This is a genomic window from Streptomyces sp. AK08-02 (assembly GCF_033795085.1).
Lineage (GTDB): Bacteria > Actinomycetota > Actinomycetes > Streptomycetales > Streptomycetaceae > Streptomyces > Streptomyces echiniscabiei.
In genome coordinates this window covers 364,479-476,142 of the sequence record NZ_JARAZV010000005.1, presented here as the reverse complement: position 1 = coordinate 476,142, position 111,664 = coordinate 364,479, and the positions used below count along the sequence as shown (strand labels likewise).

Annotated in this window: 115 protein-coding genes, 2 tRNA genes, 7 pseudogenes and 1 riboswitch (1 of these 125 running past the window's edge); of the genes and pseudogenes, 85 read left to right on the top strand and 39 right to left on the bottom strand. The window is 69.6% G+C overall.

Features of this window, described 5'->3' with window-relative positions; genetic code table 11:
- The 3 genes from PV734_RS13275 to PV734_RS13265 form a co-directional block, all read right to left on the bottom strand.
- Positions 1–784 carry the 5' portion of a class I SAM-dependent methyltransferase gene (locus PV734_RS13275; RefSeq protein WP_319289572.1) on the bottom strand. It extends 59 nt beyond the left edge of the window, so the window shows 784 of its 843 coding nt (coding positions 1–784); it begins with the start codon at positions 782–784; the stop codon falls past the left edge of the window.
- A gap of 33 nt (positions 785–817) precedes the next feature.
- Positions 818–2,518, bottom strand: coding sequence for a SpoIIE family protein phosphatase (locus tag PV734_RS13270; RefSeq protein WP_319098642.1), 1,701 nt, complete (start codon positions 2,516–2,518; stop codon positions 818–820).
- A 207-nt stretch (positions 2,519–2,725) separates the two neighbouring features.
- Positions 2,726–4,105 carry an NAD(P)/FAD-dependent oxidoreductase gene (locus tag PV734_RS13265; protein WP_319098643.1) on the bottom strand — a complete coding sequence of 460 codons (1,380 nt, stop codon included), beginning with the start codon at positions 4,103–4,105 and terminating at the stop codon, positions 2,726–2,728.
- A 379-nt stretch (positions 4,106–4,484) separates the two neighbouring features.
- Between PV734_RS13265 and PV734_RS13260 the strand changes: the two genes are divergently transcribed.
- Entirely contained in the window at positions 4,485–5,261 is a 777-nt protein-coding gene (locus tag PV734_RS13260) for a helix-turn-helix domain-containing protein (RefSeq protein ID WP_319098644.1), read from the top strand.
- A 225-nt stretch (positions 5,262–5,486) separates the two neighbouring features.
- Positions 5,487–7,481, top strand: a complete 1,995-nt coding sequence (locus PV734_RS13255) for a sigma-70 family RNA polymerase sigma factor (protein ID WP_319289571.1) — start codon at positions 5,487–5,489, stop codon at positions 7,479–7,481.
- 194 nt (positions 7,482–7,675) lie between these two features.
- Here the strand turns inward: PV734_RS13255 and PV734_RS13250 are convergent.
- Together PV734_RS13250 and PV734_RS13245 are read right to left on the bottom strand one after the other, a co-directional pair.
- A pseudogene (locus tag PV734_RS13250) lies at positions 7,676–8,752 on the bottom strand (BTAD domain-containing putative transcriptional regulator); the annotation flags it as partial.
- Positions 8,753–8,861: 109 nt separating this feature from the next.
- Positions 8,862–11,033: an asparagine synthase-related protein gene (locus PV734_RS13245; RefSeq protein ID WP_319289570.1), complete on the bottom strand. Its 2,172-nt coding sequence runs from the start codon at positions 11,031–11,033 to the stop codon at positions 8,862–8,864.
- Between the two features lie 910 nt (positions 11,034–11,943).
- Here PV734_RS13245 and PV734_RS13240 point away from each other — a divergent pair.
- From PV734_RS13240 to PV734_RS13225, 4 genes are all read left to right on the top strand, one after another.
- Positions 11,944–13,368 (top strand): MFS transporter, encoded by a 1,425-nt coding sequence (locus tag PV734_RS13240; RefSeq protein WP_319098647.1) that lies wholly within the window; start codon positions 11,944–11,946, stop codon positions 13,366–13,368.
- Positions 13,369–13,482: 114 nt separating this feature from the next.
- On the top strand, positions 13,483–14,706 hold the full coding sequence (gene lhgO / locus PV734_RS13235) for an L-2-hydroxyglutarate oxidase (protein ID WP_319098648.1): 1,224 nt from the start codon (positions 13,483–13,485) through the stop codon (positions 14,704–14,706).
- Between the two features lie 223 nt (positions 14,707–14,929).
- On the top strand, positions 14,930–15,742 hold the full coding sequence (trmB, locus tag PV734_RS13230) for a tRNA (guanosine(46)-N7)-methyltransferase TrmB (RefSeq protein ID WP_415924196.1): 813 nt from the start codon (positions 14,930–14,932) through the stop codon (positions 15,740–15,742).
- Positions 15,743–15,809: 67 nt separating this feature from the next.
- Positions 15,810–17,168: a PrsW family intramembrane metalloprotease gene (locus tag PV734_RS13225; RefSeq protein ID WP_415924195.1), complete on the top strand. Its 1,359-nt coding sequence runs from the start codon at positions 15,810–15,812 to the stop codon at positions 17,166–17,168.
- A 125-nt stretch (positions 17,169–17,293) separates the two neighbouring features.
- On the opposite strand, the gene PV734_RS13220 is transcribed toward PV734_RS13225, so the two are convergent.
- The 3 genes from PV734_RS13220 to PV734_RS13210 form a co-directional block, all read right to left on the bottom strand.
- Positions 17,294–18,361 carry a M23 family metallopeptidase gene (locus tag PV734_RS13220; protein WP_319098649.1) on the bottom strand — a complete coding sequence of 356 codons (1,068 nt, stop codon included), beginning with the start codon at positions 18,359–18,361 and terminating at the stop codon, positions 17,294–17,296.
- An 11-nt stretch (positions 18,362–18,372) separates the two neighbouring features.
- Positions 18,373–18,530, bottom strand: a riboswitch (cyclic di-AMP (ydaO/yuaA leader).
- A gap of 386 nt (positions 18,531–18,916) precedes the next feature.
- Positions 18,917–18,990: transfer RNA gene (locus tag PV734_RS13215), tRNA-Met, on the bottom strand.
- Positions 18,991–19,065: 75 nt separating this feature from the next.
- Positions 19,066–20,205, bottom strand: a complete 1,140-nt coding sequence (locus PV734_RS13210; protein ID WP_319098650.1) for a dihydrofolate reductase family protein — start codon at positions 20,203–20,205, stop codon at positions 19,066–19,068.
- A 62-nt stretch (positions 20,206–20,267) separates the two neighbouring features.
- On the opposite strand from PV734_RS13210, the gene PV734_RS13205 reads away from it, so the two are divergent.
- From PV734_RS13205 to PV734_RS13175, 7 genes are all read left to right on the top strand, one after another.
- The gene (locus PV734_RS13205) at positions 20,268–20,804 is read left to right on the top strand and encodes a MarR family winged helix-turn-helix transcriptional regulator (protein WP_319098651.1); all 537 of its coding nucleotides are present in this window, start codon (positions 20,268–20,270) and stop codon (positions 20,802–20,804) included.
- A gap of 138 nt (positions 20,805–20,942) precedes the next feature.
- Entirely contained in the window at positions 20,943–21,611 is a 669-nt protein-coding gene (locus tag PV734_RS13200; protein ID WP_319098652.1) for a GTP cyclohydrolase II, read from the top strand.
- Positions 21,612–22,293: 682 nt separating this feature from the next.
- Entirely contained in the window at positions 22,294–22,440 is a 147-nt protein-coding gene (locus tag PV734_RS13195) for a hypothetical protein (protein WP_319098670.1), read from the top strand.
- A 58-nt stretch (positions 22,441–22,498) separates the two neighbouring features.
- Positions 22,499–22,807 (top strand): hypothetical protein, encoded by a 309-nt coding sequence (locus tag PV734_RS13190; RefSeq protein WP_319098653.1) that lies wholly within the window; start codon positions 22,499–22,501, stop codon positions 22,805–22,807.
- Position 22,808: 1 nt separating this feature from the next.
- Positions 22,809–24,014, top strand: coding sequence for an enoyl-CoA hydratase/isomerase family protein (locus PV734_RS13185; RefSeq protein WP_319289569.1), 1,206 nt, complete (start codon positions 22,809–22,811; stop codon positions 24,012–24,014).
- 63 nt (positions 24,015–24,077) lie between these two features.
- Complete coding sequence (locus tag PV734_RS13180) at positions 24,078–24,998, top strand: hypothetical protein (protein WP_319289568.1); 921 nt, start codon at positions 24,078–24,080, stop codon at positions 24,996–24,998.
- A 40-nt stretch (positions 24,999–25,038) separates the two neighbouring features.
- Positions 25,039–25,773 (top strand): hypothetical protein, encoded by a 735-nt coding sequence (locus tag PV734_RS13175; RefSeq protein WP_319289567.1) that lies wholly within the window; start codon positions 25,039–25,041, stop codon positions 25,771–25,773.
- Here PV734_RS13175 and PV734_RS13170 read toward each other — a convergent pair.
- A complete protein-coding gene (locus tag PV734_RS13170; protein ID WP_319098657.1) occupies positions 25,713–26,165 on the bottom strand; it encodes a hypothetical protein in 453 nt (150 codons plus the stop codon). The genes PV734_RS13175 and PV734_RS13170 overlap by 61 nt on opposite strands.
- A 208-nt stretch (positions 26,166–26,373) precedes the next feature.
- Here PV734_RS13170 and PV734_RS13165 point away from each other — a divergent pair.
- From PV734_RS13165 to PV734_RS13150, 4 genes and pseudogenes are all read left to right on the top strand, one after another.
- Positions 26,374–26,493, top strand: a pseudogene (locus PV734_RS13165) (ribonuclease BN); the annotation flags it as partial.
- Between the two features lie 158 nt (positions 26,494–26,651).
- Positions 26,652–27,071, top strand: a complete 420-nt coding sequence (locus tag PV734_RS13160; RefSeq protein WP_319098658.1) for a phage holin family protein — start codon at positions 26,652–26,654, stop codon at positions 27,069–27,071.
- The gene (locus tag PV734_RS13155; protein WP_319098659.1) at positions 27,068–27,538 is read left to right on the top strand and encodes a DUF3618 domain-containing protein; all 471 of its coding nucleotides are present in this window, start codon (positions 27,068–27,070) and stop codon (positions 27,536–27,538) included. The genes PV734_RS13160 and PV734_RS13155 overlap by 4 nt, the downstream gene beginning before the upstream one ends.
- Entirely contained in the window at positions 27,535–27,801 is a 267-nt protein-coding gene (locus PV734_RS13150; RefSeq protein ID WP_319098660.1) for a DUF4235 domain-containing protein, read from the top strand. The genes PV734_RS13155 and PV734_RS13150 overlap by 4 nt, the downstream gene beginning before the upstream one ends.
- Before the next feature lie 93 nt (positions 27,802–27,894).
- Here the strand turns inward: PV734_RS13150 and PV734_RS13145 are convergent, their stop codons facing one another.
- Both PV734_RS13145 and PV734_RS13140 read right to left on the bottom strand, forming a co-directional pair.
- Positions 27,895–28,098 carry a cold-shock protein gene (locus tag PV734_RS13145; protein ID WP_069766207.1) on the bottom strand — a complete coding sequence of 68 codons (204 nt, stop codon included), beginning with the start codon at positions 28,096–28,098 and terminating at the stop codon, positions 27,895–27,897.
- A gap of 307 nt (positions 28,099–28,405) precedes the next feature.
- Positions 28,406–28,744 carry a helix-turn-helix domain-containing protein gene (locus PV734_RS13140; protein WP_044471789.1) on the bottom strand — a complete coding sequence of 113 codons (339 nt, stop codon included), beginning with the start codon at positions 28,742–28,744 and terminating at the stop codon, positions 28,406–28,408.
- Positions 28,745–29,403: 659 nt separating this feature from the next.
- Between PV734_RS13140 and PV734_RS13135 the strand changes: the two genes are divergently transcribed.
- Positions 29,404–29,763 (top strand): hypothetical protein, encoded by a 360-nt coding sequence (locus tag PV734_RS13135; RefSeq protein WP_319098661.1) that lies wholly within the window; start codon positions 29,404–29,406, stop codon positions 29,761–29,763.
- A gap of 137 nt (positions 29,764–29,900) precedes the next feature.
- Here the strand turns inward: PV734_RS13135 and PV734_RS13130 are convergent, their stop codons facing one another.
- The 3 genes from PV734_RS13130 to PV734_RS13120 form a co-directional block, all read right to left on the bottom strand.
- The gene (locus PV734_RS13130; RefSeq protein WP_319098662.1) at positions 29,901–30,209 is read right to left on the bottom strand and encodes an SCO5918 family protein; all 309 of its coding nucleotides are present in this window, start codon (positions 30,207–30,209) and stop codon (positions 29,901–29,903) included.
- Positions 30,210–30,304: 95 nt separating this feature from the next.
- Positions 30,305–31,819: a DEAD/DEAH box helicase gene (locus tag PV734_RS13125; RefSeq protein ID WP_319098663.1), complete on the bottom strand. Its 1,515-nt coding sequence runs from the start codon at positions 31,817–31,819 to the stop codon at positions 30,305–30,307.
- A 341-nt stretch (positions 31,820–32,160) separates the two neighbouring features.
- Positions 32,161–32,364 carry a cold-shock protein gene (locus tag PV734_RS13120; protein ID WP_053746402.1) on the bottom strand — a complete coding sequence of 68 codons (204 nt, stop codon included), beginning with the start codon at positions 32,362–32,364 and terminating at the stop codon, positions 32,161–32,163.
- Positions 32,365–32,742: 378 nt separating this feature from the next.
- On the opposite strand from PV734_RS13120, the gene PV734_RS13115 reads away from it, so the two are divergent.
- The 3 genes from PV734_RS13115 (at position 32,743) to PV734_RS13105 (ending at position 33,761) form a co-directional block, all read left to right on the top strand.
- Positions 32,743–33,147: a hypothetical protein gene (locus PV734_RS13115; protein WP_319098664.1), complete on the top strand. Its 405-nt coding sequence runs from the start codon at positions 32,743–32,745 to the stop codon at positions 33,145–33,147.
- Between the two features lie 19 nt (positions 33,148–33,166).
- Positions 33,167–33,394: a hypothetical protein gene (locus PV734_RS13110; RefSeq protein ID WP_319289566.1), complete on the top strand. Its 228-nt coding sequence runs from the start codon at positions 33,167–33,169 to the stop codon at positions 33,392–33,394.
- Between the two features lie 184 nt (positions 33,395–33,578).
- Positions 33,579–33,761: a DUF6907 domain-containing protein gene (locus tag PV734_RS13105; protein ID WP_319098666.1), complete on the top strand. Its 183-nt coding sequence runs from the start codon at positions 33,579–33,581 to the stop codon at positions 33,759–33,761.
- Between the two features lie 160 nt (positions 33,762–33,921).
- Here PV734_RS13105 and PV734_RS13100 read toward each other — a convergent pair whose 3' ends face one another.
- From PV734_RS13100 to PV734_RS13090, 3 genes and pseudogenes are all read right to left on the bottom strand, one after another.
- Entirely contained in the window at positions 33,922–35,067 is a 1,146-nt protein-coding gene (locus tag PV734_RS13100; RefSeq protein WP_319289565.1) for an HTTM domain-containing protein, read from the bottom strand.
- A complete protein-coding gene (locus PV734_RS13095) occupies positions 35,057–35,596 on the bottom strand; it encodes a DUF5819 family protein (protein ID WP_319198805.1) in 540 nt (179 codons plus the stop codon). The genes PV734_RS13100 and PV734_RS13095 overlap by 11 nt, the downstream gene beginning before the upstream one ends.
- Before the next feature lie 336 nt (positions 35,597–35,932).
- Positions 35,933–37,020 (bottom strand): annotated as a pseudogene (locus tag PV734_RS13090) (ice-binding family protein).
- 706 nt (positions 37,021–37,726) lie between these two features.
- On the opposite strand from PV734_RS13090, the gene PV734_RS13085 reads away from it, so the two are divergent.
- Both PV734_RS13085 and PV734_RS13080 read left to right on the top strand, forming a co-directional pair.
- Positions 37,727–37,921: a hypothetical protein gene (locus PV734_RS13085; protein ID WP_319096443.1), complete on the top strand. Its 195-nt coding sequence runs from the start codon at positions 37,727–37,729 to the stop codon at positions 37,919–37,921.
- Positions 37,922–38,075: 154 nt separating this feature from the next.
- Entirely contained in the window at positions 38,076–38,738 is a 663-nt protein-coding gene (locus PV734_RS13080; RefSeq protein WP_319096444.1) for an HAD family hydrolase, read from the top strand.
- Here PV734_RS13080 and PV734_RS13075 read toward each other — a convergent pair.
- The 5 genes and pseudogenes from PV734_RS13075 to PV734_RS13055 all read right to left on the bottom strand — a co-directional run.
- Positions 38,719–38,905: pseudogene (locus PV734_RS13075) on the bottom strand (transcriptional regulator); the annotation flags it as partial. The gene PV734_RS13080 and the pseudogene PV734_RS13075 overlap by 20 nt on opposite strands.
- Positions 38,906–39,630: 725 nt before the next feature.
- Positions 39,631–40,368: a GAF and ANTAR domain-containing protein gene (locus tag PV734_RS13070; protein ID WP_319289564.1), complete on the bottom strand. Its 738-nt coding sequence runs from the start codon at positions 40,366–40,368 to the stop codon at positions 39,631–39,633.
- A gap of 12 nt (positions 40,369–40,380) precedes the next feature.
- The gene (locus PV734_RS13065) at positions 40,381–41,235 is read right to left on the bottom strand and encodes a GAF and ANTAR domain-containing protein (RefSeq protein ID WP_319289563.1); all 855 of its coding nucleotides are present in this window, start codon (positions 41,233–41,235) and stop codon (positions 40,381–40,383) included.
- Positions 41,236–41,257: 22 nt separating this feature from the next.
- Entirely contained in the window at positions 41,258–43,123 is a 1,866-nt protein-coding gene (locus tag PV734_RS13060) for a CheR family methyltransferase (protein ID WP_319289562.1), read from the bottom strand.
- Positions 43,123–43,722 (bottom strand): chemotaxis protein CheB, encoded by a 600-nt coding sequence (locus PV734_RS13055; protein ID WP_319289561.1) that lies wholly within the window; start codon positions 43,720–43,722, stop codon positions 43,123–43,125. Before PV734_RS13055 ends, PV734_RS13060 begins: the two co-directional genes overlap by 1 nt.
- A gap of 304 nt (positions 43,723–44,026) precedes the next feature.
- On the opposite strand from PV734_RS13055, the gene PV734_RS13050 reads away from it, so the two are divergent.
- Together PV734_RS13050 and PV734_RS13045 are read left to right on the top strand one after the other, a co-directional pair.
- Positions 44,027–44,398 carry an STAS domain-containing protein gene (locus tag PV734_RS13050; RefSeq protein WP_319289560.1) on the top strand — a complete coding sequence of 124 codons (372 nt, stop codon included), beginning with the start codon at positions 44,027–44,029 and terminating at the stop codon, positions 44,396–44,398.
- Positions 44,399–44,772: 374 nt separating this feature from the next.
- Positions 44,773–45,243 (top strand): pyridoxamine 5'-phosphate oxidase family protein, encoded by a 471-nt coding sequence (locus PV734_RS13045; protein ID WP_319289559.1) that lies wholly within the window; start codon positions 44,773–44,775, stop codon positions 45,241–45,243.
- A 1,286-nt stretch (positions 45,244–46,529) separates the two neighbouring features.
- On the opposite strand, the gene PV734_RS13040 is transcribed toward PV734_RS13045, so the two are convergent.
- Both PV734_RS13040 and PV734_RS13035 read right to left on the bottom strand, forming a co-directional pair.
- Positions 46,530–47,030, bottom strand: coding sequence for an NUDIX domain-containing protein (locus PV734_RS13040; protein ID WP_319289558.1), 501 nt, complete (start codon positions 47,028–47,030; stop codon positions 46,530–46,532).
- A gap of 36 nt (positions 47,031–47,066) precedes the next feature.
- Positions 47,067–48,422, bottom strand: a complete 1,356-nt coding sequence (locus PV734_RS13035; protein ID WP_319289557.1) for a tetratricopeptide repeat protein — start codon at positions 48,420–48,422, stop codon at positions 47,067–47,069.
- Between the two features lie 226 nt (positions 48,423–48,648).
- Between PV734_RS13035 and PV734_RS13030 the strand changes: the two genes are divergently transcribed.
- From PV734_RS13030 to PV734_RS13015, 4 genes are all read left to right on the top strand, one after another.
- A complete protein-coding gene (locus PV734_RS13030) occupies positions 48,649–49,398 on the top strand; it encodes a hypothetical protein (protein ID WP_319289556.1) in 750 nt (249 codons plus the stop codon).
- A 76-nt stretch (positions 49,399–49,474) separates the two neighbouring features.
- Positions 49,475–50,386: an aminoglycoside phosphotransferase family protein gene (locus PV734_RS13025; protein ID WP_319289555.1), complete on the top strand. Its 912-nt coding sequence runs from the start codon at positions 49,475–49,477 to the stop codon at positions 50,384–50,386.
- The gene (locus PV734_RS13020; protein WP_319289554.1) at positions 50,387–51,085 is read left to right on the top strand and encodes a class I SAM-dependent methyltransferase; all 699 of its coding nucleotides are present in this window, start codon (positions 50,387–50,389) and stop codon (positions 51,083–51,085) included.
- Positions 51,086–51,116: 31 nt separating this feature from the next.
- A complete protein-coding gene (locus tag PV734_RS13015) occupies positions 51,117–51,695 on the top strand; it encodes an HAD domain-containing protein (RefSeq protein ID WP_319289553.1) in 579 nt (192 codons plus the stop codon).
- Between the two features lie 103 nt (positions 51,696–51,798).
- Here PV734_RS13015 and PV734_RS13010 read toward each other — a convergent pair whose 3' ends face one another.
- The 5 genes from PV734_RS13010 to PV734_RS12990 all read right to left on the bottom strand — a co-directional run bounded on the left by PV734_RS13010 (position 51,799) and on the right by PV734_RS12990 (position 57,355).
- The gene (locus PV734_RS13010; protein WP_319289552.1) at positions 51,799–53,514 is read right to left on the bottom strand and encodes a relaxase/mobilization nuclease domain-containing protein; all 1,716 of its coding nucleotides are present in this window, start codon (positions 53,512–53,514) and stop codon (positions 51,799–51,801) included.
- Between the two features lie 5 nt (positions 53,515–53,519).
- Complete coding sequence (locus PV734_RS13005; protein WP_319289551.1) at positions 53,520–54,071, bottom strand: MobC family plasmid mobilization relaxosome protein; 552 nt, start codon at positions 54,069–54,071, stop codon at positions 53,520–53,522.
- Positions 54,072–54,418: 347 nt separating this feature from the next.
- On the bottom strand, positions 54,419–55,213 hold the full coding sequence (locus PV734_RS13000) for a DUF2637 domain-containing protein (RefSeq protein WP_319289550.1): 795 nt from the start codon (positions 55,211–55,213) through the stop codon (positions 54,419–54,421).
- Positions 55,214–55,583: 370 nt separating this feature from the next.
- On the bottom strand, positions 55,584–56,882 hold the full coding sequence (locus PV734_RS12995; protein ID WP_319289549.1) for a DUF3631 domain-containing protein: 1,299 nt from the start codon (positions 56,880–56,882) through the stop codon (positions 55,584–55,586).
- A 233-nt stretch (positions 56,883–57,115) separates the two neighbouring features.
- Entirely contained in the window at positions 57,116–57,355 is a 240-nt protein-coding gene (locus PV734_RS12990) for a hypothetical protein (RefSeq protein ID WP_269650437.1), read from the bottom strand.
- Between the two features lie 96 nt (positions 57,356–57,451).
- Between PV734_RS12990 and PV734_RS12985 the strand changes: the two genes are divergently transcribed.
- The 4 genes and pseudogenes from PV734_RS12985 to PV734_RS12970 all read left to right on the top strand — a co-directional run bounded on the left by PV734_RS12985 (position 57,452) and on the right by PV734_RS12970 (position 61,720).
- Positions 57,452–58,132 (top strand): helix-turn-helix transcriptional regulator, encoded by a 681-nt coding sequence (locus PV734_RS12985; RefSeq protein ID WP_319289548.1) that lies wholly within the window; start codon positions 57,452–57,454, stop codon positions 58,130–58,132.
- Positions 58,129–59,661 (top strand): site-specific integrase, encoded by a 1,533-nt coding sequence (gene xerC, locus PV734_RS12980; protein ID WP_319289547.1) that lies wholly within the window; start codon positions 58,129–58,131, stop codon positions 59,659–59,661. Before PV734_RS12985 ends, xerC begins: the two co-directional genes overlap by 4 nt.
- Before the next feature lie 29 nt (positions 59,662–59,690).
- A pseudogene (locus PV734_RS12975) lies at positions 59,691–59,888 on the top strand (IS630 family transposase); the annotation flags it as partial.
- A gap of 50 nt (positions 59,889–59,938) precedes the next feature.
- Positions 59,939–61,720, top strand: a complete 1,782-nt coding sequence (locus PV734_RS12970) for a serine/threonine-protein kinase (RefSeq protein WP_317879530.1) — start codon at positions 59,939–59,941, stop codon at positions 61,718–61,720.
- 29 nt (positions 61,721–61,749) lie between these two features.
- Here PV734_RS12970 and PV734_RS12965 read toward each other — a convergent pair whose 3' ends face one another.
- Complete coding sequence (locus PV734_RS12965; protein WP_317879531.1) at positions 61,750–63,165, bottom strand: IS701 family transposase; 1,416 nt, start codon at positions 63,163–63,165, stop codon at positions 61,750–61,752.
- 105 nt (positions 63,166–63,270) lie between these two features.
- Between PV734_RS12965 and PV734_RS12960 the strand changes: the two are divergent.
- A pseudogene (locus PV734_RS12960) lies at positions 63,271–63,902 on the top strand (aminoacyl--tRNA ligase-related protein); the annotation flags it as partial.
- Between the two features lie 422 nt (positions 63,903–64,324).
- On the opposite strand, the gene PV734_RS12955 reads toward PV734_RS12960, so the two are convergent.
- Both PV734_RS12955 and PV734_RS12950 read right to left on the bottom strand, forming a co-directional pair.
- A complete protein-coding gene (locus tag PV734_RS12955) occupies positions 64,325–65,929 on the bottom strand; it encodes a site-specific integrase (RefSeq protein WP_319289546.1) in 1,605 nt (534 codons plus the stop codon).
- A 3-nt stretch (positions 65,930–65,932) separates the two neighbouring features.
- Positions 65,933–66,835: a helix-turn-helix transcriptional regulator gene (locus tag PV734_RS12950; RefSeq protein WP_319289545.1), complete on the bottom strand. Its 903-nt coding sequence runs from the start codon at positions 66,833–66,835 to the stop codon at positions 65,933–65,935.
- Between the two features lie 224 nt (positions 66,836–67,059).
- On the opposite strand from PV734_RS12950, the gene PV734_RS12945 reads away from it, so the two are divergent.
- The 22 genes from PV734_RS12945 to PV734_RS12840 all read left to right on the top strand — a co-directional run bounded on the left by PV734_RS12945 (position 67,060) and on the right by PV734_RS12840 (position 83,168).
- The gene (locus tag PV734_RS12945; RefSeq protein WP_319289544.1) at positions 67,060–67,353 is read left to right on the top strand and encodes a helix-turn-helix domain-containing protein; all 294 of its coding nucleotides are present in this window, start codon (positions 67,060–67,062) and stop codon (positions 67,351–67,353) included.
- A gap of 67 nt (positions 67,354–67,420) precedes the next feature.
- Positions 67,421–68,020 (top strand): DUF6907 domain-containing protein, encoded by a 600-nt coding sequence (locus tag PV734_RS12940; protein WP_319289543.1) that lies wholly within the window; start codon positions 67,421–67,423, stop codon positions 68,018–68,020.
- Positions 68,017–68,439: a hypothetical protein gene (locus tag PV734_RS12935; RefSeq protein ID WP_319289542.1), complete on the top strand. Its 423-nt coding sequence runs from the start codon at positions 68,017–68,019 to the stop codon at positions 68,437–68,439. Before PV734_RS12940 ends, PV734_RS12935 begins: the two co-directional genes overlap by 4 nt.
- Entirely contained in the window at positions 68,436–69,092 is a 657-nt protein-coding gene (locus tag PV734_RS12930) for a hypothetical protein (RefSeq protein WP_319289541.1), read from the top strand. The genes PV734_RS12935 and PV734_RS12930 overlap by 4 nt, the downstream gene beginning before the upstream one ends.
- Positions 69,093–69,173: 81 nt before the next feature.
- The gene (locus PV734_RS12925) at positions 69,174–71,849 is read left to right on the top strand and encodes a hypothetical protein (protein WP_319289540.1); all 2,676 of its coding nucleotides are present in this window, start codon (positions 69,174–69,176) and stop codon (positions 71,847–71,849) included.
- A 336-nt stretch (positions 71,850–72,185) separates the two neighbouring features.
- Positions 72,186–73,817, top strand: coding sequence for a DEAD/DEAH box helicase (locus PV734_RS12920; protein WP_319289539.1), 1,632 nt, complete (start codon positions 72,186–72,188; stop codon positions 73,815–73,817).
- Positions 73,818–73,828: 11 nt separating this feature from the next.
- Positions 73,829–74,368, top strand: coding sequence for a hypothetical protein (locus tag PV734_RS12915; protein ID WP_319289538.1), 540 nt, complete (start codon positions 73,829–73,831; stop codon positions 74,366–74,368).
- Positions 74,365–75,030 carry a hypothetical protein gene (locus PV734_RS12910; protein ID WP_319289537.1) on the top strand — a complete coding sequence of 222 codons (666 nt, stop codon included), beginning with the start codon at positions 74,365–74,367 and terminating at the stop codon, positions 75,028–75,030. Before PV734_RS12915 ends, PV734_RS12910 begins: the two co-directional genes overlap by 4 nt.
- Positions 75,030–75,200, top strand: coding sequence for a hypothetical protein (locus PV734_RS12905; RefSeq protein ID WP_319289536.1), 171 nt, complete (start codon positions 75,030–75,032; stop codon positions 75,198–75,200). The genes PV734_RS12910 and PV734_RS12905 overlap by 1 nt, the downstream gene beginning before the upstream one ends.
- Before the next feature lie 80 nt (positions 75,201–75,280).
- Positions 75,281–75,490: a LysR family transcriptional regulator gene (locus PV734_RS12900; RefSeq protein WP_319289535.1), complete on the top strand. Its 210-nt coding sequence runs from the start codon at positions 75,281–75,283 to the stop codon at positions 75,488–75,490.
- Positions 75,491–75,590: 100 nt separating this feature from the next.
- Complete coding sequence (locus PV734_RS12895) at positions 75,591–76,067, top strand: RNA polymerase sigma factor (protein ID WP_319289534.1); 477 nt, start codon at positions 75,591–75,593, stop codon at positions 76,065–76,067.
- Positions 76,064–76,732 (top strand): hypothetical protein, encoded by a 669-nt coding sequence (locus PV734_RS12890; RefSeq protein ID WP_319289533.1) that lies wholly within the window; start codon positions 76,064–76,066, stop codon positions 76,730–76,732. The genes PV734_RS12895 and PV734_RS12890 overlap by 4 nt, the downstream gene beginning before the upstream one ends.
- Positions 76,729–77,091, top strand: a complete 363-nt coding sequence (locus PV734_RS12885) for a DUF6907 domain-containing protein (RefSeq protein ID WP_319289532.1) — start codon at positions 76,729–76,731, stop codon at positions 77,089–77,091. The genes PV734_RS12890 and PV734_RS12885 overlap by 4 nt, the downstream gene beginning before the upstream one ends.
- Entirely contained in the window at positions 77,088–77,285 is a 198-nt protein-coding gene (locus PV734_RS12880) for a hypothetical protein (protein ID WP_319289531.1), read from the top strand. Before PV734_RS12885 ends, PV734_RS12880 begins: the two co-directional genes overlap by 4 nt.
- On the top strand, positions 77,282–78,106 hold the full coding sequence (locus tag PV734_RS12875; protein WP_319289530.1) for a hypothetical protein: 825 nt from the start codon (positions 77,282–77,284) through the stop codon (positions 78,104–78,106). Before PV734_RS12880 ends, PV734_RS12875 begins: the two co-directional genes overlap by 4 nt.
- A complete protein-coding gene (locus PV734_RS12870) occupies positions 78,103–78,279 on the top strand; it encodes a hypothetical protein (protein WP_319289529.1) in 177 nt (58 codons plus the stop codon). The genes PV734_RS12875 and PV734_RS12870 overlap by 4 nt, the downstream gene beginning before the upstream one ends.
- Positions 78,276–78,593 carry a hypothetical protein gene (locus PV734_RS12865; protein WP_319289528.1) on the top strand — a complete coding sequence of 106 codons (318 nt, stop codon included), beginning with the start codon at positions 78,276–78,278 and terminating at the stop codon, positions 78,591–78,593. The genes PV734_RS12870 and PV734_RS12865 overlap by 4 nt, the downstream gene beginning before the upstream one ends.
- A gap of 96 nt (positions 78,594–78,689) precedes the next feature.
- Positions 78,690–78,899: a hypothetical protein gene (locus PV734_RS12860; protein WP_319289527.1), complete on the top strand. Its 210-nt coding sequence runs from the start codon at positions 78,690–78,692 to the stop codon at positions 78,897–78,899.
- The gene (locus PV734_RS12855) at positions 78,892–79,065 is read left to right on the top strand and encodes a DUF6257 family protein (protein ID WP_319289526.1); all 174 of its coding nucleotides are present in this window, start codon (positions 78,892–78,894) and stop codon (positions 79,063–79,065) included. The genes PV734_RS12860 and PV734_RS12855 overlap by 8 nt, the downstream gene beginning before the upstream one ends.
- An 86-nt stretch (positions 79,066–79,151) precedes the next feature.
- A complete protein-coding gene (locus PV734_RS12850; RefSeq protein WP_319289525.1) occupies positions 79,152–81,278 on the top strand; it encodes a zonular occludens toxin domain-containing protein in 2,127 nt (708 codons plus the stop codon).
- Positions 81,279–81,442: 164 nt separating this feature from the next.
- Positions 81,443–81,643, top strand: a complete 201-nt coding sequence (locus tag PV734_RS12845; protein WP_319289524.1) for a hypothetical protein — start codon at positions 81,443–81,445, stop codon at positions 81,641–81,643.
- Positions 81,644–81,779: 136 nt separating this feature from the next.
- Entirely contained in the window at positions 81,780–83,168 is a 1,389-nt protein-coding gene (locus tag PV734_RS12840; protein WP_319289523.1) for a hypothetical protein, read from the top strand.
- Positions 83,169–83,184: 16 nt separating this feature from the next.
- On the opposite strand, the gene PV734_RS12835 is transcribed toward PV734_RS12840, so the two are convergent.
- Complete coding sequence (locus PV734_RS12835; protein ID WP_319289522.1) at positions 83,185–83,412, bottom strand: hypothetical protein; 228 nt, start codon at positions 83,410–83,412, stop codon at positions 83,185–83,187.
- A 49-nt stretch (positions 83,413–83,461) separates the two neighbouring features.
- Between PV734_RS12835 and PV734_RS12830 the strand changes: the two genes are divergently transcribed.
- The 26 genes from PV734_RS12830 (at position 83,462) to PV734_RS12705 (ending at position 104,668) form a co-directional block, all read left to right on the top strand.
- Positions 83,462–83,845: a holin gene (locus tag PV734_RS12830; RefSeq protein WP_319289521.1), complete on the top strand. Its 384-nt coding sequence runs from the start codon at positions 83,462–83,464 to the stop codon at positions 83,843–83,845.
- On the top strand, positions 83,842–84,339 hold the full coding sequence (locus PV734_RS12825) for a hypothetical protein (RefSeq protein ID WP_319289520.1): 498 nt from the start codon (positions 83,842–83,844) through the stop codon (positions 84,337–84,339). The genes PV734_RS12830 and PV734_RS12825 overlap by 4 nt, the downstream gene beginning before the upstream one ends.
- Before the next feature lie 195 nt (positions 84,340–84,534).
- Positions 84,535–85,137, top strand: a complete 603-nt coding sequence (locus PV734_RS12820; protein WP_319289519.1) for a hypothetical protein — start codon at positions 84,535–84,537, stop codon at positions 85,135–85,137.
- A gap of 3 nt (positions 85,138–85,140) precedes the next feature.
- Positions 85,141–86,790 (top strand): terminase, encoded by a 1,650-nt coding sequence (locus PV734_RS12815; RefSeq protein WP_319289518.1) that lies wholly within the window; start codon positions 85,141–85,143, stop codon positions 86,788–86,790.
- Positions 86,791–86,803: 13 nt separating this feature from the next.
- A complete protein-coding gene (locus PV734_RS12810; protein WP_319289517.1) occupies positions 86,804–88,231 on the top strand; it encodes a phage portal protein in 1,428 nt (475 codons plus the stop codon).
- Between the two features lie 3 nt (positions 88,232–88,234).
- Positions 88,235–89,287 carry a hypothetical protein gene (locus tag PV734_RS12805; RefSeq protein ID WP_319289516.1) on the top strand — a complete coding sequence of 351 codons (1,053 nt, stop codon included), beginning with the start codon at positions 88,235–88,237 and terminating at the stop codon, positions 89,285–89,287.
- Positions 89,288–89,334: 47 nt separating this feature from the next.
- Positions 89,335–89,997: a hypothetical protein gene (locus PV734_RS12800; protein ID WP_319289515.1), complete on the top strand. Its 663-nt coding sequence runs from the start codon at positions 89,335–89,337 to the stop codon at positions 89,995–89,997.
- A gap of 47 nt (positions 89,998–90,044) precedes the next feature.
- Positions 90,045–91,238, top strand: coding sequence for an SU10 major capsid protein (locus PV734_RS12795; protein WP_319289514.1), 1,194 nt, complete (start codon positions 90,045–90,047; stop codon positions 91,236–91,238).
- A gap of 15 nt (positions 91,239–91,253) precedes the next feature.
- Positions 91,254–91,613, top strand: a complete 360-nt coding sequence (locus PV734_RS12790) for a hypothetical protein (protein ID WP_319289513.1) — start codon at positions 91,254–91,256, stop codon at positions 91,611–91,613.
- On the top strand, positions 91,610–92,020 hold the full coding sequence (locus PV734_RS12785) for a DUF6093 family protein (RefSeq protein WP_319289512.1): 411 nt from the start codon (positions 91,610–91,612) through the stop codon (positions 92,018–92,020). The genes PV734_RS12790 and PV734_RS12785 overlap by 4 nt, the downstream gene beginning before the upstream one ends.
- Positions 92,017–92,418 (top strand): hypothetical protein, encoded by a 402-nt coding sequence (locus tag PV734_RS12780; protein ID WP_319289511.1) that lies wholly within the window; start codon positions 92,017–92,019, stop codon positions 92,416–92,418. The genes PV734_RS12785 and PV734_RS12780 overlap by 4 nt, the downstream gene beginning before the upstream one ends.
- A gap of 4 nt (positions 92,419–92,422) precedes the next feature.
- A complete protein-coding gene (locus PV734_RS12775; RefSeq protein WP_319289510.1) occupies positions 92,423–92,836 on the top strand; it encodes a hypothetical protein in 414 nt (137 codons plus the stop codon).
- A 20-nt stretch (positions 92,837–92,856) separates the two neighbouring features.
- Positions 92,857–93,189, top strand: coding sequence for a hypothetical protein (locus PV734_RS12770; protein WP_319289509.1), 333 nt, complete (start codon positions 92,857–92,859; stop codon positions 93,187–93,189).
- A 74-nt stretch (positions 93,190–93,263) separates the two neighbouring features.
- Positions 93,264–93,743, top strand: a complete 480-nt coding sequence (locus PV734_RS12765) for a hypothetical protein (RefSeq protein ID WP_319289194.1) — start codon at positions 93,264–93,266, stop codon at positions 93,741–93,743.
- Positions 93,743–94,267, top strand: coding sequence for a hypothetical protein (locus PV734_RS12760; protein WP_319289508.1), 525 nt, complete (start codon positions 93,743–93,745; stop codon positions 94,265–94,267). The genes PV734_RS12765 and PV734_RS12760 overlap by 1 nt, the downstream gene beginning before the upstream one ends.
- A 38-nt stretch (positions 94,268–94,305) precedes the next feature.
- On the top strand, positions 94,306–94,572 hold the full coding sequence (locus tag PV734_RS12755; RefSeq protein ID WP_319289507.1) for a hypothetical protein: 267 nt from the start codon (positions 94,306–94,308) through the stop codon (positions 94,570–94,572).
- 25 nt (positions 94,573–94,597) lie between these two features.
- Positions 94,598–98,644 carry a phage tail tape measure protein gene (locus PV734_RS12750; protein ID WP_319289506.1) on the top strand — a complete coding sequence of 1,349 codons (4,047 nt, stop codon included), beginning with the start codon at positions 94,598–94,600 and terminating at the stop codon, positions 98,642–98,644.
- A 13-nt stretch (positions 98,645–98,657) separates the two neighbouring features.
- The gene (locus PV734_RS12745; RefSeq protein ID WP_319289505.1) at positions 98,658–99,527 is read left to right on the top strand and encodes a phage distal tail protein; all 870 of its coding nucleotides are present in this window, start codon (positions 98,658–98,660) and stop codon (positions 99,525–99,527) included.
- Between the two features lie 10 nt (positions 99,528–99,537).
- Entirely contained in the window at positions 99,538–100,566 is a 1,029-nt protein-coding gene (locus tag PV734_RS12740; RefSeq protein WP_319289504.1) for a hypothetical protein, read from the top strand.
- The gene (locus tag PV734_RS12735; protein WP_319289503.1) at positions 100,563–101,639 is read left to right on the top strand and encodes a hypothetical protein; all 1,077 of its coding nucleotides are present in this window, start codon (positions 100,563–100,565) and stop codon (positions 101,637–101,639) included. The genes PV734_RS12740 and PV734_RS12735 overlap by 4 nt, the downstream gene beginning before the upstream one ends.
- On the top strand, positions 101,639–102,379 hold the full coding sequence (locus tag PV734_RS12730) for a hypothetical protein (RefSeq protein ID WP_319289502.1): 741 nt from the start codon (positions 101,639–101,641) through the stop codon (positions 102,377–102,379). Before PV734_RS12735 ends, PV734_RS12730 begins: the two co-directional genes overlap by 1 nt.
- Positions 102,376–102,582, top strand: coding sequence for a hypothetical protein (locus tag PV734_RS12725; protein WP_319289501.1), 207 nt, complete (start codon positions 102,376–102,378; stop codon positions 102,580–102,582). Before PV734_RS12730 ends, PV734_RS12725 begins: the two co-directional genes overlap by 4 nt.
- Positions 102,583–102,650: 68 nt before the next feature.
- Entirely contained in the window at positions 102,651–103,526 is an 876-nt protein-coding gene (locus PV734_RS12720) for an N-acetylmuramoyl-L-alanine amidase (RefSeq protein WP_319289500.1), read from the top strand.
- Between the two features lie 3 nt (positions 103,527–103,529).
- A complete protein-coding gene (locus PV734_RS12715) occupies positions 103,530–103,724 on the top strand; it encodes a hypothetical protein (RefSeq protein ID WP_319289499.1) in 195 nt (64 codons plus the stop codon).
- Positions 103,725–103,733: 9 nt separating this feature from the next.
- Positions 103,734–104,000: a hypothetical protein gene (locus PV734_RS12710; RefSeq protein ID WP_319289498.1), complete on the top strand. Its 267-nt coding sequence runs from the start codon at positions 103,734–103,736 to the stop codon at positions 103,998–104,000.
- On the top strand, positions 103,997–104,668 hold the full coding sequence (locus tag PV734_RS12705; protein ID WP_319289497.1) for a collagen-like protein: 672 nt from the start codon (positions 103,997–103,999) through the stop codon (positions 104,666–104,668). Before PV734_RS12710 ends, PV734_RS12705 begins: the two co-directional genes overlap by 4 nt.
- Before the next feature lie 59 nt (positions 104,669–104,727).
- Here the strand turns inward: PV734_RS12705 and cyaB are convergent, their stop codons facing one another.
- Together cyaB and PV734_RS12695 are read right to left on the bottom strand one after the other, a co-directional pair.
- Positions 104,728–105,282: a class IV adenylate cyclase gene (gene cyaB, locus PV734_RS12700; RefSeq protein WP_319289496.1), complete on the bottom strand. Its 555-nt coding sequence runs from the start codon at positions 105,280–105,282 to the stop codon at positions 104,728–104,730.
- 17 nt (positions 105,283–105,299) lie between these two features.
- Entirely contained in the window at positions 105,300–106,154 is an 855-nt protein-coding gene (locus PV734_RS12695; RefSeq protein ID WP_319289495.1) for a helix-turn-helix transcriptional regulator, read from the bottom strand.
- A gap of 164 nt (positions 106,155–106,318) precedes the next feature.
- Here PV734_RS12695 and PV734_RS12690 point away from each other — a divergent pair, with 164 nt between their 5' ends.
- From PV734_RS12690 to PV734_RS12680, 3 genes are all read left to right on the top strand, one after another.
- Positions 106,319–106,522 carry a hypothetical protein gene (locus tag PV734_RS12690; RefSeq protein WP_319289494.1) on the top strand — a complete coding sequence of 68 codons (204 nt, stop codon included), beginning with the start codon at positions 106,319–106,321 and terminating at the stop codon, positions 106,520–106,522.
- Positions 106,519–106,689 (top strand): hypothetical protein, encoded by a 171-nt coding sequence (locus PV734_RS12685; protein ID WP_319289493.1) that lies wholly within the window; start codon positions 106,519–106,521, stop codon positions 106,687–106,689. The genes PV734_RS12690 and PV734_RS12685 overlap by 4 nt, the downstream gene beginning before the upstream one ends.
- A 128-nt stretch (positions 106,690–106,817) precedes the next feature.
- Positions 106,818–107,048 (top strand): hypothetical protein, encoded by a 231-nt coding sequence (locus PV734_RS12680; protein WP_319289492.1) that lies wholly within the window; start codon positions 106,818–106,820, stop codon positions 107,046–107,048.
- A gap of 110 nt (positions 107,049–107,158) precedes the next feature.
- Here the strand turns inward: PV734_RS12680 and PV734_RS12675 are convergent.
- The 4 genes and pseudogenes from PV734_RS12675 to PV734_RS12660 all read right to left on the bottom strand — a co-directional run.
- A tRNA-Lys gene (locus PV734_RS12675) sits at positions 107,159–107,231 on the bottom strand.
- Positions 107,232–107,351: 120 nt separating this feature from the next.
- Complete coding sequence (locus tag PV734_RS12670) at positions 107,352–108,887, bottom strand: amino acid permease (RefSeq protein ID WP_319096446.1); 1,536 nt, start codon at positions 108,885–108,887, stop codon at positions 107,352–107,354.
- An 86-nt stretch (positions 108,888–108,973) separates the two neighbouring features.
- Positions 108,974–111,037 (bottom strand): LamG domain-containing protein, encoded by a 2,064-nt coding sequence (locus PV734_RS12665; protein WP_319289491.1) that lies wholly within the window; start codon positions 111,035–111,037, stop codon positions 108,974–108,976.
- A 250-nt stretch (positions 111,038–111,287) separates the two neighbouring features.
- A pseudogene (locus PV734_RS12660) lies at positions 111,288–111,664 on the bottom strand (RNA helicase); the annotation flags it as partial.

Genomic DNA, 111,664 nt, shown 5'->3' with positions numbered 1-111,664 from the left:
AGCCGTCGGGGGCCGTGTAGGGGGCAAGGGCTTCGCGGATGGTTCGCGCCGCCTCGGTGAAGCCGGCCCGGCCGCCCGCCTCTTCGATCGACTGGCCCCAGGGGACGGCCGCGAGGTGACCGGTGACGAAGTCCGCGATGTCCGGGAAGGCGATCGCGAAGGTGACCTCGCGGGTCGTGATGTCGTGGAAGCCGGCGGTGGTCAGGGCGGCGGTGATGCGGTCGGCTGGGCAGGAGTGCGAGATGGCGAAACGTGCCTTCGCCTCCGGGGTGCCGTGTTCGGTGACCGCCTTGTGGTGGGCGGCTATGTAGGGCGAGCGGTCCACGGGCGGGGCCCAGGTCGTGGCTGTGAACCGGCCGCCCGGGCGGGTGACGCGGGCCGCTTCGGTGAGGGCGGCGTCCAGGTCGGGGAAGAACTGGACGCCCTGTTGACAGATGACCGCGTCGAACGAGTCGTCCGGGTAAGGGAGTTTGTGGGCCGGGGCCTGGGTGAACTCGATGTCCGGGTACATCCGGGGTGCGTGGCGGGCGGCGGTGGTGAGCATGGCCTCCAGGAAGTCGGCGCCGGCCACGTGGCCCGTGGGGCCGACCTGGGCGGCGGCGGCGCGGGCCACGAAGCCGGTGCCGCAGGCCAGGTCGAGGACGTGGGCGCCCGGGAAGAGGTCGGTGGCGTCGACGACCGCGGTGACGAACGGGGCCATCAAAGGGGCGCTGTAGCGCTCGTAGTGCTCCGTCGCGTCGTGTGTGGCGTTGTCTTTGAGGGGGAAACCTGTGGGATCTGCCATGCAGGAGCTACTAGCAGGCGGGGCTGGGTTCGACTAGGGGACTCGCGTGGCCTTTCCCCCTGGAAGCACGAACTCGCACCACACCGCCTTGCCGCCTCCCGGTGTCCGGCGTGAGCCCCAGCTCGTGGCGATCGTCGCGACGATGGCGATGCCGCGGCCCGATTCGTCGCCGGGTTCGGCGGTGCGGCGCAGGGGGAGGTGGTCGTCGCCGTCCGTGACCTCGACGATGAGGCGGCGGTCGGTGCGGCGCAGGCGCAGGCGCATCGGGGGTGTGCCGTGCTGGAGGGAGTTCGCGACCAGTTCGCTGGCCGCCAGGACGCCCACGTCGTGCAGTTCGGTGGGGAAGCGCCAGCTGGTGAGGACGCCGGAGGCGAAGGCACGCGCGCGCGGGGCCGCTTCGATGCCGCCCAGGAGTTCCAGGGCCGCGTTGCGGAACAGGTCGCTGTCGGCGCCGGTGCGGGCCGGGTGCTGGAGGACCAGGACCGCCACGTCGTCGTCGTGGTCAGCCGTGACGCCCGCCGAGCGGACCAGGCGGTCGCAGACGACCTGGGGGCTGCCCGTGGCGCCGGCGAGGGCGCGCTCCAGGGCGGCGATGCCCTCGTCGAGGTCCTCGTTGCGGCGTTCCACCAGGCCGTCGGTGTAGAGGACCGCCGTGGAGCCCGGGGTGAGCGCGATCGAGCCCGAGGCGTGCATCCAGCCGCCGGTGCCGAGGGGTGGGCCCGTGGGTTCGTCGGCGCGCTGGACGACCCCGCTCTCGTCGCGGACGAGGATCGGGAGGTGGCCCGCGGAGGCGTAGACGAGCTGGCCCTCGTTCGGGTCGTGGACCGCGTACACGCAGGTGGCGATCTGGTTGGCGTCGATCTCCATGGCGAGGCCGTCGAGGAGCTGGAGGACCTCGTGCGGGGGGAGGTCCAGACGGGCGTACGCGCGGACCGCCGTACGGAGCTGGCCCATGACCGCTGCCGCGCGTACTCCGCGGCCCATGACGTCGCCGATGACGAGGGCTGTGCGGCCGCCGCCCAGGGTGATGACGTCGTACCAGTCGCCGCCCACCGCCGCTTCCGTGCCGCCGGGATGGTAGGTGGCTGCCACCCTGAGGTCGTCCGGTTCCTCCAGTTCCTGGGGGAGGAGGGAGCGCTGGAGGGTCACCGCGGTCTCGCGCTGGCTGCGTTCGCTGGCGCGCAGGCGTTCGGCGGCCTCGGCGTGGTCGGTGACGTCGGCGGCGAAGACGAGGACGCCGCCACTCCCTTCGGGAGTGGCCGTCGCCTCGATCGGGGTGCACGTGATCGTGTACGAACGTCCGCTCTGCGCCTTGCGGGACTTGAGGGTGCGGGGCTTGGAGCTGCGCAGGACCTGGTCCAGAAGGGGCAGCAGGCCCAGTTCGTCGAGCTCGGGGGCCGCTTCGCGGGCGGGGGCGCCCTCCGCTCGTACGCCGAAGGCCGCCGTGTAGGCGTCGTTGGTGTACGCGATGCGGTGGTCGGGGCCGTGGACGATGGCGACCAGGGCCGGGATGCGGTCCAGGACCTCGCGGGTGGGCAGGTCGTCGACCGCGGGGAGGCAGGGGGCCGCGTCGGTGAGCCGCTCGGCGCGGGCGGCGGGTACGGAACCGGGGCCCGAGCCGGGGTTCTCGCCGCGTCGGTCGGGCAGCCGGTCCGGGCTGATCGTGTGATCGGTCCGCGCTGCGGCGCGGCGCTGCGTTCCGGGAAGTCGGGCGCTCCAGCGCGTGAAGTTCACGAATCCTTGCCTCGTGTTCGTCGGCACAGGCCGGCAGCGGGTCGGCCGGAGGTACGGGGGACGTCCCCCGGGAGATACAGCACTTACGGAAAGCCTCGTGGGTAGAGAAGGGCGTGCGGCGAGGGACGTGGAGCCAGTCTGGCAGGGTGGCCGACCGGGCCGACATCCTTCAGACGTCGGCCGCGTCGGTGGAGTTCCTGGATCCGGTCAGGAGGACCCCTTCGGGTCCTGGTGGGGCTTCTGAGGAGGCTTTCCACCGGCCGCGAGTTCGAACTCCGCGCGGGGATGTTCGAGTGAACCGAGGGAGACGATCTCCCGCTTGAAGAGTCCCGACAGGGTCCACTCGGCGAGCACCCGGGCCTTGCGGTTGAAGGTGGGCACCCGGCTCAGGTGGTAGACGCGGTGCATGAACCAGGCGGGGTAGCCCTTCAGCTTGCGCCCGTAGACGTGTGCGACACCCTTGTGGAGTCCCAGGGAGGCTACTGAACCGACGTACTTGTGGGAGTACGTTTCGAGCGGTTCGCCCCGCAGGGAGTGCGCGATGTTGTCGCCGAGGACCTTGGCCTGGCGTACGGCGTGCTGGGCGTTGGGGGCGGTCTCCTTGCCGGGTTCCGCGGCCGTGACGTCGGGGACGGCGGCGGCGTCTCCCGCGGCCCACGCGTGCGTGGTGCCCTCGATCCGTAGCTCGGCGGTGCACTTCAGGCGTCCGCGCTCGTTCAGCGGGAGGTCGGTGGCGGCGAGCAGGGGGTGCGGTTTGACGCCGGCGGTCCACACGACCGTACGGGTGGGGAAGCGGGCGCCGTCGCTGAGGACGGCGATCCGGTCCGCGCAGGAGTCGAGGCGGGTCTCCAGGCGTACGTCGATGTTACGACGGCGCAGCTGCGTGACCGTGTACTTGCCCATCTCCTCGCCGACCTCGGGCAGGATGCGGCCCGACGCCTCGACGAGGATCCACTTCATGTCCTCGGGCTTGACGTTGTGGTAGTACCGCGCGGCGTAGCGGGCCATGTCCTCCAGCTCGCCGAGCGCCTCGACTCCGGCGTAGCCGCCGCCCACGAAGACGAAGGTCAGGGCCGCGTCACGGATGGCGGGGTCGCGGGTGGAGGAGGCGATGTCCATCTGTTCGATGACGTGGTTGCGCAGGCCGATGGCCTCCTCGACCGTCTTGAAGCCGATCGCGTGTTCGGCGAGGCCGGGGATCGGCAGGGTGCGGGAGACCGAACCGGGGGCGAGGACGAGCTCGTCGTACGTCAGTTGCTGGGCGCCCGTTCCCTCCTCCGTGGTGGCGAGGGTGGTGACGGTCGCGGTGCGCTTGGCATGGTCGATCGCGGCGACCTCGCCGACGACGATCCGGCACTGGTCGAGGACCCGGCGCAGTGGTACGACGACATGGCGGGGCGAGATGGAGCCCGCGGCCGCCTCCGGGAGGAACGGTTGATAGGTCATGTACGGGTCCGGAGTGACGACGGTGATGTCGACCTGGCCCCGTTTCAGCTCCTGCTGGAGCTTCCGCTGGAGGCGCAGGGCCGTGTACATACCGACGTAGCCGCCGCCGACGACGAGAATTCGCGCACGTTCCTTCACCATCCCATGACGCACCCAGCGCTCGCGTTTGTCCACAGGCCCGGCAATTTGTGTGACCTTCGGGCAGTGGGCCGAAACGTTGCCCCGAACGGTGGCGAGCAGGGCAAAGTCGCAGCTCAGTGGGGGTGCGCCGAGTGGCAGGAGAGGGCTTAACCGGGACGTATGCGACACGTACTCCGATCGAGCGGCACCCTGTGCGGAACGTGCCCCTTCTGAATTGACCCTCGCTCAACTATGTTCGTAGGTCGACGGGGTGTAGGGGGATGCGCTCTTTCGGGTTCGCTCCACAGCGGGTGGGCCCGTTGTTCAGTGCTGTTCCGTGCGCTCCGGCTGCCAATGGCGGGGAGTCTCCGGGGGGAGACGTCATTACCGGGGGAACATTATGCACATTCAGGATTCTCGTTGGTCATCCGCGTCCGCCATCGCACCAGGCGGACCGGTCAGCGCGGCGGCGGGCAACGGACGCGGTGACACATCGCGTACGGCGCCGCTGCGTGTGGACGCACAGCGCAATCTGGAGCACGTGCTGCGTGCGGCACGTGAGGTCTTCGGCGAGCTGGGGTACGGCGCGCCGATGGAGGACGTGGCGCGGCGCGCTCGGGTGGGTGTCGGCACGGTGTACCGGCGCTTCCCGAGCAAGGACGTACTGGTCCGACGGATAGCCGAGGAGGAGACCTCCCGGCTGACCGACCAGGCTCGTGCGGCGCTCGGGCAGGAGGACGAGCCGTGGTCGGCACTGTCGCGCTTCCTGCGGACGTCGGTGGCCTCGGGCGCCGGGCGGTTGCTGCCGCCGCAGATACTGCGGGTCGGCGTCGCCGACGACGACGGTTCCGGCCTCGACGAGGCGCGGGTTCCGCAGCAGCGGACCCAGGCGACGGGTGGCGGTTTCGGCGCCGGGGAACTACGGCTGGTGTCCGACGACGCCGCGGCGGCGGCCCTGGCGGACGACGCGGGCGCGGCGGCACTGCTGGAAGTGGTGGGCCGGCTCGTGGAGCGGGCGCGCGAGGCGGGCGTACTGCGGCCGGACGTGTCGGTGTCGGACGTACTGCTGGTGATCGCGACGGCGGCGCCCTCGCTGCCGGACGCGGCACAGCAGGCGGCGGCCTCGTCACGGCTGCTGGACATCCTGCTGGAGGGGTTGCGGTCGCGGCCCCTGTGAGGGAAGCACGCCAGATATATCGGGCAGTCCGGACAACTCCCCTCCAGGGAGCGCCGGTTGAGCATTCCCCGTTCGGGTGAACGTTAGTACCTCGGTGCGGGAAGTCCCCACGGACGAGTGGTTGGTTCGTTCCAGTCGCCCTGAACAAAAGCCAATATGGCACTCTGACCCGGTGTTCGGGACTCGATGTGCAGGCAGCTGTGCAGGCGGCGGGGGCTTTCCGCGATGAGCTTTGACGGGCGGGACGAGTCACTCGGTGACGGTGACCCGGAGGCCGGCGGCGGCCTGACCTCACCCCAGGTGCCGAACCAGGGCGGGCCGGGAGGCGTTCAGTACCTCGGCGGCTCGGTGGACGGCGCGGAGTACCCGGAGTACCTCGACGACCCGATGGAGAACAGCGTCCCGGCGCAGCGCGGAGGCAGCCTGCTGCCGCCCCGCGCGGACAGTGTGCTGCCGCCGCCCATCGAACTGCCGCCGTCCGACACCGACCTGATCGGGCGCATGCGCTCGGGCGACGACACGGCGTACGAGGAGCTGTACCGGCGTCACGCCGACGCCGTACGCCGGTATGCGCGCACCTGCTGCCGTGACGGCCACACCGCCGACGACCTGACCGCCGAGGTCTTCGCCCGCATGCTCCAGGCGGTGCGCGGCGGTTCCGGGCCCGAGTACGCCGTACGCGCCTATCTGCTCACCACGGTCCGCCGGGTCGCCGCGAACTGGACGACGTCGGCGAAGCGCGAGCAACTGGTCGACGACTTCGCGGTGTTCGCGACGCAGGCCGCGCGCGGTTCCGAGGTCGCCGCCGACCACGACACGCTGGATCTCGGCGCCGACGTCCTCGCGATGCACGAGGCCGAACGGTCCATGGCCATGCAGGCGTTCCGGTCGCTGCCCGAGCGGTGGCAGGCCGTGCTGTGGCACACCGAGGTCGAGGACGAGTCGCCGAGCGAGGTCGCCACCCTGTTCGGGCTGGACGCCAACGGCACGCGTGTGCTGGCCAGTCGGGCCCGCGAAGGGCTCAAGCAGGCCTACCTCCAGGCCCACGTCAGCGCCACCCTCGTCACCGACGAGGAGTGCTCCCGCTACGCCGACCGGCTCGGCGCGTACGCCCGCGGGGGTCTGCGCACCCGGGCCGAACGGGGGCTGCGCAAGCACCTGGAGGAGTGCGCCAGGTGCCGGCTGGCCGCGGGCCAGATCAAGGAGGTCGCCAGCGGTATCCCGGCCGTCGTTCCGCTCGCGGTCATCGGCTGGTTCGGCGCCGCCGGGTACGCCAAGGTGGCCGCGCTGGTCGCCGGGGGCGCCGGAGCGGGTGCGGTGGGCGTCGGTGGCGCGGCGGCCGCGGCGAGCGGCTCGTCGTCCGGCGGGGCCGGGGGCGGCGCGGCGGCCTCGGAGGGGCTGGGCGCGCCGCTGAAGGCCGGGATCGCGGCGGGTGTCGTCGCCGTCGGGATCGCCGCGGTGGTGTTCGCGCTGGCCGGTGACCAGGTACCGAAGAAGCCGGTGGCCCAGCCGGCCCCGTCCGCCCCCGTGAGCCGGCCCGAGGCACCGACGCCGCCCCCGAGCCCGACGCCGCCCGAGCCGGAACCCGACCCGGTCGTCCGGGCCCTGGCCCCGGCCGAGGTGCCCGCGCCCACCCCGAGCCCCAGCACCAGCGCCACCCCGACTCCGGCCCCGAAACCCACCCCGAGCCCCACCCCGACCAGGTCCCCCGGCCCGCCCCCCTCTCCGACACCCACGCCCACGCCCACCCCGACACCGCCTCCCCCACCTCCACCGCCGCCGGCCCCGGCCGACTATCAGTGGAACGAGTTGCAGTACGGCATCACCGGCGACGGCACCAAGCCGGAGATGCGGCTCGGCGAGAGCAGCTGGGTGTGGCAGCGGTGGGGGGTGGCGATCGCGGACAAGCGGTACGAGCACGGGGTGACCGTCCACGGGCAGTCCTCGGTCACCGTCGACCTCAACCGCGACTGTGCCTCGTACGACGCCCTGGTCGGTGTCGACGACATGATGCAGGGCGTCGGCCAGGTCCGCTTCTCGGTGTTCGCCGACGGGGTGCGTATGTGGCAGTCCGGCTTGGTCCAGGGCGGGCAGGAAGCCGTACCCGTCCACGTCGACCTCACCGGGCGCAGGACGATCCGCCTGGTCGTGGAACCCCACTCGCCGTTCGACTCGGTGGTCCTCGCGGACTGGGTGGAGTCCAGGTTCATGTGCCGGTGACGGGGGCGTCGGTCACCGGGGTGCCTGTCACACGGGGGTGATGGGGGCGCGGTCGGGGCTGGGCGGCGGGTACAGGTGGGCGAGCTCGTCGAGCAGGTCCAATACGTCGTCCGCGGTGAGTTCCGCTCCCGTCCGGCGTTCCGACTCGTACCGTGCCGCTCCCAGGACCCCGCGGGCCTCGGCCTCCGTCTCCTGAGCACGGTCTCGCGCAGACCGAGCGCGCTGACCACCGCGCCTGGGACCGCCTCCGGCCGGTCGAGCGGGGCGAACTCGACGAGCCATGCCTGGGGGAGGCCGGCGGCGGCTTCCTCGGCGAGACGGGTCTTTCCGGAACCGCCCGGTCCGATCAGGGTGACGAGACGGGTCCTGTGCACATCCGAACGGATGGCCTCGACCTCGGGTTCCCGGCCGACGAAAGATGTCAGACGGGGGCGAATGTTGCCGGTGTGGGCGGCTCCTCCGGCCGACCGCGGTGGCTGTGCCGGTGACTGCGGTGGCTGTGCCGGGTACTTCGGGGGCCGTGCCGCTGACTTCGGGGGCAGTGCCCGCTGTGGTGGCTGCGCCAGCAACTCCCTGTGCAGGGTTCGCAGTTCCGGGCCCGGGTCCGTGCCCAGGCCCTCCGCCAGGGTTCGGCGGGCCGTCTCGTACGCGGCGAGGGCGTCCGCGTCGCGGCCCGTGTCGCGCAGGGCCCGGACGAGGAGGGCGTACAGCGGTTCGTCGTACGGGTGGGCCTCCGTCAGTTCCCGCAGCTCCGGTACGGCGTCGTGGGCGCGGCCGAGTCTCAGGTCCGCCTCCACGCGCGCGCGTGTCGCCTCGCGGCGCAGTGCCTCCGGGCGGGTCGCGGCGGTGCGGTCGGGCAGGTCGGCCAGGGCGGGGCCGCGCCACAGGGCGAGGGCCTCGGAGAGGGTGCGTGCGGCGGTCGCCGGGTCGGCGCTGTCCAGGGCCACCCTGCCCTACCGTACGAGGCGTTCGAAGAGGTGGAGGTCGATGTGGTCGTGGGGTGCCGTCAGGCGGTAGCCGCCGGGGTCCGAGGTGATGGTGTTCCTGCCGAGGGTGCGGCGCAGGCGGCCGATGAGGGCTTGGAGGGCCGCGGGGGCGTCCTTGGGCGGGGTGTCCGCCCAGACCTCGGCGATCAGGGTTTCGGGGGTGGTGGTGCGGTTGGGGCGCAGCGCGAGGGCGGTGAGGAGGGCGCGGAGGCGGGGGCCGCCGAGGGGTACGGCTGTGCCGTGGTCGTCCTCGGCCTGGGTGACGCCCAGGATTCTGTACCGCACCGGCCTATTCTCGCCCCCGCCGCCCTTACCCGTCCCTCCCCCAGAGGGGGGACCCCCACTGGGGGCTGCGCCCCCAGACCCCCCTATCGGCCCTGAAGGGGCCTCGTCCTCAAACGCCGGACGGGCTGGAGGCCCCCGCCCCCGCCCCCAGTGCGCCCCTCTGGGGGGTGATTCCCGACGGTACGGCCCGTTGGCGGGCCGGGGTCCCTGTCCAGCAGGTGCCTCGGCGGGAGAGGAGGCGGCGTAGCCACACCTCCAGGGAGACCAGGTCCGCCAGGCCGTCCAGGGGGAGGGGTTCGCCCTCCGCGGCGGCACGGAGGGCCTTGCGGACCACTCTCGCCTCCACCAGACCCGCCTCCGCGAGCAGCGGCGTGTCGAACAGGGTCATCAGGGACTCCACCGACACCCGCAGGCCCGTCCGCGACGCCGCGTTCGCCGAGGCGTGGGAGGGCGCGCCCCATCCGGGGGGCAGGTCCGCGACGCCGGCGCCTTCCAGGACCGTACGGAGGATGGATGCCCGGGCGCCCGGTTGGACGCGCAGGGCTTCGGGAAGGGCTCGGCAGGCGCGTACGACCTGGTTGTCCAGGAAGGGCGTGTGCAGGCGCTGGAAGCGGATCTCGGCGGCCTGTTCCAGGACACGTACGTCGGCCGCCTGGCGGGCCAGTGCCGCCCGCGCGCGGAAGTCCCCGGGGCGTTGGCCGGGGCCGACACCGACGCCCGCGCGGTCCGTGGCCCAGTTGAGGCGAACCGATACTTCAGCCAGCGCCTCACCGGTCAGCCAGCGCGCGGCCGGGCCGGGTCTCGCCCAGGTGAGCGCGGCCAGCGAGGCCCCCACCGCGCCCCCGGGCTCGTCGAACCGGCGCTGCATCAGACGGTCGGCGAGGTTCTCGATGCCGGCCCGGTAGGGCGTCCGGGAGAGCTTGCGGGCGGCGCCGTACACGCGCGCGGGGACCATCACCGAGCCGTCGGCCTTCGCGAGCGCCGCCACCGGTCGGACCAGGTGACGGCGTTTGCGGTCCATCAGGAGGTCGGCCAGGCGGGCGGGGTGGGCGTCCAGCACCTGCCGGGCGCCGTAGCCGGTGAAGTGGTCGGCGCTGCCCGAGGCCAGGCGGGCGCGATGCCGGGCCGCCGTCACCAGGGAGGGACCCGGTTCGTCGGTCAGCGGGCCCTCCAGGTCGGCGTACGGGAGGACGTCCTCGCCGCCCGCCACCACCACGTGGTGCAGGCGCGGGTTCGCCGCGAGGGCGCCCGCCCGTTCCAGTTCCGCCTCACGCCCGCCCACGGCCAGGTCGTTGAAGGTGACCGCCACGAGCCGCTCCCCGGCGCCCGTGCCATGTCCCAGTACCGTCCCCGGCATGCCCGGGAGACCCGCCGCCAGGAGCGCGAGTGTCCCCGAGGCCGGCCCGCCTGACAGGTCCGCCCCTATCCCCGGTACGGGCATCCCGCGCGCGGCACGCCGTTCCGCGGGGCCCATTCCGGGCACGGGGCCGGGGTCGACGTCGGCGCCGGGTACATGGCGAGGAGCGGACAGCCGGGCCCGTACCGCCTCGACCAGCGCGTCCCGTACGCCGTCCACCGCCCGGTCGGGGTCCACGGAGGCCGCCGCGACCGCGAGGGAGGCGACCGGTTCGTACCCGGCGATCTCACGCGCCCCGGCGCGCAGGATCAGCGCGTGCCCGGGCGGAATGCGCCGTACGCCGTCGTAGGGGGTCGAGTCGTGCAGCGCGGCCGGTACGTCGGGGGCCGCGAGAAGAGCGGCGAGGTGGCCGAAGTCGAGGTTGGCCTCGATGAGATCGGCGAGCGGGAGGGCCGCCGTCGCGTAGGCCGTACCGCCCGCCCAGGGGGTGTGGAACACCGGGCGCGCGCCCGCGAGGTCGCCGCAGACCATGAGCCGGCGCCCCACCTGGACGATCGCCGTGTAACTGCCCGGCCAGGCCGTCAGATGGCGAAGTGCCCCTCCGCGGGCGGCGAACAGGGCGACCCGCAGCTGCTCGTCGGTGGCTCCGCAGGTGCCCAGGACCGCGATCCGGGTCTGGTCGTCGGCCCGCACGACGCGTACCTCGTCGGGGCGCCAGTCGCCGACCGCCCAGAGCGGATCGGGGTCTCCCCAGAGGAGTTGGGAGCCGACCGGGTGGACCGTCTCGCCCTCGTAGCCGGTCGCCCCCGCCGCGTATCCGGCTCCGGTTCCCGTGGCGGTTCCGGCGGCCGGGTAACCGGCAGGTCCTGTCGCGAACTTGGCGGCCACAGCTGCGGTGCTGCTCCATCCCACCAACCACCGCATCGACGCCTCCACAGGCTGTGGACAACCAGTGCACCGGACGAACTCGGCACCATGCTGCCATGAAGGACGCGCCCAGGAGGGACGGCGGAGCCGCTTGTGCTCCCCGAAGTGCGCCCCTGCGAACTCCTGTGCACCCCCTGGAACATGCCCGCCCGGCCCCGAACGCACGCGCGGACCAAGGGACTTCAGGGTTCTCCGGGGAATTCCGGGGCCGCCCGAGGCCTGTTCGAAGTCCGGGGGAAGGAACTTCGGCGGTCGGATCAGAGGCCGGATCAGAAGATCGCCGTTCCCTGGCGGGAAGTTCGCAACCCGTCCGGCAGGCAGTGCACGGCACGGCCGCGGGACGAACGCGGGACGACTGCGGGGAGATCGCAAGCAGGGCGGTGCCGCCGCTGCGACCTGAATGCGCCCCCGTTACGCTCCCCCAAGACGCCCCACGCGCCCTCAATTTCCGTGGTGGGAGGGGTAATCGGCCCGGTACGACGGGGTCTGTTTTCGGCCAAGTTGGCGCAGCGGGGGCAGGCTCGCGCACGCTCCGTACAGGCTCTGCGGAGCGCAGCGCCCACGCACAGTCCGGGAGGCGGAGTTCGCCTCCCGGACCGGTCCGCCGCCCGCGGGGATGTAGGCGGCGGTGTCCCCCAGCCCACTGGATCCAGTACAGCGGGCCGACCCACGCAGAATCCATGGAAGCGCTCCCGCCATGGCCGGAGAAGAGCGCACGGACAGGCGCACGGCCACACGTCGGGGGCACGTCGCAACGGTGCGTACATCCCCAGAACTTCCGTACGGACCACAATCCCGCCATCCGGAACAATGCCCCTTAACGCTTGGGATGCGGCGAACTACGCTGGGTTTACGAATGCCGGGTGGTTATGCCAGCGCGGCAGCCGTCTGTGTCGAGGGGTGGCGCATGTCCAGGGAGCAACGCGGGCCGAACGAAAAACTCGGCGCCGTTCTCGCCCTCGCGGGAATCAGCAACGCAGGACTCGCGCGTCGCGTCAACGATCTTGGCGCTCAACGCGGGTTGACTCTTCGCTACGACAAGACGTCGGTGGCGCGCTGGGTGTCGAAGGGCATGGTGCCGCAGGGCGCCGCGCCGCACCTCATCGCGGCCGCCATCGGCCAGAAGCTCGGCCGTCCGGTGCCGCTCCACGAGATCGGCCTGGCGGACGCGGACCCCGCGCCCGAAGTGGGCCTCGCCTTCCCCAGGGACGTCGGACAGGCCGTCCGCTCGGCCACCGACCTCTACCGTCTCGACCTCGCGGGCCGGCGCGCCGGCTCCGGCGGCATCTGGCAGTCGCTCGCCGGATCGTTCGCGGTGAGCGCGTACGCGACGCCCGCCTCACGATGGCTGATAACCCCGGCCGACAGCTCGGTGGCACGCGACGCGAGCCCCGCCGAGGGCTCCGGGGCACCGTTGAAAGTCGGCCACAGCGATGTGCTGAAGCTGCGGGAAGCCGCGGAGGACGCCAGGCGCTGGGACTCCAAGTACGGGGGCGGCGACTGGCGTTCGTCGATGGTGCCCGAGTGCCTGAGGGTGGAGGCGGCACCCCTGCTGCTGGGGTCGTACTCCGACGAGGTGGGACGCGCGCTCTTCGGGGCGTCCGCCGAACTCACGCGCCTCGCCGGGTGGATGGCCTTCGACACCGGCCAGCAGGAGGCCGCGCAGCGGTACTACATCCAGGCGCTGCGGCTCGCCCGCGCGGCGGCGGATGTGCCGCTGGGAGGCTACGTCCTGGCCTCGATGTCCCTGCAGGCCACCTACCGGGGCTTCGGCGACGAGGGCGTCGACCTCGCCCAGGCCGCCCTGGAGCGCAACCGGGGCCTCGCGACGGCCCGCACGATGAGTTTCTTCCGGCTGGTCGAGGCGCGGGCCCACGCGCGCGCGAGTGACGCCCACGCGGCCGGCGCCGCGCTGCGCTCCTCGGAGAGCTGGCTGGAGCGGGCCCGCGACGGCGACGGCGACCCCTCCTGGCTCGGCTTCTACGGCTACGACCGCTTCGCCGCCGACGCCGCCGAGTGCTACCGCGACCTGAAGGCACCGCGCCAGGTCCGCCGTTTCACCGAGCAGGCACTGTCGAAGCCGACCGAGGAGTTCGTGCGCTCACACGGGCTGCGGCTGGTCGTCTCGGCGGTCGCCGAGCTCGAGTCGGGCAACCTCGACGCGGCATGCGAGCAGGGCGTACGGGCGGTGGAGGTCGCGGGGCGCATCTCCTCGGTGCGCACCACCGAGTACGTGAGGGATCTGCTGCACCGACTGGAGCCCTACGGGGACGAACCGAGGGTGGTGGAGCTGCGGGAGCGGGCCCGTCCGCTGCTGATGACTCCGGCGTAGATTTCACAGCGTCCGAAGACGCTGCGACGAGTGTCCGCTTCCCGTGTCCGCTTCTCGCGTTTGAAGTGACTGTCAGTGGCGCAGTGCACTATCGAAAGCAGGAGGTGGAGCGCGGTGGAGCCGACGCGTGGGTTCGCTTACGACTGTGACGTGCTGGTGATCGGTGGGGGGATCGTCGGTCTGTCGACGGCGTATGCGATCACGCGCGCCGCCCCGGGCACCCGGGTGACGGTGCTGGAGAAGGAATCAGGCCCGGCGCGGCACCAGACGGGCCGCAACAGCGGGGTGATCCACAGCGGGATCTACTACCGCCCCGGCTCGCTCAAGGCCGAGTACGCGGTGCGGGGCGCCGCCGAGATGGTCAAGTTCTGCGCCGAGTACGGCATCGCGCACGCCGTCACCGGCAAACTGATAGTCGCCACGGAACGGGACGAGCTGCCCCGCCTGCACGCCCTCGTCCAGCGCGGCCGGGAGAACGGCATCCCGGTGCGCGAACTGGGCCCCTCCCAGATCGGGGAGTACGAACCGGAGGTGCGGGGCCTCGCCGGCATCCACGTCGGCACGACGGGCGTCTGCGACTACGTGGCGGTCGCCCGGCAGCTGGCCGAGTCCTCCGGGGCGGAGATCCGGTACGGCGCCGAGGTGGTCCGCGTCGACCGGCGGCCGGAGCTCGGGGTGGCCGTACGGACGGCGGGGCCGGGCGGCGGCGAGATCGTGCGGGGGCGGGTGCTGGTCAACTGCGCCGGGCTGTACTGCGACGAGGTGGCACGGCTGACCGGCGACGATCCCGGGATGCGGATCGTGCCGTTCCGGGGCGAGTACTTCACGCTGGCGCGGCCCGAGCTGGTGCGCGGGCTGGTGTATCCGGTGCCGGATCCGGCGTTCCCGTTCCTCGGGGTCCATCTCACCCGGGGGATCGACGGAGGCGTCCACATCGGGCCGAACGCGGTGCCGGCGATGGCCCGCGAGGGATACGGGTGGGGAACCGTACGGATGCGCGAGCTGGGGGCGACGGTGGCGTGGCCGGGGTCGTGGCGGATAGCCGCGAGGCACTGGCGGTACGGGGGCGGCGAGCTGCGGCGGTCGGTGTCCAAGAAGGCGTTCGCGCGGGCGGTGCGGAGGTTGCTGCCGGTTGTGGCGGACGAGGATCTGGTGCCTGCGGCGGCGGGGGTACGGGCGCAGGCGGTGCTGCGGGACGGGACGCTGGTGGATGACTTCCTCATCCGGGAGGGGGCGCGGGCGGTGCATGTGCTGAACGCGCCGTCGCCGGCGGCGACCGCTTCGCTGCCGATCGGGCGGGAGGTCGCGCGGCGGGCGTTGAGTGTGCTGGGTGGGTGACGCGGCCGGGCGTTTTTCGCCCCCGCCGCCCCTACCCGTCCCATCCTGAACCTGGGGGCTGCGCCCCCAGACCCCCCATCGGCCCTGAACGGGCCTTGTCCTCAAGCGCCGGACGGGCTGGGAATGCGGGCCGGGGCTGGAAAGCTCGGCCGGGGCTGGAGGTGCGGGTCGGGGCTGGAGGGTGCCAGGCCCGTGCAGTAGCGGCGGTAAAATCGGGCGCATTGTGTCTGACTCCATTGACTCCGCCTCCGCCTCCTCCCCCGAGCCGACGCCTGCCCCGGCCCCCGCTCCCGTCCGGGCCAAAGGCGAGCCCCGGTTTCCCGGCGGGCCGCAGGCCGATCCCGCCGGGTCCCACTTCGAGCGGCGGATCAGGAGCTTTCAGCCCCGGCGCAGCCGGGTCACCGCCGGGCAGGGTGACGCGTTGCGGCGGCTGTGGCCCAAGTGGGGCCTCGACATCGACGGCCACGCCCTGCGCCTCGACGAGCTGTTCGGCGACGACCTGCCCGTCGTACTCGAGATCGGGTTCGGGATGGGCGAGGCAACCGCGAGGATGGCCGCCGACGATCCCCGTACCAACATCCTCGCCGTCGACGTGCACACCCCGGGCCAGGGCAACCTGCTCAACCTTGCCGACCAGCACGGACTGACCAACATCCGCGTCGCCAACGGTGACGCCATCATCCTGCTCCGCGAGATGCTCACCCCCGACTCCCTCGACGGCCTGCGCGTCTACTTCCCCGACCCCTGGCCCAAGAAGCGGCACCACAAGCGGCGGCTGATCCAGCCCGAGTTCCTCGACCTGGTCGCCGACCGGCTGCGCCCGGGCGCCGTCGTGCACTGCGCGACCGACTGGGAGCCGTACGCCGAACAGATGCTCGACGTACTCGAAGCGCACCCGCGGTTCGAGAACACCCGGCCGGACGGCGGTTACGCGCCCCGGCCGGAGTTCCGGCCCCGGACCCGTTTCGAGGGCCAGGGACTGGAGAAGGGTCATGTCGTGAACGACCTGCTGTTCCGCCGCGTACAGCACTCGTAGGGCGCTCACGGAGCACTCGCGGAGAACCCGTCGCGGGCCGCGTCCCTCCCTCGTTAGGGTCAATGCCGTGGCCATCTTTCCTCCGTATCCGGCGCATCCCAGCGGCCCGGCCGACGGTCCCGTCGGCGGGGCGCTGCGGCACGCGCACTGGTGGCAGCGGCCCTGGGTGCGTTACGGCGCCCTCATCAGCCTGCTCGCGCTCTCCGGGCTCGTCATCCTCGCCCTGGTCCGCGAACAGACCGGCACCGAGGGGTTCCTGGTCGGGCTCGGGCTCGCCGTACTGCCCGTGCCGTTGCCCGTCGCCGCGTTCCGCTGGCTGGACCGGGTCGAGCCGGGCCCCTGGCGGAACCTGCTCTTCGCCTTCGCCTGGGGCGCCTGCGCGGCGGCCCTGATAGCGATCGTCGCCAACAGCTTCGCGACCAGATGGATAGCGACGGCCACCGCCGACCCGTCCGGCGCGGACACCCTCGGCGCGACCGTCATAGCGCCGATCGTCGAGGAGTCCGCGAAAGCAGCCGCCGTACTCCTCATCTATCTCTTCCGGCGGCGCGACTTCACCGGGATCGTCGACGGGGTCGTCATCGCCGGGGTCACCGCCACCGGCTTCGCCTTCACCGAGAACATCCTCTATCTCGGCACCGCGTTCGGCACCGACCAGCTCACCGGAGACAGCGGCATCGCCTCGGTCACCGCGGCGACCTTCTTCGTCCGCGTGGTCATGTCACCGTTCGCGCACCCCCTGTTCACGGTCCTCACCGGCATCGGGTTCGGTATCTCCGCCCTCTGGGGCGAGCGTCGGCCCGTCCGCCGGGTGCTGCTGCCGCTGACCGGACTGCTGCTCGCGATGAGCATGCACGCCTTCTGGAACGGCTCGTCGACCTTCGGGGAGTACGGGTTCATCGCGGTGTACGCCGCCTTCATGGTGCCCGCGTTCGGCCTTCTCACCTGGCTGGTCATCTGGACCCGCCAGCGCGAACTGCGTACCGTGCGCGCCGAGTTGCCCGCGTACGCGCTGGCCGGCTGGCTGGCACCGGCCGAGCCGTACGCCCTCGGCTCGATGCGCGCCCGCCGGCTGGCCCGCGTGTACGCCCGCCGCCATCTGGGCAGGCCCGCGGCCCGCGCGGTGGCGCAGTACGAGGCGTACGCCACCTCACTCGCGTTCCTGCGCCACCGGGGGCGCCTCGGCCGCGCGGGCGCCGACTTCGTCGTCCGGGAGCAGGAGCTGCTGGGCGAGCTGTGGGAGCGCAGAGCGGTGGCCCGCCCTGCCCTGGACCACGCGGCCCGCGCCATCGCACCGGCCCCCGCTCCCGCACCGCCGGTCACCTGGCCGCCGTACCCCTCGTACAACCACGTCTACGGCCAGAACCGCCCCGCCTACAACCCGTACCCGTACCCGGACCCGGCCTACAACCCGTACCGCTCGTAGCAGGATTCCCACCAGGATCGAACAACGAAAAACCGGTAGCCCTGACGCAGACGATCAAGCGTCAGGACTACCGGTGAGAGACCGGGGAAGACGACTCCTACGGGTCGCCTCCCGAGGGTCGATTCCTACGGGTTGAGGCCCATGCTCCGCAGCCACGCCATCGGGTCGATGCCGGCACTGTCCGAGCTGCTGGTGTGCACCTCCAGGTGGAGGTGGGCCCCGGTGACGTTGCCGGTGGCGCCGACGCGGCCGATGACGTCACCCGTGGCGACCTTCTGGCCGACGCTGACGTTGATCGACGACTGGTGGGCGTACCAGAGCTCGGTGCCGTCGTCGAGGGTGAGGATGGTGCGGTAGCCGTAGGAGCCGCTCCAGCCCGCCTCGGTGACCGTGCCGCTGTGGATCGCCTTGAGGGGCGTGCCGGTGGGCGCGGCGAAGTCGAGGCCGGTGTGGTAGCCGGAGGACCACAGCGAGCCGGCCTGGCCGAACGTCGAGGTGATCGTGTACGAGGAGGTCGGCAGCGTGTACTGCTTGGCGAGCGAGGCGAGACGTGCGGCCTCCACCTTCGCCGCGGCGGCCTCCGCGATCTTCTTCTTCTCGGCGGCGACCTTGGCCGCGGCCTCCCGCTTCACCTTGGCGGCCTCGGCGGCGGCCTTCCTCGCGGCGGCGTCCTGGGCGGCCTGCTGGACCTTGGCCTCGGCCTGGTCCTTCTGCTGCTCGGCCTGGAGGATGATGCGGCTGCGCAGGGCCTCGCCGGCGTCGCTGGTGCCCTGCTCGGTCTCCTCGGGAGTCACGCCGACGCTGCTGAGCGCGGTGGCGGAGCCCTTGGGCTCGTCGTCCGAGTCGTCGTGCGTGAAGGGCGAGCCGACCGAGGGCAGGTCGGGGATGGAGATGGAGACCGGCGGCTTGCCGGTCTGCGCGGTGGCCATGCCGGCCCCGCCGACAGCGGCTATGACGCCGACGCCGAGAACAGTGGAGCTGCGGGCGAGTCCTCCGCCGCCGCGCTGCTTGCCTACGCGGTGCCGACCGCGGACCGGACGAGTGGTGTCCGCGCTGGGATTCCACTCCTCCCAGGGGCCCTCGTCGGTGCGGCGGCTGCCGAAGCCGAAGGTCGGGATCTTGCCGTCCTCGGTCTCGCTGGTGCGCCGGTTCGGCACGGAGGGGGCTGCTGGGGCGGGCGGGTTTGACGCCACGTGGGCGTGCTCCTTTCCTTCCTTCTCGCCTACCGGGTTAGCTGACGGGTTCGGAGCAGGAAGGTCTCCTACGCGCGTATACCTGCCGTGTTGCCACGGAGGCGGACGAGCGATTCACCCCAAGGTGGTGGTTCCCCGGTTCCCTTGCGGGATTAGGCACTTGCGCACGGAGCCGACTCTTGTGACGGCTGGGACTACCGCGCTGCGTTATCGAACGTTAATAGACCTGGCCACCGGATTCCAAGCTGTTCCCGTTGATCGTTAATCCTTTTCCCGAGGACTTTCTGGGTCACCACCGGTGAAAATCGGGCGAGTTGACCATGCCCTAAGTGACTGCCGAGTTTTGACGGAGTGTCAGATGTCGTCGGATGTTGGGCGGAACGAGATCGTTCGCTCACCCTTGGTGACAGGCTTGGTGGCAGGCTTGATGACAGGCGATGGCGGCCGACCGTCGACGCGCGTAACAAGCGAGCCGTAACGAGCAAGCTGGGTCGGGGCACAAACGACTCAGGGCCGGAAAACCACTTTCGTGGTTTTCCGGCCCTGGGCCTTCAGTAGCGGGGACAGGATTTGAACCTGCGACCTCTGGGTTATGAGCCCAGCGAGCTACCGAGCTGCTCCACCCCGCGCCGCTGAACACAACTATACGCCATTCGCGGGGCCTCGATCACCAGCCTCGGTCCGGGGTCCGCGGAGGCGGCACGTCAGCCGGGCAGGTGGGCGTTGGGAGCCTTGGCCCGCTCCGCGAACTCGGGGAGTACGACGACCTCGACGCCCTCCCCGGAGAGCAGGCCGTTCCCGTCCGCCGCCACCACGAAGGTGTCCGGCTCACGCCAGGCGGTCACCACCCGGCGGACGCCCGCGTCGAGGATCAGCCGGGCACAGGGGGCGGGGCGGGAGGCACGGCGGGCACAGGGCTCCAGGCTGCTGTAGACGGTGGCCGTCGGGAGCCGGGGGTCGGCCGGGTCGAGCTTCGCGAGCGCGGACTCCTCGGCGTGCACGACCGGGTCGCCGCCCTCCCGGGAGTGCCCGCGCGCCAGTTCCGTACCGTCGGAGGCCACCACCACCGCCCCCACACTGAACGCCGTTCGCGACGGCGGACACAGTTGGGCCAGTTCGCACGCCAGTGCCAGCCAGTGCCGGTCGGCGGCGGAGGCGAGCGGGCCGGCGCCGGGGGCGGTGGGCTCGTACCGCATCAGGACGACGTCCTCGATACGGCGCGTCTCCGTGAGCCGGAGCCGGCCGCCCTGGTAGCCGCCGGGGCCGAAGAGGCGGGGGGCGCCGGGGTCGCCGACGAAGAGGGGCGCGAGGACGAGCTGGAGTTCGTCGGCGAGGCCCTGCCGGAGGAGCTGGGTGTGGACGGTGCCACCGCCCTCGACCATGAGGCGCCGGACACCCCGTACGTCATGCAGGTGTTCGAGAAGGGCTCGCCAGTCGAGCGTGCCGGGGCCCAGGGCCACGATGGCGACATCGGCGCCCAGGCCGGCCCGCCGGGCCTGTTCGGCGCCCTTGTCCGTCGTGTACACGACCTTCTCGCCGCCCGTGTGCCAGAAGTTGGCCGCCGGGTCCAGCTCCCCCGATCCGCTCACGGTCACCTTGAGCGGATACTCGGGCTGTCCGGCCGCCAGCCGCGCTGCCCGCCGCTCGGGCGAGTTGACCAGGAGACGCGGATTGTCGGCGCGGATGGTGCCGGCGCCGACGAGGATGGCGTCACTGGCCGCCCGTACCTCGTCGACACGGTCGAAGTCGGCGGGGCTGGAGAGCAACAGCCGCTCGGGGCCGGTGTCGTCCAGGTAGCCGTCGAGAGAGACGGCGGCGGACAACAGGACGTACGGGAGGGGCATGGGGCACTCTCTTCTTGACCGGCGAGCTTGGTTCAAGTTTTAAACAAACCTACACTGGTGTCATGACGACCCGCTGGCTCACCCCCGAGGAGCAGCGCGCGTGGCGCGCGTACGTCGCGGCCTCCCTGCTTCTGGAGGACGCGCTCGACCGGCAGCTCCAGCAGGACGCCGGGATGCCACACCTCTACTACACGATCCTGGCCTATCTCTCCGAGACGCCCGAGCGGCGGCTGCGCATGACCGATCTCGCCGAGAGGCTGAAGATCACGCGCAGCCGGCTGACGTACGCGGTGGCCAGGCTGGAGAAGGACGGTCACGTCCGGCGCGAGGCCTGCAAGTGGGACAAGCGGGGGACGGTCGCCGCGCTGACCGAGGAGGGCATGGCGGTGCTGGAGCGCACCGCCCCGGGGCATGTGGCCACGGTCCGCGCCGCCCTCTTCGACCATCTGACCCCGGAGCAGGTGGGCCAGCTGGAGGAGATCGGTACGCGGATCGAGCGGGCGCTCCAGGGGGACGGGACGGAGTCGGCACCGGAAGGCCTGCCCTGGCTGCGCAGGTCGTCGCCCTCGTGCGGCGGCGCCGACGGCCCCGACACGTGAGGGCCGCCACAATCCCATTGCTTTAACTTTGAAGCATGGGATAGGGTCACTCTTCGAACGAGGATCTGCTTCAAATCTGAAGCAAAGCTGAGCAGGAGCAGATCCGGAGGATCGATCAGACCGACCCGGGAGCCCCGCATGCCCGACTTCACCGCCGCCACCCAGCGCTCCCGTGTCCGGGTACCGCTCCGCTTCCACGACGGCTACAGCGTCGACACCGAACTGGTCACCTTCCACGGCCTGACCGACGGCCAGGAGCACCTGGCGGTCGTCCTCGGCGAACCGAAGCCCGGCACCACCCCGCTGGTCCGGCTGCACTCCGAGTGCCTCACGGGTGACGTCTTCGGCTCGGCCCGCTGCGACTGCGGCCCCCAGCTGCGCGAGGCCGTCGAGCGCATCGCCGAGCGCGGCGGTGTCCTGCTCTACCTCCGCCAGGAGGGCCGGGGCATCGGCCTCTACAACAAGCTCGACGCGTACGCCCTCCAGGACGAGGGCCTCGACACCTACGCCGCGAACGCCGCGCTGGGCCTCCCCGAGGACGCCCGCGACTACACGGCTGCGGCCCAGATGCTCCAGGCCCTGGGCATCGACTCGCTGGACCTCCTCTCCAACAACCCGGACAAGGCCAACCAGCTCCGGGCCCTGGGCATGGACGTCCACGACCGCGTCCCCACGGGCGTCTTCACCACCCCGGACAACGTCCGCTACCTCCGCGCGAAGGTCCTGCAGACCCAGCACACGCTGCCGCTGGGCGAGTTGGGCGGCGTGAGCGGGCACACGGGGCTGAGCGAGCTGAGCGTCGGCTGACGGCGCTGCGACTACTCGCCGGAAGGCTGAGGAACCGCCCAGGGCCCTCAGGGGCCCTGTCTGCGTTCATGGTGTCCATGTCGTCCGTGGTCGAAGCGCGCGTAGGCGGCGATCAGGGGGTTGGCCGGCTGCGGGTCGGGACCGGCGCGGCTTTGGTCCTTGGTGATCCAGGTGCGGATGCCGTCCACGGCGAGGTCGTCGTGGTCGTGGTGCCGCTGGTCCGCCTGGTCGATACGTCCACCCAGTCGGCGCGCGGCACGAGCGGGCCGCTGTGGACCGTGCCGAGTTCCAGCAGGTCCACGACACGTTTGACTATCGGCAGGTAGGAACTCAGGTAGGGATGTCGGCCTGCACATGTGCCCATCGGCGTCCATGTCGCGAGTGATCCGCCCACACAGTGCCCTCCTGATCAAGTGCCCAGGATGCGCGAGGCCGAGCGGACAATCACCGATCCGACTGCTCCTGGGGACGACCTTCCGACGATCAGAGAGCCGAGTGCTCCATCAAGCTCGCCATATGTCCTCAATGACCCTCATCTTCGGGGAAGTTCGCTCTGGCGAAAGAGAGAACCTCGCCGATACCGTCAGTGGTCTTGACTGAACATCTGTACTCACGGGGAGCTCACCTTGAAGCGCCGCGCTTTGCCCGTTGCTGCCGCACTCGCCGTGCCCGAGAGGTCTCCATGACCGCGCCCTCGAACGTCGCCGGCCTCAACATCCAGGCGACGGCCACCGCGAAGCGCCCCTCCCTCAAACTCGAACCCGGCACCACCGACGCCACGACCTACCCGGCCTCCGGTGAGTGCACGATCAACGCCGTCAACCACTGACCGGCGAAGATCCCGCCCGTCCTTGCCCGGCAGAGACCCGGAGAGACCGGAACACGACATGAGTGACCTGCGCCTCGACGACACGATCTTCGAGGATCTGAAGAAGACCTTCTCCTCCATAAGCGACCGCATGGAAGCGACCCGGCGCAGCCTGCGCAGCGCGGACGCCTCGTGCGTCGGCGAGAGCGGACTGGTCGAGGATCTCCAGGACTTCGCCGACGACTGGGGCTACGGCATCAAGCAGCTCGGCAAGCACACCCAGGGTGCCGTGAAGATGATCAACAAAATCGCCGAGACCTTCGACGGGCTCGACCGGGAGCTGGCCGAGTCCCTCAAATCCGCCAAGGCCCAGAAGAAGGGCAAGTGACGTGACCGGTCAGCGGATCGTCCCGCCGAGCATCGGCTGGGATCCCACCCCGGGAGATGTCGAGGACACCCGGGAACTCGCCAAGCGGCTCGGCAGGCTGGCGAGTGAACTCGGTACCGCGCTCGGGGAGTTGGAGCGGATCGAGTGCGGCGCCTGGAAGGGCAGGACCGCTGTCGCCTTCACCGACTACATAGGCGAGGACGTCACCCCGCTCATCCGCAAGAGCCACGAGTCCTTCGACAAGGCCTCGCGAGCACTGCACCGGTGGGCGAACGAACTCCAGGACTTCCAGGACGAGACGGACCGGCTGGACAAGTCCGCCAAGGAGAAGCTGGACGCCCAGACGCAGGCCACGGAAGGCACCGACGAGTACGGCAAGGCCTCCGGTGACGTCAACGGGGCCATCCAGAAGGTCCACGAACTCGAAAGGCGCTACCGGCAGGCCGCCGGCCACATCAGCAGGGAACTGGACAAGGCAGCCGACATCGCCCCGAACGAGCCCGGCTTCTGGGACAAGCTGGGCACAGGCATCGCCGACGCGTGGGGTGCCACAGGGGACTGGCTCAAGGAGCACGCCGACCTGATCAAGGCGATCGGTGACGTCCTGAGCGACATCACCGCGGTGCTGGGCATGCTGGCCATCGTCACCCTTCCCTTCCCGCCCCTCGCGGCCATCTTCGGTACGGCCGCGCTGATCGGCGCGGGGCTCACGCTGGCGGCACATGGCATCGCCAAGGCGGCGGGTGCGGATGTGAGCTGGATGCAGATGGGGCTCGACGCCGTGGGGTTGTTGCCGGGGATCGGGATGTTCGGGAAGGGGGTGAAGGTTGTCGGTGCCGCCAAGGCCGCAGCCACGGCGAGCCGGTTGGGTAAGGGATTCCAGGCAACCAAGATCGCCGGTGAGTCGCGAGTCCTCCTGGCCTTCGGTAAGGAAGCCCAGGGCATCACCGGCGGCCTTGGCAAGGCCGGCCTGGTGAAGATCGGGGGCACGTCTCGCCATGTCTACGAGGTTGCGCACGCAGGCAGCGGTTCGATGTCCCGCATGGGCGGGCTAGCCGTCGCTGGTTATCACCAGGGCCAGTTGATCGGCACGAAGGGGGCTGGCCTTCTCGGCGCGAACATCAGTCCGTTCGGGGCCGGCGGTATCGTCCTGGACGCGGGTCTGAAGATCGCGCCCAAGGTCTACGCCCACGTGACCGGTGACTAGCGCCTTGTGCGTCGCGTGGAAGCGCCGTCCCAGCGGGCGCACCGAGGGAGGATTCGTACAGATATGAGCATCTGGCAACCCGAAGCGGACGAGACGCTGATCGCCCGTGCGCCGGTCACTTTCGCGACAGGTGAGGCCACGCCTGTCAGCGGGATGCGCTGGTTTCGCGACACCCAGCGCAACGACATTAAGGACGAACTCACTGGTTGGCCTGCGGGACCCACGTACAAGTCCCGCTCTGTCGGTGACACTGTGGCCCGGAATACGGTCAAGGGTCTCCTGGTAGCCGTAGGTGTCGGTATCAGGGGCTTTCTCTCCGCTCACGGAGGGGCTATCGGTGGCACCCCCGGTCTTGGGGACGAGGGTACGAACGTCTCGCACGACTACGCGGATGAAGTGGATGACTTCCCTGTCATGTGGGCTGCGCCGGGCACGATCGCTCGCACCCTGCCCTGGCAGTTGGACCCCGCTCGTTCCTCGGAGCAGCTCTACCGGACACATGCGGTCATCACCGACCGTCGGTTCGTGATCGTGGGTTTCCCCTACGTCAAGGGCAACGACATGCTCATTGACGACGAACTGCTCTGGGAAGCGCCTCGGTCGAGCATCGCGAGAGTCGAGCTGCGGGATTTCAAGCACGGGCGCGATGCGAAGATTTTCTTTGACGACGGTTCATGGTGCAGGCTGCACAGTGTCGGCCGAGAACGGCTCACTCGGTACCTGATTGAGCCCCTCGATTTCATTCCGCTGGAGTCCCTCACCCCGGCGCAGCGGAACACCGCCGAAGCGTTCGCCGAGGCCCAGGCGCCGGATGCCGAACTGCCTCTGGTGAAGCGGAATCCCTGTGGCTGTTTCCGGATCGAAGTGGTGGCCCTGAGCACGGTTCACGCGTTCTTCGGCCACACCGGTATGGACATGGTCATGGACGCGAACGGCACCGAACTCAAGCTCACGGAGTACCACCCGGAAGACTTCCTGACCTGAAACCCGTGCTGCCCTCGATCAGATCGGCTCACCGCACCCCATGTTCCCCGCCACCAACACCACGAACACCCTGCACGTCAGCACAGCCGACGGCGACCTCCCGCCCCTCTGGTTCCTCGCCCCCGAGGGCTTCTTCGCCCTGCCCGTCGCAGCCACCCCCGAGGAACGAGCCGCCCGCGCCCACTCCTTCGTACGAGAGCTGTACTCACGGGGCGACGAGAACATCTGGGAGCCCGCAGCCCCGTACTACGCGGCGATAGCCGAGATGATGGGGAACACCGGCGTCTCGTACGCCGCGATGGGTCTGTTCTCCACGGTGGAGGAGGACGACTCCGCCGCCGACGAGTCGACCAGGTACGAGCCCTCCGAGGGCATCGCGCAATGTGCCCTCACCGTGGCCATCGCCCCCACCGACCAGGCCGCCGGTGACACCGACGTCGTCGCCCAGGGCATCCTCGCGACGCTCTCCAGCGACCCGTTCAACGACGCCATCTGGCTCGACCTGCCGTGTGGGCCGGCGGTCTCCTGCATCATGGTGCGCGAGTACGACCTCAATCCGGAGATGACGGCCGACGCCCAGGCGGCGAAACTCCTCACCGGGCAGATACAGGTCCATGTTCCCTTCCCCACGGGCCCGTTCACCGCGATCTTCACCCTCTACACGGCCTCCATGGACCACTGGGACCAGATCTACGGCCTGTTGACGGCCGTCCTTCAGACGCTCTCGTTCATCGACCCGGCCGAGGAATCCCCGGAGGAGCCGACAGCGGCCTGACCCCGTTGCCCTCGCCCGACCCCGCACTCCGCGAGACCGACTTCCTCGGGGTTCGCTGCCTGTCCGTCGCCGGGCTCTGCCCCCTCGGCATCCTGCGCGGGCAGGCGCATGCCCCGCGACTCGTCGACGCGCAGGGCGTCGGTCAGGCACTCGGCCAGCCGGATGCCGGCGTAACGGACCTCGGTGTACGGCGACGCGGGGTCGTCCAGCACGTCGCGGGCGAGTTCGAGCACGTCGGCGCCACTGGCGAGTTGCACGGCCTCCAGATCGTCGGCGAGACGTGAGAGGCGGCTGCCGTGGTCGTCGGCCACCAGGTAGCAGGGCTTGCCCTCGGGCGACGGCCAGGGCAGCAGCCGGGGGACAGTGACACCGTTCGCGTTCACGTGTTCCATCAGGCGGCCATCTTCTGCGCGCCGGTCACGTACCCGTCGACTTCGATGCCGAGGTACGGGCGTCCGAGGGCGGAGTCGGCGCCGTCCAGGAAGGTGACGAGGCCGTACGGGGAACGGTGGCGGGGGAGGTACGGGGGCGGGGGTGTGGAGGGGCGGGCTCCGGAGACGCCGACCTATCTGCCACGTTCCTCCTGGTGGGCGGTGCTGCGCGGAACTGGCCCGCCAGCGTGCCGTCGCGGGCGGCCACCCGGCCGACGAGGAGCCCTACGTGCAGCCTCGGGACACCCGGAAGTGGGACGAGGAGGACCGCCGCCGCTTCGAGTCCTGAACCGGCGGGCACCGAGCCGCGTCCGGCGGGGTGACGCGGCGATGCGTGGGTACCCGCACAGCCGACCGATCCGACAACGCCCAGGGCAGCGTCGTACGAGAGTGTCGACGAACGCCGACGAAGGCCTACGAAAGCCGACCAAGGACGGGTGAGCACCCATGACAGCACAGGGCTCCCACCGAACGGACGACGGAGCGCAGGAACCGGTGGGCGACCTGGTCCAGCGTGCCTCGCGGCAGTTGTCACAGCTGGTCCGCGACGAGATGCGGCTGGCGCAGGCGGAGATGACCGAGAAGGGCAGGCGGTTCGGCAAGGGCGGTGGCCTGTTCGGCGGCGCCGGCGTGCTGGGTGTGCTCACCCTGCAGGCCCTGGCGGCCACCGCGATCGCCGCGCTGTCGCTCGCCATGGACGTGTGGGCGGCGGCGCTGATCGTCACCGGCGTCCTGGCTGCCGTCACCGCGGTGACGGCCGCGCTCGGCAAGAAGCAGTTCAGCAAGGCAGCCCCGCCGACGCCCGAGCGGACGGTGGACAGCGTCAAGGCCGATGTGGCCGCTATCAAGGAGAGTGCACACCGATGACCGAGGACAAGTCGCAGCCGGGTGCCGAGGCAACACCGTCCCCCGAGGAACTGCGGACCCGGGTGGAGGCAACACGCGAGGAGCTCGGCGAGACGGTCGAGGCCCTCGCGGCGAAGGCCGACGTCAAGGCCCGCGCCCAGGAGAAGACGACGGCCGTCAGGCAGCAGGTCGCCGAGAAGTCCGCCCAGGTCGGGGCCCAACTGCGGGACAAGGCGACACACGCGGCACACGCGGTGCAGGACAGGACCCCCGAACCCGTGCGCGCGAAGGCCGCGGCGGCCACCGGACAGGTCCGCGACAAGGCCGTGCACGTCGTGGAACTGGCCCGGGACAAGGCCCCGGAGCCGGTACGGGAGAAGGCGGGCCAGGGCATGCGTGCGGCGCGTGCCAACCGCGCCCAGCTGCTCGCCGTCGGCGCCGTCGTCGTCGCGCTGCTCATGGTGCGCCGCTCGCGGAGGCAGCGATGAAGGGCTCGAAGATCGCCTACAAGCCGGTCGGTACGGCCCTGGGCGCACTTGGCGGCTTCCTGGCCGGCGCGGTGTTCAAGCAGGCCTGGAAGCGGTTCGCGCACGAGGACGACGCCCCTGACGCCACGGACGAGTTCCGCAGCTGGCCCGAGATCCTCGCGGCAGCCGTCGTACAGGGCGCGATCTTCGCCGGGGTCAAGGCGGCCGTCGACCGCGGCGGCGCCACGGCGGTCCGACGCCTGACGGGTACCTGGCCGGGGTGAACCTCCGGCCTCCGGGCCGTACTTCCGGACCTTCGGAACGACGTACTGGGCCGCGCGGCGAACGCCGCGCGGCCCAGTACGTTCACTGCGAGATCAGGCGGTGGTGATGTTCTCCGCCTGGGGGCCCTTCTGGCCCTGGACGACGTCGAACGTCACGGTCTGGCCCTCCTGGAGCTCACGGAAGCCCGAGGAGTTGATCGCGGAGTAGTGCGCGAAGACGTCCGGGCCGCCGCCGTCCTGGGCGATGAAGCCGAAGCCCTTCTCCGCGTTGAACCACTTCACAGTTCCCGTAGCCATAGTCATGCCTTCCAGTCGATGAACGCCTGCCCCCTGTGGGGTAGACGGAGGTGATCGCCCTGGTCCCTGCGGCACAGCACAGCAAAACGCCCACACCAAGGGCGTGGGCAAGGGGAACTCCGAACCACGACAGCTCACACAGACGCTACCCGTCCGCGCCCTGCATCACCACAGAAAAAACCCCGCGTCGTATTTCGGCCACGCATGTGGGTGATGGCCCGCCGTCCCGGCGGGCACGCTCACTTCAGCTCCCGGCTCTCAGCTCTCGCTTCTCGACTCCCGGCTCGGAGTCCTCATCGCCGAGTTCTCAGTTCGCCGCCGACGGATTGGACGACGTGTCGGCGCGCCGGTATTCGGCGTTGATGCGCTGCGCTTCTTCGAGCTGGTCCTCAAGGATGATGATCCGGCAGGCGGCCTCGATCGGCGTGCCACGGTCGACGAGCTCACGCGCGCGGGCCGCGATGCGCAGTTGGTAGCGCGAGTAGCGGCGGTGTCCGCCCTCGGAGCGCAGTGGCGTGATCAGTCGCGCTTCACCGAGGGCCCGGAGGAACCCGGGAGTGGTACCGAGCATCTCGGCGGCCCGGCCCATCGTGTAGGCGGGGTAGTCGTCGTCGTCAAGACGGCCCAGCGAGTCGTCTGCTGTCATCTCACCTCTCTTTTGGAACGCGTCGAGGGGCCTTGGTGCCGTAACGGCACCAAGGCCCCGAAGGAACTGCAAACACCATCTGCCGGCCCTACTACTGCACCGGCCTGCTTTTTCCGCACAATTGTCTGATATGTCGACGAGAGTGCGGGGATCGCGAATTTATGACCGGAGACCACCTACCTATCGATGTCCTGCGGTACCCGGGCCCAGCTTCCGCCCGGGCGATCCTGATGGCGCTCGACTCCTCCGTTCTTCCCTCTGGGTCAACAACCTATCGAACAGGAACTACGTACTGCTGGTACCACTCATGGCGGCCCCTGATCACTGCGGGCCACCCGGTCCGGTCGTCAGCCCCGTCGCCGACCTACGACAAACCTGGCTTCGGAACTCCACCACCGCACCGTCCTACGAACTGCGAACCACAACCTGCGACTGCGGTACTACTGCCCGGCAGTTCGTGTCTGCCAGGCCTTGCTCGATCTCGGCTACGAGAGAAACCATAATGACCCGAGCCGCCAATGTCTACTCCGGCAAGCATAGATTTTGCTTGGCTCCACGATGAGGTAATCACCTGCGGGCCGATCGGCCGAGAGGGACCGGCCCACCTGGGTGTCACCGCCCGAGCCGCCCGCACGGGCCGTTGCATAGAATCCGATGCCATGCCGAAGCCTGACGACCTGATCGTTGACATCGCCGCCCTTGTGGAGTCCGGGCGAAGCAATCAGATGTCCCTGACCGTGGTCACCGGTGGTGCTGTCATCACCGGTCGACTGGCCCCCGAAGCCGTGTGGCGGCGGAGGGTGTCGGAGGTACTGACCGACTCCGATCAACTGGGCGAGTTCTCCGCCGTCTTCAGAGCCCCCACCAAGAGGGAGGGCCCACCCACGCATCTGCACTTCCATGTCGCCCGGATCCTGCAGGGCACGGTGGGGATCCCGGAGACGGGCGGGATGTACCGCATCGCGATCGAGGACGTCAGCGCCTGGACCGTGGGCGACTTCAGGTACTCCGACCACTGACCCACCATCCCGCTGAGCCACAGCCGCGCCCCGTCCGGCACGGCCGGCACCGCACACAGTGAGGGCCCTGCCGACGTATCGGCAGGGCCCTCACTGTTGCCCGGCTCGCGCCGGTGGGGTCGGTCAGGTGTCAGCGGTCAGACGGCCGCGGGAGTCCCGAGCAGCGCCGAAGCCTGCTCGAACGGGCTCTCGACGCGCACCGGCTCGGCCTGCGGCGGAGTCCCACAGGTGAAGCCGAGCCGGGTCATGGCCCGTACGACTTCGCCCGCGCTGAAATCGCGGGGGTCCTGACGGGTGACGATCTGGCCCACCTGCTTGACGGGGTAGCGACGTCGCCCGATGACCACGGACTCACCGGTGACCGGCTGGGGTTTGACGCCCTTCATCGACTCCAGCACGCCACTCTTGGTCAGGTCGAACGGGAAGCGTGCGATGACACAGCGCATGTTGCCTCACAGGGAGAAGCGGCGGAAACGGGAGAAGCGTGGCGGGTAGCGGGCGTCAGGACAAAGCACGCCTGACGCCGGTCATCGGGAAGGGACTACGCCGCAGCGGCGCCGGCCTGACGTGCGGACGCGCGGCGGGCCGCCGAGGCGGGGTGGCGTCGGCCGCGCGAGGTGGTGCCGCGCTTCTTCGCGCGGTCGGCCACCGGTGCGGTGATGACGACCGGGACGCCCGAGGGGGCCTGGGCGCCGGTGATGCGCTGCAGGGCCTCTTCGCCCGAGCGGACCTGAGTGGTCTGCGGGACGATGCCGGCCGCCGCCATCAGGCGGGTCATCTCGCGACGCTGGTTCGGGGTGACCAGGGTCACGACACTGCCGGACTCGCCGGCGCGGGCGGTGCGGCCACCACGGTGGAGGTAGTCCTTGTGGTCGGTCGGCGGGTCGACGTTGACGACGAGGTCGAGGTTGTCGACGTGGATGCCGCGCGCCGCGACGTTCGTGGCCACCAGCACGTTGACGTGACCGGTCTTGAACTGCGCCAGTGTGCGGGTGCGCTGCGGCTGCGACTTCCCGCCGTGCAGGGCGGCAGCCCGTACCCCGCTGTTGAGGAGGTGCTCGGTGAGACGGTCGACGGCGTGCTTGGTGTCGAGGAACATGATCACGCGGCCGTCGCGGGCGGCGATCTCGGTGGTGGCCGCGTGCTTGTCGGCGCCGTGGACGTGCAGCACGTGGTGCTCCATCGTCGTGACCGCGCCGGCCGAGGGGTCGACGGAGTGCACGACCGGGTCGGTCAGGTAGCGGCGCACGAGCAGGTCGACGTTGCGGTCGAGAGTGGCGGAGAACAGCATCCGCTGGCCCTCGGGGCGCACCTGGTCGAGCAGGGCGGTGACCTGCGGCATGAAGCCCATGTCGGCCATCTGGTCGGCCTCGTCGAGGACGGTGATGGAGACCTGGTTCAGCCGGCAGTCGCCGCGGTCGATGAGGTCCTTGAGGCGTCCGGGGGTGGCGACGACGATCTCGGCCCCGCCGCGCAGCGCGCTGGCCTGCCTGCCGATCGGCATCCCGCCCACCACCGTGGCCAGCCGAAGCCGCACGGCGCGGGCGTACGGGGTGAGCGCGTCGGTCACCTGCTGCGCCAGCTCACGCGTCGGTACGAGGACCAGACCCAGCGGCTGCCTGGCCTCGGCGCGCTGCCCGACCGTACGGGCCAGCAGCGCCAGTCCGAAGGCGAGGGTCTTGCCGGAGCCGGTGCGTCCGCGGCCCAGTACGTCACGGCCGGCCAGGGAGTTCGGCAGGGTCGCGGCCTGGATCGGGAAGGGCACGGTCACGCCCTGGGCGCCGAGCGCGGCCAGCAACTCCCGGGGCATGTCGAGATCGGCGAAGGCCTCCACGGCGGGAAGCGCGGGAGTGATCGTCTCGGGGAGGGCGAACTCCCCCTGCGGCGCGGCGGGCCGACGGCCGTAGCCACCGCCGGACCGGCCCTGGCCGCCGGAACGGCTCTGTCCGCCGGACCGGTTCGCGGTCGGCGAGCCCGATCGGCCGCCACTCCGTCCGGAAGCGGCACCGCCGTTGCGGGTGCGGGAGAAACGGTCGTTCGTACGTGTGCGGTTCATGCGGAACCTTCCTCGATGCGGCTCACATCTAGGAATTTCCGCAGCAACGAACCGCGCGGAGAATTGCAAGAATGGGCCGAAAGAATGCGAAAGCGAAGCTGGCCGGCAGTGAATTCACGCGGGCACAGTTGCTGAATTGGGTGACTCGACTGAATCAATGAAGAAGCCGACGAAATCATTTGAATCGATACGGAGTGACATCTGGGGCATTCACCACGCCCACGGAATGCACGTCCGCGAAGCCGTCGTCTCAACAGGTGAAACCACTGCGAAAAAAATACATGCAGCTGGGACCCGCACCCCGAGGGATGCGGACCCCAGCTGCACAGTACGCGTCAGCGTCAGGCAAGAACGATGTTCTCGGCCGTCGGGCCCTTCTGGCCCTGCGCGATGTCGAAGGTGACCTTCTGGCCTTCGAGCAGCTCGCGGAAGCCCTGGGCGGAGATGTTCGAGTAGTGGGCGAACACGTCAGGGCCGCCACCATCCTGCTCGATGAATCCGAAACCCTTTTCCGCGTTGAACCACTTCACGGTGCCAGCAGCCATGTCTTTTTCTCCTTCAGGGGCAGTGCTTGCGGGTCCGCAGGTCGCAGACTCCGTGTCGCCGTGTCGATTGCCCCGCCCGGAAGACCGGAGATAAAAATTTCGGGAACCACAACTGCAACTTAGATCGACAGTAGCACACTGCGACGGCCGACGAGTGTTGAATAACTCTCAGTTATCCATTGGGGCAAATAACCTGCCCGTGCGTTCCGTCAATTTCTCAGCTCGCGGCCACAGATATTAGGGCGTGCCCACCGGAGGGCCTCTTCCCCGACCCGCACCGCCGACCGGCAGCGGCCCGCGGGACCCGCAGGACCCGCAGCCGGCCACGAAGCCCCCGGATCCGCACCCACCGACGCCCTGTCACTGCTTGACGGATCCGTGGAATCGAGCGTCTCACTGCTCACCGGGCTGTCACCGGAGCGGATCAAGGAACTCGGCGGAGTAGGCGAGGACGACTCATCCGTGCGGCCAGCTCGACCCACTCTCCGCGAGGACCTGAAACTACCGCTTCCGCCAGCCCGGGAACCGCTCGATGAGCTGGATCATCCAATCCTGGCCAAGGCCAGGGAACACTTCGCCGACGACGAAGCCGGACATGAGCGGATCCGCTCGGTCGATGATGAGGTGCTCTTCAAAGTCAAGGTCCAACGCTGGAGTGGAGCGGTGTGGGCCGGCGAGGATCTGCCCTGGCTCATCGCAGCGGGGCAGCCCGAGGACGGATCACCAGACGACTTCCTACTCAGCCTTGGAGACGACCGCGAAGGCTGCACGAGCCCGCTGTAACGCCGACAACCGTCAGCCCTTGAGCACCAGGACATACGTCGGGCATCTCCTCCCTGACCAGAACGACCGTGACCGCTACCAACTCGAAGCCGGGCCCCGACTTGTCCGCCATCTCGCTGCGGCTGTTCGGGAGCTCACTCGTGGATCACGGCAGGACGGGCATGAACATGCCGCCGACTTTCCCACCTTCCGCCTCGGCATCCTCGTACACGCCGACGACGGCCCCACCGTCTGGTACCCCGAGTAACACCCTCCCCAGCCGCCCCCTTCTTCCCGCCTAGCAAGCCTGGTCGACCCTCATGGATCCGAAAGCGGCGGCTGAACTCCTGAACGAGGAATGAGCCGCGATCCCCACTCCACGCCGCCCCAGGCCGACGACTACTGGAAGGAACAAGGAACCCGCTCATGCACCCGACTGGTGTACGGGAACCGTGAACGTCGAGATGGACGGGGACTGGTATCCACACGGTCCCGACGATTTGCGCCGCCTGGCGGGCAGTCTCACGGCACACGCGGATCAGCTCCAGGAACTCGCCGACCGCCTTGGCGGTCTCACCGACGACTTCGAAGCCACGAAGAGAGGCATGCCTGCAGTGGCGAACCCTGACGACTGAACGAGCCACGCTGTTGTCTGCACACCCATTCAGGCAGCCGGACTCCACACATGGCGTGGCCCCGGCCAGGAGGACCGGCCGGGGCCACGAAACTAATGGTCAGAGCCGTAGAGCGGCCCTGACCTCGGTAGACCCTGTGGGACTCGGACCCACAGCCAAATCACCCCGCTGAGGAGCCCTGGCTCGCCGGTACAGACTGTGGGGGCACGAGCGCCCTTTCCCCGCGAGACGAAGCCCTGGCCTCCGTGGAATGTGTCCACCGGCCGGTGCGCCGCAGCCGCTGTCCCAGTGCCCGGTAGAAGCGGTCCGGCAGGAACACGGCATCCGCGATGATCATCGCGCCGGAGAAGAGCGGCAGTCCCATGAGGACGGCGATGCCCAGGTGCATGCCCAGCAGCATGGTCAGGACCGGGTATTTCAGCCGTCCGAACAGGACGAACGGGAAGGCGACCTGCACCAGCACGGTCAGGTAGCAGGCGATGGCGATCAGTACATCGTGCTCGTCCGCCAGGAGGGAGAGTTCGGGCCAGGGCCGGAACAGGTCGAGGTTCAGGACATAGTGGAGGGCGGTGCCGTTGCCCCAGGAGCCGCCCTGCACCTTGTAGAGGCCCGCGGATCCGTAGAGGAAGCAGACCTGGGCCGCGATGACGAACATGCCGCAGTTGTGAAGTACGGCCGTCAAGGTCCGGCGAGACATGCCCAGTTGATGCCGGAGCTCGCCTGCCCCTGAGCCTGTCGAGCTGCTCGCCCCTTCTCCCGCGAAGGCTTGAGGACGGGTTCTGCGCGCATCCAGGGACCAGCGTCGGCCGCACGCGGTGAAGACCAGATAGATAGCCATCAGGAGGATGAGATTGTCCCCTCCGTCGGTCATGAAGATCGCACGGGCGTGGAACGACGCCACTACGACCGCGAACAGCACGGACACCGCTCGGGTCCGCCAGCCCAGCATGAACAGCGCGGACGTGACGAGGGCCAGCGCGTAGCAGGTCTCGAAGTACGGCCGGCTGTCGGACAGCGTGAGGATGCTCAACCACCCTGTCTGGTCGAACAGTTGCCTGGCCAGCTCGGGCGTCCACGGTGCCCCGGGCCCCCAGATCTCGTCGCGGTGCGGAAACTCGCGCAGCAGGAAGACGAAGTAGAGGAACCCGTAGCCAATGCGCAGAACGGCCGCGGCGTAGAGGGAAATCGGCTGCTCGGTCAGGACGGTGAGAAACGCCCCAACCCTCTCCGGCACGCGACGCGGCGGGCCTGCGTGCGCCCGATCGGGGATACGTCGGTGCGGAGCGAGTGCCTGCTCAGTTTCCATGGGAGATCACCTTCCACCAGGGCAGGTACCGCGTTTCGACAAACTTCGGCTCGGCGCCGGACGAACCGGGGCCGGGCTCCTCGGCCGACGCGGCGATGGGCACGGTGATCACCCGCAGTTGGACGGACTCGAAGGTGCCGCCACGGTGGTCGGTGATGCGGTCCGCCGCGATGTTGGTCAGGTATCGCTGCACCATGAGTGCCCGCTCCGAGCGCGGCCGGTCGTCACCGCCATGGGTTTCGAGGTACGAACTCCAGGCCCGCCGCAGCATGTTCTGAGCTGTGTGACTCGGGAAGGGGTCGTGCTTCACCGCCGAGTTGTCGATGCCGCTCAGGTCGAACCAGCCGCTCACCCGCGCACCGCCGTCCGGGGTGGTGTGCATGGTCCTTGCCGAGATCTGCCGGTTGACCGACTCCGGATCCGGCGCGAAGAGCCGCCAGTTCTGCTCGAACAAGGGGAACACCCACGCGTCGACCTGACGGCTGTACTGCCGGGAAAGGGAGTTCGGGGGTGCCACGTGCAGAAACACCAGGAGAACGTGGACCAGGGCTGTCGCCAGGCACAGGGCCACAGCCGCGCTCGTTCCCGCCTTCAGGGGGATGGGCGGAGGCTTCGAAAGCCCTCGGCCCGGAAGAGTTGTCCCGCCCCGGTCCCCGCCACTGTCCCCGCCTCGGTCGCCACCCCGATCCCGGCTCCTCCGGTCCGGTTCGTCGACGTCCGCCGTTTCGGTGCCGCCCGGCATGTCCCCATCCGAGCCTTCCATCCTGGCTTCTCTCACTGTTTCTCCTGAGATTGCGCCAACGCGGCGCGCGACGGATCGACCACGATCCGTCGCGCGCCGCTCGCCCTGCTCGCTCAAGGGGAGCTAGGCGGCTTTCCTTTGGTGACCTTCGTGACCGTTGTCGTAGCCCTCGGGCTTGTGGGGCTTGCCGGGCTTGCCTTTATGCCCGCCCTTACCGCCGTAACCACCGTGCTCATCAGGCTTCCCGCCGTGACCGTGGCCGCCGGGCTTGTGGCCGTGATCGGGATAGCCGTTTCCACCGGTCGAGCCACCGCCTGTCGCACCACCGTTCGTACCGCCCGTGGTACCGCTCGTGGTGGTGCCCGCGATGAGACCACCCAGCGCGCCACCGGTGGTTCCACCCGATGTCAGGACACCGCCCAGAAGACCGCCGCCGGTTCCGCCACCCGTCGGCACGCCGCCGATGACGCCGACCGTGGTGCTGCCCGTCGTGCCCGCTGTGGCGCCGCCCGTCGTGGCACCGGCCACAACGCCACCCGTGATGAGGCCACCGGTGGTTCCGCCGGCGGCACACGTACCGCGGTTGATCGTGTTGTTGTCCAGCGTCACGGCGCCGGTACGGGCCAGCGCTCGGCCGGCGATGGTCGTTCCCGTCGTGACGGTGATCGACTCCTGGGCCATGATGGTGCCCACGAACGCGGAGTTGGTGCCGAGGGTGGCCGAACTGCCGATCTGCCAGTACACGTTGCACGGCGAAGCGCCGTTGACGAGCGACACGTTGCTGCCGGATGCCGTCGTCAGAGTCGAACCGATCTGGAAGACCCATACGGCGTTGGGGTCGTCGTGTGCGTGCCGGTGATACCCGCGGAGATGGGTGCCTTGTAGACGCCCGGATCCAGCGTCCTGCCACCGAGCTCCACGGGGTCGGGAGCGGTGGGGTAGGTGACGTCCGGCGCCTGACCGGCGGCGTTGTTGTACCCCGTGACCAGGTCGCTCTTGGCCTGGAGCGCCACCGCGTCCGCGGAGTGCTGGGCCCCGATCACCGTGCCGGGCGGGAATCCGGTGATGGCCGTTCCCGGCGACACTCCGAGGTCACCGGTGATCAACGAGGGCCCGGTGTTGGTGACTTGTGAACCGGCCAGTACGGCGAAGCTGGTCGCCGTACCGAGAGGTACGGGTGTGGCAATGGCACTTGCACGTGTCGGCGTCATCGCGAGCACGACGGCGGCGATCACCACGGCCGTCAGCGCCGCGAACCAGACCGACATGGTGCGCCGTAGCGGCGCTTCAGGGATATTCAGCGTCATCGAGGGGCCAACTCCTTTGAGCGGGTGGTTTTGGCGGTCCCGGTCGCACAGAATCGCCTGTACCTGGGGCTGGCATATTACTGAGAAATGTGCCGACCGATAATCTCCGCGAGAGGTAACTCGTGATGCTTAGAAATACTTAATGGGCCGGGTGGTTGTAAAACCATAATTCGTTCCCGATGCAACCACACGGCACGGCCGACGGAGCGAAGTGCCATAGCGAGAAGATCACGTACGCCTCGCGAAGAAGGCAGTCACCATAGGCATCGGTCAAGGCGAGGCCACTTCACGATCTTGGAACCCTCGACGAGGATCAGGCCACAGCCTGCACTTATCTGATACTCGGGGGCCTCATGGCGGTAGAAAGCCACGCGCTGGGCACGCGGCACAACCAGGTCGGCACATCACGGTATCCAGTGCCTGGCGGGCCGAGGGAAACCGCGTAGTCAACGCACCACCCGGGGAATGTCCAAGCCGCGACACCCACAGTACTATTTACTGCGGGTCGGTTCACTCTCCCGTGCAACTGCCCGGAATGACGACTCCGGCGTGTTTGCGCCAGAGTCGTTTGCCTCACCCGCTGACGTCGGCCTGCCGCCCGGTTTTCTCCTTGCCCTTAACCGACGGACTGATCGAGACCACCGACGCCGACATCAGCTTCGGCATCGACCGGCTGCGCACCAACCCTGCCCACGTTGCTGCCGACTTCCTGAACAACCTTGCCGACAGCCTCCACCGGGACGAGTGTCGGGCGGCGAACCGCAGGGACGAGATCGCACTGCTGTTCACCCAGTGCACCCATTGACCTGTCGGCCACGCCTCGTGCCTGATGAGTCCCGCGACAGCTGGTGATCACCCGGGTGGAGACCCGACTACCCGACAGCGCCTGAAGCAACTGCGGCCCCGCTCTCCTTCGGGAGGGCGGAGCCGCTTCGTCATGCCCGGCTACGTTGCCGCACATGATTCGTGCAGTGGTGTTCGATGTCGGTGAGTGCTTGGTAGATGAGACCCGGGAGTACGGCACTTGGGCCGACTGGCTCGCTGTCCCCCGGCACACATTCCACGCGATGTTCGGCGCGGTCATCGCCCAGGGCCGCGACTACCGCGACGTATTCCAGGAGTTCCGCCCCGGCTTCGACCTGGACAAGGAACGCGAGAAGCGCGCGGCGGCCAACCAGCCGGAGCACTTCGGTGAGAAGGACCTGTACGACGACGTCAGACCCACGCTCGCGCAGCTGCGCGCTGATGGCCTGTGGCTCGGCATCGCGGGGAACCAGACCGTGCGCGCCGGTGGCCTCCTTCGCGCGCTGTTCATCGACGACGTCGATCTGATCGGGACCTCCGACGACTGGGGCGCGTCCAAGCCCGACCCCGAGTTCTTCGTCCGCGTCGCCGAGGTCGTTCCCTTCGCTGCCACCGAGATCCTCTACGTCGGCGACCGCGTCGACAACGACCTGCGGCCGGCCGTCGCCGCAGGCATGAACACCGCGTTGGTCCACCGGGGCCCGTGGGCGACGATCCAGTGGGAGACCGATGAGGCGAAGGATCTCCCGACCTTCCGGGTCGAGAGCCTCCTTGAGCTGTCCGGACTGATCGTCGACTTCAACGGCTCAGCGCGCTGACCGTCGTCGACCAGCCGTACAGCGTGTCGTCGAGTTCGCGTACGCACCGCTGGTGCTGGTGCGGTGCCAAGGCGCCGCACCTCCCGCACACGGTCCATACCCATCGCGTACCAGGTTCGTTCCAGCTGGTCGAGGGCGCGCAGCGCATACCGGCAAGCCGCCTCGGGGGCGATGACGGAGATGGTGGGCAACGACACCATCGCGATCGGCACCAAGCTCTGATCCCCCGCCGCCGGCCTCCAAGCCATTAGAGACCCCCGCTCCCGGAAGTCAGCGCGCACCGGCAGCGGGATGAGCCCGCCGAAGGCGTTGGGGCCGCGAGGTCCTCGGGGTGTGGCGATCGCTCCCCCGCTTTTTTGGAGGGGGAAGAACGGCCCCGGCTGGGACCCCCGACCCGGTCGGGGCCGCTTCATGTCCGGGTCCATGATCGCCAGCATTCCGGTTGAGCTTTGGTTGAGCAGACGGGGACCCAGCCCCCGAAAACGACACGAGCCCCAGTCCAGACATCCTCTGAACTGGGGCTCACCCGTAGACCCTGTGGGACTCGAACCCACAACCAATGGATTAAAAGTCCTGGCCAAAGCTTGCTGGGCGGTTCCGGACGCTGACTCGGTGTCCGGAACGACCAGGTCAGGGCAGGTGCCGCTCCGTGCTCAGTCCGCGTCGTGATGGCCTCTGCTGCCTCATCCGCTCACGCATCGCTCACGCACGGCGGGCCGCTGAGCAGCAGCTTCGTACGTCCCGTGAGGGACGCCGAGGAGCCGGTTTCCTCATGCGCCACTGGTGAGACATGCCGCTCACAGGGCCAGAGCCCTGTGATTCCGTGAGCGACGCCAACTGCGGGGCGCTTGCGGACGGACAGGAGCACGTCGGCGACCTCGGCCGCGATGCCTCACGACGCGGGATCGGTCAGGTTGGGATCCGCGTGTCCTTCGACCACCTCGCGGGCCACGTCCTTCAGCGGTCGCTGACATGAGCGGGCGTGTTTGCGCAGAAGATCGAAAGCTTCGTCCAGGGACACCGCGCGGAGAGTCGAGAGCACGCCCTTGGCCTGTTCGATGACCACGCGGCTGGTCAACGCCTGTTCCAGCTGGTCGGTGAGCATCCGGCTGCGATCGGCCTCGCGGGCGCCTTCCAGAAGGACGGCGGTGAAGTCGGCGAGCGACCGGCCGAGAGCCAGCGTCGCCGGGGAGAAGGCATGCCGTGTGCAGGACAGCAGGATGAGCGCACCGCTCGTTCCGCCGTGCTGGCGCAGGGGAAGGGCCACGACGCGGGTGTAGCCCAGCTTCAGCGCCCGCCGGGTGTAGTGCGGCCACTGCTGCCTGGTGGGACGGCTGCCCAGAGCCACCTGGGCCAAGGGGCCCGGGTCGGCCTGACGACAGTCATGGCCGGGGCCCTCCCGCCACCCGACGGCTTCGTGTTCCAGGCGCGACACCTGGGGGTTGGAGCCCGCCACTTGCGCGCTGTCGTAGCCCTTGGGGGCGAACACCACGGTCGCGGCATGGGTGCCGAGCAGGGCAGGGGCACACTGCGCCAGCACGGACAACGGCCCGGGTTTGTCCGACGAACGGTCCGCCGTGCTGCCGGCCAGGGCTACGAACGCGTCGGCCAGCCGCTGTTCGGGCGTCATGACACCTCTCCCTCAGATGAGTTTCCGGTCCCCGTAAACGATCTGCCGGGCGAGGGCGTCGGATGACACCTCCTCGGCGAAGGCCACGGCCTTGATGAGCGCCAGCGCGTCCACGACGGAGCAGCCCGCCCGTACGGACACCATGCCGACCGCCTGGTGCACAGTGGCTCGGATGTCGGTTCCGCCGTAGAGGTCCGGGTCGGCGTCGGGGTCGAGCAGCACGATGCGGGTGAGGGCCTCGGCGACCTCGGCGAGGCGGGCGGGTCTCGCATCGGCGGGCCGCGGGTCGAACACCGTCAGCGACCCGATACAGCTGCCCTGTATCCGCAGGGGTACGGCGGCCACCGAGGCGATTCCCAGCGAGACCAGGGAAGGCCCGTACCCCGGCCAGCGCTCCTCGATCTCGGGCCCGGACACATGCACCGGACGGTGTTCCGTCGCCGCGTCCTGACCCGGACCCTCGCCGAGTACGTACTCCAGGTCCTGGGCCGCACGGGACAGTTGGTCGGAGACTGCGACCGCGAGATGGTTCTGGTCGGTGTCAAGCAGTGCCATCGCCGCGCTGTCGGTACCGCATGCTTCCGCAACCACCGTCATGAACCGCGGCCGAGTACCCGGCCCGCCGGCCCACGCCGTCGCGCGGAGGGCGAAGCTGTCCTGGAGGCGGGCCGAGGCGCGATGGCACTCGGCAGTTCGGCGATGCGTACTCGCGATCTGGGAGTGGAACTCCCGCCCGGGTTTCGCGGCCAGGAGTTCGTGCCGCTCGGCGGACGCCTCCGCCCGGTCGGCGCGCTCCCGGGCCAGCGCGGCACGTTGCCGTGCCACCGCTGCCAGACCGAGGTCCTCGATGCGCCCCCGCGGGTCCATGGGCCCAGGCTACGCCGCAGGGTCAGTCGGAGTCATCGCTTCGGCTCTCTTCCATCATCAGGACCACTCCTCCGTGGTTCCCGCCGAACGGGGAGAAGAACACGTCACAGCTGATGGGCCGGCCGATACGGCTCAGGGCCTCGACGCCGACCGGGCCGGAGCGACTGCGAGTCTCTATGCAACGCTCCACGACGGGCCGCAACTCCTTCGTGGGCAGCCCGAAGTCCAGTTCGAAGAAGGGCTCGCCCAGCACCTCGTCCGCGCGCAACCCCCACAGGTCGACGGCGCCCCGGTTCCAGCTCTTGACCTTCAGGTCCTTGCCCAGGACCACCACGCCCGCCGCGATGCTCTTCAGAACCGCCTCCAGGAACGCCCTGGCCTCGTCCAGTTCGTCCGTGCGGATGCGCATCTCCTCGTTCATCGTCTCCAGTTCCTCGTTGCCGGACTGGAGTTCTTCGTTGGTGGTCTCCAACTCTTCGTTGGTGGACTGGAGTTCTTCGTTCGTGGTCTCCAGTTCCTCGATGCTGGACTGGAGTTCTTCGTTGGTGGTCTCCAACTCTTCGTTGGTGGACTGGAGTTCCTCGTAGGCCGTCTCCAGCTCCTCCCGGACTCTTTTGACCTCGGACTTCAGATGCGTGGCGACGGTCACGTCGGTGAACGAGATCACGGTGGCGATGTGCAGGCCGCCGGGTCCGGAGAGCGGCTGGATGAGGATGTCGTAGTACTGGATGTCCTCGCCCGTCCGGCGCTCGACACGGTTGACCCGCAGGGTCCGGCGCTCGTGCATGGACTGGTCGATCAGGGAACGGAGTTCGACCGGCCGGTAGGAGACCTCCAGGTCCTGGAAGGGACGGCCGATGTCCCCGGTGGTCAGGCCGAGCTGGATCCTCGCCTGGTTGTTGACGGTCACAACTGTTCCGTCGCTGTCGAGGGCGATCAGCGGGGTGGGTCCGGCGTCGAGCACCAGGTCGCGCAACTGGCGGGCGCGTGCCACCGAGTGCACCTCGCCACCCGTGCCCGTCCTGATCTTCAAGGGGGCCGGATGATAGGTCAGTCCGTTGTTGCCGGTACGGCGCCGGAAGACACGCTGACGCATGTTCACCACTTCGAAGCGCTCGCTGTCGTTCAGCAGCATCTCGGCCTTGCCGAGAAAGAGGAAGCCGCTGGGGCGCAGGGCGAAGTGGAAACGGTCGACGATCTGCGTCTGGGCCTCGACATTGAAGTACATCAGCGTGTTCCGGCACACGAGCAGGTCGAGCCGGGAGATCGGGGCGTCACGGGTGATGTCGTGCCGCCCGAAGATCACCCGGCGTCTCAGGTCGGGGCGGAAGCTGAACTGCGCGCTGTTCTGCTCGAAGTACTTCTCCCTTGTCTCCGGGGACAGGGGTTCCAGCGACTTCGACGTGTACAGCCCAGAACGGGCTTCGCGCAGCGCTTCCTCGTCGACGTCCGTGGCGTAGATCTTCACGCGACGCAGGCACTCCTCGATGCCGAGCGCCTCCGCGAACATCATGGCCATCGAGTACGCCTCCTCACCACTGGAGCAGCCCGCGCTCCACACCCTGATCTCCTGCTCCGGATCGAGAGTCGTGAGCAGCTCGGGAACGACCTCGTGCTGGAGGAGGGTCCACGCCTCCGGATCACGAAAGAAGGAGGTGACGTTGATCAGGATGGTGTTGAAGAGGACGCCGAATTCCTCGGTGTTGGTCTCCAGGAGATCCTGGTAGTCCGGGTACGAGCGGATACCGACGTCCGTCATCCGCTTGTGGATGCGCCGGGCCAGCGTCGAGCGCTTGTAGCCCGTGAAGTCGAAACCGCGGGCTTCCCGGATGAATACGAGCAGTTCCTCCAACGCCTCGTTGTCCTCGTCATCCTGCGGTTCGCCCATCACTGCCTCTCGGCCCCGACGAGTCCCCGCACGACCGCGGCGATCTCCTCAAGGGGTAGCAGGAAGTCCACCGCTCCCGTGTCCACCGCCGACTGCGGCATCCCCGGGAAGTCCGCGGTCTCCGGATCCTGGACGATCACCGTACCGCCGCGTGACTTGACGGCGTCGACTCCCGTGGCTCCGTCCCGGCCGGTCCCGGTGAGCACGCAGGCGATCGCCTCCGGCCCGTAGGCACCGGCCACCGACTCGAAGAGAAGGTCGGCGGAAGGGCGTACGAAGTGGACGAGCTCGGTGCTGGACAGGCCCAGGACGCCGCCGGAGTCGACGAGAAGGTGATGGTCGGGAGGAGCGACGTAGACGGTGCCGGGCCGCACACGCTCTCCGGCCTCGGCAAGCTTGACGTGAAGGGCGGTCCGGCGTGCGAGAACCTCGGCGAGCACCGTCCGGTGCCGCGGGTCGAGGTGCTGAACCAGCAGCACCGGCACAGGCAGATCGGGGCCCAGCGCCCCGAGCAGCGCGGTCAGTGCCTGGATGCCACCCGCGGACGAGGCGACGGCGACGACGCTGTAGTGATCTGCGGGCGGCTGGTCTCGCGTCACGCCGTGAGCGTAGCGGAACGGAACCGGCCGGTGGGGAGCCGAAGCGGCCGGCGAGCGCCCGGGGTCGCGGCCGGCGCCTTCCCGAGTGACTTCCTGATCTGAGTGCACTCTTTGGGCTCCTAATCAAGAATATCTACAAAATTACACCCGAAGGGTGGAGCCCAATCCAGGGTGAAGCGTTTCTGTTCGAAGAGTCGGCCTAAAGTCGGCCCTGTCGTCACCCGTGCCCCCGGTGGCTGTGGATATCCGATGCCGCCCGCTTCCCCGTCGAGGCGGGCATCTCGCGAACCATGGAGATGCCGCGATGCCCTGGGAGCACTCTTCTTCTGCCCAGCAGATCCACGTCTACGAGACGGAAGAGCGAACCGTCGTCCAGCTGCGCGGCGAGATCGACATAGCCGTGGTCCTGCGAGTCACCGCCACGGTGGACACGGCCACAGGCCGACCGAGTACCGACGTGGTGATCGATCTCAGCCCCGTTGAGTTCCTGGACTGCTCCGGGCTGGGGTTGCTCTGCCGTGCGCGGCGACGGGTCGAAGAGCGGGGCGGACACCTGACGCTCGTCTGTCCCCAACCCCACATCCGTAAGATGATCCGGATCGTCGACCTCAGCCAGGTCTTCGTCCTGACGGACACACTGGACGAGGCACTAAACGGTCGCACATCCGTAAGTTGAGAACGGCCCCACGGCCGCGTCTCGCCGATGGCCGCCAGGACGATCCGCACGTGCGGATCACCTGGCAGGGGGCAGGTCCCTGCGTCGGCGGCCGACGCCTGCACCCTGCGACGGCCGCCCCTGTCCTGGCGTTCTCGGGTGGCGGCTGATGCACGGGGGGGGAAGGACCGCGGCGGAGAAAGCCTTCCCGCGGGTCATACGTGTCTGTTCTGAAGCATCCACGCCATGGCGGTCGTCAGCGTGTAAACGGGACTCTTAGGGTCCGAGTGGCCCTAGCAGGGCGCGGGGCGGGCCTCGTCTACTGGTTGGCATCACCGGCAGCCTCGGTCCGTGTGACGGACAGTGGACCGAGGCCCGACCACTGGGGGCCCGCGATGAGCGACGAATCCGTCGGGCACCTCCTACGGGCCCGTCAGCGGGACCCGGGTGCCGCTGTCCGGCCGCACCGGTCGGTGGAACTGGATGAGGCCGAGGCACTGCGGCTGCTGGGCAGTGTGGGGCTGGGCCGGGCCGTGTTCACCCGGCACGCGCTGCCGGCTGTCCGTCCGGTCAACCACATCGTCGCCGGTGGCGACGTCATCGTGCGGACCCATCAGGGATCAGCACTGGCCGCGTATGTCCGGGGCACCAGCGCCGACACCGTGCTCGCGTACGAAGCCGACGTCATCGACTCCGTCAGCCATCTCGGCTGGAGCGTCGTCGTCACCGGCTATGCCCGCCTCGTCACGGACCCGGCCGAACTGGACGGGTTCCGTGGCCGTCTGAGGCAATGGGCGGACCAGGTCATGGACCTCGCCGTGCGCATCCACCCCGAGATGGTCACCGGCCTGCGTCTGACCCTCTGAGAGGACCGCTTGTCCTTTCCCGTCAGCGGGGAGAGCACGGACGGTCTCGGCCTGATCGGTGTCGACGCGTTCTGATGCCACCGAAGTGGCCGGGTCGCCAGGGCTACCCGGCCCTGAAAATGAGGGCTGGGTGGTGCTGTCGGCCGGGCCGTCCGGCTTCTGTGTGCCGGAGCTGCAGAGCGGGAGTATGTCGTGGACGGGGGTGTGCGGCGAAGTCACCAGGCGGCCCCCGTGCACCTTGGAGCGGGGAGGCCGCCAGTGCTTAGCCCGGGGCGGTCCGGACAGAGTCGGCGCTGTTGGGGCCGCGGCGGCCATGGCGGGAGTTCGGCCGCCGGGTGCACGCACATATGCGGGCACCCCCCTCACCTCGCGACAGCCCGCGTCGACTCACCTGCCTGGGGCTGGGGCGCGGCAGGTTCCGGCCTCCTCGATCCGGCACTCGCCACTCCACGACGGACGCCCTGCACCACTGGCGCAACGGGCTGCCGGACGGTAGCGGCCGGTTCGCGTACTGCCGCCGCCACCGGGACGGGTATACGCTCACCGACAGGGCCTTTGAGCGTTCCATCGGCTGGAGTCGATGGGGAGTCGCCGGCCCCGTATCCTTCGGCCCCCAGTCCCCGGGCCACAGTGACCATCCGACCACTGTGAGCGGGCTGGAGCCGCATCGCCGACAACGCAGCTCCAGCCCATCGTCCTTCCCAACCCTGTTCGAGACCGGGGTGTACTCGCGTACCCCCGGGTGGGGTGGTGGGGACGGGTCAGTGAGAGACGGCAAGGGGAGGGGAACTCGGTGCCGTCCTCACACGTACAGCCGCCGCCCGTGCTCGGCTGCGCGCGGCGGCGGCTGTGGACCATTGCACCAGCGATGTCCCGGGCCGGAGCACGTCTTAACGGACTGTTGACGGCCGAGAACAACGACACCGGCCCCACCGGCGACCGCGCCCTGCGCCAGTTAGTGCCGTCGAGCTGCACGACCTGTTCCGCGCCAACGCCAGATACCCGCCCCTTCGCATCCTCAATCTCGACGACGATCAACGAGACCCGCGTCCGGGAAGACGACGCCGACGAGAGGCCACTCTCCGTCGACCGGCGCCCTCTGCGCCAGCTCCCTTCGAGGCCCTGTCCAGCCATGTGCCTTCGGCAAGAGACTCGTCTGCGCGCCGGTGCCGAACGCTCCCACCAAAACCCGCTGCCCATCGCTTGACGGACAGCGCCCACTCGACGAACCAATCGGCCGGACGGGAATGTCCCGCACGCTGGTTCGTCAGTACGCGCGCGCCCTGCTACTCCCATCCGTCAAGTGACACCTGCGGACCGCCATTGAGATAGCTGTGGAGGGCGCTGGCAGTGGTGTCCACAAATGCCTCGGGGACGGCACCGGCATCCATCCAACGAACCTGCGCGTGCTTATGAGGTTCGCGATTTTCGGGCTCGCCGGTCCATTCATGGGCGGCGAATACGACGGTGAGGAAGCCGTTGGGAGCTTCGACGCCCCAGGCGCCGTGGATGACATGGGCGACCTTGAGGGACTCGGGCTTCACCGTCAGGCCGGTCTCCTCGTACAGCTCGCGCACCGCAGTCTCGGTGACAGGCTCGCCAAGCTCACTCTTACCGACGGGAAGATCCCACATTCCCTGGGCGAACTTGGCGTTCTCGCTGCGCTGAAGGAGGACGACGCGGTTGGTGGCCTTGTCGTGGACGATGACGGCGGCGACCAGCAGGGTCATGGATTCGAGGGCGGGCGGTAGGGCTTTGGGCTGGTCGTCGGTTGTCCGCTGAGCCACGGCTGGTGTCCCTTCGTCGGCCGGTTCGTGGGCAGCTTAGGCCAGTGCTTCGCTTGCTCGGCGGGCGAGTTCGGCGGCTCCCGGCACTTTGCGGCGCTGGTAAATGGAGAGGGTGGAGCGGAGCGAGGTGATGGCCTTGCGGGTGCGGTCGGAGGCCATGCCTTCCATGAGTGCCAGGGCCCGCGCCCAGGCGGCGACGGCTTCGTCGGCGCGGGCCTGGGCGGCGAGGCTGTCGCCGAGGTCTGCGTAGGTGAGGGCGTGGACGCGCCTGTACTTCTTGGGGTCCCAGCGGATCAAGGCGTCTCGGTGCTGCTGCTCGGTACCGATGTGGTCGGCGAGGTCGGTCAGGGTACGGGCGGTGTGGCTGGCCACGGTGCCTGCGGCGGGGCCGCTGACGCGGGAGTAGCTGGGCTGAGGAACATCGTCACGCAACAGGGCGTCCTCGGCGGCGAGCAGGGCACGGGCCGCTGCGGGCCGCTCACCAACAGCGGCGAAGGCACGGGCATGGGTGATGTGGAGGAGCGCCTCGGTCTGACCGTCGACATGGTCCAGGCCGCGGATGAGGGCGCCTTCGACGAGGTCGACGCAGTGGTGGGGCTGTTTGAGGCTGAGGGCCTGGTGGGCGAGGGCGCGCATCATCCAGGCGGCGTGGCCGTGCGGGTCGGCTTCCCAGGCGAGCTGGTAGCCGACCTGGTAGTAGCGCTGGGCAGCGCCTTCCTGGCCGAGATCGTGGTGCTTCCACCCTGCCAGGTAGGCGAGTTCGGCCACGGCGCCGAAGGCTGCCCGTCGTAAGGCTTCGCTCGGGAAGCGGCCCCGGAGTATCGGCGCGGCGGTGTCGGCAAGGTACGCGGTGACCGTGGTCAGTCCATGCCCTCCGCCGAGGCGTTCGTCTGCCGCGCTGAACGCCGCAGTGATCTGCCGTACGACGTCCACGTCGTCCGCTCCGACCACGGACGTGCCAGTGCGGGCACGGAGCATACGAGCGGTGGCCTCGTGGTCGTGGGCAAGCGGCATGGCGACACCGGCGGTGGTGAAGGCCGCCACCGCGAGGAAGCGACGGCGCTCAACATCGGCCCGGCCGAGGTCAGTTGCAGCTACGACAGGATCCCCTTCGCTTGACTCCTCGCCATCCGGTACGCGTAGACCGATCTCGGTCTGGGTGATGATGCGGCCCGTTCGGCGTGACAAGGCTTCGGCGAGGTACTGGCCAGTTCGGCCGGTGGGCTGGCGAATGCCGTTGGCCCAGTGGGAGACGGCCGACTTGTTCGTCTGGAGGATCTCGCCATTCTCGGCCGCGATGCGCCGGATGTCTCTCGCCAGGGCCTCGTAGGTGCAGCCGGTCGCGGCAATGGTGTCGCGCAGGCGGGAATTGGGGTCTCTCGACGCTGCCACGCTCACCTCCCGTCCGGGGCTGTAAACCGTGTATACCGCTTCAACTGCCTCTCACCGTACCCACTGTGCGTGACTAAGTGTTCACTAGTCATCAGCCGCCCGGCCCCGGTCCGACACCGCGACCAGGCTCCCCCCTTCGGCCGGGCGGCCCCCGAAGTTCCGTACGCCCACACCGGGTTCGGGCATCCCTGTGCCCAAACCCGGGCCGATCAGAGACGGAGACACGGTGACCACCATCGACACCGCGGCCATCACGGTCGTACTGCCCGAGGCGTTCGACGAGCGCTGGAGCCGCTTGCCCGGCATCCAGGTCGACGGCCGGCGCATCACCATCGACCCGGCCAAGTACTTCTTCCGCTTCGAGTCCAGCACCTGGCTCGTCGCCGACTGGGAGCTGGTCAAGTCCCAGCTCCTGGACGTGGAGGAGACGACCGCGAGCGCAGTCGAGCAGCTCGCGCTGGAGTTCATCAAGGCCCACGCCCAGTCGACCTCGGACGCTGCCCGGGTGCTCGTCACCGCCTACGAGGTGTACGCGTACCTCTTCCGCGACGAGCATCTCCCCGCCCTCGGCCTGCCGCAGTTCACCGCCGACCACCTGCGGATGCTGCGCGAGGCGGCCACTCTGATGGCGCTCAACAAGGTCGAGCTGGACGGACACATCTCCAACGTCGGCCCGTGCTGGTTCTTCCCCGCCGCCACCTCCGTGGTCTTCGACCTGGACGACGAGACGGGCGGCATGCTCGACGAGGTCTACCACGGCGGCTGGTTCAACGAACACCGCCGCATCGAGGCCATCAAGGCCCACGCAGCCCTCGGCGGACGGCTCGTGCACGGCTGCCAGTCCGTGCCGGACCAGAGCGGTGGCGTCGTGGCGCCCTACGGTGCCTCGATGAACGCCTTCCGCGACGACCTCGCGGCCTTCAAGTCCGGGTGGATCGAGCAGGTATACGCCCACCGCGTGAGTCCTGCCGCGTAGCACCACCGTCCTGGCTCCGGGGTGGGCCGGCACCTCTCGCCCGCCCCGGACGCCACCAACTCCCTGGAGCCCCCACGTGACCGCGAACCCCAGTACCGAACTTCTTGACAACCTGCTCACTCTGGCCGGCCGGACCACCACTGTTCGCGAGGAGGTGCGCGTGTGGTCCATGTCCGGCGTCGAGCGTCTGACCTTCCCTGACGGCGCCACCGCCATCTTCAAGTACGCCAAGAGGCCGTTCGACGGCGAGGACCAGGCCCTCCGGCTGGCCCACACCCTCGGTGTCCCGGTGCCCGCCGTTCGCGCCTCCGCAGTGCTGGACGGCTGGCTCGGGATGCTGCTGGAAGACCTCGGCGCTCCGATTCGCGAGGCCGACGACCTCGACGGCGCAGCCGCGGCCGTCGTCCTGCACGGCACCCGCACCGCCTCCGCCCTGCCCGTCCTGGATCAGGAACGGCTGCGCACCCTGCCGAGCCGAGCCTTGGAGCACCTCGGCCGACTCCGCAAGGCCGACCGGTGGCAGGACGCGGCCGACGTCGAAGACGCGCTCGACCAGATCGCCCAGGCAGCTGAAGCGCGCTCGGCCGGTGCCACCGTGGCTCCTTTCGGCTGGGTGCACTCCGAGTTCCACCCCACCAGCCTCCACATCGGTCGGCACGGCTGGCGACTGCTGGACTTCGCCCGCGCCTTCACCGGCCCCGGCCTGCTCGACCTCGCCAGCTGGCACGGCACCCTCGACGCCCCCGACCCCGTACGCCTGCGCGTTTTCCTGGACACCTACGTCACCGAAGGCGGCACCCCCGATGCCCTCGCCGAACGCGGCGGACTGCCCGCCGAGAAGTGGGCACTGGGCTGGCACCGCATGTGGGCCGTCGAGTGGTTCATGGAGCAGTCCATCCGCTGGATCAACGACCCAGCCACCGACCCCGCCTACATCAAGGCCGTACGCCGCCACCTCACCGACGTCCTCCACCTCCTGGAGGTCTAGGTGCTCGCCGCCCAGGCGTCCCCCTGGTACGTCCACGCGTTGCAACGCACCACGGCTGCTCCCGCCGAGCCGCTGGCCGTGCCCGCCCGGATGGAATGGACAACCCGGCCCGGCAGCGGGCCCGGCGCCGAAATCCTCGGCCCGGACCTGCGCCACAAGCGACTGCTCGAACTCGGCTGCGGCTCCGGCCACAACGCCGCCCACCTCGCCACACGCTACGGCGCCCACGTCACCGGCGTCGACCTCGTCGGCCTCCAGGTCCGCCGAGCCCGCTCCCACTACGGCCGACTGAACAACCTCACCTTCGTCGCAGGCCACGCCCTGCACTACCTGCAAGCCACAGACGAGCAGTTCGACGCCATCTACTCAGTCTTCGGCGCCATCGGTCTCGTCGCCCCGGAGCTGCTGCTCCCGGCCATCGCCCAGCACCTCAAACCCGGGCGCACTCTCGTCTTCTCGGTCCCCCACCCCCAGCGCGGCGGCCTACGGCCCGCCACCGACGACCGGCCCCGCCGCGACTTCGTCACCCTCCCCGACCGCAGCCGACTACCCATCGCCCGCTGGGACTTCGACACCAACCGCTGGGAGAAACACCTCGACCGCGCCGGGCTCTGGCTCACCTCGGCCGAGGAGTTCCACGACGCGCGCCACGGTGGCCGCTGGCCGACCACTCTCCTCATCACCGCGCGCAAGCTCTGACCCCCCACCCCGGCTCCCCTGGGAGAAACCGATGCGCCCGCCCTACCTGCTCCTCGACGTCGACGGCGTCCTCATACCCTTCCCGGACGCTGACGGTGCCAGTCCGGCAAGCCACAACCGGCACGATGTCGTGCCTGCTGACCGGAGCGCTGACAACCCGGTCACCATCTGGCTCAACCCCGCGCATGGCCCCTTGCTCATGCAGGTGATCCGGACTGGCCTGGTCACCCCCGTCTGGTGCACCAGCTGGCGCCACGACGCCACCACTCTGATCGGACCGCTCCTCGGCCTCCCGACCCTGCCGTACGTCGACCTACCACGCCCTCAGATCACCACCAGCCACCCCAACGGGTACCTGTGGAAACGCGACCACGTCCACACCTGGCTCGGCGACGCGCCCGTCATCTGGATCGACGACGACTTCACCAACCCCGACCACGAATGGGCCGTAGAGCGCACCGCCCGCGGCCGGGCGACCACGCTCGTCCAGCCTGATCCCCACGTCGGGCTGCTTGCCGAGCACCTGGTCGAGGTCCTGGCGTGGGCGGCACTGTTGCCCGGTGCACGGGCCGATGCCTCAGCCGTTCCACGTGAAGCCGAAGCCGCATAGCGGAGACAGGGTCACAGGAAGCGCTGGTGACCTCGCCACCCCGAAAGGTGAGGGCACTGTTCCAGCTTGGCAGGGCCAGCCAGGCAGACGAAATGCTTCCCGCCTAGCGGCTCTGTCGATGCCTCTGTTCAGCAGTTGTCGCCGCCACCGGTGAGGGCTGGGGCCCACGGCCCTGCTGGGCAGGCGTCGAGCCCGCAACGGTCGAGCGTCGGCGAGCGGCCTCGGCACGACGGTTGGGTACCGGGTTTCGGCCGGTGTGCTGGATGCGGGTGACGAGCACTCGGGCGGGTTGACGGGCAGTGTCCAATTCGCGCTGAGCAGCCGCCTCCTTGAGAAGCTGATGGGGTTGATGGCCGCGGGCTTCGGCATCGGCGAGGACGGCGGCGAGCGCCGGCCAGTCCAGGTCGGCAAGGATCCGCTCAGCATGGTCTGGGACAGCTGCTCGCACATCGCTGACCAGAACGCGACGCCCGTCCTCCCAGGGAGGACGGGCTGCAAGTTCGGCGAGCACAGGAACAAGCGCATAGTCGGCGGCTGTCTGAAGGTGCTGGACGGCCTGGCGGGCGGCGTCGGTCTGCTGAGCGTGGCTTTTCGCCTCGTGCCAGCGCCCAGCGACAATCGCGGCCCAGACCAGAGCTGCGATCAAGGCAGCCAGCGCGCTGCCGTCGGGGCCGGTGGCGGTGTGGACGATGTCACGTGCCGCGCTGCGCAGGGCGTGGGCGGCACGGTCTTCCGCCCGGACCTGGGACCGCTGGGCTCGGGCGAACGCCCTTGAGGCGGCTTGGAGTTCTGGGCGCAGGTTGTCGGGAGCCTGCTGGGCGGTGGCCTCGATCAGCTCGCCGAGGCCAGCGATGTGGGCCTGCGCGTGGGAGTCGTCGGCGAGGTCGGCGTGGAGGGTGTCGAGGGCATCGGTGGCTTGCTGCCAGGGGGTGCTGGGGCGGTTGCGGCGGGCGGTGGGGTACTCCTCCGGCACGGTGTTTTCCAGGCGGGCCTGAAGCCTGGGCAGGGTGAGGTCGGGGGCGATCCTCTTGCCCGGGTGGAAGATCTGTTCACCCTTGCTGTTGAGGTCACCGGGGCGACCGGCGGCGTAGCCGAGAAGATCTCCCGACGGGCCGCGCCTGGCCTTGATCAGGATGCCGTCGGCTTCGAGATAGGCCAGTAGCTCCTCGGCGGTCTTGGTGTGAGGGATGGCAGCGCGGATGCGGTCTTCGAGCCACGCAGGGCTGGTCTGCTCCCAACCGAGCCGTTTGGCCTTGTGCATCTCGGCCTGGGTGGGGCGGCGCTCGCCGGTGCGATCACCCTTCTTCAAGCGGCGCAGCCCGTAGTCCTTCTCGATCTCGCGGCAGGCGTCGCCGACGCGGATGCCGCTGTCGTGGAGCTTGGGACGCCGTCCGTCTTCGCGGACGGTGGTGGCGAGGATGTGGATGTGGTCGTCGGCGTGGCGTACCGCGATCCAGCGGCAGCCCAGGTCGTCACCGGCCGGGGCAATGCCGGCGGCCTGGACGATGCGCTGGGCGATCTCGCCCCACTCGGCATCGGAGAGGTGGCGGTCCTCGGGGGCAGCGCGGACAGGGCAGTGCCAGACGTGGTCGGTGACCGGCTTGCCGAACTCGCCGTTGCGCAAGGAGACCGGCTCGTCGAGGTAGTGGCCGAGTTGGGTGAGGGTGGCGTTCTCGTCGCGGCCGGGGTCGGGCATGCCGAGCATCGCGAAACCCGCCACGATGTGCGGGTCGAAGTGCTCGTCGTGGGTTCCGCGGCCGTAGAGGTACGCGAGCAGGCCCCGGGTGTTGGCCCCGGCTGGCTTGATGGCGGCAATCATGTTGTTCAGACCTCGCTCGGGTCGGCGGGCTCGCGCAGGGCCTCGGCGATCAGCTCCAGCAGGTCGTGGAGTTCGTCCAGACGCTGACGTATGTCGGGTGGGGTGTGGTCGCTGTTGAGGGCGCGGGCGATCTGGTTGACGTTGACGCCGATCCGGTTGAGCTGGCGCAGGACCTGGGCGCGGAACATGTGGGTGCGGCGGCGGTCCTCGGACAGGGGCAGGTTGGCGGTGAACCGGCCGGTGACGAAGGCGAGGACGATGTCGGCGGCGAAGCCGGAGTCGCCCTTGTACCCGTGCTCGGCGGATGCCTCCTGGAGCTGGGTGTGCTCATCGCCGGTGAAACGCAGCGGGCCGACGCGCACGACCCGCTTGGTGCCGGTGAAGCGACGGATCGTGGGCTGCACGCTCTGCACGGCAGGCTCGCCGGCCGCAGCAGCTGCGGTGTCGGCGGGGCGCAGGACGGCTTGCTGGACGGAGTGAAGCGTGTCCAGGTCGGAGCCGCCCTCGGCCCCGACCCCCTGGTCCGGCGCCCCCTGGCGCCGGACCGTCTCCGCCACCCCCGGGGCGGAGACCCCCGAAGACCGGCCATGAGTCGGACTCGGGGTACTACTGGCTCCGCCAGGGGCAGCCCATCCGAACGCCTGCCGCAAACGCCCCAGCAGCGTAGGGGACTTCACCTGAGGCAGGGGATCCTCGGGAGTGCGGTCGGGGTGGTTCGGGTGGTGTGCCACGAGTTGTTCTCCGGAAGTGGTCGCAAGGGCAGGTGGGGCGCCGGGGAGGGGTCGGCAGGGTGTTGGTGATCGGCGTCCCATCCACAGGTGTGGATAAACGAAGGGCGGGTGGGGCGGTGGCCGACTGGCAGGGGTGACCGGAAGCGGTTCCGGCGACCCCATGGGGATTCCGGTCAATTGCTGTCCGGACCTGTTCCAGCGGCTTCGATTTCGGGCCGGAGGATCTCCATCACCTCGGTCTGCCTCTCACTGCCGATCGTCAATTCCCTGTCTTTGACGGCCTTCCGGAGAAGGGATCGGCTGAGCGTGCCGTGCTCAGCGATAGCGATCCGGCCGATCTCCACAAGTTCCTCAACCGTGGCGCTTGCAGGACGGCCACCGCGCGGCTTGCTCTCCGAAACCCGGACCGGTGGTTCCGGCGGCCCGGCGGACGTGATCGCCACCATGTCGGCGGGCTGTGGGGAAGGGGTGTCCGCATGGCCTGCGGGTTGATCTACGAGCTGGTGGATCTGCCGCATCAGGACACCGAAGGCCAGCAGCGCGGCGGTCGGGGGAACCGCGGCGACCACGTAGTCGAGCAGGGGCACGGCGCCGGTGCCACCCGTGCCGCTGACACCGGCCACATTGAGCGCGATGGAGCCGACCGATCCGGCGGCCGTGAGAGCGATCGCCCCCTTGTCGGTCACCCGGCGCAGGCCCGCGCGGAGCATGAGCAGTTCGCCCGCGACGATGAACGCGTCCAGGGTCGCCGGCCAGGCCCACTGGCGGACCGGGGAGCTCTTGAGGCCGTGTTGTCCGGCGACCTCGGCGAGATGCGCGTACGAGAGCCAGAACCCGCCGGCCGTGAGGGCCACGATGACCACGCCAGCTGCGATGAGCGTGAATCGTTCGGCAGCCTGCTTGGTCAGCATCGGCCGTCCCTCGTCGGGGCGGTTGTCCTGGCGGCTGGAGGCGGAGAGCTTGGTCAAGCGGAGTACTCCTGGGCGTTGGCGGTGTGGTCCGTCTTTGCCGTCTTGGCCGTTGCAAGCGCAGGTCAGGGCAGGTACGGCATGGGGTTCGGTCTGCCGTCCCGGCCGATGCCGGAGGCGTTCTCCGACCTGTTCGGCCGGGACGGCGTGGTGGTGTGGTGCCGTCCCGGCGGCTGACGTCCTGACCTGCGGCGATACGGCGGGGACGCGCGGGACGGCACAAGACGGATCGGGACGTGGTCCGGGCCAGGCAGCGCGCTCGTCATGATCGCGTTGCCGTCTTGGCCCCGGTTGCCGTCTTGTCGCCATGCCGTTTGACCTGCGAGATCACGGCAGGGACGCCAGGGACGGCCACCGAGGGACGCGGGGCTCAGCCCGAAGCGGTGACGGCGAGCTCAGGGTCCACCGGGTGGACGGCAGGGCAGTAGCGCCGCCACGCGTCGAGGAACTTGTTGCGCATGTAGCCCTTGCGCTGGGTCCCGTCGACGAGGCGGACGTTGCCGGGCTTGATGACGTACGGGCTCAGCATCCTCGCCAGTTCGCGGGCATCCAGCCCGTTGCGCCCCCACTCCGCCCACGGCGCCTCGACATCCTGGCGCAGGTGGTACAGCAGCTCGTCCGTGGAGAGGCTGTCCACCTCGCGCTGGGCGGCGAAGACCCTGCGGATGTCGGCGAGAATCCGGGCTCCGCCGGGCCGCTCCTCCTCTGCCTCGACCTCCGCGGCCACCATCCGCGCACACGCCGTACGGGCCCGACGGGGCCAGGACCCGGCAGCGAGGTCGGCGATGACGACCAAGGGTTCCCAGGTGTCGGCGGCCCGGTCCTCCACCGGCAGGACCGGTTCCTCCTCCGCCGCCTCGTCCAGCAACGGCCGGGCCCATGCGGCGATGCGGTCCCGCAGCTCATGGAGACCGGGGATGTCGCGGCGGGAGCGGAAGGGCTTGACGTGCTCCCCCTGGGCGCGACGGCGCATGCGGACCACGATCGACCGGTCCATGATCGTGTCGGGCAGGTCACCGATGCCCGCGATCGCGGCCATGGCGAAGGTGGCGAACCGGTGCGGGGTGTGGTCGTTGCCGACGACCCGGGTGACGTACCGATTGCGCTGGTGGCCGGCGTTGAGCAGGCCGCGCATCTCCTCGTTCTTCTCCGCCTGCTTCGGCGTGCCGAAGATGGTGTCCGCCTCGTCCACCAGGAGCGTGGGAGGCTCCTCGGTGATCGACCGGAAGACCGCGGCCGGGGTGGTGTTGATGGTGAGCATCGGCTCGTGGACCGTCTCGGTCAGCACGTCCAGCAGCCGTGACTTGCCGCACCGTTTCGCCGGCCCCACCACCGCCAGACGGGGCGCGTGCTGCCATGCGGGCTGCAGATGTGTCGCCGCCGCCCACAGCGTGACCGCGTCCAGCGCCTCCGGCGAGGGCAGGATCACGAACTTGGCTATCTGCGCACGAAGTTCGTCCAGCAACGCCGAGCCATGGGTCGGCACCGGATCCGGCGCCGCCTCCTCGGCGGACTGATCCGCCGAAGTGGCTTCAGGCGCAACGTCGTTGGCGGACATCGGGGCTTCACTGGCGTGGTGGCCGAGTTGGCCGAGTTGGCCAGGGACGGTGACGGGCGGCCACGAGGGCGTGTCGGAGTCGGAATAGGGCTCGGCTCCCGCATGTTCCACGGGGCAGCTCCTCGTCTGGCGGTGGCGGGCTTGTGCGCCCTTGCCGCCGGGTTGGTTCTTCCAGGGCCGGTCGGGGTTGCTGGGGTCTCCGGCGTTGCATCGCCGGAGACCCGCCCCCTTCTCGCGGGCACCAGGCCATCGCGAGGGAACACGGACGGTACGTCCACACCCGGCAACAGTCCAGCGCTTCTGTGTCAGCTCAGCGCAGAACGGTTTGCTACTCTGCCGCCCCATCACGCCGCCAGGCCCAACAGATCGAGCAGATCCGCGGTCACGACCCGGTAGGCGTTGCCGAGCCTCAGCACCTTGCACGGGTACTCGCCCCGCTTAGCCAGCTCGTACCCCTTGCTCCGCCCGAGCCCCAGAGCGCGGTTGCCTGTTTCCAGGTCAACCGACACAGGGAGGGCAAGCAGCTCTTCCCGGCTCATCCCCTTCGAGCCTGTCATCCGCCCGGCCGTCGCGTCTTCGCGCATACAGCGCGCCCCTTTCGGTACAGCCCACGGCGAACGTGACCGTCACGTCCGGCTCCAGGCGTCTACCTACCAGGATGGCCAAGCTAATGTGTCTCCATGACACAACACAGTGTGGATGCTGATGAGGACGACGTCCCGGAGTGGGCGGACCGGATCAAGGCCAACGTCGCCGGCGAAGTCCGGCGCAGAAGAAAGGAGATGGGATGGAGCGCGCAGGACTTGGCCGACGCGTGCGAGCAGCTCGGGCATCCCATCCCTCGCAACGTCATCGCCAACATGGAGTCCGGCCGCCGGGCCAGCCTTCCCCTGGTGGACGTCATGGTCCTGGCCGCCGCCCTGGAGACGTACCCGGTCTGCCTGATCTTCCCGGTCGGCTACGTCGAGAGGACCCAGGAGCTCCCCTTCCAGGGCCTCGTGCCCACCTGGGACGCCCTGCGGCGCTTCACCGGCGACGAGGACATGCCCTTGTACGACGCGGGGCTGGTCCCCGACTTCGAAGCGCACGCCAGCCTCGTACGCACCGCACTGGCCGCCCTCGAAGAGGAAGAACGGGCGCGGTTCGCAGTCAAGACGGCGACCAACCGCACCCAGCAGGAAGAAGCCGAGCGCAAGCGGACCAAGTACGCCGACGAGGCCGTCTCCGCCAAGTACAACCTCCGCTACCTCCGCCGCGACATCCGCGACGAAGGCGCCACCCCACCCCACCTGCCACCCGCCCTGGGCGACGTCGACCCACCCGAACCCAGCCCCAACACCACCCCGGAGGAACGCCTTTGAAGGGCTCCACCCACCGCCGCTGCTACTGCCGTGCCCCCGAGACTGGCAAGCCGCTCGGCAAGAACTGCCCCAACCTCTCCAGCCGCAAGCACGGCTCGTACTCGATACGCCAGGAACTCCCGCCGACCGAAGACGGCGCCCGCCGCTCCTTCAGCCGCGCCGGCTACGAGTCCCTCAAGGCCGCGCAGACGGACCTCGACCACGTCCGTTCCCTGCTGGCGCTGGCAGAGAAGGACGACCCCGACAGCCTCCAGCGCCTCGTCGACATGCTGGAGAAGGTCGCGGTCGAGAAGGCCCCGCTCCCAGCCATCGAGGAGACTCGGCGCCGTCTGAGGGCGGGCCTGGCCCTCCGTGGCAACCTCACCGTCGACGAGTGGCTGGACCAGTGGTTCGCCGCGAAGAAGCGACGCAAGACCACGCTCAACGCCTACGCCTCCCACATCCGCGTCCACTTGAAGCCGCGCATCGGCCACGTACGCCTCGACCGGCTCAACGTCGGCCACCTGGTGGAGATGTTCGACGCGATAGCCGACGAGAACGAGGTGATCGCGGTCGAGAACGAAGCCCGCCGCGAGCAGATCGCCCGATGCAAGCCGAGCATGCCTGGTCGCCCTGTGGGGGCGGAGCGGAGGCGACTCGCGCCCGAACGAGCCAAACTGGCAGAGATGAAGCCGTTCCGGAAGATCACCGGTCCGGCCACCCGTCAGGCAATCCGCCGTACTCTGCGCGCGGCCCTGAACTCCGCGATCGCCCAGCAGCTGATCACCTTCAACCCGGCGTCCCACGTCGAGTTGGAGTCCGGCAGGCGCCCGAAGCCCCTCCTGTGGACCGATGAACGCGTCCGGCGGTGGCGAGAGACCGGTCAGATCCCCGGCCCGGTCATGGTGTGGACGCCACAGCAGTTCGGCGCCTTCCTCGACGCAGCCGAGGGCGACCGGCTTTACGCGATACTCCACCTCATGGGCACCCGTGGCCTCCGGCGCGGCGAGGCGGTCGGCCAGGACTGGCACGAGATCGACCTCGACGTCGGCCTCATCACTCCCGCCAAGGAGATCGTGGTGGACGGCTGGGACATCTACGAGTCGGAGCCGAAGACGGACGGCAGCGCGAACACGATCGCGCTCGACAGCACGACCATCTCCGAACTGCGCGACCACAAAGCCCGCCAGGAGAAGGAGCGCGCGCAGTGGGGCGATGCCTGGCAGGACACGGGCAAGGTCTTCACCAAGGAGGACGGCTCCTGGCTGCACCCGGGGACCGTCTCCGAGACCTTCCGCCGCATCCTCGCCACGACCAACCTGCCACCCATCACCCTGCGGGACCTACGCCACGTCACTGCGACGCTAACGCACGGAGGTGGCGGCGACATCCACACGGTGAAGGAGACACTGCGGCACTCCACCATCACGCTGACCTCGGACACGTACACGAGCCTGCTCCCTGAGCTGGACCGTGAGATCGCAGAGAAGGCCGCGAAGCTGATCCCCCGGTCGCGTCCGGCAGCCACCGATTCGCCTGCCACAGAGTGACTGAAGGCGGCCAGGCGCCACCGACGGGTGATTCGCACTGGTCGACACGTTCGATGGCCGAGGCGGAGGGCATGTCGCAGTCGGCCGTCTCGCGGATCTGGCGGGCGTTCGGCCTCAAGCCGCACATCGTGGAGACCTGGAAGCTGTCGACCGACCCGCAGTTCGTGACCAAGGTCCGCGACGTGGCGGGCATCTTCCTCGCCCCGCCGGAGAACGCTCTGGTCCTGGCGGCAATTGGCCGACGTCACCGCCCCGAGGAGGTCAGTAGGGTGGGTTCATGCCGAAGCACGAACCGTTCATCATCGACGGAGTCACTTACGAGCGCGATTCAGCTCCGGGAGAGGGCGGATCAGCCGTGGTGTGGAAGGTCCGCCGTAAGCCCGACGGTCAGGTGTTCGCAGTCAAACGGATTAAGAAGGACCGCGACGCGGACTCCGCTCGCAACAAGCGTTTCAAGCAGGAGATCGAGTACGGGCAGAAATCGAGCCACCCGAACGTCGTGAGTATCCACGCGCGCTCAGAGGACGCGAACTTCTTCTACTACGTCATGGACTTCTACCCGATGACGCTGCGAAACGTGATCAACGACGAAACCGATGCTGACGTGCTTCTCGACTACGCGCGCCAGCTCTGCGATGCGCTCGCGTACGTGCACGGCGACGGCATAGTGCATCGCGACATCAAACCTGAGAATGTCCTCGTCGACCCTGATGCGCGCCGGCTCGTCCTGGCCGACTTCGGCATCGCGCATTTCAAGGACTCCTCGCTCACGAATCGCGGGGACCTCTTAGTGAACCGGAACTACCTCGCTCCCGAGCAGATGGTGAGGAACAACGCCCTCGGTATCGGCAAGCCGGCGGACATCTTTGCGTTCGGCCTCGTCATAACCGAGATGTTCACGAAGCAGAACGCCCGAGGGCGACGACACGCGCTTGTGCGCGACCGCTACCCCTTCCTGGCCGACCTCGACCTGATCATTGAACAGATGCTGCTCCAAGACGAGGCGCAGCGGCTCCGCATCGACACCGTACGCGGCATGCTTCGGGTAACCCTTCAGCGGCTCGACTCGACAATCGAGGAGATCTCCGATGATCTGCGCCCCAACGAAGCGCCCGCCGACAGCTCGTCCGGCGAGGTCGAGCGGATCCTCGGCCGTGCCGCCAGAGACGTGCTGTCGGCGAAGCATGTCTTCGAGCGGGTCGCCGACGGAGAGCTCGACCGATTCAACCTCAACTATCACTGCGAGGTTGCGTACCGGGTGAGCACGGAGCTGTTCAATACGTGTGCTCAAGCCGTTGTGTATGCCTCGTGCAAGGCAAAGTTCGACTATGAGGGCGCCGGGCGGTGGGACGAGAACGACGACGCTCTCGTGTTGTCGGCCGCCAAGCAGGGACTCCAACGCGAGCTGGAGACGATTCTGGCTGATTTCCCCCTCCCTCAGTCTTCGCGCTGGGACGGTCTGCCACGGCGGTCGGCTCACTTGTTCCGGTTCTGCAAGGACTACCACTGCGAAGAGCTGCTGACGAGCATCCGTGAATCTGTCTACGGTGAAGGCAATCGCTCGTTGCGGGCGAATCTGATCGACGCCCCGATCCTCTGGATCGCCCGCTGGATGCGTACGAGTCTGGACACCGACTACCTGGAGTTCGACAAAGCAGTTCGCGAGGACATCGGCTTCGAGCGCCACCTCTCGGTGCTCTGGGACAAGACGCTTCCGTTGGATTCGGCCCGAGAAGCGGTGGGAGTGGATCTGTTGACCGAGCCGCTCAACGCCGACCGCGTCGCCGGCACACTGCAGGCGCTTGAAGCGAAATGGGATGTCTCCGTGGGAGAGCTCGTAGACGGTGGGTACTCGGTCATGTTCCGGTCACGCAACACGTACCGCTGCTTCCACGACGAGGCGCTCGCCCTCGCAGAACCGGGCTCAGTATTCGAAGCCGACGTCCTCAATCTGCTCCGCCCTGAGGCGGAGTTCGACGACCTCGTCGCACTCACATGGGATCGGGACTTCGACGTGGCCATCACGCTCGGGAAGGTCCTCGGCACCCTCACGCGCTAGCGGTGGTTTGTTAGACCGGGGAGTAGAGATCAAGTGGGTGGCCTGCGCCGACGGCGTTGATCAGGGCTTGGAGTTCGGGTGGCGGGGGTGCGTTGGTCCAGGCTCGCCAGCAGCGTTGGAGGGTGGTCCAGGGGTCGAGCCAGGCGCGGACGGCGCGGATCGCCTTGGGCCAGCTGGCTGGATGGGGCTGGTGGGTTTCGCTTGGGCCCCCTCTCAGCCGCTCCGGCGGTCGGCGGGACCGTGGGGACGACGACGGGCTCGCGTTCTGGGGGTCGGGCGAACCAGGTGTCCCAGCAGAACGTGAACGCGCAGGTGACCAGGGTCTGGTGGCGGCGGATCGCGGTGTCGGAACGGACCTGGAAGTCGGCCCACCCGAGTTCGTCCTTGACCTGCTTGTAGCTCTGTTCGATCCAGTGTCGGATGCCGTAGATCCGTACGACTTCGTGCAAGTCGGCGGCGGGTTCGGGGCTGTCGGCCTCTCGGGGGCCGTAGGGGCGGGGCAGGTCGGTGGCCAGGTACCAGGTGGCCTGCGCGGGCAGTGTGTCCGGGTCCGCTGTGGCCACGACCAGGCGGACGTTTCCGTCGGGTCCCCACCATCCGAGGTGTGCGTCGGCGGCCCACCAGGTCTCGGTGTGCCCGTCGTGGAAGGTCCGCTCGACGGCGGTCCAGTCGCCTGGGTACTCGGGGTCCGTCCAGGTCAGGGCACGGGCGGCGTCGGCGGGGGTGTAGGCGTCCTTGCCGTAGGCCCAGGTGCCGTGGCTCGGCTTGAGGGCCATGACGAACGGCAGTCCCGCCGAGGCGAGTTGTCTGCGGAAGCCGTCCTGGTCGCCGTAGGCGCAGTCGGCGGCCACGGCTCGGAAGGTCGCTCCGGCGGCCTTGGCTGTGCGGGCCAGTTCAGCCACGATCTGCAGCTTCGTGCGGAAACCGGGGTCGCGCTTGCCCTTGGGAAAGTGATGGGCGGGGCTGTAGGGCACGGCGTGCAGCGGGTAGTAGAGGTTCTCGTCGGCCCAGCAGGTGGTCACGGTGACGATGCCGTTGTCGGTCTTGCCCAGCCGGCCCAGCCACTGCCGACCGATGTGCGCGGTTGCTTTTCCGTCCTTGCGGTCTCCCGAGTCGTCGATCACCAGCACCCCGCCAGGGTGCGGCGAGGTCGCGGGATCGGCCAGCAGCAGTGCCACCCTGCGGGCGTTGACCTGCTCGTGGTCCCACGTCGACTCGGACAGGAAGAACTGCAGCCGCTGCACCGAAGCATGGTGGGCACCTACGACGGGTTCGGTGCCGGCCAGGCATGTCAGCGTCTTGTTGCGGTCTCGCGGCAGCAGCAGCCCCGCGAGGTACTCGCGGAACCTGCGGCGCTGTGCCAGCGTGGAAAACAGGTCATCGAAGCGTCCGGCGTAGGCTTCCAGCGGGCCCGGAGCGGGCGGACATGGCACACGGCGGGTCACCACAGCTCCCAGGCGGCGAGGCAACGTTCCTCTGCTACTGGCCTACTGCCGCCCTGACCCGCCGTCAACAAACCACCGCTAGACCTGTTCGACACCGACCCGCTGATGGGCGCGGGGCTGCCGTACTCGCTGCCCGACGAGGCCGTCGTACGGCACACCCTGGAGGAGTACATCCGTGAGGCCAAGCAGGCCGCAGGGTATCGGCATGTGTCCTCGCCCGTGCTCGGCAAACGGGAGCTGTACGAGATCTCGGGGAACTGGGGTCACTACAGCGAGGACATGTTCCCGCCCATGGAGTTGGGCAGCGAAGGGGCGGTCCTGCGGCCCAGCCGCTGTCCGCACCACGCTCTCATCTACCGCTCCCGGTCGCACAGTTATCGCGAACTGCCACTGAGGATGACCGAGTTGGGCGGCCGTACCGCTCAGAGCTGTCCGGTGTGCTCGGAGGCCTCACCCGCGTACGGGCCATCCAGCTCAACGGCGCGCATATCTTCTGCACCTTGGAGCAGGCCGTGGACGAGGCTCATGCCGCGCTCGACCTCATCCGCCGTGCCTACGCCGACCTCGGCATCCGGGCCGCCTGGTACCGGCTGTCGCTGCCCGGGGAGGGCAACAAGTACGTGGCGGATCCGGACCTGTGGAAGCGGGCCACCGCCCTGCTGGAGGAGGTGCTGGACGGGGTGGAGTACGAGGCCGAAGAGGGTGAGGCCGCCTTAGCTCCTCCCGCCACCTCCGTTCCTGGGCACCGCGCTAGCCGGGCAGACAGCCGTCACGGGCACATCCGCTCACGCATCGCTCACGCACGGGCCCGAAAACGCCACAGCGCCCGACCCGACCGAAGTCGACTCAGGCGCTGCGCAGCAGGTCAGAGGGGTTGCCCCCGTCACCCGCACCGTAGACCCTGTGGGACTCGAACCCACAACCAATGGATTAAAAGTGTGTGGCCTACTCAGACCGTCCAATTCCGGCGACTGCCACTCTATGCCGGGGTCGGTTGATACATGCTGGTCAACGGGGCTTTCGGTGCCGTCCCTCACTCGTCCTCGTGTCGTTCTATGCCGGTAGCTGTCGACTAGTTCCGGAGCGTTCGGGCCAGCAGCGGGCCAGCAGAAAGGCCCCGCCACCTGGGGTGACGGAGCCTCGTTCGTTCCCCTCAACTCTACGCCGGACCCTGCCCGTTGTCAGCGCCTGACGGCGGGGCCTCGCTCTGCGCCCGGCGGGCGCGCGGCACGGACGCTGCCGCCTTCTCCGTCAGCTCGTCCTCGTACTCCTCGAACAGCTCCATGTATGTGTCGACGGTGAGCACGTAGGTCGAGTGCCGCAGCTTCACCTTCGCGTCGTTCATGTCCCCGCCGCCGGCCTTCACCAGAGCCGCCGCGCCGTGCCTCAGGTCGCGCAGGTTGATGGGCGGCAGATCTGCCGCGAGCATGATCCGCTTGAACGCCTTGCTCACCACGTCCGGGTGCAGCCACTCGCCGGACTCGGTCGTGAACATCTTCCCCGTGTCCACCCAGTCCGCCGTGTCCTTGCCCTGCTTCCGCTCGGCGGCGGCCCGCGCGTTCCAGGCGTCGCGCTCGGCCCGCTGCCGGGCGCGGTGTTCCTCCAGGACGGCGACCGTGCCCGCGTCGATCTTCACCGTGGATGCGGAGTCCTGCGTCTTGGGAGTCGTCTCGATCGGCGTCCACCCGTCGACCACGATCTCGGTAGCCACGAGGATCGTCTTCCTCGCCGCGCTGAAGTTCGCCCAGTCCTGGCCCACGCCCTCGCCGCGGCGCAGACCGTGATGTGCGATCAGGTGGAAGAACGCGTACAGCCGGTCGCCCTCGGCCTCGTCGAGGAACGCGCCGAGCTGGACGGGATTCCACACCATCACCGGGGACGGCTTCGCACCGGTCTCCCTCCAGCGCGCGACCCGCTCGTCGGTCCACAGCAGGCCCTTCGGCCGGGCGGCCGTCGCCAGCTCGACGTGCTGCGCGGCGTTGAAGGTGATGAGCTGCCCGGCGATCGCCTTGTTCAGCGCCATGCGGAGCGTGCGCCTGATCCCCTGCTTCGTGGCCGGGCCGGTGATCCGGCGGAAGGGCGGCATCTCGGCGAGCTTCGCCCGCTCGGCGGCGAGCTTCGCCCGCTCGGCAGCCTTCGGCGCCCCGGGCTTCCCTCTCTTGGTGCGCGCGACCTGCTCGCGGCGCGCGGCGTTCTCAGCCCGGATCAGGTCGTTGCGGTCGTCGATCGCGTCGAACATGTCCTGGACGTGGCCGACGCCGAGCCGGTCCAGGCGCAGGTGCCCGATGGCGGGCTTGAGGTGGACGCGGATGTGGCTCCCGTAGCCGTGGTTCGTGGTGGTGCGGGTCGCCTTCTTGGCCATGACCTGGTCGAGCCAGTCACCGACGAGCGTCTTGCCGTCCAGTGGCACGCCGACGCCGAGCTTCCGGGATACCTCGACCGGCTCGGGGATGTCGATGCGCCGGCGCATCACGTCCTGGAGCAGGTCTCCGACACGGCGGGCAGCGTCCTCGTCGTCGCCGGGCAGGTCGAGAATCCCCTGGAGCTTCGAGAGGTCGCTCTGCGCGTCGGTGACCTTGGCGTAGCCGGTGCGGCGGAAGGTACGCCGGGTGCCCTCGGCGGTCGGCGGGAGTTCCTGCCGGACGGCATGGGCGCCGTGGTTCTTCTTCGTCAGCTGCGGGCACGCGTTGCTGAGCAGCTTGCCGTCCGGGCCGCGGCACTCGCAGCGTTTACTGATGCCGCCGGCGCGGCGAGATGCGGGCATCGGCTATCCCTCCTTGCTCATCATCTCCGCCTCGTACTGCTGAACCAGCGGAGCCGGGTCAAGTTTGACCGCTTCGGCATACCGCTTGATGCCGATCACCATCCCGGCGTGACGCTGCTCCATAGTTTCACGACGTCGATTGGAATTACCCGCAAGGCCGACCTTCATCAACCTAGAATAATCCGGTTCCTCAAGAGCTCGCACAACGTCTGGGGTAAGTGACGAGAGTGCGGATACATGCTCAACAGACCAGTTGGCCTGTCTGCGAGCGGCGGCTAGACGTTTTCCAATTGAGATCGCAACCATCCCGTCGAGGGCCGCAATCGCCTGCTCCGCGTCGTCAAGTACCGAGTCCAGCTCCGACTCCTCTTGGACGCGGCGTTCAGGGCCACGGGCAGTCCAGATCCGCCTGTCCAAGTGCTCCGCCACAGCCTCGAATTCACTCACATGAGCCTGCGCCTCAACCAGCTGCATCTCGGCATCTCGCGCGGCAGCTTCTGCTACGTCTCGGGCCAACCTGGTTGCCGTCGCTTGGTCTCTGGCGCGTGCAAGCTGGTCCTCCGCCGCCCTGAGGCGCTGATGCACTGCGTCTCTCTCGCGCTCCAACTCCGCAAGGTTCAGCGGCTTCTCTGGCGATTCGCCGATGCGGGCGCCGATCTCTGAGGCCAACATGTCCTGCACCGACGTCCCCAGTGCTGTTGCAATAGCGATCCATTCATTTACTCGAATGGGGCGCTCGCCCCGTTCCATCTTGGCGATCTGTGTCTGATGGAACCGAAAGCCATTTTTTAGCATGCGTTCAGCAACTTCTAGCTGGGTAAGCCCCATGCGCTCGCGAATCCGTCGCATCTCGCGGCCAATGACCCGCTCGGGATCGTGGGGGGGCTGCGGGTCGTCAGTCTCCATGAGGTTGAACGATAGGACCGCTTGCAGCATCAGGCAACACCTCGCAGCAGTCGACGACACCAAGCGTCACAACCTCGTCCAGGTTGAACACAGGAACCGCATGACGCTTGCGTCGTCACTAGGCGGCATGCATGATGTGACCCACACGAGGTTCTCGATGGGAATCTCAAGGAGGTTACGCACCTCATCTGGGGCGTGATCGCTCTGCAAGCAGTGGGGATTCCATGAGCACAAGCACCGTCGCCCGAGCGCAAGGTCTCTCGGTCACCGAGGCTCTGGCGCTACCGGTCATGTTCGACATCTGGCCCACCGTGGGCCATGCCTGCGGTATCGGCCGAACGACCACGTACCAGCTCGCTCGCGAGGGGACACTGCCGATTCCCGTCGTGCGGGTCGGCCGTCAGTTTCGCGCCAAGCGGACCGACCTCCTCGCCTTCCTCGGCCTGGAAGACAGCGACGACGCCGGGCCTAGCCGCCCGACGCCGTCTGACGAGAACGCCCTCACCAACCAGCGCTAACCAGCAAGACGGCGGCACCCGGGGTCTAGCCACCCCATCAGTGCCGCCGCCGGAAAGAGACGTCTCAATGAGAACGGTACAGCCCAGCGGCACGGCGTCAACGGCGACGCTGCCTCCGACGCTCAGTGCATCCCCCACTGCGCTCCACCCCGACGTGCGCGCCCAGGTCGAAGCCGACCTCGCCACCCCCAGCCTCGACAGGCTGATCGCGGCCCTGCCCGACGCCGTCGACGAGTCCATGCGGAAGGCCATCCCGCACCGGTACACCCCGGAGCTGGCCGCCAAGTTCACCGCGGCCATGATCGCCGAACTGCGCAATCCGCAGACCATCGAGCCCGGCCACTACCCGTGGTGCGAGACCACCGAGTGCACCAGCCACCGCTACGACGACGGCGAAGTCCTCACCGAACACCTCGGCGCCAAGCTGATGATGCCCGTCCCCGAAGGGCTCGACTGCTACGCCAACGAACTGCTCTACGCCCAGCTCGGAACCGACGAGAACCTCGTCGACCCGACACCGACCGTCTCCTTCAACTCCGGCGGGAACGGTGTCCTCCTCGACGCCGACGGCCTCGACAAGGTGATCGGCGACCTCACCCAGTTCACCGACGGTCTGCGCGCCATGCGCCAGCAGATGACCGCCGAGAAGACGGGGGCGCAGGCATGACCACTCTCACCACGCAGGCCGGCTTCGACACCTTCCGCGACGGCATGTGCAAGCAGCTCGCCGCCCTGCCCGACGGGCTCGGCAAGCAGCCGCTCCACGTGACTCAGGCCGAACTCGCCCCGGACACGTTCTGCACCCACCGTCTCGCCGACGACGGGCACCACCTCGTGTACGACCCCCGGCAGACCACCGCGCTCATGGTGCGCCAGTTCCTCGGCATCTACGCCCACTTCACCGAGGACCCGATCATCGAACGCATCCGGGAGAACTACTACAACGACGAGGTCGAGGACGGCCGCAAGATCTGGGCGATCCTCCTCGACCAGATCGACCGCTCCCAGGATCCGCGCGGCGTCGTGGACCAGGTCATGGGCATGTTCTCTAAGGCCCGCGCGGAGAAGGCGGGGGCGACCGCATGAGCGTCGACCCGAAGCACTTCCGCAACAGCATCCGCCGCGACCGTGCAGCCGGACGCATCGCCCGATACAAGGCCCGCACCATCTTCTCCGTCTGTGACCTCGCGGAGCGGCAGGGCCGCAACATCCCCGACGTCCACAAGACCGTGGGCTTCATGGGGCTCGGCAGCCTGCGCCCCGCGCTCGCCGACCCTGAGGACGGCGACGGCGACTGGTTCTTCGTCCACGAAGTCCTGGAGATCACCGGCGCTACCCCCGAGCAGTGGCATCAGCTGCACGACGAGGAGATCGCCGAGTCCGCCGAAGAGCCGGCCACCGTCCCGAGGGTGGACGAGTTCACCAACCACCGCGCCGACGGCGGCACCCATCAAGTCCCCGTCTGCAACTGGCAGATTGCCCTGCTGCTCGCCCTCGACGGGCCGTGGGGCAAGGAACTGATGTCGAACGCGATGCCCGCGTTCCGGAAGGCGGCCGTCGCCTCGGGGATCGCCGACCGGATCAACGTCGTGCGGATCGCCGAGGACGGCACCGCCCGCGAGACCGGCGAGACCATGGCCGACGCGTTCCTCCGCGACGGGCCGATCCCCTCCGACGAGGTCATCCGCGAACAGATCCGGCGCGGACCTCTCGGCGCCCTGGCCGACGGCTCCGGCTGACAGACCGCCGGGGGCAGGCCATCCCCCCGCCTGCCCCCGGCTTCACGGACCACTACCAGATCCAGCACAAGGGATACGTTCGTGAACAACCCTTCCGGCCCGGCCCCCGACCTCCGGGTTTCCGCCCGCGAGATGCACGACGCTGGGCTGTGCCCCATCCCGATCAAAGCGGACGGCACCAAGGCTCCCGCCCTTCGCAGCTGGACCGCGTACAAGGTCCAGCGCTCCACCACCGCCGAACACGATCAGTGGTTCGGCGATGGCCGCGAGGTCGGACTCGCCAACGTCTACGGCGCAGTCTCCGGCAACGTCGAGATGTGGGAGTTCGAGGACCACGCCGTCCGCGACGGTCTCCTCGACGAGGCCACCGAGATCATGGAGGCCTCCGGACTCAGAGAGCCGTGGCAGGCCGTCCTCAACGGCTGGGCCTCGCGGAGCCCCGGCGGCGAGGGCCAGGGCGTCCACGTCCGTGTCCGCGTCGACGGTGCGCCGGTCCCCGGCAACACCAAGCTTGCCTCCCGCCTGGCCCGCGAAGACGAGTACACCGACGAGGAACGGCAGAGGCTCCGGGAAAAGCCCAGCGCACGCATCGTCCGCGTGCAGATCGAGACGCGGGGTGAAGGCGGGTACGGGCTCGTCGAGCCGTCCGGCGGAAACGTGCACCCCACCGGCAGGCCGTACATCCGCACCGCAGGCGGCCCGGGCAGTATCCCCACCCTGGACGCCGACACCGTCGACGCGATGCGGCAGGTCCTCCGCATGCTCGACACGCTGCCCAGGCCCGAGACGCCGAAGACCGCGCCGCGCGACCTGCCCCCGCTCCCTGGCGGAGATCTGCGCCCCGGCGAGGACTACGACGCCCGCACCGACTGGGCCGACATCCTGCAGCCCGAGGGATGGACGTTCGTCTATCAGCACGGCCACACCCGCTACTGGCGGCGCCCCGGCAAGGACCGGGGGGTGTCCGCCACCACGGGCCATGCCACGGAAAAGGACCGGCTGTACGTCTTCAGCACCGGAACCGACTTCCAGTCCGAGACCCCGTACTCCAAGTTCGCCGCCTACGCGCACCTGCATCACGGCGGAAACTTCAAGCTGGCCGCCGCTGACCTGCGCCGCCAGTGCTACGGGTCAGAGCCGCCGCGCCAGCGCCTGCACTCCGTACCCAGTCAGGCCGGCTCGTTCACCGACGGATCATCCGCCCTCGACCCGGACAGCGTGCCCAGCGAGCACGAGATGGCCGACGGACCGGACCTCCGCATCGTCGTCAGCAAGCCCGAGTTGGACATCACGAACGAGGCCGACGCCATTGACGGCCTGCTCGCCATCATGGACGCCGACCAACTGCCCGGCCTGTACAAGCGCTCCAGCGGGCCGTGCTGGGTGTACGAGGACGACCAGGGCAACCCGCTCGTCAAGCAGCTGGCCACCGACAACCTTCGGGCCTACCTCGCCGACCACGTCACGACCTACCAGGTCGTCAAGGACCCGCTCACCGAGGGCACCAAGGAAGTCCGCGAGCTGGTCATGCCGAAGACGTGCGGCACGATCCTCGGCCGGAAGGACTGGCCGCTACTGCCGTTGCGGGGAATCGTTGCCTCACCCGTCGTCAGGCCCAACGGGACCCTGATCCAGGCCCCGGGCTACGACAAGCCGACCGGCCTCTACCTGCACCCGCGCGTGCCTCTGCGGCGCCTTCAGCCGCAAGTGTCGGAGGAGGCCGTCAAGCGGGCCAAGGACATCGTCCTGGACCAGATGCTGGCCGACTTCCCGTTCGTCGCCAACTCCGACCGGGCCCAGTATCTGGGCGCGCTGCTGTCCCCGATCATCCGCCCATACGTTCCAGGACCCACGCCGCTCGTCGTCATCACGGGCACCTCGCAGGCATCCGGCAAGACCCTCCTGAAGGACGTGTTCGGACGGCTGTACGGGCTGGCCGAAACCCCCTGGGCCGAGAACGACGCCGAGCTGCGCAAGGCCATCACGGCGAAGATGTGGGACTGCGGTGACCCGGTCATCGCCATGGACAACCTGCCCAACGGGCACATCATCAAGAGCCCCATCCTGTCGTCCCTGGTCACGAGCGCCACCTGGAGTGACCGGCTGCTCGGAAGCACCAGCAGCGTGACCATGCCGAACGACCGACTGTGGGTCCTGACCGGCAACAACCTCCGCACCGGTGGGGACAACGGGCGCCGCACCCTCTGGGTCCGCCTGGACCCCGACTGTCCCAACCCCGACCAGCGCGACAACTTCACCGTCGGCGACCTCCGCGAATGGCTGGGCGACAACGCGTCCACCATCGTGGCCGCCCTCGTCACCATGGTCCGCGGGTGGCTCGCGGCCGGCGCCAAGACCATCAACACCCGCATGGGCGACTACTCCCGGTGGGCGTCCGTCATCGCCGGAATCCTCGACTACCTGAAGGTGCCCGGCTGGCTCGCCGACCGCGGCGAGGCCAGCGCGGCCCTGGACGACGAAGCCCAGGAGTGGGCGGCATTCCTGACGGACTGGCACCAGAAGATCGGCACCGAGCCGGTCACCACGAAGGCGCTGCTCGGCCTGAAGGACACCGTGCCGCAGCTGCACAACGGTGACCTGCCGTCCGGGAAGCAGCTGGGCCACTGGCTGAAGGCGCGGCAAGGCCGCTACTTCGAGGACCTCAAGGTCGTCCTGGTCTACGACAGCCACCTGAAACAGAACACCTGGCGCGTCGAGCAGCACGTCGACAAGGGCACCGGGCGGGCCGAACGGTGACCGCCGTGCACAGAACCCCGCAAGCTGCGGGGTTTACCCGCAACGCAAAAACCGCCGCTGACCTGCTCGTTTACGGGGTTGCGGGGAATTGCGGGGAGTGGCGCCCTCTCACCCATATAGGGATCGCATCACACACACCATGTGCAACACACGGCGTAGTGCGTCACTCAAAAAACCTTCGGTCTCTATATGCGAAGACCTCCAAAACATTCCGCAGAACCCCGCAAAGCCTGCTTAGTCGCAGCTCAGAGCCGGTTTTGGCTCGCTGCAACATCCCCGCAGAGAACCCCGCAACATCCCCGCAGAACCCCGCAGCGACGAACCGAGGTGACCGCCATGTCCGAACTGCCTGAAACGTTCACCCCGAGGCCGTACCAGGTCGACGCCATCAAGGCGCTCACCGCGGGCTGGACCGGGCTGAACAACCGACTCGCCGTCGTCCTCCCCACCGGCGCCGGGAAGACGGTGGTCTTCGCCAACCTCATCGGCCAGATGCTCGACGAGCTGGACGGGCAGCGCGCGCTGGTCATCGCCCACCGCGAGGAGTTGATCCAGCAGGCCGCCGACAAGATCCGAGCCGTCCGCCCTGACCTCCGGGTCGGCATCGTCAAGGCCGAGCGCGACGAGCACCAGGACGTCGACGTCATCGTCGCCAGCATCCAGACCCTGGCCGTCGAGCGGCGCCGCAACGCGATCCGCGACATCGGCCTGATCATCGTCGACGAGTGCCACCACGCCGCCGCCCGCACCTACATGGACGTGCTCCGGCACTTCGGCGCGTGGGACGGCGTACCGGTGGCCGGCTTCACCGCGACCATGACCCGCACCGACGGCGGACTCGCCGAGGTCTGGGAAGAGGTCGTCTTCACCCTCGACATCCTGGAGATGATCGAGGACGGCTACCTGTGCGACGTCCGAGGCAAGCGCATCACCGTCCCGGGACTCGACCTGGACTCCGTGAAGACCCGCAACGGTGACCTGCAGGAAGGCCAGCTCGGTCAGGCCCTGGACGACTCGGGCGCGGCGGAGGTCGTAGCGGAGGCGTACCGGCTGCACGCTGGCGACAGGCCCGGCGTCGTCTTCACGCCGACCGTGGAGACCGCGCAGTCCATGGCCAAGGCCTTCACCGCCGCAGGCATCCCGGCCGCCGCCGTCTGGGGCGACATGCCCAAGGACGACCGCGCCGCCGTCCTGGAGCGGTACAAGGCCGGAGCCGTGCAAGTACTCACCAACTGCATGGTCTTGACGGAAGGCTTCGACGCGCCGTGGACGTCATGCGTCGTCATCGCCCGGCCCACGAAGTCCGCGGGCCTGTACTGCCAGATGGCTGGCCGCGCACTGCGCCTGTCCCCCGAGACGGGCAAGACGGACGCCCTGGTCCTCGACGTGATGGGCGCCTCGACCCGCCACAAGCTGGCCTCGATCGTCGACCTGACCGGCCGCGAGGTCGTCATGACCGACGAGGACCAGACGCTGCGCGAGGCGGTGCGGGAGACCGAGGAGAAGGCCAAGCGGGTCATCGACTTCTCGCGGGTCCAGGTCGAGGAGATCGATCTGTTCCACGGGTCCTCGGTCCGGTGGCTGAAGACGGAGTCGGGGGTGTGGTTCATCCCCGTCGGGGATGCCGCGTTCGTCTTCCTGGTCCGCAACCCGGCCGACCGGACGTACTGGCTGCGCCGGTTCGACGTCAACAACGGTGTCGTCGGGCCGAAGCGTGACATCCCGCTGCCGCTCGCGGATGCGAAAGCCTGGCTGGAGCAGCAGGCCCGGACGATGGGCAGCCGCTGGCTCGCCGCCCGGTCGGCTCCGTGGCGCGACAAGCCGGCCAGCGTGAAGCAGCTCAACTTCTGCCGGGCGAACGGGATCCGGGTCCCGCAAGGCAGCACCGCCGGCGAGGTCTCGGACCTCCAGGCCGTCCACCAGTTCACGACGGTTCTCAACCGGCTCAACGTCATGGCCGCAGCATGAAGGGGGATCCAGTGGAGCGCGCGGTTCTGAAAGTGGTCGGCCTCGATGTCAGCCTCACCTGTACCGGGGTGGCGGGCGAGGGCTGGACCGACGCCATCCGCCCCCGGGCCGGGCTGCGCGGTCACCCGCGTCTGGCGTGGATCATCGAGCAGGTCAGCGAGCACATCGCGGGCGCCGACCTGGTGGTGATCGAAGGCCCCTCGTTCGGCGGTGGGGTCGCCCACCGGCACGAGGATCTCGCCGGGCTGCGGGTCATGGTCCGACACGCCTGCTGGCGGCGCAGCATCCCCTACGCGGTCGTACCGCCGTCCTGCCGAGCCCTGTACGCCACGGGCAAGGGGTCCGGCTCCAAGGGCGCCGTACGGGATGCCGTAAGCACCCGGTACGGCGTCGAGTGCGACGGCCCCGGCCGCTACGACCGGGCCGACGCGTACGTCCTCCTCGCCATGGGCCTGCATCACCTCGGCTGGCCCCTCGCCGTCGTCCCCGACAACCACCGCCGCGGCCTCGACGGATGCCAGTGGCCCGACACGGAAGGACTCGCAGCATGACCGCCAACTGCGGCCTGTGCGAAGACCCGATCGCGGCCGGCTACCTCTGCACGAGGGACGCCTTGCGCCTGGCCGAGCGGTTGGAGCAGCTGCCCGACCTGGACAACGAGCTGGTCGACTTCCTGGTGCCGCCGCGCTCCGGGTTCGGCGAGCTGGTGACGTCGCGCACGGCCGGACCCCGGTCGCCGATCAACGAGGACGTACTCGACCTGATGCAGAGCAATCACGTCGGCGAGGTCGTGCACTCGTGGCGCGTCGACGTACAGCGCGAGCGCTGGCCGGACCACGGCGCGCCGCCCCCGGCCGGGCTGGCAGCGGACTGCCGGTGGCTGGGGATGGAGCTGGAGTGGATCGTCGCGCACTATCCGGCGGCCGGGGATCTGGCGCGCGAGGTGCGCGGCCTGGAGTCCGAACTCCGGTCCATCGTCGGCGATCCAGTGCCCCGGCGGCAGCGGCTCGGGCTGTGCGTGGCGGTGACGGACGCCGAGGGCACGGTGTGCGGCGCGGTCCTGACCCGCCTACCGGACGGGCCGGTGCGCTGCCGGTGGTGCGGCTGCGAGTACAAGGGCGAGACCGACCTGTTGCTGCTGCAGTACTACCAGCCTCGCGAGGACGAGAAGGGTACTCAGATTGTGAGTACCCCTGATGGGGCGGTGGCGTGATGGCTGAGCGGATCGTGACGTGCCGCGTCCTGTCTGGTCGCGGCGTGCAGTGCACGGGTGAGGCGGTCGACCCGAACGCCGAGCTGAAGATCTGCGCCCGGCACCTGGGCGAGGCCCAGCGGCTGATCCATGAGGCGTTCCGGCGGGCCGCCCGCCGGGGGTCGACATGATGTCGCCAGGGGTGTTGACGAGTGTCGCCACCCATGGTTACAGTTGCGGAGCGCCCACCGGTCCCGGTACTAGGAGGGACGTGACTACGTGGAAAGAGCGCCATGACGCAGCCGTCCAGAAGCAAGACGCCGCACAGAAGGCGTACCAAGAGGCCACCGACGAACGGGCCCAGGCCCTGATCGACGGCGAAGCCGAACTAGGCAGCCAAGCAGCAGTAGCCCGCGAACTCGGGGTCACCCGGGCCGGCATCAGCCGGGCCATCAACGCCCTGAAGAACAAGCGGCTGTAGCTACACCCCACAACTGAAGACGGCCCAAGGTCGGTGGTGGAACACCGACCAAGGGCCTGACCGAGAAGTCCTACCTGCCTACACAGGAGGAGATCCGGCTATGGCCGATCTTGCCATGCCTGCGGCACGCCGCGGCACCCCGGCGGAGCACCTCAACGAGCGCTTCACCGCCGTCTACGCCCAGTTCCAGCCCCGCATCACCCGCCTCGTCCAGCACGAGGTCCGCGGCGGCAACCACGCCCTCGCCGAAGACCTCACCGCCGACGCGTTCTTCCGTGCCTGGCTCGACCTCCACAAGTGCCGTGCCACCACCGACGCGCAGATGTACGGCTGGCTCGCCGCCCTCGCCCGCCGCACCGTGATGGCGCACTACCGGACGAAGAAGAACACCGCCGAGACCCCCACCGACACCGGCCACTACTCGTTCGCCAACCGCGAGATGGAGCCCGGCGCCGGCTACTACACCCCCGCCGCCACCGGCTTCCGTACCGCGTCTCTCGCGCCCCGCCCCGGTGACTCCGACCCCGACATGGACGAGGCCCTGCGCCGCGCCCGCCAGACGGGCGGCTCCCGATGAGCGAGAACACCCGCGTCGCCGAGCTGCACCGGCTCGCCCGCCAGGACTACGCCAAGGGCCAGCAGGAACGGGCCGCCGTCCCCAACCTGTTCCCGTCCTACGTGCCCGGCGTCCACGTCCCCGAGCCCAGCGACCTCGACGTCGCCATCCGCGTCGGACAGAAGATGCTCGACGCCTACGGCACCGTCGACAGCGGCGACATCTTCGCCTACGCCCAGGCCCACGGCGCCCTCACCGAGTCCCTCCGCATCCTGCTGCGCGCCCTCGGCGCCGAGCCCGTCGCCGCCCCGCTGTACGGCGGAGACGCCGACCAGTTCATCTCCGACGCGTACGACAGCCTCGCCGACAGCGACCTCGACGACGAGCCGGACCGCTGCCCGGCCGCTCACCCCGACGACCCCACCCCGTGCGACGGCCCGGCCGTCGTCACCGTCCTCGACGCGACCAACGCGGGCATCGAGGGGTGCGAGCACCACGGCGCCCGCCTCCTCGCATCGGTGGACGGCGCGCGCGTCTACCCCCTGCCCGACGCCCCGGGCGGTGCCGCGATCCGCGTGTTCAAGGCCGCCGACACCATCCGCCCGTTCCCGTGGGTCGACGGCCCGCGTACCCGCGCCGAGCAGCTCAGCCGCGCCGAGACCCGCGCCCGGGGTGAGCGCCCGTGAGCACCGAGCCCCGCATGGTCGACGTGACCGTCATGGAGACGCGGATCGTCCCCATCCCCGACCCCGACTGGTGTGTTGACCCGCACGACGGCGCGCAGTACTTCACCGACCTCACCCACAACGGCGCCCCCATCACCGCCGCCCTCGACGGCGTCAGCTACCTCACCGCCCACCTCTCCCACGCCCCCTACCTGGCCAGCCAGTCCGAGCCCCACCCGGTCGTCGCCGTCATCCTCGACCTCCACGCCGACTTCGACGCCGCCGACATCCCGGCCCTCACCCGGAGTCTCCGGGGAGCCGCCGACCAGCTCGACCAGCTCGCCGCCGAAGCCCTCCGACTGCGCGGAGGTGGCCAGTGAACCGCTCCCGCATCGCCAGGCCGACCGAGCACGCCGCCATCCGCGCCGCATGCCGTACGCCCCGGCGTCTCCCGCCCGTTCCCGCCCTCATGGCCGCGCTCCTCGTCGCACACGAGCGCCGCGACCGCGAAGGCGTCATCCTCTCCGCGCACCTCGTCGTGCGCGCCGCCGAACCGAAGGTGGGCGAGTCGTGACCACCGACAGCACCCGTACATGGATCCGCCGCACCTCGACCGCGGCCGGCCTCGCCTACACCGCCATCGCCGAGTACGAGCTGGCCCGCCGACTGGGAGCACAGCAGCCGATCGCGGTCATGCTGCCGCTCGCCCTCGACTGCTACGTGATCGCCGCCCTGAAGTGGTTCCGTGCGTTCGACGTCGCCCTGTCGCTCATCCTGATGTGCGCCGCACAGATCGCCGCTCACGCCCTCGAAGCCGGGGTCGTACGGGTGAGCCTCGAACTCGTCACGGTCGTCTCGGTCCTCGTACCGGTCGCGCTGTGGCGTACCCACGCTCTCGCCCGCGACGAGCACGACGCACCCGCCGAGCCCGTCGCCGAGTACGCGGCAGCCGTCGAGCGGGTCCCCGTACCCGAGCAGGCGCCGCCCGCACCCGAGGCGTACCCGGCGATCGAGGTACGGGTACCTGCCGTACCCGAGCCCGTACCTCCGGGCGTCCGCCTGCTGCCGATCGTCGCCCGCCCCGAGGCCGCCCCGGTCGTCCCCGAGCCGGTCATCGAGGTACCCGTACCCGAGCCCGTCCCCACGCACGAGTACCCCGTACCCGACGCTCAGGTACACCTCGACTGGCAGGTACCCGGCGACTACGCCGACGCGGACGGCAACCCCACCGAACCGGCCGACGAGGACGCCCCGTACCCGGACCCGCTCATCCCCCAGGTACGTACGGACTTCCCCGGCGAGGTACCCGGGGTACGGCGCCTGAAGGAGACGTACTCGATCGGCCAGGGCCGTGCGCAGCGCATCCGCGACGAGCTGACGGGAGTGCGCTCATGACGCGCCTGATCTTCGGGGCCGTCCTCGGTCTCCTCGTCGCCTACCCGGCGCTGCTCGCCCTCGTCCTGGCGGTCGTGGCCGCAGTCGTCTCGCAGCCCCCAGTGCTCGCCTTCGCCGCCGGCGTCCTGCTCTGGCCGCACCTCGTCCGCCGCGTCCGGGGGCGGACGGCATGAGCGATCCGACCCCGCTGGACAAAGCCGAGGCCGCCGCCCGCGAGGCTGCGGTGAACACGGCAGCCGTACAGATCGCGCTCGCCGCCGTCGAGCTGGCCAAGGCGGCGCAGCAGCAGCCCGCCCCGCAGGCCTGCCAGCACCAGCACCGCCAAGGGCGCAGCGCGGGTGAGTGGTTGGCGATCGGCGGCGCCGTCTGCGTCGCGTCCATCGGCCTCGCGTTCGCCTCGATCGCGCTCGCCATCGCTGCATGCTGCGCCACCGGCTGTCTCCTGATCCTCCGCCACCTCTTCAACGACCTGCGCAAGGGCCGCTGACCTTCCCTTCCGTCCTGTCGAACCTTGTATGTCATCCAAGGTTCGGCGGGTGCGGTGGGGCCGGCCAACCCGCCAGCCCACGACCAGGAGGAATCCGTGACCCGAGAGCAAGCCCTCACCGAGGCCCGTACCGCCGCCGCCAGGGCGAAGGAACTCGCGCAGGCCGCCGACCGCGACCTCGACCACCCCACCTGCAAGCACGACGTCCCCCGGCGGGCCGCCACCAGCACCGCCTACGCCGACGTCTCTCGCGCGTACACCGCTCTCGCCGCCGCCCTGCCGACCACGGAGGACACCCATGTCTGAGCCGAAGCTGACGTTCTGGGAGAAGGCGGGCATCGTCCGCCTGGAGCTCCGGGGCGCCCGCCGCGCCATCGCCAACATCCAGGACCAGCCGGACATCGACCGCGGTATCGAGCGGATCAAGGAGCGCGCCCGCAAGCGCGAGGAGCGCGCCAACCGCAAGAAGTAGTTCCGCCACGGGGCGGCCGTACCCGGCCAAGGAATCCGGCCGCCCCGTGCACCCGATCACCCGCAAGAGCAACCGGAGCGACCAGGATGACGGACACGACCGCACCCGCCCACACCGACCCGACGGGTACACCTGTACCCGCTGTACCCGCACCCTCGGGTACGGCGGGTACCTCCGTACCCGCGACCGAGGTACAGCCCCGCCGCCGTATCCGTACCGAAGCCCTGCGCCGCGTCGTCGTCGAGGCCCGCGAGCACGACACGTACCGGCTCCTCGTCCGCCACGGCGCGTACGTCGTCGGGGGTACCCGCGTCCTCACCCGCCGTACCTGGGAGGCCCGTACAACCGCGATGCACGCGCGGATGATGCGTCAGGCCGAGGCCGCGGGGAACGAGGAACTCGTACGGCAGTGGGAGCAGCGCGCCTACGCCTACCGGTTCGCCCGGCACAAGCGGCGCATGGACCTGTTGCAGATGATCCTCAACGCCCCCAAGGCCATCGCGTCCGCCGTCCTCAGCACGGGCAGCGTGCTGCTCATGCTCGGCATCATGCTGGCCTGGTACAACCACGACGTCGACGACGTCCTCACGCCCCTGAACACGGTCGTCGAGCTGGTCGGATGGGTCGCGTTCATCGCAGGCGTGCTGTGGGAGCCGCTGCTGTACTCGCTGCCCTGGCTCGCCCTCGCGGGCGTGTGGGCTGTCGGCCGGCACCGGCAGACCGCACCGTCGTGGGCCCTGCCCGCCGTCGGCGCCGAGCAGGGCGTCGTGCCCGACGAGGGCGCCATCCTGCGCGCACTCGGCAGCCTCGGCATCGCCCCCCTCAACAAGGCCATCAAGGAGGGCTGGCAGCCCCGTTGGGTGCAGCCCACCACCCGCTCCGGGAACGGCTGGCACACACAGCTGCAGTTGCCCCTCGGCGTCACCGTCGAGATGGTCAACGCGAAAAAGAACGTCCTCGCCCACAACCTGCTCCGCAAGCCCGTCGAGACCTGGCCCACCGAACCTCCCAACCAGCCGGGCGTGCTCGACCTGTGGGTCGCCGACCAGGGCTCACTGTCCGGTGCCGTGCCGCCGTGGCCGCTGCTCACCGAGGGCACCACGGACTACTTCAAGGGCGTGCCCGTCGCCGTCTCCCAGCGGGGAGACCAGATCGTCGGCAAGCTCATGGCCACGAACTGGATCGTCGGCGGCATCATGGGCTCCGGGAAGACGTCCATCGTCGTCTCCCTGCTGCTCGGCGCGATCCTCGACCCGCTCGTCGAGGCCGAGGTGTACGTCATGGCGACGAACATCGACTACGACCCGCTCAAGCCCCGGCTGAAAACCCTGGTCAAGGGCGACGACCCCGAGCAGCTGAAGGCCGCCCTCGACCGGCTACGCAGCCTGACCAAGGAAGTCACCGAGCGCGGCAAGCTGCTGGAAGAACTCGGCGGCGAGTCACCCAAACTCACGCGTGAGCTGGCCCTGAAGGACCCGCGGATGCGGCCGAGGGTCGTCGTGTTCGACGAGTGCCACGAGCTGTTCATGAGCAAGGAGTACGGCAAGGAGGCCGCTGAGCTGGCCATTCGCGTGATGAAGAAGGCGCGGAAGGTCGGCATCACCCTCATCTGGGTCACCGTCTCCCCGACCGCCGATTCCATCCCGCGCGATGTCACCCGCAACACCTCCCACCGTGTCGCGTTCGCAGTCGGCGACCAGGTCGCCAACGACGGACTGCTCGGGTCGGGCAAGTACAAGGCCGGCATCCGCGCGACCGAACTCGTTCCCGGCCAGGACGTCGGCACCGCAGTCACCTACGGCTTCACCAGCAAGCCGTTCGAGGTGATCCGCGCCCACTACGTGGCCCGCGACCCCGAGAAGGGCATCGACGAGGTGACCCCGGTAGTCCAGCGGGCCATGGGGTTGTACGAGGGCACCGCGCCGGCGGACGCGCCCACGTTCGACGTGGCCGACCCGCTCGCCGACATCGCAGCCGTCCTCGGACACGAGCCACGGATGCTCACCCTGGACGTGCTGCACGGGCTGAAGGACCGCAACCCCGTCGAGTACGGAGACTGGTCACCGCGAGACCTGAAGCGCGTTCTCGACGACGCCGGGCACGGCGACTACAAGACGAACGGCGGCAAGATGCACGTCGGCCTCGACCGGATCCTCGACGCCATCGCAGCCCGCGACGAGGATCTCGACGACGAGGGAGGCGACGAAGAGTAGGGGAGTTCTCCCTACCCGCCTCCCCACCCTGCCTCCCTGTACATGAGCTGCGGAAATGGCCAGTCAGGGAGGCGAGGGAGGCAGCTGCTGCGGACGCCCTGTCCGCAGCAAACGGGGTGTTGGCCTCCCCTTCACCGCATCCCTCCCTGCCGCATCATGGAGCCATGGAGTCGCACATCATCCGGCCCGGCCACCTGACCGCACACCAGGTCGCCACGCAGCTCGGCATCAGCCTCGGAGGCGTCCGCAAGCTCGTCCAGCGCGGCCAGCTCCAGCGGTCCGGCGGCACCCCCCGGCAGCCCTGGTTCGCCGTCACAGACGTCGGCGCCCTCGTCGCCGAACGCCGCACCCGCAACGCCGCTTGACCGCAGGTCAGCGCCGTGTCACGATCGCGGTGAACAACTGTGTCCCGAAACGGACACCACAAACACACGACGAAGCGCCCGCCAATCCCCCCGGCGGGCGCTTCGTCGCGTCATACGGACCGGCAAGGAGGCGACCATGGCCTTCCCCGCAGGCGCATCCACCATCACCGTCACCGGCACCCTCCCCGTCCCCGTCGGCGGCACCCCCCGCACCGGACAGATCATCTTCACCCCCACCGCCGTCCTCGTCGACTCCACACAGCACGCCATCTACAGCGGCGGCAGCCCAGTCACCCTCGACAACGCCGGACACTTCTCCGCCGTCCTGCTGTGCAACGACGACCCCGACATTCAGCCCACCGGATGGCGCTGGCTCGTCGACGAACACCCGGCAGGCGGCCGGCGGCGCGCCTACTACATCGACCTGCCCTCCACCCTCGGCCCGACCGTCGACCTGTCGACGCTAGCCGAAGTCTCCGCACCCGACGGCACCAGCGGCAGCCAGACCGCCACCCCCACCGGCCCGGCAGGCGGAGCCCTCACCGGCGCCTACCCCAACCCGACGCTGTCGTCCGCGACCATCGCGAGCTTCGACACGGCAGGCGCCGCCGCAACGGCCCAGACGGCCGCGGCGGCCGACGCGACGACGAAGGCCAGTGCCGCCCAGGCTGCGGCAACGAGCGCTGCGGCCACCGACGCCACCACCAAGGTCGGCACTCACACCGCGGCGACGGACCCGCATGCCGACCGGGCCTACGCCGACAGCAAGTTCGCCACCCAGCTGAACCTGACGGCGCTCAGCGGCACCGTCAACAACCTGGCGACCACCGTCACCACGCTCGACGGCTACTTCGTCGACGCCCTCACCCGCATCCAAGCCATCGAGCAGGGCACCGCGTTCCTAGCCGGAGGCCACTACACAGAACCCGTCGAGCTCGCCAACTCGGCCCAGCCCGTCAGCAATCCGGCAGCCGGGGTGTACGTCTTCAGCGAAGGCGGCGTCCTGAAGACGCTGAGCCCGTCAGGCGACGTGGTCTCCTTGCTCCCGGCCGGCGGCTTGCAGGAACGCACCGCGCGCGTGCGGATCATCGACGACAACCTGTCCGGCCTGCCCGCGGCGGCATCGTGGGCGGTCGTTGAGACGTCGACCGGCACCAAACTCCAGTGCTCGATCGCGGCAGTCGCGGGCGACCGGATCCGGGTGTGCGGGAACTGCATGTACCTCGGCGCGCACCTCCTCGACTGGGTGCTCCTCGACTCGGCCGGTGTGATCGCCGAGTATGCGACGTCGGAGTCGTCGACGCCGCCGGCCGAGGGCAGTCCGACGATGTACCCGAGCCGGACGTACGGCACCCTGAACAACCCTGAGTTGTTCACTGTCGGCTCTGGCCATATCAGCGCGGGCCTGGTGACGGTCGCGCTCGCGCACCAGGGTGCCGGTACCGGCGGCGGCAACGTGGTGTACGCGCATCCGACGTATCCGTTCCGGCTGCGGCTGGAGAACATCGGGCCCGAACCCGCCTGAGCCGCCGCCAGCAGACCTATTCCCGGCCCCGCCTCCACGGCCGGCCATCGCCGCCGGGCCGCACCGTCACCTCAGGCACCTGCCCCGACCGACGCGCCCTCGTCGTGCCAGCCACCGCGCCCACCATCAGGCACGCAGCGGGCAGCAACAGCAGCCACCACTGGTAGATGACGGCCCCCAGCACCAGGACCAGGCCGACAGCAAACACCCCGAGCGCCCAGTCCGAACGTCCCTCTCCAGCCACAGCAACCCCCTCCAGTCGTAGGCGCAGCACGATACGGAGGGAGACGACGATGCCCAAGTCCCGAGGCTGGCGCGTCTGTTCCAATCCTGAGTGCCCCGAGTTCACCCAGCACGGCAAGTGCGACACACACCGAGCCGAGGCTGAACAGCGGCGAGGCAGCGCACGACAGCGCGGCTACGACCGAGACCACGAGGTGCTCTTCCGTAAGCCCGTCATCGCACGCGACCCGAAGTGTGTGTGTACCGCCGAGGGCCACGGGCACTGTGGCCCGTGCGGCCAGCCATCCCGGCACGCCGACCACCACCCCCAATCCCGCCGTGAACTCAAGGCCTTGGGCCTCGACCCCAACGACCCGGAGTACGGGCGCGGCCTGTGCGGCCCGTGCCACAGCAGCCACACCGCACGCGAGCAGCCCGGAGGCTGGCACCAATGACCGACACCAGCGCACGCACGGTCGTACTCAAGCCCGGTGACGTACTGCTCGTCGGCAACGTCGGCGCGATGGGCGAGGAGGCGGCCGACGCACTGCACGAGGGGCTCACACAACTGCGCTTCGCCCTCGGCCTGAGCAGCGTGGCGGTCTTCGAGCAGGGCATCGAGGCGGCTGCACTCGCACCGGTCGTGCCCATGCCTGACGCCGTAGTGCTCAGGCTCTTCGGCCGTGAGGCACTGGCCGAGCAGCGCGAGGCACTCGCCGCGTGGCTCAAGGCGAACGGCATCGACCCGGACGCGGTCGCCGCTGACTGGCTCAGCATCGAGCGCGCGGCCGACCAGCGGCTCATCCGCTACGAGGCCTTCCGCCTGACGAAGGACGGCCGGCGACTGCGCGACCCTCGCGACGGCGACCGCGCCTGGACCGTCGAGCGAGTGGCACCGCTGGTCGTCGACCTGGACCTTCCAGCCGCCATCGGACGTTACACAGAGTGACCCCGGACCATGATCACCCCGGGGGGTGACCCTTGATCATGATCTTTTGGGGGACCGCCGGGGAGGGCGCTCCCTGTCTGTACGGGTCTGGGAGGCCCGCAGACAGCGCCCAAGCACCACGCACCGTAACCAGGTTCGGCCGCAACGGCCGGGCAACCGACGACGTGCCGCAACGGCACCGTGGGGGTGATCGGCATGGCCGGAATGGGCCCTGCCCCGAAGCCGAACGCCCGGAGGCGCAACGCCGCCGTGGCCACGGTCGAACTGCCCGCCGCCGGCCGCGAAGGCGCAACGCCGCCGTGGCCCCTGCTCGCCGACATCGTCCTGTCGACGCAGCGGGACACAGCACAGCGAGCGGCCGATGAACTGGAACTGTCCCTGGCCGAGCCGAACCTGACCGGCCGCCAGCGCACCACCGTGCAGCGCAAGGCGGACGCGGCCCGGGAAGTGGCGGCCATCCTCACCGCCCAGCTCGGTGCGCAGGAGCGGGTGGAAGCCGAGCTGTGGGAGCAGCTGTGGGCGCTGCCTCAGGCTGTGGAGTGGGAGCGTGCCAGCTGGACGCGCGAGGTCGCGCAGTACGTCCGCTGGAAGGCGCGCGCCGAGCAGGGCGACCTGGACGCGTCGAGGGAGGCCCGGCAGATGGCGGACCGGCTCGGCCTGTCGCCGCTGGCGATGCTGCGGCTGCGCTGGAAGGTGTCGGCGGACGACGAGGAGCGTTCCTCGCGTCCTCGTCGACGGGCGGCTGCCACTGGCCGACGTCCGGACGATCCGCGGGCCAATCTGCACGTGGTGGAGTGAGCCGTGGGCGTCCTGATGGTCCCCGCGCCGGACGCCGAGCCGTGGCCGACGCTGGGACCGCAGGTGTGCGACCTCATCGAGGAGCGGGCCGTCCACGGGCCCGGCGCCCTGCGCGGCCAGCCATACGTGCTGGACCCGGAGAAGCGCGGGCTGATCTACCGCTGGTACGAGGTGTACCCGCAGGGCCACCCGCGTGCGGGCAAGCGTCGCTTCAAGCGCGTCGGCCTGTCCGTACGCAAGGGCACTGCGAAGACCGAGCTCGCCGCCGCGGTGGCGTTCGCCGAGCTGCACCCGGACGGTCCGGTGCGCTGCGACGGGTTCGACGCGGACGGCGAGCCCGTCGGCGTCCCGGTGTCGGACCCGTTCATCCCGATGGTGGCGTACACCGAGGAGCAGACCGAGGAACTGGCTTACGCGGCCCTGTACGTGATGGTCACGGAGGGGCCGGACGGTGACCTGTTCGATCCGGGCCTGGACCGCATCATGCGCTGGGGCGGCTCCGGCAAGGCCGTCCCGCTGGCCTCCTCGCCCGACTCCCGAGACGGCGCCCGCACGACGTTCCAGCACTTCGACGAGACGCACCGCTTCACGCTGCCTCGCCACCGAGGAGCTCACCAGACCATGCTGGCGAACATCCCGAAAATCATGATGTTCGACCCGTGGTCGCTGGAGACGACGACCACCTACACGCCCGGCGAAGACTCGGTGGCTCAGGGCACGCATGAGTTCGCCGAGCTGATCGCGGCGGGCAAGTCGAAGGACCGGACGCTGTGCTTCTTCCACCGGGAGGCCACGCCGCGTCCGGACGAGGACCTCTCGGACGACCGTCAGATCCGGGCCGCGGTCCGGGAAGCGTCGGGGCCGTCCATCGCGGCCTGGCCGGACTTCGAGGGCCAGGTCGACGCGATCGTCTCCCTGTACAACGCCCCGGACACGGACCGGGCGTACTGGGAGCGCGTGTGGCTGAACCGGCGCGTACAGGCGGGCCGTCAGGCGTTCTCCGTCGACCGGTGGAAGGAACTGGCCCGGCCGGATCAGCCGCTTCCGCCCAAGGGCGAGAAGATCGTGATCGGGTTCGACGGCGCCCAGTTCCGGGACGCCACCGCCCTGATCGCGACGCACCTGGCGACGGGTTTTCAGTGGTCGCTGGGCATCTGGGAGTGCCCGCCCGGCGCCAACGACCCCGGCGGCGAGGGCTGGGAGTGCCCCGAGGACGAAGTCGACGCCGTCCTGATCGAGGCCTTCGCGACGTGGGACGTCGTCCGCCTGTACGCGGATCCGCCGTACTGGGAGGGAATGATCAGCCGCTGGAAAGGCCGGTGGGGCGACAAGCGGGTCACCGAGTGGTGGACGAACCGGCTCAAGGCCATGGCGTACTCGCTGAAGGCCTACAAGGGCGCCATGCAGTCCGGCGCCCTCACCCACTCCGCTGACCCGGTCTACGCCCGGCACATCGCCAACGCCCGCCGGAAGATCCTCAAAATGCTCGACGAGCAGGGCCAGCCCCTGTGGGTGATCGAGAAGGAACGCCACCAGTCGCCGCTGTCCATGGACGGCTCGATGGCCGGCTGCCTGTCGTGGGAGGCCTACCGCGACGCCATCAAGGCGGGTCAGAACAAGCCGAAGAAGAAGGCCGCCATGGTCGTGATGTGAGAGGGAGGCGGCTGTGGACCTGAACAACCTGACCGAGGAGGAATGGGCCACCTACCTCTCCCGCAACCACGACTTCGAGCTGCAGGAACTCAAGGCGCTGAACGACTACTACGAGGGCGAGCAGCCCCTGTCGTACATGCACCCGGAGCTCCTGAAGGAGATCGGCGACCAGATCCGCCAGGTCGTCATCAACTGGCCGCAGCTGGTCGTCGACGCCGTCGAGGAGCGCCTGGACGTCGAGGGGTTCCGGTACCCGGACTCCGACTCGGCCGATGACGACCTGTGGAAGCTGTGGCAGGCCAACGGCATGGACGAGAAGAGCCAGCAGGCCCACGTCGACGCCCTCGCCATGAAGCGGTCGTTCCTGGTCGTCGGATCGAACCCGAAGGACTCCGCGACCCCGCTGGTCACGGCCGAATCGGCGCTGCAGATGTACGCCGACTTCGACCCGGCGACGCGCGAGATCCGGGCCGCGCTGAAGCGGTACAACGAGATCGACCCGCTCACCGCAGCCGTCCGCGACCGGTACGCCACCCTCTACCGGCCCGACGCCACCGTGCACTTCAAATCCGGCGGCCCGGGTACCTGGACAGTCATCGACCGGGACGACCACAAGGTGGGCGAGCCGCTGGTAGCGGTCATGCCGAACCGGGGCCGCCTGCTGGTTCCTGGCGGGCAGTCGGAGATGAAGGCCGTTCTGCCCATCTCGGACGCCGCCTGCAAGATCGCCACCGACCTGATGGTGGGCGCAGAGTTCCACGCCCTGCCCCGAAGGGCCGCGTTCGGCTTCGACGAGGAAGACTTCGTGGACGTCAACGGCAAGCAGCTGTCGGTGTGGTCCCGCCTGACCGGGCGGATCTGGTCGACGGCCAAGACGAGGAAAGAGGACGGCGCCGACGTCATCCAGTTCCCCGCCGCCGACCTGTCCAACTTCCACGACACCATCGAGCTGCTCGCCCGCATCACGTCCGCGCTGGCCGCGCTGCCGCCCAACTACATGGGCCTGGTCGCCGACGACGCTGCCTCGGCGGACGCGATCCGCTCGCGTGAGACCCGGCTCATCAAGCGGTGCGAGCGCAAGCAGAAGCCGTTCGGCGGCGGCTACGAGCGGATGAACCGGCTGATCATGCGGATCATCGACGGGTCCTGGGATCCGAGGCTTCAGCGCCTGGAGACCCTGTGGCGGGACCCGGCCACCCCGACGTTCGCGCAGAAGGCGGACGCCACGGTGAAGCTGGTGCAGGCCAAAATCATTCCGATTCCGCAGGCCCGCGAGGATCTGGGCTACTCGGCCTTGCAGCGCGCCCGTATGGCGGAGATGGACCGCGACGCCTTCACCCGCGCGCTGGGCGACGACTTCGCCGCCGGGTACGGGCCCAAGCCGGGCGACCCGGCCATACCGGCCGTGCCTGGGCCTGCCGGTCCGGTTCCGGTGGGGTAGCCCGTGGTCGACACGATGACGCGGGCTGTCGCCCTGGAGCAGTACCGGCATCAGCAGTTCGTGGTGCGGCGTGCGGTGAACCGGGTGCAGGCGGTGTGGGGGCAGATCAGCCGGCGGGACATCAGCGGTTCCTGGGCGCAGTTGTCGCCGCTGCTGGTGGCTGCGGTGACCGAGGCGCAGACGGAGGCCGCACGGCTAGCCGATCCGTACCTGGACGCGGTCCTGGCCGCCGAGGACGCCGACCCCGAGGCGGCCGGGAGGGTCGTGCCGTCCTCGTTCGCGGGGATCGCCTCCGACGGGCGCCCGCTGCTGTCGCTGCTCTACCAGCCGGTCATCGACTGGAAGGTGCGGATGCTCGCCGGGCAGTCCCCGGACGACGCGTTCCGTGGGTCCCTGGCGAGCGCCCTGCGGATCACCTCCACACAGGTCGCGGACGCCGGGCGTGGGGCGACCAGCACGGCCATGGCGAGCCGCCGCACGATCCAGGGCTACGTGCGGGTGGTGCAGCCGCCCGCCTGCGGCCGGTGCGTGATCCTGGCGGGCACCGAGTGGGGCTGGAACAAGGGTTTCCAGCGGCACCCGCGCTGTGACTGCATCCACCTGCCGACGACGCTGATCGCCCGCAACCAGCACCGGGGCGGCCTGCGCGGCGACAGCTTCTCGCCGACGAACCGGCCGGGCAGCGCGGAGCGCGGGTTCATCAGCCCGCGCGCCTACTTCAACGCCCTGTCCCGCGCCGAGCAGGACCGGGTCTTCACCCAGGCCGGGGCGCAGGCGATCCGGGAGGGCGCGGACATGGCGCAGGTCGTCAACGCCCGGCGCGGCATGTCGACGATGACCGCCTACGGCCGCCGCGTGCAGGCGACCACCGAGGGCACGACCCGTCGCGGCGCCTTCTACCGGCAGGAACGGGCACGCGCGGTCGCGGCCGGGCAGACGACGGCCGCGAACTTCCGGCTGCTGACGCCGCGCCTGATGCCCGAAGAGATCTACCGGCTCGCGCAGAGCCGGGACGAGGCGCTCGCCATGCTGCGGCGCTTCGGCTACCTGACCTGACCCCGGCGCAACGCCGACGGTCACCACCTCCTGCAACGGGAGCAGCAATGAGCACACCTCCAGCACCGGCCACCGACCCGGCGGGCAACCCGCCGGCCCCCGGACCGGCCCCGGCAGCACCCCCCGCTCCTGCGGTACCCGCAACGCCGCCGGCGCCCGCCCCGGGCGCACCTCCGGCGGGTGACGGTGACCCGGCGCTCGGCCCGGAGGGAGAGAAGGCCCTCACCGAGTGGAAGAAGCGGGCCAAGGAAGCCGAGCAGCGGGAGAAGGAGCAGGCGGCCCGCCTCAAGGAGTTCGAGGACCGCGACAAGACCGACGCCGAGAAGCAGGCGGAGGCGCTGAAGGCGGCCACCGAGCGCGCCGACCAGGCCACCCGGCTCGCGGTCAGCTCTCAGGTCGAGGCCCTCGCTGCGGGCCGCTTCCAGGACCCGCAGGACGCGGTGACCGCCCTCCAGAGCGGCACCTTCGTCACGGCGGACGGCACGGTCGACCGGGCCGCCATCACGGCCGCGCTGGACAACCTGCTGACCCAGAAGCCGCATTGGGCGCCGTCCGGTCCGCTCACGCCCCGCCCGGACCCGTCGCAGGGGCCGCGCCCGGGCGGCACTGCGGGCGGCGTCGAGGACCAGATCGCTGCGGCGAAAGCCAAGGGCGACTGGCGCACCGTGCTGTCCCTGGAAAACGCCAAGCTCGCCAACGTCAAGAACTGATCATCCGGGCAGGCAGTACGCCGCGCCCCGCACCCTAAGGAGCCCCCATGGCTGGGAGCATCACTGCCCTGGGCACGACGTACAACCTGCCCAACTACACCGGCGTCCTTCACCAGCTGACGCCGGACGACACGCCGTTCTTCTCCGCGATCGGCGGTCTGACCGGAGGCGGCCAGACCAACGCGAAGGAGTTCGAGTGGCAGACCTTCGACCTGCGCTCCGCCGGGCAGAACACCGCCCTTGAGGGGCAGGACGCGCCCACGGACCAGGAGCGGGTGCGCGGGTCGGTCGACAACATCACGCAGATCCACCACGAGACCGTCGGCGTCTCCTACACCAAGCTGGCTGCGGTCGGCGCACACTCGGGCCTGAACATCGAGGCCACCAACCCGGTCCGCAACGAACTGGACTGGCAGGTCGAGCAGATGCTCAAGCAGATGGTCCGCGACGTCGAGTGGTCCTTCCTGAACGGCCTCTACCAGAAGCCGTCCGACAACACGACGGTCCGCAAGACGCGCGGCATGCTCGCGGCCATCAGCACCAATGTGCAGAGCTTCGGCACGGCGCTCGGCTCCGCGGCAGGTGCGATCAGCACGGACGCGTTCACGCTCGCCGCTCACGGCCTGGTGGCCGGAGACCAGGTCACCCTGGACACCATCGCCACCCTGACCGGTGTCAGCGCGGACACCCCGTACTACGTGGTGACGGTGACCACGAACACGTTCAAGCTGGCGCTGACCAAGGGCGGTGCGGCCATCGACCTGGCGGGCGGCGACGGCACCGCCAACGTCACCAAGCTGGTCGCCGTCTCCAAGGCGGCCATCGACGGGCTGCTGCAGACCGTCTTCGACAACGGCGGGATCATGGAGTCGGAGACCGCGACGCTGGTCGTGGGCTCGACCTCGAAGCGGGGTGTCACCGACGCCTACGCGAACGCCTACGGCAAGTACCAGGAGACCAGCCGTTCGGTCGGCGGCGTCAACCTGCAGACGATCCAGACCGACTTCGGCGTGCTGAACATCATGCTCGACCGGCACATGCCCAGGCACAAGATCATGGTCACCTCGCTCGAAGAGTGCATGCCCGTGTACCTGGAGACCCCGGGCAAGGGCCACTTCTTCGCCGAGCCGCTCGCCAAGACCGGCGCCAAGGAGCGCACCCAGCTCTACGGCGAGGTCGGCCTGAAGTACGGCAACGAGCGCAAGCACGGCCTGGGCACCGGCTTCCTCGCCAGCCTGTAGAAGGGGAGACGGACGGTGGCACTGGCAACCCTCGCGGATCTGGTCGAGCGGCTCGGCCGTGACCTGACGGCAACGGAGGAGCGTCAGGCCACCGCCTGGCTGACCGACGCGACCGCGCTCATCCTGAAGCCGTTCCCGCAGTACGCGACCGCGCCCACGGACATCTCCACGAAGGTCTGCTGCGCCATGGTGCTGCGGAAGCTGGACAATCCGAACGGGAAGCGGCAGGAGTCGCTGGACGACTACTCGTACACCATCGACTCGTCCCGCTCGCGGGGCGAGGTGTACCTGTCCGACGACGAGAAGGAGGAGCTGAGGCCGCCGAAGAAGGTGGCGTTCAGCATCGTTCCGGGCGCACCTGTCGAGGAGTCGTGAACGTCGACGGCGTGCTCGCCGCTGGCCGGGCGGCGGCGGAGTCCCGGATGCGGGACACCGTGCGCCTCTACACCCAGGCAGCAGACGTCTTCAACCGGAGCACCGGCACCACGGTGCCCGGGGCGAAGACGACGCTGTACGAGGGCAAGGGGCGGGTCAAGCCCATCGGGCAGAGCGGCGGCGAGGACGCTCCCGCCGGCGAACGCGAGGTTCTCCTCCGGGAGTACGAAGTATCGCTGCCCTGGACCACGGTCCTCCCAGGCGGTGTCCGCGTGCTGCCCGGTTCACGCATCGAGGTCCTGGCCTCGCCCGACGCCCGCATGACGGGGCTGGTCCTGTGGGTCGTCGCAGCCCAGTTCCACGACCAGGCGACAGCCTGGCGGATCAGTACGGAGGACAGGTCATGACGGCGGGACGCTTCGACATGCGCGACGTGCGACGCCTGGAACGCCACCTGGCCCGCAGCATCCCCCGCGTCCGCAAGGATGCTCGCGCGGTCACCGTGCGCGGCGCCCTCAACGTCAAGAACAACTGGCGGGCCAACGCCCGGGCCACCAGCGGGAAGCACGCCAAGCACTACCCGCGCACGATCGGCTACGACATCGCCGCGTACGGTCGCGACCTGTTCATGGCCACGATCGGCCCGGACAAGGCGGGGGTGCAGGGCCCGCTGGGCGCGATCCTGGAGTACGGGTCGGTACACAACCCGCCGCACAACGACGGCGGCCGGGCCCTGGCCACCGAGATGCCTCAGTTCCTGGCTCAGATGGAACTGCTCGCCGCGCGCGGCCTGGCCTGGTGGTGAACCGATGGCCACACCACCGGATGTCCTGCCGCACATGGACGCCGTCAAGACCGCCCTGGAGGCCGCCGAGCTGACGGTCTACGTGGGCGGCGCGCCCACCAGTTCGGGCTGGACGCCGCCGGACAAGTTCTGCGTGCTGTACCCGGACCCGGGTATGGCGGTACGGGCGTCGCTCGCCGACGACCGCACCCACTTCGACTCGACCATGCAGGTCACCTGCGTGGGCAGTGACGTCGAACGCGCCCTGTGGGTGGCCTCCCGTGTCCGTCTGGCCCTCGCCGTGCCTCTCACGGTCGTCGGCCGGTCCTGCTGGCCGGCCGAGGACCTCGGCGGGCCGCCCGTCCAGCGGGACGACGACGTCACCCCGCCCGTTTTCTTCGTGCCGGTCCAGTACCGGATCTGCTCGACCCCCGCCTGACCCCGACAGGAGAGTCCCTCATGGCGCTTCTCGCCCAGCAGGCCGTCGCACTGAGCGGCCTGACCCCGACCTACTCGGCTGCTGCCGCGTCCACCACGGTGACGTGCGGCGAACGCAGCTTCCTGCACGTCAAGAACACCAACGGTTCCAGCATGACCGTCACGCTCACCGCGACCGCGAAGGTCCGCGGCCAGGCCGCCGCCGACGTCGTCGTGACCGTCCCGGCGACGACCGGCGACAAGATGATCGGGCCCATCACGGCGGACCTGTTCGCGTCGGCGGTCGACGGCGTGAGCGCGTCGGTCGCCTATTCGTCGACGACCAGCGTCACCGTCGCCAGCCTCGTCATCTGATCCCGCCCGGCCTGTCCCGTCCGCTTCGCCCGCCCCGCCTGCCCGGGGCTTTTTTCATGCCCTGAGGAGGGTCCATGTCCGACCTGATCAACGACGGAATGACCAAGGTGAGCTGGGTGGCCAGCATCGCCAACATCAACGCGCCGACCGCGGCCGAGCTGACGGCGGGCCAGGACTTCACGGCCCGCATCACCCCCGACGGCCTGAAGATCGACCCGTCCACGGCGGACGTCGACACGTCCAGCCTGGCGTCGACCTTCGACACCAAGACCGTGGGCCGCGTGGGCTTCGACACCGAGACGACGTTCAAGCGCGGCACCACCACGCCTGAGGACCTGCCGTACGCGACGCTCAAGTACGGCGTCAGCGGCTACCTCGCCATCCGCCGCGGCGTCGCCTACGCCACCGCCTGGACGGCCGGGCAGAAGGCCGAGATCTACCCGATCACCTGCGGCGAGCCGCAGAACAACGCCCCGGCCGCGAACGAGGTCATGAAGTTCACCTCGCCGATGAAGGTCACCAACCCGCCGGCGACCGCCGCGACGGTGGCCTGATGCCGAACATCGAGGACATCCTCAAGGCCGCCAAGCCCCGGGAGCGCACCGTCCGGGTGTGCGTCCGGGGTGACCTGGCCAGCGAGGCGGAACGGCTCGCGGCCGAGCTGGCGCAGGTGTCGCAGGAGTGGGAGCCCTCCAGCCTCGTGGACGAGCACCCGGGCCGCCGGATCGCCGCCGACCTGCGCACCGCGCAGACGGCGGCGAAGGCCGCCGAGGAGCCGTTCGTGCTGCGGTTCATCGGCGACCAGGCCTACAGCGATCTCCTGGCCGCGCACCCGTCGGACAACGCCAACGAGCTGTTCGACGACCGGACGTTCCCGAAGGCACTGGTCGTCGCCTCGTGCGTCGACCCGAAGATGACCCCCGAGCAGGCCACCGCCCTGTTCGAGATCGTCAACAAGGGGGAGCAGAAGCGCCTGTTCGATGCCGCGTGGGAGGTCAACAACGACGCGGCAGCCGACGCGTCCCCTTTCTCGCTGGCCGCCTCCGCACTCCTGGCGGCCGTTGGCGGCGAGAAGTAGAAGCCGCCCGCGCCTGGGGCGTGCCCCGCTCTGTCTTCATGGGGCGCGCCGTCGGGCCGGGCGAGCCGCTGTGGCTGGCCGAGGACCGGGCATGGGCGTTCGCCCTGCTGGACGTCGAGGCGGACGCCTGCCCGGAGTGCAGGCAGCCGTGGGGCGAGGCCACCGATGCGGCGAACGAGTTCAGCTACCGGGCTGAGCTGATCCGCTGCCACGCCTGCACGGCGTCAGCGACAGCCGTGAAGGCCTACCAGGACAAGGGCGGCAAGTCCGAGGGGCTGCACGTCCACATCGAACGGCGCCCGTAGCGCCCTGACGCGACGGGGGTGAGCTGTGACCACCCGCACCGTCAACGTCCGCCTGGTCGCGGACATCAACCAGTACACCCGCAGCATGCGCAACGCCGCCCGCCATACGTCGCAGATGGCCAACGCGGGCGCCGTCGCCGGCACCGCGATGGTCGCAGCGTTCGCGGTCGCCGCAGCCGCGGCGGCCAAGTTCGACAAAGAACTGAGCAACGTCCGCGCGGTGACGAGCGCATCGGCGAAGGACATGGGCCTGCTCCGGGCCGCCGCACTGGAGGCCGGGAAGACCACCAGCTTCACGGCGACGGAGGCCGCCCGCGCCGAGGCCGAGCTCGCGCGCGCTGGCGTCACCACCGCCGACATCATCGGCGGCGCCCTGAAGGGATCGCTGGCGCTGGCCGCCTCCGGGCAGGTCGACCTCACCGAGGCCGCCGTCGTCTCCGCGCAGGCGATGAACACCTTCGGCCTGGCAGGCAAGGACGTCACCCACATCGCCGACCTGCTCGCGGCCGGCGCCAACAAGTCGGCCGCGGACGTGCACGGCCTGGCCATGTCGCTCCGTATGGGCGGTCTGCTGGCCCACCAGACCGGCCTGTCCATCGAGGACACCGTCGGCACCCTCGCGGCGTTCGCCGACCACGCGCTGATCGGCTCGGACGCCGGTACCTCGCTGAAGGTCATGCTTCAGCGGCTCGTACCGCAGTCCAAAGAGGCCAAGGGCATGATGGACCAGATCGGGTTCTCGGCCTACGACGCGTCCGGCAAGTTCGTCGGCTTGTCCGAGCTGGCCGGCCGTATGAAGACCAGCTTCAGTAAGCTGACGCCCGAGGCCCGCAACGCGGCGATGGCGACGATCTTCGGTGCGGACGCCGTCCGGTCGGCGACCATCATGTACGAGCTCGGCTCGGAGGGCATCAACAAGTACGTCAAGTCCGTCAACGACCAGGGCGCTGCCGGCCGCATGGCCGCCGTCCAGACCGACAACCTGATCGGCGACCTGGAACGGCTGCGCGGCGCGTTCGAGGTCGCGCTGATCGAGGGCGGCTCGTCGGCGAACGGCGCCCTGCGCGACATGACGCAGTGGGTCACCCGTCTCATCAACCTGTACAACGGCCTGTCCCCGGAGCTCCAGCACGCCCTCACCCTGTTCACCGGGGTCGGCGGGGCGGCGACCCTCCTTGGGGCCGGGCTGCTGCTTCTGCTGCCGCGCATCGCGGCGACCCGGGCGGCACTGGTCAGCATGGGCGTCACGGCCGCCCGGACCCGGGCGGCCATGATGGCCCTGGGACGGCTCGGCAACGTGGTGATCGGCCTCACCGCAGTCAGCTGGAGCATCAACAAGATTGCCCAGCAGTTCGAGGAGACCCCGCCGAACGCCACGAAGATGGCCAACAGCCTCGTCAACCTGGCCCAGAAGGGGAAAGCAGCGGGCGAGCTGACCCGCCTGTTCGGCGACAACCTCGACGGATTCGGCGAGGCCGTCAAACGCATCGCGCACCCCGGCGGCATGGACCGGGTCGAGGACTTCTTCGGCTCGTTCGACCCAGGCACCGACAAGGGCGGGCCGGGCCTCGACAAGGCGACCAAGCGGGTCCAGGCCCTAGACGAGGCACTCGCCGCGCTGGTGGAATCCGGCAGCCCCGACGTGGCAGGCGAGGCCTTCGGCCGGATGGCCGCGGAAGCCGAGGCGCAGGGCACCAGTACGGAGAAGCTGAGCACCCTGCTGCCGAAGTACAACGAGGCCCTGGTCGGGACCGACACCCAGTCGAAGCTGACCGCCGAGTCTCAGGCCAAGCTGGCGAAGGAAGCCAGTCTGACCGCCGACGAGCTGCAGGACCAGCGGACCGAAGCGGAGAAGCTCTCGGACGCGCTGAAGAACTTGAATGGCGGGGCCATCTCGGCGGCCGAGTCCGAGATCTCCTTCCGCCAGTCCCTGAAGTCGCTGTCCGATGCGGTGAAGGACAACGGCCACAGCCTCGACGTCACGACCGAGAAGGGGCAGGCCGTCAAGGGCGCGTTCCTGGACGCCGCGAAAGCGGCGATGGAGAACGCCAATGCGGTGGCCGAGCAGAAGGGCAGCCAGGAGGCGGGCCAGAAGGTCCTGACGAAGGACATCCGCCTGCTCAAGGAGCAGATGTCCGCGCTGGGCTTCTCCAAGGACGCGATCGACAAGCTGACGGGCGCCTACCTTCGGCTGCCGCCCAAGGCGGCCACGAAGGTCGAGGCGAAGACCGCAGGGGCAATAAGGGACCTGGAAGCGGTGAAGGCGAAGGTCGCCTCGACCAAGGGCAGGTCGTTCACGATGTCCGCGCTGACCAAGGAGGCGCGCACCGCCCTTGAGGGCCTCGGCTTCAAGATCAAAACCACCAAGGGCAAGAAGGTCACCATCACCGTGCCCACCGGTGCCCAGAAGACAGCCGTCGATGCCCTAGCCGCCGCGATCCGTGCCCTGCAGGACAAGTCTGTGGCCGTGACCACGACGTTCTACACGAGGGGGACCAAGAGCAAGGTTGCTCCCGCGCACCGCGACTACGGGGCGCAGGCCGACGGCTCGATCCTGTCCTTCTATGCGGACGGCGGTGTGCGGGAGAACCACGTCGCGCAGATCGCGCGCAAGGGCTCCTGGCGGGTGTGGGCGGAGGACGAGGCTGGGGACGAGGCCTACATCCCGCTCGCCGCCAACAAGCGCCCGAGGTCGCGGCAGATCGCCGCCGAGACGGTGAAGCGGCTCGGCGGCACCGTCGCCTGGTTCGCCGACGGCGGTATCCCCGGCTTCACCTACACGCCGACGGGCAAGCCGGTCCTGGGTGGCCCGTCGGACGCCAAGTCGCGCTACGACCAAGAGATCGAGGACCTCAAGAAGGCGTGGGCCGACCTCACCAAGGCCCTCGCCGACGCACGGAAGAAGACCGACGCTCTCCGCGATGCCGAGCGGAACCTCGCGCGGGTCCGCAAGTCGAAGCCGACGAAGAAGCAGCTGGAGGCCGCGCAGGACAGGGTGGCCGACGCGCGCAAGGCGAAGGGCACGGCCGACGCCAAGGTCCGCCAGGAGCGGGGCGCCGTCCACGCCGCTGACGCCGAACTGGGCCTGAAGAAGGGGGCGAAGGCACCCCGCGGGTTCAACCTGAAGGCGTATGAGACGCAGCTGAACGAGAGCGTCGCGGCGACGGAGGCGTGGCGTAAGAACCTGTCGAAGATCGGGCAGCGGGGCGGCAAGGAACTGCAGGCGCTGCTGGAGGGCATGGGCGAGGAAGGCTACGCGCTGGTCAACGCCCTCGCCGGGGCGTCCGACAAGCAGTTCAAGTCCATCGTGGCCAAGCTGGAGAAGACCGGAGACTTCGCCAAGGCGACGCTGAAGGACTTCACCAACCAGCTCGGCAGCTCGACGAAGGAGAGCCAGAAGTTCGCCGCCGACCTGCAGAAGCTGGCCGCGGCCGGGTTCGGGGACCTCGCCCAGGCCCTCGCCGCGCAGGGCGACGCCTCCGCCATGGCCCTCGCCTCCGAGGCCGTGGGCAACAGCAAGGCCGCCGCGGCGGCCAACGCCCAGGTCGGCAAGGCGCAGTCGACACTCACCGGCGAGGACCTCGCGAACAGCCTGGTCCTGCTGTCCACCCTCCGGGGCGGCCCGGGGCGCGGGTACGCCGACCTGATCGCGGCCGGGCTCGACACGGCGACGATCAAGGCTCTGGTCCCGAAGATGACCAAGCAGATCGGCTCCCTGCCTGCCGCGAACAAGGAGACGTTCGTACGCCAGTGGGTGGCGCAGGGCGGCAAGGCGATGGCGGCCGGCGGCATCCTCAACCGGCCCACCATGGTCCTGGGCGGCGAGGCCCGCGTGCCCGAGTCCTGGATCCCGTGGAACGGCAGCGCCCGCTCAAGGGCGCTGCTCGCCAAGACCGCCGCCGCCATGGGCTACCAGATGGTGCCCGCCGGACGGTACGGAGGCGGCGGCGTCTCCTCGGCGGCCGTCGCCCGTGAAGTGTCCCGGCAGATCACCGTGAACCTGTACGGCGCGAAGCAGTCGACGGCCGAGCAGGCCCACGACATCGGCCGCATCATCGCCTTCACCAGCTGAAAAGGGGTTCGGTATGCCGTACACGCCGGGCGCCGCCCTGGACGGCCTCAGGGCGAGCCTGGGCAGCGTGAACCTGGGTGCCGTCGACTCCGACGGCACCGCCTGGTTCCTCCAGAGCCTGGACGGCTGGGACAGCCCCGAGGTCCGCGCGGAGTACACCGACCGCGAGGCCGACCACGGCGCCTGGGCGTCCCCGGTCTACCTCGGCTCACGCCCCATCACCCTGGCCGGGACCATCGTCGCCCCGTCGCAGGACCTCCTGGAGGCGGCGATGGAGCGGCTGCGGGCCGCCGCCGCCCTCACCGACACCGTGCTGACCGTGTGGGAAACGGTGGCGAAGCAGGCCACCGTGCGCCGCAGCGGAAAGCCGCTCATGCAGTACGTCACCGACACCACGGCGACGTACTCCGTGATGGTGACCGCGCAGGATCCGCGCCGCTACAGCACCACCCTGTCCACCGGCACGACCGCGCTGCCGTCCACCACCGGCGGGCTCGCCCTCCCGGCCGCGTTCCCCCTCGCCTTCTCGGCAACGACCGTGGCCGGCCTCATCAACGCCGTGAACTCGGGGACCGTGGATACCCGCCCGGTCCTCACCATCACCGGGCCGGTCGTCGCCCCCGTCATCGCCGCCCTGTACCCGGACGGCACTGTGCGCCAGCTCCTGTACTCCCTGGACCTGGTCACCGGGGACGTCCTGACCATCGACACCGACGCGCGGACCGTCCTCCTGGCCGGTGGGGTGTCGAGGCGCCGGTTCATGACCGTTTCCGGGGGCTGGCCCGTCATCCCCGCCGGCTCGTCCGTCAGTTACCAGTTCCAGTCCGGCACCTACAACGCGACCGCGATGCTGACCGCCGCCTGGCGCTCGGCATGGATGTGAGGAGGCCGGTATGCCGGTAGACCCGTGGGCCATCGACACCCTGACGTTCTCCGGGCTGGAGGCCCGCAACGCGGACAGCATGCTCGTGATGGGCAGCGGGACCGCGCTCGGTTCCCGGTCCGGGGTGCGCCCCGGCGACCCGGGCCTGACCGTCACCCTGGCCGGTACGACCATCAACTGCAGCGCGGGCGTGGCTGCTGTCGCCTACGCCGGGCAGGGCATCTACCGGGTGGCGTTCCCCTCGTCGGTGTCCCCGGGCACCTACACCGCCGCGCACGCCACCCTCAACCGCATCGACCTGGTGTATCTGCGGGTGTGGGACAACAGCGTTGACGCGTCCGGCCTCAACAAGGCGGACATCGTCTACCTGGCCGGCACCCCGTCCGGATCGCCGGTCGCACCGACTCCGGCGGGCACGGTCATCTACATGCCGCTCGCCACGATCACTGTGCTGTCCGTGTCGAACGGCGGCACCGCCTCCGTATCCCTCACGGTGCGACCGAACACGGTGGCGCCGGGCGGCATCCTGCCCGCCACTACGGCCCCGTCCAGCCCGTACACCGGCCAGTACTACGACGACGGCAGCAACCTGCGCCGCTGGAACGGCACCGCGTGGCAGACCGTGTCACCCCTGGCCGTGGCGACATCCGACCAGATCAGCATGCCGGGCTCGTTCACGACCGGCAGTTTCGTCGACTTCACCGCCGGCCAGTGGCCGCCCGTGACGGTGATTGTGCCGCCCTCGGGGCAGGTGCGGGTGACGATCGGCGCGGCCGTCGCGAACACCGTCTCCGGCAGCGCGACGGCATGGGCATCGTGGCGGGCCACCGGCGCATCCACCATGGGCGCCTCCGAGAAGAACTCGGTGACCACGATCGGAGCCCGCACGTATGCCAGCCGGGTGTACGTCCTGTCCGGGCTGACTCCGGGCGCCTCCCTCACGATCACGCCGGTCTACCAGGTGTCCGCGGCAGGCACGATCGGCTCGGTGACGCGCGTGTCGGACGGGCAGCTCGCGGTGGAGCCGATCGCCGGATGAGCGCCGTCACCCTGGCCTGGTTCGGCTGCGATTTGCAGACCGGCGGGATCGTCGAGGACCTGCCCGCCCTCACCCCGTCCGGAGCCCTGGCCCGCAGGCTCGGCGACCTCACCACCTTGCAGGCGACCCTTACCCTGCCCGGCGCTCCGAGGGGGTGGGCGGAGGCTACTGCTCCGGGCGCCACGCTGCTGGTCGCCGTCGACACCACCACCGACACCCCGCTGTGGGCCGGCGCCGTCGTGTCGAGGGAAGGAGGCAGCGGCCAGAGCGTGCAGCTCGGCGCCGCCACCCTGGAACGGTATTTGGACGGCCGCTACCCCGGCACCCAGACCCTCATCGGAGCCGACCAAGCCGCCGTCGTCACCGCGCTCGTCACCCCCGCGCTTACCGACGGGCCGCCGCTGGTCATCGACGCCCCCGCCACCGGGACGACGCTGGACTACCTGACCCAGGACGGCGACGACAAAACGATCCTGTCCTGCCTCCAGGAACTCATGGGCATGGACGGCGGCCCCGAGTGGACCATCGACGTCACCTGGAACGCCGCCCACAACGGCTTCGAATTCCCCCTGCGGGTCCGGCCCGCAGTCGGCCTGCACACCGCGACCGCGGTGACGTTCGACTTCCCGGGCTGCGTCGCCTCCTACACGCTCGCCGAGTCCTACGAGGCGGGCAAGGGCGCCACCGTCGTCGTCGCACGCGGTGAAGGCGAGGGAATCTCGCGTCTCACCTCGTCGCCGCACGTGGCGACCGTGCTGATCGCGAACGGCTGGCCGCGCTGGGAATACCGGTTCACCCCCGCGACGGGCGTGACGGACCCCGACCAGTTGGAGGCGCACGCCGCCCGGTCCCTGGCGCTGATGGCGCAGGGCGCCCAGGTGTGGTCCGTCGAGGCGGTCGCTTCCCGCGCCCCGCGTCTGGGCCAGGACTGGGGCCTGGGCGACAGCATCCACCTGGCCGTCGAGACCTCGCCCCGCCACCCCGCCGGCGCCGACATGACGGCCCGCTGCTGGGCCTGGGAACTGGACGCCGGCGCCGACCGCGTCCGACCGATCCTCGTGGAGGAGAGCTGATGCCCCGACAGCTCGACCAGCTGCCCGCCGACGCCACCAGCCTCGCCCGCCGCCTGGTCGCCCTCGAACGCCAGATGACCGAGCTGCGGGCGGCCCGCCGCCTCGGGTCGGCGACCGCCAGCAACATCCGCCTGTACTCGGCGGACGGAACGGTCCTGCTCGCCGAACTCGCCCCCGACGACAGCGGAGCGGGCGGCCTGTGGACCCGCGGCCTGCAGAGCCCCCTCAACATCTCGTCCTACCTCGGCGCCGGAGAACTCGCGTTCCGGCCCGTCGAGAACGACCTCGTCCAGGTACCGGGCCGCGTCTTCTACGACAGCGACGCCTACCAGTACTCCGACCTCACCCTGTCCTCGGGCGCGGTCGCCTCTACCGACCACCAGGCCCTGCTGAGACTGGAATCGGTCTTCCTGGGCCAGACGCCCTACGCCTACTTGCAGAGCGAGAACGGCGGCGAGTGCGGCTTCGACGTCACCGGGATCCTGACCGCGGGAAGTTTCGCCTTCGGCCAGGCCGCCATCACACCGTCCGCCGCGAACACCCCAACCTCGGTGACCGTCACCGGCCTCAGCGTCAAGGGCAGCACGTTCCTCGGCTACGCCGTGGCCACCACAACCAGCCCCGGATCGCAGGTCACCGGCGCGAGCGCCACCTCGGTGACCGCCTCGGGTCTGACCGTGTGGGCCACCCGCACCAACACCACGCAAACCTTCGTGAACTGGATGGTGATCGGCCTGTGAGCACGCCCGTCTTCGAGCCCGCGCTCTGGTACTCCGTCGTCGCCCGCGACGACAACGAGGCCTGCGCCAACCACGGCAAGGAGTTCACGGTGAACCCCTGCTACTCCAACGGCGGCATTGTCGTCGTCGAGTGCGGCCTATGTGGACAGCACATGACGCTCGTCTCCGCGACCCTGCTAGACCCGCAGCCAGAGTTCTCCTGACCCATCTCGACCCACCCCACCTCGCCCCGAGCCAGCAGGCCGGGGCTTTTGTCATCCCTGGAGGTCACATGGCCTGGTATCCGGGCGCGACCCGGTTGGAGTTGCAGCCGGAGTCGGACGATCAGCCAGCGATCCGTCCGACGCAGTTGATCGTGCATTCGCTGGCGGCGACGTGGACGGCTCAGCGGACGTACGAGTACTGGCACGACTCGACGAACCTCGAAAGCCACTTCGGCCTCGGCTACGCGGGCGACCTCGCGCAGTACGTCGGCACGGAGACCCGCGCGGATGCGAACGCGGCGGCGAACCTGCGGCCGGACGGCACGGGCGCCATCTCGATCGAGACCGCATCCAACCTGCACGCCACCGACCCATGGACGGACGAGCAGGTCGAGAAGCTCATCCGCGTCGGCGTGTGGGCGCACCAGCACCCGGCGCACGCGATCCCGCTGCGCTTGTGCCGCAGCGCGGACGATCCAGGGTTCGGCTGGCACGCGCAGTACAGCGCCTGGAATCCGAACGGGCACGCCTGCCCTGGGCCTGCCCGCATCAAGCAGTTCCGTGAGGTCGTGTTCCCGGGCATCGTCGCCCGCGCGGCCGGAACCACCACCCCCGAGGAGGACGACGTGCCGCTGACCGATGCGGAAATCAACAAGATCGCCAAGGCGTCGGCGAAGGAGAACTGGGCGTACCTGCTCGACTCTCCGACCGCAGCCGAAGGCACGAACCCTGCGCGGACGGCAGGGACGTTCCTGCGCTTCGGCGACGCCAAGTACGCCGCGACCACCGCGCAGATCGGCGCGCTCCAGGGCGCGGTGACCGCACTCACCGCGGCAGTGGGTGGCGCCGGCGGAATCACCGCCGAGCAGATCCAGGCCGCCGCCGAGGCAGGCGCGAACGCCGCGCTCGACCGGCTCGGCGACGCACTCACCGAAGGGAACTGACCCATGAAGATCGCCAGCTTCGCGAAGTCGCTCATCGCCGGTATCGCGGCCGGGTCCGCCGCCGCGGTCACGGCCGCGCAGGACAACGTGATCACCACCGGGGAGGGCGTCACCATGGCGCTCGCTGTCCTCGGCGCGTGGGGCATCACCTACGCCGTGCCCAACCGGCAGGCGGGCACCACCCAGCGCGACCTGTAGGGAGCCACCTTGGACGTCACCACCATCGGCAGCGTGATCGCGCTCGTCGGGGTGCTGTCCGGCTCGGTGGTGGCGTACCTCGGCAAGCGCGGTGAGAACGCAACCACCCGCATGAACTCGGAGATCGACCAGATCCAGGAAGAACGCGACGGCCTGCGCAAGGAACTGGCGGAGCGGAACACCCGGATCGAAACCCTGCTCACCCAGCGCGTCACCGACCAGGAGACGATCGCCCGCCTCCGCGTCGACATCATCCAGAGGGGAGGCGACCCGTGACCCGTACCGAACGGGCACTCGCCGGGCGCTGGCGGTGGATCGCCGTGTTCTGCTGGCTCCTCGCCCTGTCCGGCATGGCCGTCATCGGCTGGTCCTGGTACAGCCAGCTCGCCGACGAAGCCGACCGGCGCGGCAACGCGGTAAGTACGTTGGCTGGCGACGTGCGTGTTCTGCGCGCCCAAGTCCAGGCGGCCGGTGAGACTCCGAAGGCACCCGACCCGAGCCAGGCCGTCGAGGACCTGGACGACCGGACCGAGGTGCCCGTGCCTATCCCCGGGCCGCGCGGACCCCAGGGCGACCCTGGATCGCCAGGCCCTACGGGTTCACCCGGCCAGAACGGCAGCGACGGCGAGGATGGTGTCGGCTCCCCGGGCCCGACCGGCGGCGCAGGTACCCCGGGCAGCGACGGCGTTGCCGGACCACCAGGACCTGCCGGGCCGCAGGGCGACCCCGGCGCGGCAGGCCCACAAGGCGAGCAGGGGCCACCCGGCACCGACGGACAGGACGGCCGCGACGGGCAGACCTGCCCCGACGGCTACAACCTCCAAGCCCCGAGCTACGACCCCGACGCCCTCGTCTGCCGCAAGAACGGAGCGCCCGACCCAGAACCCAGCGGTGGTGGCCTGCTCTCCGCAGGCCTCGACCCGACCCGCCGCGAGTACGTATGACGACGCCCCCAACCACGGTCACCACGACCGTGGTTGGGGGCGCTTCGTCATGTCCGGGGTCAGCGTCGCTGAGCGGCGACCGCGTCCGTGTAAAGCTCGCGCGTCAGTTCCTCGGAGCCGATGCCGAGTTCCGCCAGTACAGCGCGGATGTCATCGAGGGCCGAACGCACGTCGTCCTCGTCGACGATGGTCTCGATCTCCAGGAACGTCCCGTCGATCTCGGGGACGCGGACGAGGGTGGCGAGCATCTGCCGGCCGCGGGCCTCGAAGTCGTAGTTGCGGCACCGCTTGTCGAACACGATGAACGGCACGTAACCCAGGCCGCGCAGGATCGCGTGGGCTGCCTCGGAGTCCTCGACACGGGTCTCATGCTCGGGCTTCGACCCAGAAGCCTCGTCGACCGCCGCGCCCTTGAACGTGAGAACCGTGCGGGTCCCGTCCGCACCGTGGACGGTGCGCACCCGCAGCTCCTCACCCGACTTCTCCAACGCGCCGTCCGGCCGGTCGTAGTACGAGTCCTGGTAGATCTCGACGCGGGCCGTCGCTCGCTCGTCGAGCTGTCGCATAACTGCCTCGGGTGAGTGGACACGGGCCTTCAGCTCAGCCTCGATCACGGGCCGTTCCTCTCTCCTCAGACCGTGCGCTGCGCGCCGTCGATGACAGCATCAAACATCCTTCGGAACCCTCGGAACAGGGGCCCGTGCGGTGTCTCCATAACCTTGTATGTGGCGCTCTCGTGCCCCTCCCACCCGGCGTCGAAGGCACTGACGAACAGGGTGGCGTCCGTGCGGATGAGCCGCCAAGTGGGCAGCATGCGGTACCGGTACACCTGGATGTCGCAGTCGTCGGCGAGCAGCTCCCGCAACCGGGCCTCCGTCAGGCGTACTCCGCTGGCGAGGGACTCGGCAGACTCGCCGATCTCGGCCGCTCGCCGAGTGAGCGCGTCGGAGTCCGGGTCGAGGAGCAGCACCCGGACGCGGAGCCCCTTGCCTCCCTGTTCGCGCGGCAGGCAGGCGCGCAGGAGGCTGTCGTTCAACCCGATCAGACCGAGTCCGCGCACGGCCAGAACGTCCAACTCCTGCGCCTCGCGGGCCTGCTGCTGGATCTCCTCAGCGGCCGAGCTCTGGGCGGCGTAGACGCGGACGACTTCGGGGAACGCGGCGAGGTCGAATGCAGCGCCACCGGTGCGCTTCTCGCGGCTCGCGGCGAGGCCGAGCAGGTGCCGGGCGTCGTCTGGCATGCGGAGGCCGTCGGCGATCCGCTCGTACACGTCCAGACGGATCACTTCACGGCGGCCGTTGATGATCTCGTTGACGCGAGCCTGCGTCATCCCCGCCGCCGCGGCGATGCGGGACTGGCTGGCGCCGGCGTACTGCTGCACGTACCGGAACACTGCGCCTATGTCCCGCGCGCGCAGGGCCTGTCTGACATCGGCACGTTCCCATGCCCAGGCGGGCAGTTCGATCGGGTCGAGTGCGGTCGGCATGGCGCGGCCCCCGGATATCCACAACAGGATGGAAAACCATCTCACCGTGAGATTACCGGTGGGGGATCGAACTCACACCGTGCGTCACAAGATCCTGACCAGATTGGAGGACCCCGGCAACCGCGCAAACGGTCCCGGGGTATGGACGACTGGTTGGAGTCGACATGGCAGAGCCTACGCAAACCCCCGACACCTCGAACACCCATGGCAGTTACGGATACTGCGCGTGGCACCAGGCGCACGCGTCGGGCGTCCGGCTGATCCAGGTCCAGGAGCAGGGCAGCGGCCCGGGCGGTGGCGCGTTCGCCTGCCGGCCGTGCCGCGAGTCCTACGGCCTCGTCCCGTTCGCCGACCAGCCCATGCCGTGAGCGTCGACGAGAAAGCCCCCGAGTGCCAGGTCGGTGCGCACCACTACTGCACCGGCCCGAAGGTCATCCGCCGCGAGGGGGCGCCCGCGCACGAGGTGCCCATCATGGTCCTGAAGTGCGGCTGTACCTGCCACACCAGAAGCCCCCGCCCGCCCCGCACCCCGTGAACACCTGGGGGCGGGCGGGACCAGGCCCCGGCCGTAGCGCGTCACGGCCGGGGCCGCTCCATGTGCACGCGATCCGTGGCGGGCGCACACTGATGATGGGGCTGAGCCCCTGGAGGTGCGTCGTGGGCTTGAAGAAGACCATTCAGTGCAGCGTCGATCTCGACGTCACGGATATCCCGGAAGACGATATTGAGCGCCTCGTGCGACGCGGCACCGCACTGGGTCTCACCGTCAGCGCCAGATACCGGTCGAGCCGAAGCGCAAAGATCTCGGTGGACTTCGGCAGCAAGCTGGAAAGCGCGCAGGCCTTCGTGAACGACGTGGACGGGCTGCGCGACTCCTACGGCGAAGACGACTGAATCCATGATCGTCGCCCTCTCGGGCCAGCAGCGGGCCAGCTAACGATCACTCAGCCCCCGAGAACGACGCGAGCCCCAGCTCAGATGTCCTCTGAACTGGGGCTTGTCCGTAGACCCTGTGGGACTCGAACCCACAACCAATGGATTAAAAGTCCACTGCTCTGCCAATTGAGCTAAGGGTCCCCGCGATGTTGCAACCCCGAGCATAGCCGGACCCGGCCACGACTCCGATCGGGTATCGGAGACACGGCCGGGTCCCTCCACGGCCAGGGCGGTGAACCGCGCCGGAAATGGTCGGCCTCGTTATGGATCGACCGGTTCGGGTGCCCCCTTGCGAGCCGCGTCCCGGGCCCGGGTGCGCTCGTGTTCGGGGTTGAGGAACCAGTGCCGTGCCGAAGTCACCCACCACAGCGCCGCGAACCCCAGGACCACCAGGACGGCGATCGGGGCGTAGTTCATGCTGCCCCAGGTGACCGGCGCCACCTGGGGCAGCATGAACAGCACCGTGATCACGGCCACCCAGACCACGGACACCACGCCGATCACCCGCGACCAGCGGCCCAGATGCCACGGCCCCCGTTCGAACGCCTCGCCCTTGCGCAGCCGCAGCAGCGTCGGGATGACGTACGCGATGTAGAGGCCGATCACGGCGATCGACGTCACGGCCGCGTACGCCGTCAGGTTGATCAGGTAGGGCAGGCCCAGGAGCAGGGCGCCGAACGCCGCCAGCCAGACCGCCGCCACGGGGGTGCGGGTGCGGGGGCTGACCGTGTGCCAGAGGTGGGAGAAGGGGAGGGCGCCGTCGCGTGAGAAGGCGTAGATCATGCGGGAGTTGGCGGTGACCGACGCCATGCCGCAGAACAGCTGGGCGCCGATGACGACGAGCAGGAGCAGCTTGCCGGTGGTCGCGCCCAGCGCGTCGAGCAGGATCTGCGCGGGCGGTACGCCGGTCGGGGAGTTCAGGGCGCCGTCGTACGACTGGATGGCGAAGGTGAAGCCCAGGAGCAGGACGAAGCCCGCGATCCACGAGGTCCAGATGGACTGGACGATGCCCTTGGGGCCGGCCGTGGACGCGTCGTGCGTCTCTTCGGTCATGTGTGCGGAGGCGTCGTACCCGGTGAAGGTGTACTGCGCCATCAGCAGACCGAGGGCGACGACGTAGACCCCGCTCCCCCAGCCCGTGTTGTTCACGAACTCCGTGAACACGAAGGACACCGACTGGTGCTTGTCCGGTACGAACGTCAGCGCGCCGACGATGACGCCCACACCCACCACGTGCCACCACACGCTGACGCTGTTGAGCAGGGCCACGATGCGTACGCCGAAGGTGTTGAGGAGCCCGTGCAGGACGAGGATGCCCGCGAAGAGCAGGATCGTGCTGCCCGGGGTGACCTCGAAGTCGAACTGGAGGTTCAGGTAGGCGGCCAGGAAGGAAGCCGCCCCGAAGTCGATGCCGGCGGTCACCGCGACCTGCCCGAGCACGTTGAACCACCCCGTGAACCAGGCCCACGCGGCGGCCGTACGCGGGGGAGCCAGCTGGGCCGCCCAGAAGTACAGGCCGGCGGAGGTCGGGTAGGCCGAGCAGATCTCGGCCATCGCCAGCCCGACGAAGAGGGTCATGAGCCCTACGGCGACCCAGCCCCACATGATCACGGCCGGGCCGCCCGTGTTCATGCCGAACAGGTACAGGGTCAGGCAGCCCGACAGGACCGAGATGATCGTGAAGGAGACCGCGTAGTTGGAGAACGCCGACATCCGGCGGGCGAGGACCTGGGTGTAACCGAGCTGGGCGAGCCGTTCCTCGTCCGACAGCCCACTCACTCTGACGTCATCTGTCATGCCCCCAGCAATGCCCGCGCTGAGGGTATGACATGCGTCACAGGAGGACTCATTTGGCCGAAAACATATCTGTCCCGGCCACGCTGTCAGACGTCCGTGGCGCCGACCCGCAGCTGAGCCACCTGCGTCGCGCTGAGCACGCCCGCGTAGACGTGCACCTCGTCGACCGCTCCGGCCAGGTAACCACCCGAGCCGTCCGCGCCGCCAGAGCCGTCCGCCCCCGGCGACCGGCCGACCTGCAGATCACCCGTCGCCGTCCAGCCGGGCCGGTACGACGTCGCCTTCGCCGACAGCTGCCCGTCGGCGTAGAAAAGGATCTCGTCGGCCTCGTCGTCGTACACGAGCGCCAGGTGATGGACGTCGTCCGGGGAGGCCCACGCGGCCTGCGAGGTGAGCGTGAACGGCTCCCCGTTCGCGTCTGTCAGGGCCACCTCCCACTGCTGCGAGGCCCCCGAATAGCGCACCTCGGCAAGGGAGTTGTCCGCGCCCCCCACCGACAGAACCGTCATCGGCCGGTCCTGGGCCGCCGAGTCGATCCGTACGTGCGCGGCGACCGAGAAGCTGTCCCGGGTGGCGATGCCCTGGCCGTCCGTCGCGGCGAAGTCCCCGTCGCCGTCCAGCAGCAGGTGTCCGGAGCCGAAGATGGGGGACTGCCCGGGCAGGCAGTCCGGGTCGAGCCAGTCGCAGGGGACGTCGTCGCGGTAGATCGCCGCGTCTCCGGCGAGCGTCAGTGGCCGCCCGCCGTCCCGTTCCGGGCTGCTGCCGCCGGTCGCCTCGTCGAGGGCCCAGTACCCCTCGCTCACGGTGGCCCGCTTCGCCGCCCCGGCCGCCTCGGCGGCGACGACGATCCGGTCCCACACCCGTACGCCGGCCAGCGCACCGTGCCAGTTCCCGCTCGCGCCGGCGCTTCCGTCGAGCGTGCGGCCTATCTGGAGGTTCCCGGGCGCGGAGGAAGCGGTGACGTTCTCGGCCGTGCCGACCGCCCGTCCGTTCACATACAGCCGGGCCGTGCGGGCGACCGGGTCGTACACCCCGGTGAGCTGCGCCCAGTCACCGGTCTCCGGCACCCCGGCCCGTACGACCGAGCCGCCCACCGAGAACGACCATGCACCGTCCCGCGTCCCCAGCTCGAACCCGGCCGCCCCGCCCTGGCCGACCGCCGTCATGTCCGCGTCGGCGGCATCCGGCCGCACCCAGGCGCTCACGGAGAAGGCCCCGCCTGTGTCCACAGCCGGCGCGCCGCTCATCAGATAGGCGGAGGCCGACCCGTCGAGGCCGACGGCCCCGGTCACCGAGGTCCGCGACGGCCCGGCGGCGCCGAACGTGACCCCGCCTCCCGCCGTCGCGGTCCTGCCGCCCGCCTCCGCCGAGGCCTCGCCCGCCCCGGCGGCGTCCGCGAGCCTCCAGGCGGCGACGGGTGTACGGCCCTCGCTCACCCGGAACTGGTAGTTGGCGGACGCGCTCACGTTGCCCGCCCGGTCGACGGCCTGGACTTCCAGCCCGCTGACGCCGGACGACTGTGGCAGCCAGCGCAGGACCACCGGCCCGCCGGGCGCGTCCGGTACGGCCGTCAGCTGCGGCCCGCCGAGGAAGTCGTAGCGGTACGACACCGCGTCGTCCGAGGCGGAGTCCACGGTGAACGTGCCGTAGGCGCCCACCCCGTCGTGCCACGCCCCGGTGTCGTCCGGGTACTCGGGCGACGACACCGAGGGTTTCGCGGGCGCCTCGTTGTCGTAGACGAACTCGCAACTTCCGCTGCCTCCGTCGGAGCTCCAGGGCCCCCACAGCGTGCCGTCGCTCGCCCGGACCCGCCAGCTCACCCCGGTGAAAGCCGGCACGTCGGTCGGCACGGTCCAGCTGAACGCCGAGCCGCTGGACTTGGCGATCGTCCCGACCGAACTCCGCACCTGCCGTACGCCCGAGCCGTCCGTCCAGGACACCTCGAACTCGGCGGTCACCCGGCCCCCGTCCGGGTCGCGGAGAACCGCCCCGAGCGTCGGGAGCGTTCCGACGTACGGCCGGTCCGCGCCGCCGACGCACGGCTTGTCCGCCGTGGTCAGTTCGGACAGCGCGGGCCGGGACGGTGGCCGGTTCTCCGCGGCGGAAGCGGCCCATGGCACGGCGACAACGGCCGAGGCCGCGAGCGCCACGGCGACTGAGCAACGTACGAAGGCATGACGATTCAACGGATCCAATGGATTCAACGGATTACTCCCCCTGTGTTCGGCTCATCGCCGGCTCTTCTCCGGATGATCGATCCGCGCCGGAGCGTAACAGCCGCTAATGACAGTCGAGTTGGGATTTTCTCGGCGCAGGGGGAGCGGGTGCGGCAACGCCGAAGGGCCCGTACGACCGGAGTCGTACGGGCCCTTCGGCGATCAGTCAGCGATCAGTCAGCGATCAGCCGTTGCGCTTCCAGCGCGGCTTCTCGTCGCGGCGGCCGAAGGACGAACCCGTGCCGGAGCCCGAACCCGTGCCCGTGCCCGAGCCGCGGTGGCCGTACGACGGGCGGTCGTGGCCGCCGGAGCGGAAGCCGCCGCCGGCCGGGCGGTCGCCCTGGCGGTCGCGGTTGAAGGGGCGGTCGCTGCCTCGGTGACCGGTGGAGGGGCGGTCGTCGCGGCGGAAGCCACCACGGTCGCTGCCGCCGTCACGACGGTCGTCCCGGCGGAAACCGCCACCGGAACCCGAGGGACGCTCGTCACGACGCTCGAAAGAACGGCCACCACGGTCGTTGTCACGGTTGAAGCCACCCGACGGGCGGTCGTCGCGGCGGAAGC

Excerpts from the sequence above, each read along its gene's own strand:
- PV734_RS13210 (WP_319098650.1), bottom strand. The coding sequence starts at position 20,205 with ATGCCCCTCCCGTACGTCCTGTTGTCCGCCGCCGTCTCTCTCGACGGC.
- PV734_RS12670 (WP_319096446.1), bottom strand. The coding sequence starts at position 108,887 with ATGACAGATGACGTCAGAGTGAGTGGGCTGTCGGACGAGGAACGGCTC.
- PV734_RS13060 (WP_319289562.1), bottom strand. The coding sequence starts at position 43,123 with ATGGGCGAACCGCAGGATGACGAGGACAACGAGGCGTTGGAGGAACTG.
- PV734_RS12715 (WP_319289499.1), top strand. The coding sequence starts at position 103,530 with ATGAAGATCGCCAGCTTCGCGAAGTCGCTCATCGCCGGTATCGCGGCC.
- PV734_RS13100 (WP_319289565.1), bottom strand. The coding sequence starts at position 35,067 with ATGGAAACTGAGCAGGCACTCGCTCCGCACCGACGTATCCCCGATCGG.
- PV734_RS12730 (WP_319289502.1), top strand. The coding sequence starts at position 101,639 with ATGCCCCGACAGCTCGACCAGCTGCCCGCCGACGCCACCAGCCTCGCC.
- PV734_RS12950 (WP_319289545.1), bottom strand. The coding sequence starts at position 66,835 with ATGGAGACTGACGACCCGCAGCCCCCCCACGATCCCGAGCGGGTCATT.
- PV734_RS13265 (WP_319098643.1), bottom strand. The coding sequence starts at position 4,105 with ATGGTGAAGGAACGTGCGCGAATTCTCGTCGTCGGCGGCGGCTACGTC.
- PV734_RS12690 (WP_319289494.1), top strand. The coding sequence starts at position 106,319 with ATGGCAGAGCCTACGCAAACCCCCGACACCTCGAACACCCATGGCAGT.
- PV734_RS13260 (WP_319098644.1), top strand. The coding sequence starts at position 4,485 with ATGCACATTCAGGATTCTCGTTGGTCATCCGCGTCCGCCATCGCACCA.
- PV734_RS13080 (WP_319096444.1), top strand. The coding sequence starts at position 38,076 with ATGATTCGTGCAGTGGTGTTCGATGTCGGTGAGTGCTTGGTAGATGAG.
- PV734_RS12735 (WP_319289503.1), top strand. The coding sequence starts at position 100,563 with ATGAGCGCCGTCACCCTGGCCTGGTTCGGCTGCGATTTGCAGACCGGC.
- PV734_RS13010 (WP_319289552.1), bottom strand. The coding sequence starts at position 53,514 with ATGATTGCCGCCATCAAGCCAGCCGGGGCCAACACCCGGGGCCTGCTC.
- PV734_RS12990 (WP_269650437.1), bottom strand. The coding sequence starts at position 57,355 with ATGCGCGAAGACGCGACGGCCGGGCGGATGACAGGCTCGAAGGGGATG.
- PV734_RS12770 (WP_319289509.1), top strand. The coding sequence starts at position 92,857 with ATGGCGCTTCTCGCCCAGCAGGCCGTCGCACTGAGCGGCCTGACCCCG.
- PV734_RS13050 (WP_319289560.1), top strand. The coding sequence starts at position 44,027 with ATGCCCTGGGAGCACTCTTCTTCTGCCCAGCAGATCCACGTCTACGAG.
- PV734_RS12890 (WP_319289533.1), top strand. The coding sequence starts at position 76,064 with ATGAGCGAGAACACCCGCGTCGCCGAGCTGCACCGGCTCGCCCGCCAG.
- PV734_RS13255 (WP_319289571.1), top strand. The coding sequence starts at position 5,487 with ATGAGCTTTGACGGGCGGGACGAGTCACTCGGTGACGGTGACCCGGAG.
- PV734_RS13160 (WP_319098658.1), top strand. The coding sequence starts at position 26,652 with ATGACAGCACAGGGCTCCCACCGAACGGACGACGGAGCGCAGGAACCG.
- PV734_RS12800 (WP_319289515.1), top strand. The coding sequence starts at position 89,335 with ATGAGCACACCTCCAGCACCGGCCACCGACCCGGCGGGCAACCCGCCG.
- PV734_RS12865 (WP_319289528.1), top strand. The coding sequence starts at position 78,276 with ATGAGCGATCCGACCCCGCTGGACAAAGCCGAGGCCGCCGCCCGCGAG.
- PV734_RS13015 (WP_319289553.1), top strand. The coding sequence starts at position 51,117 with ATGCGCCCGCCCTACCTGCTCCTCGACGTCGACGGCGTCCTCATACCC.
- PV734_RS13200 (WP_319098652.1), top strand. The coding sequence starts at position 20,943 with ATGCCCGACTTCACCGCCGCCACCCAGCGCTCCCGTGTCCGGGTACCG.
- PV734_RS13205 (WP_319098651.1), top strand. The coding sequence starts at position 20,268 with ATGACGACCCGCTGGCTCACCCCCGAGGAGCAGCGCGCGTGGCGCGCG.
- PV734_RS12825 (WP_319289520.1), top strand. The coding sequence starts at position 83,842 with ATGACCGACACCAGCGCACGCACGGTCGTACTCAAGCCCGGTGACGTA.
- PV734_RS12895 (WP_319289534.1), top strand. The coding sequence starts at position 75,591 with ATGGCCGATCTTGCCATGCCTGCGGCACGCCGCGGCACCCCGGCGGAG.
- PV734_RS12720 (WP_319289500.1), top strand. The coding sequence starts at position 102,651 with ATGGCCTGGTATCCGGGCGCGACCCGGTTGGAGTTGCAGCCGGAGTCG.
- PV734_RS13180 (WP_319289568.1), top strand. The coding sequence starts at position 24,078 with ATGAGCATCTGGCAACCCGAAGCGGACGAGACGCTGATCGCCCGTGCG.
- PV734_RS13155 (WP_319098659.1), top strand. The coding sequence starts at position 27,068 with ATGACCGAGGACAAGTCGCAGCCGGGTGCCGAGGCAACACCGTCCCCC.
- PV734_RS13045 (WP_319289559.1), top strand. The coding sequence starts at position 44,773 with ATGAGCGACGAATCCGTCGGGCACCTCCTACGGGCCCGTCAGCGGGAC.
- PV734_RS12840 (WP_319289523.1), top strand. The coding sequence starts at position 81,780 with ATGGCCTTCCCCGCAGGCGCATCCACCATCACCGTCACCGGCACCCTC.
- PV734_RS13240 (WP_319098647.1), top strand. The coding sequence starts at position 11,944 with ATGTCCAGGGAGCAACGCGGGCCGAACGAAAAACTCGGCGCCGTTCTC.
- PV734_RS12910 (WP_319289537.1), top strand. The coding sequence starts at position 74,365 with ATGACCGCCAACTGCGGCCTGTGCGAAGACCCGATCGCGGCCGGCTAC.
- PV734_RS12855 (WP_319289526.1), top strand. The coding sequence starts at position 78,892 with ATGTCTGAGCCGAAGCTGACGTTCTGGGAGAAGGCGGGCATCGTCCGC.
- PV734_RS13175 (WP_319289567.1), top strand. The coding sequence starts at position 25,039 with ATGTTCCCCGCCACCAACACCACGAACACCCTGCACGTCAGCACAGCC.
- PV734_RS12985 (WP_319289548.1), top strand. The coding sequence starts at position 57,452 with ATGACACAACACAGTGTGGATGCTGATGAGGACGACGTCCCGGAGTGG.
- PV734_RS13195 (WP_319098670.1), top strand. The coding sequence starts at position 22,294 with ATGACCGCGCCCTCGAACGTCGCCGGCCTCAACATCCAGGCGACGGCC.
- PV734_RS13140 (WP_044471789.1), bottom strand. The coding sequence starts at position 28,744 with ATGACAGCAGACGACTCGCTGGGCCGTCTTGACGACGACGACTACCCC.
- PV734_RS12745 (WP_319289505.1), top strand. The coding sequence starts at position 98,658 with ATGCCGTACACGCCGGGCGCCGCCCTGGACGGCCTCAGGGCGAGCCTG.
- PV734_RS13135 (WP_319098661.1), top strand. The coding sequence starts at position 29,404 with ATGCCGAAGCCTGACGACCTGATCGTTGACATCGCCGCCCTTGTGGAG.
- PV734_RS12755 (WP_319289507.1), top strand. The coding sequence starts at position 94,306 with ATGGGGCGCGCCGTCGGGCCGGGCGAGCCGCTGTGGCTGGCCGAGGAC.
- PV734_RS12955 (WP_319289546.1), bottom strand. The coding sequence starts at position 65,929 with ATGCCCGCATCTCGCCGCGCCGGCGGCATCAGTAAACGCTGCGAGTGC.
- PV734_RS13150 (WP_319098660.1), top strand. The coding sequence starts at position 27,535 with ATGAAGGGCTCGAAGATCGCCTACAAGCCGGTCGGTACGGCCCTGGGC.
- PV734_RS12830 (WP_319289521.1), top strand. The coding sequence starts at position 83,462 with ATGCCCAAGTCCCGAGGCTGGCGCGTCTGTTCCAATCCTGAGTGCCCC.
- PV734_RS12845 (WP_319289524.1), top strand. The coding sequence starts at position 81,443 with ATGGAGTCGCACATCATCCGGCCCGGCCACCTGACCGCACACCAGGTC.
- PV734_RS13130 (WP_319098662.1), bottom strand. The coding sequence starts at position 30,209 with ATGCGCTGTGTCATCGCACGCTTCCCGTTCGACCTGACCAAGAGTGGC.
- PV734_RS13190 (WP_319098653.1), top strand. The coding sequence starts at position 22,499 with ATGAGTGACCTGCGCCTCGACGACACGATCTTCGAGGATCTGAAGAAG.
- PV734_RS13065 (WP_319289563.1), bottom strand. The coding sequence starts at position 41,235 with ATGGACCCGCGGGGGCGCATCGAGGACCTCGGTCTGGCAGCGGTGGCA.
- PV734_RS12740 (WP_319289504.1), top strand. The coding sequence starts at position 99,538 with ATGCCGGTAGACCCGTGGGCCATCGACACCCTGACGTTCTCCGGGCTG.
- PV734_RS12765 (WP_319289194.1), top strand. The coding sequence starts at position 93,264 with ATGTCCGACCTGATCAACGACGGAATGACCAAGGTGAGCTGGGTGGCC.
- PV734_RS12795 (WP_319289514.1), top strand. The coding sequence starts at position 90,045 with ATGGCTGGGAGCATCACTGCCCTGGGCACGACGTACAACCTGCCCAAC.
- PV734_RS12905 (WP_319289536.1), top strand. The coding sequence starts at position 75,030 with ATGGCTGAGCGGATCGTGACGTGCCGCGTCCTGTCTGGTCGCGGCGTG.
- PV734_RS13125 (WP_319098663.1), bottom strand. The coding sequence starts at position 31,819 with ATGAACCGCACACGTACGAACGACCGTTTCTCCCGCACCCGCAACGGC.
- PV734_RS12940 (WP_319289543.1), top strand. The coding sequence starts at position 67,421 with ATGAGAACGGTACAGCCCAGCGGCACGGCGTCAACGGCGACGCTGCCT.
- PV734_RS13070 (WP_319289564.1), bottom strand. The coding sequence starts at position 40,368 with ATGACGCCCGAACAGCGGCTGGCCGACGCGTTCGTAGCCCTGGCCGGC.
- PV734_RS12870 (WP_319289529.1), top strand. The coding sequence starts at position 78,103 with ATGACGCGCCTGATCTTCGGGGCCGTCCTCGGTCTCCTCGTCGCCTAC.
- PV734_RS12850 (WP_319289525.1), top strand. The coding sequence starts at position 79,152 with ATGACGGACACGACCGCACCCGCCCACACCGACCCGACGGGTACACCT.
- PV734_RS12930 (WP_319289541.1), top strand. The coding sequence starts at position 68,436 with ATGAGCGTCGACCCGAAGCACTTCCGCAACAGCATCCGCCGCGACCGT.
- PV734_RS12695 (WP_319289495.1), bottom strand. The coding sequence starts at position 106,154 with ATGCCGACCGCACTCGACCCGATCGAACTGCCCGCCTGGGCATGGGAA.
- PV734_RS12775 (WP_319289510.1), top strand. The coding sequence starts at position 92,423 with ATGGCCACACCACCGGATGTCCTGCCGCACATGGACGCCGTCAAGACC.
- PV734_RS12945 (WP_319289544.1), top strand. The coding sequence starts at position 67,060 with ATGAGCACAAGCACCGTCGCCCGAGCGCAAGGTCTCTCGGTCACCGAG.
- PV734_RS12970 (WP_317879530.1), top strand. The coding sequence starts at position 59,939 with ATGCCGAAGCACGAACCGTTCATCATCGACGGAGTCACTTACGAGCGC.
- PV734_RS13120 (WP_053746402.1), bottom strand. The coding sequence starts at position 32,364 with ATGGCTGCTGGCACCGTGAAGTGGTTCAACGCGGAAAAGGGTTTCGGA.
- PV734_RS12820 (WP_319289519.1), top strand. The coding sequence starts at position 84,535 with ATGGCCGGAATGGGCCCTGCCCCGAAGCCGAACGCCCGGAGGCGCAAC.
- PV734_RS13170 (WP_319098657.1), bottom strand. The coding sequence starts at position 26,165 with ATGGAACACGTGAACGCGAACGGTGTCACTGTCCCCCGGCTGCTGCCC.
- PV734_RS12920 (WP_319289539.1), top strand. The coding sequence starts at position 72,186 with ATGTCCGAACTGCCTGAAACGTTCACCCCGAGGCCGTACCAGGTCGAC.
- PV734_RS12935 (WP_319289542.1), top strand. The coding sequence starts at position 68,017 with ATGACCACTCTCACCACGCAGGCCGGCTTCGACACCTTCCGCGACGGC.
- PV734_RS13245 (WP_319289570.1), bottom strand. The coding sequence starts at position 11,033 with ATGCGGTGGTTGGTGGGATGGAGCAGCACCGCAGCTGTGGCCGCCAAG.
- PV734_RS12760 (WP_319289508.1), top strand. The coding sequence starts at position 93,743 with ATGCCGAACATCGAGGACATCCTCAAGGCCGCCAAGCCCCGGGAGCGC.
- PV734_RS13145 (WP_069766207.1), bottom strand. The coding sequence starts at position 28,098 with ATGGCTACGGGAACTGTGAAGTGGTTCAACGCGGAGAAGGGCTTCGGC.
- PV734_RS12780 (WP_319289511.1), top strand. The coding sequence starts at position 92,017 with ATGACGGCGGGACGCTTCGACATGCGCGACGTGCGACGCCTGGAACGC.